Origin of the sequence: Pseudenterobacter timonensis (genome assembly GCF_900021175.1) — a bacterium.
GTDB classification, from domain to species: Bacteria; Pseudomonadota; Gammaproteobacteria; order Enterobacterales; family Enterobacteriaceae; genus Enterobacter; species Enterobacter timonensis.
In genome coordinates, this window is record NZ_FCOP01000003.1 from 1 (window position 1) to 109,557 (window position 109,557).

Genomic DNA, 109,557 nt, shown 5'->3' on the forward strand with positions numbered 1-109,557 from the left:
ATTAAACTTCGTAATGAATTACGTGTTCACTCAATGAGACTTGGTATTCATTTATTGTCCGAAGACATTAAGAATCCATGTCACCTGAGTGCCCACACAGATTGTCTGATAAATTGTTAAAGAGCAGTGCCGCTTCGTTTTTCGCTGCGGCGCGGGGTGTGCATATTACGCTTTCCCGCTTCAGAGTCAAGCTTTTATTTTCGCTTTTCTCCGGGATCCTTCAGCGGCTTTCGCCGGGAGAACCCTGCTGACCCGGCGGCTTGCGTGCCGTTGTTCCGTGTCAGTGGTGGCGCATTATAGGGAGTTCTCAGACGTTGACAACCCCTCTTTTAAAAAAAACTTTCAACCGTCTCTTTTTTGCTCAAAACCGTGCTACAGCGCTAGTTTTTCGAGCGTTTCGAAACCGTAACGCCGCAAAACGGGTGAAAGTTGCTCAGTTTCTGCGGTTAAGGCCATGCAGAACGCCTTATTCATATCAGCAGATTTTGCATCTGGCGCTTCATGTTCAAGAAGCCAGGCGGTTCGACGTGCAATCGCCGCACCCGAATCGACCAGTCGTGTTCCTTCCGGCAGTACCTGAAGTAGCTCTTCCTTCAGTAAAGGGAAATGGGTACATCCCAGCACCACCGTGTCTGGCGGCTCCGGCATACGCAGCCACGGACGTAAAATCCGCCGCAGTTCGTCCAGCGAAACGGCGTCACCGTGCAGTTTTGCTTCGGCCATCTCCACCAGCTCCGCCGAGCCGAGCATTTCGATCTGGCATTCATGCGCGAAGCGTTCAATAAGCTCGTGGGTATAAGGACGCTTGACGGTGCCCCGCGTGGCCAGTAATCCCACGATGCCATTCGCCGTTAATCGCGCCGCAGGCTTAATCGCTGGCACCACGCCGACCACAGGAAACTGGAACTTTTCTCTTAGCGCGGGCAGGGAGACGGTACTTGCCGTGTTGCAGGCAATCACCGCCAACGCGAGGGGGTAGCGCTTCTGGACCGCAGTGACGATTTCCACCACGCGTTCGACGATAAACGCTTCGCTCTTCTCCCCATACGGGAAAGCGACATTATCAAAAGCGTAAATATAATGCAGATCCGGCAGGAGTTGCCGAATCTCGTCGTAGACTGAAAGCCCACCGACGCCGGAGTCAAACACCAGCACGGTGGGACGTGCATCAGAAGGTGTAGCTGCCAGACAAGGTGTATTCCCGTCCTGCAGTTTCGTAGCCATAAACTGTCTCGTAATCTTTATCGAACAGGTTGGCTATTTTACCATGAACTGTCAGATGTGAGGTGACCGGATACGAAACTGCGACATCCCACAGGCTTACGCCGCCCATTTTCACTTTCTCAGACGGAGAGGTGGTGAAGTTGGTGTCGTAACGCGTGCCGAGATAGTGATAAGTCAGGCTCCAGTCAAAATCATAGATCTGCGTATCAAGCTGATATTTCACCTGCTGTTTCGCCCGGCGGTCCAGCGGCTTGTCCGTTTTCGCATTGCGGGCATCCACATAGTCATAGCTGACGCTGTGTGTAACCGGCCCGGTATCGAACGACGCGGTGGCCTCCACGCCTTTAATACGCGCTTTGCCGACGTTGTAATACTTCATCAGGCCATTGTCATAGTCGATCAGGTTATCGACATCATTTCGATAGCCCGAAACCCGCCAGTTGACGCCCGCCGTCAGCCCTTCGAACGCCCCTTCCCACTGCTTGCTCTCTTCAGGATCAAGCTTGTCATTGCCATAGAAGCCATAGAGTTGACCCAGGTTTGGTGCCTTATAGGCTGTACCGTAAGAGGCCACGAAGCGGTAGCCGTCGATAAACTCCCAGGCGGCGCTGCTCTGCCAGGTGCCGTGTTGACCAAATTGCGAGTTGTCGTCGCTGCGCACAGCGCCTTCCAGCGTAAACTCACCTACCTGTTGCAGCGCCGTCAGGTAGATACCCGTGTTTCGCAGTTCATAAGCGTCCGTAACGTAGTTGGTGCCCGGCTCGGTGCTCTGCTTTTGCCAGTCGATACCCGCACCAATGTTGCCGTGCCCCACGACCACGGAGTTAGACCACTGCACGTTATACTGCTGGATTTCATCCAGCGTGGCGGAGGAGTCGTAACGTCCCAGATGGGGATCGTAGTTATAGTCCTTGCTGTGGCTGTAGCTGGAGAGCAGCTGCGAATGGAAGAAATCGTTGTTAAAACGCAGCCCGGCATCCCAGGTCTGGCTGTAAAGCTGGCGGGTATCCACCAGCACGTCGGGTGTATAGCTGCTGTAATAACCATCGTAGGCGGTACGGTTGCTGTAGCCATACCCGCGGATCACGCCGCTCCACTGGTCAGAAAAAGCGTGTTCGAGCGCGCCATAGACCGTTTTATTCATAAAGCCGTCGCGATCGGTCTGGGCCAGGCCGCCGGTATTACCGTCCGCCACGACGTCATAGCCTTTGGTATAGGTATAGTCGCCAGCCAGCGTGACGCGCGTGCTGTCGCCAAGCGTCTGCTGCGTACTGCCGCCATAATTCTGATAGCCGTGGGAGCCCACGCCAGCATTCAGCGTGGTGCCATCTTTCTCGCGCGTGGTGATGATATTCACAACCCCGCCGATGGCGTCGGAACCGTAGACGGCGGATCGCGGCCCGCGAATATATTCGATACGCTGTACCAGCGAAATCGGGAACTGGCTCAGATCTGACGATCCGCTGACGCCCGCCTGGTTAAGGCGGATACCGTCGACCAGTATCAGTACGTGGCTGGAGTTAGTGCCGCGAATAAAAAGAGAGGAGAGTTGCCCCATACCGCCATTCTGCGCGATATCCACACCGGGCAGGCGACGCAGAACGTCAATCACCGTGTTTGACTGCCAGCGGTCAATATCCTGGCGCGTCACCACGCTCACCGGAGCGAGCACCGTATTACGAGGTTGCTGAAAACGGCTGGCCGTTACTACCATCGTGCTGTCGCTATCCTGCGCCCAGCCCGAAAATGCCGTGACGGAAAGCACCGTCAACAGCGAGACTTTTTTAATCATTGTTAAAGCATCCACACTCTATAAAGGATGCCGCAGGTCTCATCCATAGCACGCGATGACGGGACCAAATGCGACGTGATTCCGGCAGGTCTTCGGGCTGGGTGGCGTGTTGTGGATAAAGACTTCCCGCTTTCGCAGTGTCTGCTGCTCTTATCCCGCCAGTCGTTACCGCTGCGCGTCAGCTCCAGATTTGCACTGGATTCCCTTTTCACTCTCAGGAGACCGGAAGCAGGATGCTACAATCAGATATGTATAGATGTCCAGACTTCCATGACCGATAAAGGCTGGACATCCCCTGTACAATCCCTACAATCCCCGCGTTATTTACTCTCATTCAGGATGCATCATGACCCCCGAACATCTCCCGACAGAACAGTACGACGCGCAGCTGGCAGAGAAAGTGGTCCGCCTGCAAAGTATGATGGCGCCTTTTGCCGCGCCGGTTCCTGAGGTGTTCCGCTCGCCGGTCAGCCACTATCGCATGCGTGCCGAGTTCCGCATCTGGCACGACGGGGACGATCTCTACCACATTATTTTTGATCAGCAGACTAAATCGCGTATCCGCGTCGACAGTTTCCCGGCGGCGAGCGAGCTGATTAACCAGCTGATGGGCCTGATGATTGAGGGGGTGCGTCATAACCCGGTGCTGCGCCACAAGCTGTTTCAGATCGATTACCTGACCACGCAGAGCAACCAGGCGATTGTCTCGCTGCTCTACCATAAAGCGCTGAACGATGAATGGCGCGAGCAGGCTCAGGCGCTGCGCGATGCGCTGCGGGCGCAGGGTCTTAACGTCCATCTCATTGGACGGGCTACCAAAACCAAAATCATGCTGGATCAGGATTATATCGATGAGCGACTGCCGGTCGCCGGAAAAGAGATGATCTACCGCCAGGTGGAAAACAGCTTTACCCAGCCAAATGCGGCGATGAACGTGCAGATGCTGGAATGGGCGCTCAACGTTACCGAAGGCTCGAAGGGCGACCTGCTGGAGCTGTACTGCGGCAACGGTAACTTTTCGCTGGCGCTGGCGCGCAACTTTGACCGCGTGCTGGCCACCGAGATCGCTAAGCCATCGGTCGCGGCGGCGCAATATAATATTGCGGCGAATCAGATCGAAAACGTGCAAATTATCCGCATGGCGGCCGAAGAGTTCACCCAGGCGATGAACGGCGTGCGTGAGTTTAACCGTCTGCAGGGGATTGATTTAAAAAGCTACCAGTGTGAGACCATTTTTGTCGATCCGCCGCGCAGCGGGCTGGATAGCGAAACCGAAAAAATGGTGCAGGCCTATCCGCGTATTCTCTATATCTCCTGCAACCCGGAGACCCTGTGTAAGAATCTGGAAACGCTGAGCCAGACGCACAGGGTTGAGCGTCTGGCGCTCTTCGACCAGTTCCCCTACACGCATCATATGGAGTGCGGCGTCTTACTGACCGCGAAGTAACAGGGTTATCGTAGGGCAGGTCAGCGTAGCGCCACCTGCCAAATGCCGGATAGCGTTTCGCTTATCCGGCCTACAACATCCAGAACCCTACTCCGGCAGCCGGCTTTTACGGCTACGCATACGCGAGCCGATCCAGAATACCAGCGCCACGGAGAGCACCGCCGGCAGGAAGTTCGAGCCGATATCGGGATATTCCGCGCGCACGACGGTACTATAAAGCAGGACGCCAAGCACGAAAAAGGCCGCCGCCAGGCCGGGTAAGCCCACCGGCATGGTGCGATTCTGATAGCGCTGATGGAGACAGTAGACCGTTAACGCCAGCGCGATAATCGGGAAAATCGAAAACGGCACGACAGAGCTAAACAATGCTGCAAACGTGCCGTTGATGGACAAGCCAGCGATCAATGCCAGCAACAACGTACCTTTATCCTGACCTGACTGTTTCATTACTCACCTTCACTCATCAACCTGATGCGCCAGTTTTTCCTGTTCACGGCGATACCAGTAATAAGCGCCTTTGGAGATCATTCGCAACTGTAGCACCAGTCTCTCCTCAAGCTGCTTGCGTTGTTCCGCGCCCACATCCAGTGCTTCGGCGCCCGCACTAAAGACAATGGTCACCATCGCCTCGGCCTGCGCTTCGGTAAAGGCGCGCGGCATATGGTTTTCGAGTTCAAGATAGTCGGCAAGTTCCGCGATGAAATGCTGGATTTCGCGCGCTACCGCGGCACGAAACGCCGCCGACGTGCCAGAACGCTCCCGCAACAGCAGGCGGAAAGCGTTGGGATTATTGCCAATAAACTCCATAAATGTGGAGACGGAGGTGCGGATCACGCTGCCCCCTTTAGCGATACGCTGTCGGGCCTGGCGCATAAGCTGGCGCAACATCAGGCCGCTTTCGTCCACCATGGTCAGACCCAGTTCATCCACATCGCGAAAATGGCGATAGAAGGATGTCGGCGCGATCCCGGCTTCGCGTGCCACTTCGCGCAGGCTCAGGCTGGCAAAGCTCCGCTCGGCGCTCAGTTGACTGAATGCCGCTTCCACCAGCGAACGGCGGGTTTTTTCTTTTTGTTGTGCTCTTACGCCCATCACGATAATTGAATCCTTCCAAAGGCCTGCTGGCACTATACCAGAGAATAAATTAGATCGGTTTGCGTCACTTTGTGAATGATTGTTTACGCGCGGTTTGTGCTTCAGGACCGGAAAAAAGCACAACGATAATTGGGTTATCCCGGCAATGATGTTACCATTCTGTTGCTTTTATGTATAAGAACAGGTAAGCCTTACCATGCCACATACCTACGATTACGACGCAATAGTTATTGGTTCCGGCCCGGGCGGCGAAGGCGCAGCCATGGGACTGGTGAAACAGGGAGCCAGAGTCGCGGTGATTGAGCGCTACCATAACGTTGGCGGCGGATGCACTCACTGGGGCACCATCCCCTCCAAAGCCCTTCGCCACGCCGTTAGCCGCATTATCGAATTTAACCAGAATCCCCTCTACAGCGACCATTCCCGACTTCTTCGATCTTCATTCGCCGATATTCTGAACCACGCTGACAACGTGATTAACCAGCAAACGCGAATGCGACAGGGGTTCTACGAACGTAACCACTGCGAGATTTTACAGGGCAACGCCCGCTTCGTGGATCAACACACGCTGGCGCTGGAGTGTCACGACGGCTCTGTTGAAACCCTGACGGCAGAAAAATTTATTATCGCCTGCGGCTCGCGCCCTTATCATCCGGCGGACGTCGACTTCAGCCATCCGCGTATCTACGATAGCGACTCCATCCTGAGCCTGCACCACGAGCCGCGCCACGTCATTATTTACGGCGCCGGGGTGATTGGCTGCGAATATGCTTCTATCTTCCGCGGGATGGATGTCAAAGTAGATCTCATCAACACCCGCGACCGCCTGCTGGCCTTTCTCGATCAGGAGATGTCTGACTCCCTCTCCTACCACTTCTGGAACAGCGGCGTGGTGATTCGCCACAACGAAGAGTATGAGAAGATCGAAGGCTGCGACGACGGGGTCATCATGCACCTCAAGTCCGGCAAAAAGCTGAAGGCCGACTGCCTGCTTTACGCGAATGGCCGCACCGGCAACACCGACTCGCTGGCGCTGGAGAATCTCGGGCTGGAAACCGACAGCCGCGGCCAGCTGAAGGTCAACAGCATGTACCAGACCGCTCTGCCGCACGTTTACGCGGTGGGGGACGTGATTGGCTATCCGAGCCTGGCTTCTGCCGCCTACGACCAGGGGCGTATCGCCGCGCAGGCCCTGGTGAAAGGAGAAGCGACCGCACATCTGATCGAAGATATTCCTACCGGGATTTACACTATTCCGGAAATCAGTTCGGTCGGAAAAACCGAACAGCAGCTGACCTCCATGAAGGTGCCCTATGAGGTAGGACGCGCGCAGTTTAAACACCTGGCGCGGGCGCAGATTGTGGGCATGAGCGTGGGTACGCTGAAGATCCTCTTCCATCGTGAGACGAAAGAGATCTTAGGGATCCACTGCTTTGGCGAGCGTGCGGCGGAGATTATCCATATCGGCCAGGCGATCATGGAGCAAAAAGGTGGCGGTAACACCATCGAATACTTCGTTAACACCACCTTTAACTACCCGACCATGGCGGAAGCCTATCGGGTAGCGGCGCTGAACGGCTTAAACCGCCTGTTTTAAGGTCCGGTCAAAGTGGCCATCCATCGTTCCACGGATGGCCTCTGCCAGCTGCTCATAGCGGCTGCGCAGCGGCGATCCCGGACGGTATACCAGGCCAATGGTGCGGCGTGGTTCCGGCTTGATACAAGGCAGATAGATTACGCCGTCGCGTTTACGCTCGCCCGGTACGGCCAGCGCCGGCAGCAGCGTAATGCCGCTTCCCGCCGCGACCATATTTCGCAAGGTCTCCAGACTGGTGGCGCGGAAATGGGTATCTTCATCCGCCCCCGCTTCAAAACAGAAGCCCATCGCCTGGTCGCGCAGACAGTGACCATCCTCCAGCATCAGCAGTTTTTCACCCGCCAGCTCACCCATGGAGACGCGATCGCGGTTCGCCCAGGGGTGATCTTCATAGATCGCCAGCATCATCGGCTCGTCAAACAGCGGCACCTCGATAAAGGCTTCGCTCTCTTTTACCAGCGCCAGGATCGCGCAGTCGAGCTTACCGCTGTCGAGTTGCGCCAGCAGCTGATGGGTTTGCGCTTCGTGCAGGTACATTTCCAGTTTAGGGAATGTCTGGTGCAGCATCGGGATAATTTGCGGCAACAGGTAAGGGCTAATCGTTGGGATCAGGCCAATATGCAGCGGGCCGGACATGGTTTCACCCTGCTGGCTAGCCATCTCCTTAAGCACCTTCACTTCACGCAGTACGGTACGCGCCTGATCGACCAGCAGCAGGCCCGCCTGAGTAAACAGGACCTTACGGCTGGTACGCTCCAGAAGCATGACGCCCAGCTCATCTTCCAGCTTACGGATCTGGCCGCTCAGCGTGGGCTGGCTAACGTGGCAGGAATCCGCCGCACGGCGGAAATGACGATGCTCGGCTAATGCCACCAAGTATTCAAGATCGCGAATATTCATTATTCATCCTCCATCGCCACGATAGTTCATGGCGATAGATAGCATAGCAACGAACGATTATCCCTATCAAGTGTTCTGTTGAATAATAGACCACAGAGACGAGGCGGGAGCTGTTTGACCCTTGCAATTCCGCCCCTCTGACGAGTTTCTCTCAAACTCGAACAACTAAAGCCAACGTGAACTTTTGCGGACCCCGTGGTCCGCTTTTTTTTGCATAAAAAGCCCAGGGTAAAAGCAAAATGGCAACCGAAGTTGCCATTTTTAGTGTTTGCTCCCTCTCCCCAAAGGAGAGGGCCGGGGTGAGGGCACCAGCCCGCACTATTCAAACTAAATCAAACCAACCGGTTTTTCGCATCCGCAATTGCCTGCGCCACCTGCTTCGGCGATACGCCGCCTTTCGCTGCACGTTTATCCAGGCAGGATTGCAGGGCCAGAATCGGGTAGACATCTTCCCCGATAACCGCGCTAAATTTTTGCAGGTCGGCAAGCGTCAACGCTTCCAGGGCTTTACCCTGACGAATCGCTTCCACTACCGCTTCGCCCACAATATGGTGCGCCTCACGGAACGGTACCCCTTTCGCCACCAGGTAGTCTGCCAGCTCGGTAGAGTTAGCATAGCCCTGCTGCGCCGCTTCCTGACAGCGCGGGCGTTTCACCTGAATGCCATCCAGCACCAGCGCGCCCATATGCAGGCAATCCAGCCAGGTGTCGAGCGCATCGAACAGCCCTTCTTTATCTTCCTGCATATCTTTGTTATACGCCAGCGGCAGCCCTTTCAGGGTCATCATCATGCCGGTCAGCGCGCCCTGCACGCGGCCACACTTACCGCGAATCAGCTCCAGCGCGTCCGGATTTTTCTTCTGCGGCATCAGGGAGGAGCCGGAGGTAACGCGGTCGGACAGCTCCACAAACCCGGCTTCGCCAGAGTTAAAGAAGATCAGATCTTCGGCAAAGCGCGACAAATGCACCATCCCAATAGACGCATTCGACAGCAGCTCCAGCACGTGGTCACGGTCAGAGACGCTATCCAGGCTGTTGCGAGTCGCACTGGCAAAGCCGAGCCAGCCCGCCAGCTGTTCACGGTCAATCTCATAGGCAGTCCCCGCCAGCGCGCCGCTGCCCAGCGGACTCACGTCCAGGCGCTTCAGGGTATCCTGCAGACGGCTTTCATCACGCGCCAGCATCTCCACGTAGGCCAGACACCAGTGCGCAAAGGTCACCGGCTGCGCGCGCTGCAGGTGAGTGTAACCCGGCATCACCGCATCCTGGTTGTTCTGCGCAGTCTCCACCAGCGCGCTCTGCAGCTGACGGGTGGCAGCCAGCAGTTCGGCCACGGTCTCTTTACACCAGAGCTTAAGATCGGTCGCTACCTGATCGTTACGGCTGCGACCCGTATGCAACTTTTTACCGAGCTGGCCAACTTTGTCGATCAGCTTGCCTTCCACCCAGCTGTGAATATCTTCCGCGTCGCTTTCCAGAATTTGCTGCGGATTGAGGCGTACCTCTTCCAGCAGGGTGTTCAGCGCCTCTTCCAGCTGAATCTGCTCGTCCGCCGTCAGCACGCCAACGGTGACCAGCGCTTTGGACCAGGCCACAGAGCCGACAATATCCTGCTCGGCCAGACGGTAGTCGAAGCGCAAAGAGTCATTGAACTGTTTGAACCGCTGATCCGCTGCCTGTGTGAACCGCCCACCCCAAAGTGCCATAACATGCTTCCTTAATATCTTTAAATTTCATTGCCGGGTGGCGCTGCGCTTACCCGGCCTACGGTCATGTAATAAAACTTACGCCAGAATACGCGTGCCAATCGGCGTGCCGTTAAACAGCGCCGGCAGTTGTTCCGCGTGACGCCAGGAGGCGATATCCACCGGGCGGCCAAGCGTACGCGCGGCGTCCAGCGCGGCGTTGACCTTAACGATCATGCCGTCGGTGATAATGCCCTGATCGATAAGCTGCTCCGCTTTCGCCGCGGTCATTTCCGCAATGCGCTGCCCTTTGCCGTCAAGGATGCCGCTTACGTCGGAGAGCAAAATCAGGTCTGCGCCGAGCGTTGCCGCCAGCGCGGTCGCCGCCTGGTCCGCATTGACGTTCATCAGCTTGCCCTCGTCGGTCACGCCAATAGAGCTCACCACGGGCAAATAACCGCCTTTCAACAGGGTGGCGATCAGCTCAGGCGAACCGGGCTGCGCCAGCCCAACGTGGCCGAGCTCTTCATCGAGCTGGGTCACTTTTACGCTGTCGCCATCGCCCAGAAAGAGGCCAACGGCGGCGAGATGGTGCTTCTTCGACCAGGCCAGCAGCGTCTTGTTGGCGGTGCCCGCCAGCGCGCCGGTAATAATGTCGATCTGATCGGCAGGCGTTACGCGCAGGCCATTTTTCTTTTTCACCGGCAGGTTGAGCCCTTTCATTAGCTCGTCCACCACGCAGCCGCCGCCGTGCACAATCACCAGCGGACGCTGGTGCGATTCGCGGTAGTTCACCAGTGCGGTAAACAGGCGCTCCAGCGCCTCTTCGCTATCAAGCAGTACACCACCGAGTTTGATAATTAATGGGTTCATCATCACACCTTAAATAAGAGACTGCGTTTCAGGATAGCCAAAACGGATGTTGGCGCACTGCATAGCCTGCGCTGCGGCGCCTTTCAGCAGGTTATCTTCCGCCGCCACGACGATCAAATGCTCGTCCTGAACCGCAAAGCCAATATCGCAGAACGGCAGGCCCACCACGTTTTTCAGCGCCGGAACGCCTTTGTCATACAGACGCACCAGCGGTTTATCCGCGTACGCCTGCGTATAGATATCGCTCACCTGTGCTTTCGTCACGCCAGGCTTCAGGCGGCAGGTGATGGTTTCAAGGATCCCGCGCGGGAAGCTGCCGAGATGTGGCGTAAAGATGACATTCGCGCCCAGATGGGTGGCGATTTCCGGCTGATGGCGATGGGTAAAAACGCCATACGGCTGCAGGCTCACCTCACAGAAGCTGTTCGAGAGCGCCGCCTTGCGCCCCGCCCCGCTCACGCCGCTGGTGGCGTTGATCACCGGCCACTGGTTGAGATCCAGCAGGCCCGCATCGATCAGCGGTTTCAGGGCGAGCTGCGCCGCCGTCGGGTAGCAGCCCGGCACAGCGATCAGATTCGCCTCTTTTAACTTATCCCCGCTCCACTCCGCCAGGCCATAGGCCGCCTGCTCAAGCAGTTCAGGGTAGTGATGGGTAAAACCATAATATTTTTCATAGAATCCGGCATCGTTTACACGGAACGCGCCGGAGAGATCGAACACCACGCAACCCGCATTCAGAAACTGCGGCGCCAGGTCGTGGCTCACTTCGTGTGCGGTGGCGAGGAAGACCACATCCACGCCGCCGGTGAACTCGCGAATATCGGACATCGGCTGCAGGGGCAGATCGACAATCCCTTTCAGCTGCGGGTGCAGATCGGAAATCAATTTCCCGGCATCATTGCTTTGCGCTGACACGGTCAAAGCGGTTATGGTCATATCTGGGTGGCGATTCACGTAGCTTACAAGCTCTGCGCCCGCATAACCGCTAGCGCCCACAATCAGCGTATTCAACATCGGGTTCCTTTATGCTCAACGTTAGTGTATTTTTATTCACATTTATTGCATGAATATTGATACTATCACGACCTAAGGTGTGTCAACAATGAAAATGAATTTACCGCCATTTATCGAGATCTACCGCGCTTTGATTGCCACACCCTCCATCAGTGCAACGGAAGAAGCGCTGGACCAGAGCAATGAGTCTTTAATCACTCTGCTGGCGGGCTGGTTTAGCGATCTTGGGTTTAACGTGGAGGTACAGCCTGTACCCGGCACGCGCCATAAATTCAACCTGCTGGCCAGCGCCGGGCATGGCGCGGGGGGACTGCTGCTGGCGGGACATACCGATACCGTTCCGTTTGACGACGGCCGCTGGACGCGCGATCCCTTCACCCTGACCGAGCACGATAACAAGCTCTACGGCCTGGGTACTGCCGACATGAAAGGCTTCTTCGCCTTTATCCTCGACGCGCTGCGCGATGTGGATGTCAAAGCGCTTAAAAAGCCGCTCTATATTCTGGCGACCGCCGATGAAGAGACCAGCATGGCGGGCGCACGCTATTTCTCTGAAAACACGTCGATTCGCCCGGACTGCGCGATCATCGGTGAGCCGACCTCCCTGCAGCCAATTCGCGCGCACAAAGGCCATATCTCGACGGCGGTGCGGGTGCTCGGCCAGTCGGGTCACTCCAGCGATCCGGCGCGCGGCGTCAACGCCATTGAGCTGATGCACGACGCCATTGGTCGTCTTATCCAGCTGCGCGACTCGTTAAAAGAGCGCTATCACTACGAGGCGTTTACCGTCCCGTATCCGACGCTGAATCTTGGCAGCCTGCACGGCGGGGATGCCGCCAACCGCATCTGCGCCTGCTGCGAGCTGCATATGGATATCCGCCCGCTGCCGGGCATGACGCTTAACGATCTTAACGGACTGGTGAACGATGCGCTGGCACCGGTAAGCGAACGCTGGCCGGGCCGTCTGAACGTGTTTGAACTCCATCCGCCGATTCCGGGTTATGAATGTCCGCCGGATCATCAGCTGGTAGAGGTGATTGAAAACCTGCTCGGCGAAAAAACGGATGTGGTGAACTACTGCACCGAAGCGCCGTTTATCCAGACGCTCTGCCCAACGCTGGTGCTGGGGCCGGGATCTATTAACCAGGCGCATCAGCCGGACGAGTATCTGGAAACCCGCTTTATCAAGCCGACCCGCGAGCTGATTACCCAGGTTGTGCATCACTTCTGCTGGCACTGACGCTCACCCCTCACCCCGGCCCTCTCCCCAAAGGGGAGAGGGGGAAAAGAAGCCCTCTCCCAAAAATTGCCGCCGAATGGTCCCCTCTCCCGGAAGTTGGCGCCGAACGGTTCCCTCTCCCGGAAGTTGGCACCGAACGGTTCCCTCTCCCGGAAATTGGCGCCGAACGGTCCCCTCTCCCGGAAATTGGCACCGAACGGTTCCCTCTCCCCTCTGGGGAGAGGGTTAGGGTGAGGGGAACAACCCATGATCGCCATCACATTTTCATAAGCTTCACTTATTAAACACAAAGCGAATTAAATTTCGTAAATTCTACACAAATATTCAATTGCTGAACCGTTTTCGCAGCAATTGACGACCGGGGTTTTACGTGGCTTTATAAAGAGAGATGACAAAATAATGTCCAGAAGTTTTCTGAATGGACATAAACATAATGATGGGGTGTCTGGGTTTATATGAACGAACAATATTCCGCGTTGCGTAGTAATGTCAGTATGCTCGGCAAAGTGCTGGGGGATACCATCAAGGATGCGTTAGGCGAGAACATTCTCGACCGCGTAGAGACCATCCGCAAGCTGTCCAAATCTTCCCGCGCAGGCAACGAAGCCAGCCGTCAGGAGCTGCTCACCACGTTGCAGAATCTCTCCAATGATGAACTGCTCCCGGTAGCCCGCGCCTTCAGCCAGTTCCTGAACCTGGCGAATACCGCTGAGCAATACCACAGCATTTCGCCAAAGGGCGAGGCCGCCAGCAACCCGGAAGTAATTGCCCGCACCCTCAGAAAACTCAACGATCAACCCAACCTGAACGAAGAGATCATTAAAAAAGCGGTAGAGTCCCTCTCGCTGGAACTGGTGCTGACCGCCCACCCGACCGAGATCACCCGCCGCACGCTGATCCACAAGATGGTGGAAGTTAACGCCTGCCTTAAGCAGCTGGATAACAAAGATATCGCTGACTACGAACGTAATCAGCTGATGCGTCGCCTGCGCCAGCTTATCGCCCAGTCCTGGCACACGGATGAGATCCGTAAGCACCGTCCAAGCCCGGTCGATGAGGCCAAATGGGGTTTTGCGGTTGTGGAAAACAGCCTCTGGGAAGGGGTGCCAAACTACCTGCGCGAGCTGAACGAGCAGCTGGAAGCGAACCTGGGCTACCGCCTGCCGGTCGATTTTGTACCGGTTCGCTTTACCTCCTGGATGGGCGGCGACCGCGACGGCAACCCGAACGTTACCGCCGAAATCACCCGCCACGTGCTGCTGCTGAGCCGCTGGAAAGCGACCGATCTCTTCCTGAAAGATATTCAGATGCTGATTTCCGAGCTGTCGATGGTGGAAGCGACCCCGGAACTGCGCGAACTGGCCGGAGAAGAAGGCGCCAGCGAGCCGTATCGCTACCTGATGAAAAAGCTGCGCAGCCAGCTGATGGCAACCCAGGCGTGGCTGGAAGCGCGCCTGAAAGGTGAGAAACTGCCAAAACCGGCCGGCCTGCTGACGCAAAACGAGCAGCTGTGGGAGCCGCTCTACGCCTGCTATAAATCGCTCCAGGCCTGCGGCATGGGCATCATCGCCAACGGTGAACTGCTCGACACCCTCCGGCGCGTGAAGTGCTTTGGCGTGCCGCTGGTGCGCATCGACGTGCGTCAGGAGAGTACCCGCCATACCGAAGCGCTGGGCGAACTGACCCGCTATCTCGGTATCGGCGACTATGAAAGCTGGTCGGAAGCCGATAAACAGGCGTTCCTGATCCGCGAACTGAACTCCAAACGTCCGCTGCTGCCGCGCAGCTGGGAGCCAAGCGAAGAGACCCGCGAGGTGATCGATACCTGTAAAGCGATCGTCGAAGCGCCGAAAGGATCGGTCGCCGCCTATGTGATCTCCATGGCGAAAACCCCGTCCGACGTGCTGGCGGTCCATCTGCTGCTGAAAGAAGCGGGCATTACCTTTGCCCTGCCGGTAGCGCCGCTGTTTGAAACTCTCGACGACCTGAACAACGCCAACGACGTGATGACCCAGCTGCTGAATATCGACTGGTATCGCGGCTTTATTCAGGGCAAGCAGATGGTGATGATCGGCTATTCCGACTCGGCAAAAGATGCGGGCGTGATGGCCGCCTCCTGGGCGCAGTACCAGGCGCAGGACGCGCTGATCAAAACCTGTGAGAAAGCGGGCATTGAGCTGACCCTGTTCCACGGACGCGGCGGCTCTATTGGTCGTGGCGGCGCCCCGGCCCATGCGGCGCTCCTCTCTCAACCGCCGGGCAGCCTGAAGGGTGGTCTGCGCGTCACCGAGCAGGGGGAGATGATCCGCTTCAAATATGGCCTGCCGGAAGTGACTATCAGCAGTCTTTCCCTTTATACCAGCGCGATTCTGGAAGCGAACCTGCTGCCGCCGCCGGAGCCGAAAGCCTCCTGGCGTCACATCATGGATGAACTGTCTGCGATCTCCTGCGAGATGTATCGCGGCTATGTACGTGAAAACAAAGATTTCGTCCCCTATTTCCGCTCGGCAACGCCGGAGCAGGAGCTGGGTAAACTGCCGCTCGGCTCGCGCCCGGCTAAACGTCGCCCGACCGGCGGCGTAGAATCGCTGCGCGCCATTCCGTGGATCTTCGCCTGGACGCAAAACCGTTTGATGCTCCCCGCCTGGCTGGGCGCAGGCGCGGCCCTGCAAAAAGTAGTAGAAGATGGCAAGCAGAGCGAACTGGAGGCGATGTGCCGCGACTGGCCGTTCTTCTCCACCCGTCTCGGCATGCTGGAGATGGTCTTCTCCAAAGCGGACCTGTGGCTGGCGGAATATTATGACCAGCGTCTGGTCAAACCGGAGCTGTGGGCACTGGGCAACGAGCTGCGCACGCTGCTGGAGGGCGACATCAAGGTAGTACTGGATATCGCCAACGACTCCCATCTGATGGAAGATCTGCCGTGGATTGCCGAGTCGATCCAGCTGCGTAATATCTACACCGACCCGCTGAACGTGCTTCAGGCCGAGCTGCTGCACCGCTCCCGCCAAGCGGAAAAGGAAGGCAAAGCGGCAGATCCTTGCGTGGAACAGGCGCTGATGGTGACAATCGCAGGCGTTGCGGCAGGTATGCGCAACACCGGCTAATCGACCGTGCCGGGCGGCGTTGCTGCTTACCCGGCCTGCATGCAGGCCCGGCTGCCAGCGCCGCCGGGCATTGCTCCGGTATCTCACCATGCAACACGATCTTACCCAGACCCTGACGGACCTGATCGACGGTACGCTCCCACTATGTCAGGTACATTTTATTCCTTCTGCCATGCAGGACACCCACCTGTCGCCTTCTCTTACCATCACGCTGGAGACGGTATGTGAGGCGTTTTTCTCCTTATCGGGTCGGGCTGCGCTTCAGCCTGCTCTCTCGCTCAGCATCAGCTTCGGTAAGCAGCAGATGACTCTGCAGTTACAGCGTGGCCATACCCTTCTGAAACAGGAGCAGATTGCCAGACGAGGTCCCCGAACGGGAGCTTTTCTTCTGCAAACGCTGAACGAATTACAGATGCAACCCGACGAGCAGGAAACGGCGAGGCTGGTGGTATTAAGCCTGCTCAGCCACTGCCGGGATCTGCTTGGCAGCGACATACACACAGCCAGCCGCAGTCGCGCCTTGTTTGAAGCCATACGTCACTATATTGAAGAGCATCATGCTACGGCGCTGACCCGCGAGTCGGTAGCCCATGCGTTTTACATTTCACCCAACTACCTTTCCCACCTCTTTCAGAAAGCCGGCAACGTGGGGTTTAATGAATATCTGACGCAAACACGCCTCGAACATGCGCGTCAGCTGCTCAAAGGGTACGATCTAAAAATTAAAGAGATTGCTACCACCTGCGGGTTTACCGACAGCAACTATTTTTGTCGCCTGTTTCGCAAGCACACCGAGCGCTCCCCGTCTGAATATCGTCGTCAGTACCACAGCCAGCTTATCGTCAAAAACTAGCACTGTGATCGCCTTCGCACTTCGCTGAGGAGAACACATTTGTCCAGTATTTGGCAAAATTAACCTGTATCTCCCGCCTGGCGCCCCGCCTTATCCTGAATGTAGCCCATCTGACTTAAGGAAAAATAATGGAACTCTATCTGGATACCGCCAACGTGGCGGAAGTTGAACGTCTGGCACGCATTTTTCCTTTGGCTGGCGTGACCACTAATCCGAGCATCATCGCCGCCAGCGCCGAATCTGTCTGGGATGTGCTGCCGCGCCTGCAAAAAGCGGTGGGCCCGGAGGCGATTATTTTCGCCCAGACCATGAGCCGCGATGCGAAAGGCATGGTCGAAGAAGCCCGTCGCTTAAGCAAAGTCGTGCCTGGACTCGTGGTGAAAATTCCGGTAACCCCGGAAGGACTGGTCGCCATCAAAGCACTTAAAAAAGAAGGGATTATTAGCCTTGGTACCGCCGTCTATAGCGCCGCGCAGGGGCTGCTGGCAGCGCTGGCAGGGGCCAGCTATGTCGCACCCTATGTGAATCGCGTCGATGCCCAGGGCGGGAACGGTATCCAGATGGTGCAGGAGCTGCAAACCCTGCTGGAGCGGCACGTTCCCGGCAGCATGGTGCTGGCTGCCAGCTTTAAAACACCGCGTCAGGCGCTGGATTGCCTGCTGGCTGGCTGCGAAGCCATTACTCTCCCGGTCGATGTCGCGCAACAAATGCTTACGAGCCCCGCGGTCGCGTCTGCCATAGATAAATTCGAACAGGACTGGCAAAACGCATTTGGGACTCTCCATCTCTAAAAAGGAACAAAACATGGATAGTATTATTCAGTCTCCCGGCAAATATATTCAGGGTGCAAAAGTCCTTACCCGTCTTGGCGACTACCTGAAGCCGCTCGGGCAACGCTGGCTGGTTGTCGGTGACAAATTTGTCCTCGGTTTTGCCCAGGAGACATTGCAAAACAGCTTTAAACAGGCGGAACTTCACGCAGAAATCGCGCCTTTTGGCGGTGAATGTTCGCAAAGTGAAATCGATCGTCTGCGCGAACTGGCAGAGGGCATAGGTTGTCAGGCGGTACTGGGTATCGGCGGCGGAAAAACGCTGGATACGGCCAAAGCGCTGGCGCACTTTATGGCGGTGCCGGTGGCGATCGCGCCTACCATCGCCTCCACCGACGCCCCGTGCAGCGCCCTCTCCGTTATCTATACCGACAGCGGCGAGTTCGCCCGTTACCTGATGCTGCCGCACAATCCGAATATGGTTATTGTCGACACCCAGGTGGTGGCGGGCGCACCGGCGCGTCTGCTGGCGGCGGGCATCGGCGACGCGCTGGCCACCTGGTTTGAGGCTCGCGCCTGTTCCCGCAGCGGAGCGATAACGATGGCGGGCGGCAAATGCACCCGCGCGGCGCTGGCGCTGGCTGAACTGTGCTACAACACGCTGCTGGAAGAGGGTGAAAAAGCGATGCTTGCCGCCGGACAGCATGTCGTTACGCCCGCACTGGAGCATGTCATTGAGGCCAATACCTACCTGAGCGGCGTCGGCTTTGAGAGCGGCGGCCTGGCGGCGGCGCACGCCATCCATAACGGCCTGACCGCCATAGCGGATACGCATCACTACTATCATGGTGAGAAGGTCGCGTTTGGTACGCTGACCCAGCTGGTGCTGGAGAATGCGCCGCTGGAGGAGATCGAAACCGTCGCTGCGCTCTGTCACCGCGTCGGTCTGCCGATTACTCTGGCGCAGCTTGATATCAAACAGGATATTCCGGCGAAAATGCGTCAGGTGGCTGAGGCTGCCTGCGCGGAAGGGGAAACCATCCACAATATGCCGGGCGGAGTATCGCCGGATCAGGTATATGCCGCGCTGCTGGTTGCCGACAGCTATGGGCAGCAGTTTCTGCAGGAGTGGGAGTAAACGATAAAATCCCCGCGGCTGCGGGGATTTTTATTACGTTAGTTTCCATGCCGGGCAAGGCGTCGCCACCACCCGGCATGAGGGTTACAGCACGTCAAACCTGTCCAGATTCATCACTTTCACCCATGCGGCAACAAAGTCTTTCACAAACTTCTCATGACCGTCGCTGCTGGCGTAAACCTCGGCCAGGGCGCGAAGCACAGAGTTGGAACCAAATACTAGGTCGGCGCGGGTGGCGCTATATTTCACTTCGCCGCTCAGACGATCGCTGCCCTCAAAAAGCTCTTTCGACTCGTCGGTGGCTTTCCACTGCGTGCGCATATCCAGCAGATTGACAAAGAAGTCGTTGCTCAACACGCCCACGCGATCGGTAAAGACCCCGTTTTTACTGCCGTCGAAGTTAGCGCCCAGCACGCGCATCCCGCCCACCAGCACCGTCATCTCCGGGGCCGTCAGCGTCAGCTGCTGCGCTTTATCAATCAGCAGCGACTCGGTGGTGGAGACATCCATACGCTCGCGATAGTTACGGAAACCGTCAGCAATCGGCTTAAGCAGTTCAAACATTTCGACATCGGTCTGATCCTGGCGCGCATCAACGCGACCCGGCGTAAACGGCACGCTTACTTCAACGCCAGCCGCTTTCGCCGCCTGCTCGACGCCCGCCACCCCGGCCAGCACAATAATGTCGGCCAGCGACGCTTTATTGGTGGTCCGCTGAATCGCCTCCAGCGTTGGCAGGACGCGTACCGCCGCGGCGTTGACATCCCAGTCGCGCTGCGGTGCCAGCGCCAGACGCGCGCCGTTGGCTCCGCCACGCTTGTCGCCGCCGCGGAAGGTGGAGGCAGACGCCCAGGCCACCGACACCAGTTCGCTCACGGAAAGTCCGCTGGCGACAATCTCCGCCTTCAGGCTCGCAATATCTTCGCTGGTCGGGTTAAAGACCGCCTGCGGCAGCGGATCCTGCCAGATGAGATCTTCTTTCGGCACTTCCGGCCCGATGTAGCGCGCTTTCGGCCCCATATCCCTGTGGGTCAGCTTGAACCACGCGCGGGCAAAGGCTTCATTAAACGCCTGCGGATCGTTGAGGAAGCGGCGGGAGATTTTCTCAAATTCCGGGTCGAAACGCAGCGTCAGGTCGGTCACCAGCATGGTCGGCTTGCGCTTTTTCGACGGGTCGAAAGGATCGGGCATAATCTCCGGCGCATCAACGGCCTCAAACTGAATGGCCCCGGCCGGGCTGCGGGTCTGTACCCACTCATATTTGAAGAGGTTTTCGAAGAAATAGTTGCTCCACTGGGTCGGCGTTTGCGACCAGATCACTTCCAGGCCGGAGGTGATAGCGTCCGCGCCCACGCCGCTGCCGTAGCTGCTGCTCCAGCCGAAGCCCTGCGCTTCAATCGGCGCCGCTTCCGGGTCAACCCCGACGTGCGTCGCTGCCGCCGCGCCGTGGGTTTTACCCAGCGTATGGCCGCCCGCGATCAACGCTACGGTCTCTTCGTCATTCATCCCCATGTTGCCGAAGGTGGCGCGAATCGCCGCCGCTGCCGACAGCGGCTCGCCGCTATGGTCTGGCCCTTCAGGGTTAACGTAGATAAGCCCCATCTCGGTGGCGCCCAGCGGCGCTTTGGCCAGCGCTTCAGGATGACGATGAGTCAGCCAGGCCTTCTCATCGCCCCAGTTAACATCCAGATCCGGTTCCCAGACATCTTCGCGTCCGGCACCAAAGCCGAAGGTGCGGAAACCGGAGTTTTCCAGCGCCACGTTGCCCGCGAGGATAAAGAGATCGGCCCAGGAGATTTTCTGGCCATATTTTTGCTTAACCGGCCACAGCAGACGGCGCGCCTTATCCAGGCTGACGTTGTCTGGCCAGGAGTTCAGCGGTGCGAAACGCTGTTGTCCACGCCCCGCGCCGCCGCGACCGTCGATGGAGCGATAGGTGCCTGCGCCGTGCCACGCCATACGGATAAAGAGTCCCACGTAGCTGCCCCAGTCGGCTGGCCACCAGGGCTGCGATTCGGTCAGGACCGCCTTGAGATCGCCTTTCAGCGCGGCGTAGTCCAGCTTGCTAAATTCTTTGCGGTAGTCAAAATCTTCCCCGAACGGGTTCGATCGGCTGGAATGTTGGTTTAGAAGATCTACTCGAAGCTGTTTTGGCCACCAGTCATGGGTGCTTGTACCTGCACCTGCGCTCTGGTCACGGCCGCCCTGATGAAAAGGGCATTTTCCGGTAGACAAGGTGTTGTGATTAACGTCTGAGGTGCTCATTTTTCTGATCTCCTGGGGTGTTACCGTTACGATATACACCCCCGGCAATCAGAGATAGTTGAATTAATCCACAGATTCGATAGTTAATACCTTTTAATTTAACCGATCGATTAAAAACCACTCAGATAGTATGGTTAAGGGTTAATTCCCTGGTCTGACGCCCAGCGTATGGCAGATGGCGTAGCTCATTTCAGCGCGGTTCAGCGTGTAGAAATGAAAATCTTTCACCCCTTCGCGGCTTAAAATTTTCACCATATCCATGGCGATATTGGCTCCCACCAGCTTGCGGGTCTCCGCGTCGTCATCCAGACCTTCATACATTTTTGACATCCACAGCGGGATGCGCACGTTGGTCATATCGGCAAACTTTTTCGCCTGCTTAAAGTTAGAGACCGGCAGGATGCCCGGGATAATCTCCACGTCGATACCGGCGGAGACACAGCGGTCGCGAAAGCGCAGGTAGCTCTCCACATCGAAGAAGAACTGGGTAATGGCGCGGTTCGCCCCGGCTTCAACTTTACGCTTCAGGTTGAGCAGATCGGCCTGTGCGCTTTTGGCCTCCGGATGGACTTCCGGGTAGGCGGCGACGGAGATATCAAAGTCGGCTACCTCTTTCAGCAGCGCCACCAGGTCGGCCGCATACATGTCCGGCTTGCCGCTGCCCGGCGGCAGGTCGCCGCGCAGGGCGACGATATGGCGAATACCGTTGTTCCAGTAGTCCCCGGCAATGGTGCGCAGCTCGTCGCGGGTGGCATCGATACAGGTCAGGTGCGGCGCGGCTTCCAGCCCGGTGCGATCCTTAATACCTTTGATAATGCTGTGCGTACGGTCGCGCTCGCCGGAGTTCGCCCCGTAGGTGACAGAGATAAATTTCGGTTTCAGGCTGCTCAGGCGATCGATAGAGGCCCAAAGGGTTTGCTCCATTTCACTGGTGCGCGGCGGGAAAAATTCAAAAGAGACGTTAATATGGCCCTGCACTTCGGCCAGGCTCTGATTCAGGGCTTCCCGCTGGTTGGCGTGAAAAAAGCTCATACCTTACCTCATCAATCGCATGTCGTTGTTTGTTGTTTTGTGAACTTCTATACGTTTAGACGTCCAGAAGTAAAAATGACGGAAAAGGGGCCGGGCGTCAACAGAAAAAATGAGCAACAGCGGTGAGGAATGTTCAGGGAAGATGAGAAAAATTCATGACGGGTGGGGAAGCCCCTCACCCCGGCCCTCTCCCCAAAGGGGAGAGGGGGAAAAGTGGATCGAGCGCATGATTTAAACTGTGCTCTCGTCACATCCCCTTCTCAGGCGGGGCAAGGGGGAAAACCCTAAACCTTCGCTCGGTCTGTCCCCTCTCCCCTGTGGGGAGAGGGTTAGGATGAGGGGAAATCCCGCACCTTACTACAGCATCTGCGCCAGACGATTAATATCCGACTGAATCGCCCCGGCGGTCACGTCACGCCCTGCGCCAGGCCCGCGGATCACCAGCGGGTTATCGCGATACCAGCGGCTCTCAATGGCAAAGACGTTATCGCATGGCAGCAGGGCCGCCAGCGGATGTTCAGGACGAACCGCCTCCACGCCAACGCGTGCTTTCCCGTTGGCGTCAAAGCGCGCCACGTAGCGCAGCACCAGGCCCATTTCGCGCGCCGCTTCCAGCCGTTGCAGCATCTGCTCGTTTAATTCGTCGCCATTCTCAAAAAAGTGATCGACGGAACCTTGCTCACAGCCTGCCGGTACCAGCGACTCTACGCGCACCTGCCCGGGCTCAATGTCATAACCTGCTTCACGCGCGAGGATCACCAGCTTGCGCATCACATCCTTCCCGGAGAGATCCACGCGCGGGTCCGGCTCGGTTAACCCCTGCTGCCACGCCTGATCCACCAGATCGGTGAAAGGCACTGTGCCGTCAAACTGCAAAAAGAGCCAGGAGAGCGTACCCGAGAAAATTCCGCTGATGGACAGGATGGTATCGCCGCTGTCGATCAGATCACGTACGGTGTGGTTCACCGGCAGTCCTGCGCCAACGGTGGCGTTATAGAGCCAGTGACGGCCCGTTTTCTCAAACGCATCGTGGATCTGCCGGTACTTGTCGCTACTGCTCGCCCCCGCCAGTTTGTTGGCGCTGATAACGTGAAAGCCGTGACTGGCAAAATCAAGATACTGGTCGGCCAGCTGCTCGCTGGCGGTCACATCCAGCACCACCAGATCATCATACGGATGCGCGCGCATCCACAGGAACAGCGACTCCTCATCCTGCTCGACCGCCTCATCGTTAAAGAACGCGAGCGCGCGGCTGGCGTCCAGCCCTTCATAGTTGAGCAGGCTACGGCGGCTGTCCACCACTCCTGCCAGTACAAATTCAAACCCGGTGCGACCGGAAAGGGTCGACTGCTCGCGGGCGAACAGCTCCAGCCAGCGGGAACCGATATTGCCTTTACCAAACAGCACCAGGCCGATACGCTTCTCGGCGCGGAACAGCGTGGCGTGCAGCCCCTGAATCAGACTTTCGGTCGGCCCTTTACGCAGCACGGCGACCAGGCTAATCCCCTCTTCCGATTGCCAGGTAAACTCCACCGGCTGCCCTTTCAGCTGCTGCCAGAAGCGGTGGCAGTGAAGCGGGTTACGGGTGACGCCCGCCCCGACCATCGCCACCAGCGCCAGCTCCTGTCGCAGACGAAGCTCGCCCGGCAGCCCCGCCTCTTCGAGAATTTTCAGCGCGCTGTCTGCCACTTCTGCGGTGTAGCAGAACTGCAAAAGATGGCGATCGGTATGAACGCCAACCGCCAGCGGGCGGGTCTGGGCGCGCTTCAGAATCAGGTCGATCTCTTTATGCGCCAGCTTCACGTCCTGGCCCGCCGGAACCAGAAACTCAACCAGGCAGATATCATCATGGCTGGTGACAATACGCGCCCCGGTGCCGGAAGCCAGTACGCGCTCGATACGGGTAGAACCTTGATCCGGCGTATAGCTACAGCGTAACTGCAAGTCAATATCGCTGCCGGAGACCGGCTGAAGAGTACGCGCGTGCAGTACCGGCGCCGCCAGACGGGCCAGCTCGCTGGCCTCATCCAGACGCAGCAGCGGCAGCAGGCAGGCATCTTTTACCTTGCGCGGGTCGGCGCTGTAGACACCCGCCACGTCGCTCCAGATGGTGACGCGGGAGACGCCCGCCAGGGCGCCAATCTGCGTGGCGGAATAGTCAGAGCCGTTACGCCCCAGCAGTACCGTTTCGCCGGCGCTGCTGCGGCTGATAAAGCCGGTCACCACGATGCGTTTGCCCGGGTGCTGCACCAGCAACTGTTGCAGCAGCGGATATGAGAGCCCTTCGTCCACCTGCGGCTGGGCGGCGCGCTCGGCGCGCAGGAAATCGCGGGCATCCAGCCAGGCGGCGTCCATCCCCTGTTGCTGCAGCACCGCCGCCATCAGGCGGGCGGACCAGACTTCACCGTGGCCCACCACTTCAGCGTAAACCGCATCGGTAATGCCGCTGTCGAGCAGCACCGCCAGACGCTCCAGATCGTGAATAAAAGCGCTAATCAGCCCGTCGGCCACCTCAGGCGGCAGCAGGCCGGAAATCAGCTCGCTCTGGTAGCGGCGCAGGGACTGCTGAACCTGATGCGCAGAAAGGCGATCGGTCTGGCTTAGCTTCAGCCAGCTAATCAGCTGGTTGGTGGTACTGCCGGCAGCGGAGACGACCATCATGTCGCCCGGCATGGAATACTCCGCCATAATACCCGCGACACGCAGATAACATTTCACATCCGCAAGACTGCTTCCACCAAACTTATGCAGCTGACGACCCTTCGCCCCTGCCTGCGCTATCACACTCATGATTACCCCTTGGCTGCGACCCGGAAGCCATTTTCCAGATCGGCAATTAAATCTTCACAATCTTCAATACCGGTTGAGATACGCAGCAGCGTCTCAGAAATTCCGGCGGCGGCACGCGCCTCTGGCGCCATGCCTGCGTGCGTCATTGTCGCGGCGTGGGAGATTAAACTTTCAACACCCCCTAACGACTCCGCCAGCGTAAACAGCGACAGCCCGCTCAGGAAGCGACGCAGCGTCTGCTCGTCGCCCTCCAGTTCAAAACTTAACATCGCGCCAAAACCTTTCTGCTGGCGCGCAGCAATCTCATGCCCCTGGTTTTCCGGCAGCGACGGATGATAAAGCTTCTTAACCAGCGGCTGGGTTTTCAGAAATTCGACAATCGCCTGAGCGTTGCGTTGCGCCATCTCCATCCGCGGCGCCAGCGTCCGCAGGCCGCGCAGCAGCAGATAGCTGTCGAAGGCGCTGCCGGTCACGCCAATATTATTGGCCCACCATGCCAGTTCGGTGACAAGCTCAGGATCTTTCGCAATCACCACGCCCGCCACCACGTCGGAATGGCCGTTCAGGTATTTAGTACATGAATGCAATACCAGATCCGCACCCAGTGCCAGCGGGTTCTGAAGCGCCGGACTGAGGAACGTATTATCCACGACACTTATGGCTCCCGCATCCCTTGTCAGCTGACAAATTTTGGCGATATCCACCACGCGCAACAGCGGGTTGCTCGGACTTTCTACTAATACCAGCTTCGGTTTCTCTGCAAGCGCCTGTTTTAACGCCTCTTCATCCCCCTGATCGACAAACAACACGCGGTAACAGCCGCGCTTCGCCAGGCTGTCAAACAGACGATAGCTGCCGCCATAGCAGTCGTGCGGCGCCACCAGCAGATCGCCAGGTTTCAGGAATACCGTCGTAACCAGATGAATGGCCGACATGCCGGTATTGGTCAACACCGCGCCAGCTCCCCCCTCCAGTTCCGCCAGCGCGCGCTGGGTGACATCACGGGTCGGGTTACCGCGACGCGAGTAATCATGCGCACGGGGTTCGTTAAATCCGGTGAAGTTATAGGTGCTGGAGAGATGAATCGGCGGAACAACACAACCGTACTGCTCGTCATCATTCAATCCGCTACGCACTGCGATGGTGGCCTGTTTACGCGTCATGGTGAAGGCTTCCTGGCTTATTTAGATGAAAAGTCAGGCAACAGAGTAAACATTGAACTTATGGACGTCAATACATCTGGACATCTAAACTTCTTTGCGTATAGATTGAGCAATTGCGCAAATGCCGTTAAAATTACTGCTTTAGCGCACGCCGCAGGCGCAATATCCGTGTCACGGTATCGTCTCTACGGTAAACTACGCGAGATTATGGTACAAAACCCCGACTTCGACAGGGTTTTGCATCTTTAGACTAATGACTGAGAGGATTAAAGGTATCTCATGGCTGAATGGAGCGGCGAATATATCAGCCCATACGCTGAGCACGGTAAGAAGAGTGAACAGGTAAAGAAAATTACGGTTTCCATTCCTCTGAAGGTGTTGAAGATCCTCACCGATGAACGTACGCGTCGTCAGGTGAACAACCTGCGCCACGCCACCAACAGCGAGCTGCTGTGTGAAGCGTTTCTGCATGCGTTTACCGGTCAACCGTTACCTAACGATGAAGACCTGCGCAAAGAGCGTAGCGATGAAATCCCGGAAGCGGCAAAAGCTATTATGCGTGAACTGGGTATCGACCCGAAGACGTGGGAATACTGAGAAGTGGATACAAAAAAGGCACCGTAAGGTGCCTTTTTTCGGGAATCTTATTTAGAACCCGGGATGCTGAAGCGCTTGTTGAAGCGGTCAACACGGCCACCGGTCGCAACGTCACGCTGCTTGCCAGTGTAGAACGGGTGGCATTTGCCGCACACGTCCAGGTTCAGATCGTGACCCACGGTGGAACGGATCTGGATAGAGTTACCGCAAGAGCAGTTCGCAGTAATCATTTCGTATTTCGGGTGAATATCTTTTTTCATGGGAGAACCTCAGTTAAGGCCGCGTCGCTCTTCCAGCCCTAACGCCAGACACCACGCGATGTTGAATGTTTAGTTCTTTGACGCAAATTGCACCAAAGGCGGCGAATCATACAGAATTTGACCTGCATATGCAAACTGATCCGCACGCCGCCTTCTCTAATGTGTATACTAACGCGCCAGTTTTCAAGTCAGGAAGTTTCGATGCCCGTCGCTCACGTTGCCCTGCCCGTTCCGCTTCCCCGTACCTTTGACTATCTCCTGCCTGAGGGCATGAGCGCCAAAGCGGGCTGCCGCGTCATCGTGCCGTTTGGCACGCAAAAGCGCGTGGGAATTGTGGTTTCGGTCAGCGAGAACAGCGAGTTGCCGCGCCATGAGCTGAAGCAGGTAATGGAGTTGCTCGATAGCGAGTCGCTCTTTTCCACCAGCATCTGGCGCCTGTTGCTGTGGGCGGCGGACTATTACCATCATCCGGTGGGCGATGTACTTTTTCACGCCCTGCCGATCCTGCTGCGCCAGGGCAAAAGCGCCAGCCATGCGCCGATGTGGTACTGGTTTGCCACAGAGCAGGGCCAGGCGGTGGATATTAATAGCCTGAAGCGTTCGCACAAACAGCAGCAGGCGCTGGCGGCGCTGCGTCAGGGAAAAATCTGGCGACATGAGGTGACCGCTCTCGAGGTCAGTGAACCTGCGCTACAGGCGCTACGTAAAAAAGGGTTAAGCGATCTCGCCAGCGAAGCGCCCGCGCTGCACGACTGGCGAGACGGCTTTTCCGTTTCGGGCGACAGGCTGCGGCTCAATACCGAGCAGGCGACCGCTGTCGGCGCGATCCATAGCGCCTCGGACCGTTTCTCCGCCTGGCTACTGGCGGGTGTTACCGGCTCCGGCAAAACGGAAGTCTACCTGAGCGTGCTGGAGAATGTACTCGCCCAGGGCAAACAGGCGCTGGTAATGGTGCCGGAAATCGGCCTGACGCCACAAACCATCGCCCGCTTTCGCGAACGCTTTAACGCGCCGGTAGAGGTGCTGCACTCCGGGCTGAACGACAGCGAGCGGCTCAGCGCCTGGCTGAAGGCGAAAAACGGCGAAGCGGCGATTGTGATCGGCACCCGTTCATCGCTGTTTACCCCTTTCAAAAATCTCGGGGTCATCGTTATCGATGAAGAGCATGACAGCTCCTATAAACAGCAGGAAGGCTGGCGCTATCACGCCCGCGATCTGGCGGTCTGGCGCGCCCATAGCGAGCAGATCCCGATTATCCTCGGCTCCGCGACCCCGGCGCTGGAGACGCTGCACAACGTCCGCCAGCGCAAATACCATATGCTGCGCCTGTCGCGCCGCGCGGGTAACGCCCGTCCGGCTATCCAGCATGTTCTGGATCTCAAAGGCCAGCACCTGCAGGCTGGCCTGTCGCCCGCGTTAATCAGCCGGATGCGCCAGCATTTGCAGGCGGACAACCAGGTGATCCTCTTTCTGAACCGCCGCGGCTTTGCCCCGGCGCTGCTGTGTCATGACTGCGGCTGGATAGCGGAATGCCCGCGCTGCGACCATTACTACACGCTGCATCAGGCCCAGCACCAGCTGCGCTGTCACCACTGCGACAGCCAGCGTCCGGTGCCGCGCCAGTGCCCGTCGTGCGGCTCTACCCATCTGGTGCCGGTGGGACTGGGCACCGAGCAGCTTGAGCAGGCACTCGCTCCGCTCTTTCCCGGCGTTCCCCTCTCCCGCATCGACCGCGACACGACCAGCCGCAAAGGGGCGCTGGAGCAACAGCTGGCAGAGGTGCATCGCGGCGGGGCGCGTATCTTGATTGGCACCCAGATGCTGGCGAAAGGACACCATTTTCCGGACGTTACGCTGGTCGCCCTGCTGGATGTTGACGGCGCGCTCTTCTCTGCCGACTTCCGCTCGGCGGAGCGCTTTGCCCAGCTCTATACCCAGGTGGCTGGCCGCGCCGGCCGCGCCGGCAAACAGGGAGAGGTGGTATTACAGACTCACCACCCGGAACACCCGTTGCTGCAGATCCTACTCCACAAGGGCTACGATGCGTTTGCCGAACAAGCGCTCGCCGAACGTCAGACCATGCAGCTCCCCCCCTGGACCAGCCACGTCATCATCCGGGCGGAAGATCATAATAATCAACAGGCACCCCTGTTCCTCCAGCAGCTACGCAACCTGCTGCAGGCCAGCCCTCTGATGGATAATCAGCTGTGGATTTTAGGCCCGGTCCCTGCGCTGGCGCCCAAACGCGGAGGACGTTATCGCTGGCAACTGCTGCTGCAACACCCCTCCCGCGTCCGTCTGCAGCAGGTAATTCATGGCACGATGGCGCTGGTCAACACCCTGCCGGAAGCGCGTAAAGTGAAGTGGGTACTTGATGTTGATCCCATTGAAAGCTAAACCGCTTTGCGAGCGTGATCGAAAAATTTAATACTCCTCACACTTTTGATGAAAATTCTGTAACCGCTTCCATCTACTATCTGCAAAAATGAGTCGGTCAGAAGTTCGGTGGTCCCGCGAGGAGAAGACGTGAAGTCCAGGAAAGAGGTCGCTGCCGCGACCATGAAAGACGTTGCCCTGAAGGCGAAAGTATCCACGGCAACGGTGTCCCGCGCGTTAATGAACCCGGATAAAGTTTCCCAGTCCACCCGTAACCGGGTTGAGCAGGCCGCACTGGAAGTGGGTTATCTGCCGCAGGCGATAGGGCGTAATGTCAAACGCAACGAGTCGCGCACTATCCTCGTGATTGTGCCGGACATTTGCGATCCCTTCTTCAGTGAAATTATTCGCGGCATCGAAGTGACCGCCGCAGAACAAGGTTATCTGGTGTTGATTGGCGACTGTGCTCATCAGAACCAGCAGGAAAAAACCTTTATCGATCTCATTATCACCAAGCAGATCGACGGCATGCTGCTGCTGGGCTCGCGTCTGCCCTTTGACGCCAGCATAGAGGAACAGCGCAACCTGCCGCCGATGGTCATGGCGAACGAATTTGCGCCCGAACTTAAGCTTCCTACCGTCCATATCGATAACCTGACCGCCGCGTTCAACGCTGTTAACTACCTTCTGGAGCTGGGGCATACGCGTATCGGCTGTATCGCCGGACCGGAAGAGATGCCGCTGTGCCACTACCGCCTGCAGGGTTATGTCCAGGCGCTACGCCGCGCGGGCATGATGGTTGACCCGCACTATATTGCTCGTGGTGACTTTACCTTCGAGGCGGGCGGCCTGGCGCTGGAAAAACTACTGGCGCTGCCGGAACCCCCAACCGCCGTCTTTTGCCATAGCGATGTGATGGCGCTGGGGGCGATCTCCTGTGCGAAACGCCACGGGTTGCGCATACCGGATGATTTATCTGTCATTGGTTTCGACAATATTTCATTGTCAGAATTTTGCGATCCGCCGCTCTCTACCGTCTCCCAGCCGAGATATGATATCGGACGTGAAGCGATGCTTTTGCTGTTAGATCAGCTGCATGGGCAGACGGTAAACAGCGGCTCCCGATTACTGGATTGCGAATTGATCGTCCGCGGCTCTACCCGGGCAAGGCAGTAAAGTCGGGCGCTTTCGGACTCCCTCATCTGGTCAAAGGCCCGCCGCTTAAGTAACATGGCGGGCTGACGAACGAATAAATACAGCGAAACGATAGTGGCACAACGAGATTATGTACGTCGCGGCCAGCCGGCACCTTCGCGACGCAAAAAGAGCAGCTCTAAGAGTAAGCAGCGTAACCTTTCTGCCGTCTCACCAGCGATGGTGGCTATCGCCGCAGCCGTACTGGTGGCCTTTATCGGTGGTCTGTACTTCATTACGCACCACAAAAAAGAGGAATCGGAGACACTTCAGGGCAACAAGGTTGTCGGAAACGGCCTGCCGCCGAAACCTGAGGAGCGCTGGCGTTACATCAAAGAGCTGGAGAGCCGTCAGCCGGGCGTGCGCGCGCCGACGGAGCCATCTGCGGGCGGCGAGGTGATGAACCCCAATCAGCTGACCGACGAACAGCGTCAGCTTCTGGCTCAGATGCAGGCCGACATGCGCCAGCAGCCTACCCAGCTCAACGAAGTACCATGGAACGAACAGACGCCGGAACAGCGCCAGCAAACGCTGCAACGCCAGCGTCAGGCGCAACAGGCACAGCAGGAGTGGGCGAGAAGCCAGCCGGCGCAGCAGCCACGCGCCGCAGAACAACCGTACCAGCAGCCGGCGCGCACCGTACAGGCGCAGCAGCCGAAAGCGCAAACGCAAAAACCCACCTCGACCTCGCAGCCCTATCAGGATCTGCTGCAAACGCCTGCGCACACCACCACGCAGCAGCCAAAGGCTCAGCCGTCGGCACCCGTTACTCAGTCGCCGCAGCAAACGGCGGAGAAGAAAGACGAGCGCCGCTGGATGGTACAGTGCGGTTCGTTTAAAGGGGCTGAACAGGCGGAAACCGTCCGCGCCCAGCTGGCGTTTGAGGGCTTTGATTCCCGTATTACCACCAATAACGGCTGGAATCGCGTGGTGATCGGCCCGGTAAAAGGCAAAGAAAACGCGAACGGTACTCTCAACCGTCTGAAGATGGCAGGTCACACAAACTGCATCAGGCTCGCCGCGGGGGGTTGAAACCCCCAAAATCTCCCCCATCTAACATTCTATTCAGCCCCGGGCATCCGCCCGGGGCATCTGTTCCGAATTTGTAACCAGGGGGTCTGATCGTGACAACAATAGTAAGCGTACGCCGTAACGGCCAGGTGGTAATTGCCGGTGATGGTCAGGCCACGCTGGGTAATACCGTCATGAAAGGCAACGTGAAAAAAGTGCGTCGTCTTTACAACGACAAAGTGATCGCCGGTTTCGCAGGCGGCACCGCGGATGCCTTCACGCTGTTTGAACTGTTTGAACGTAAGCTGGAAATGCACCAGGGTCATCTGGTGAAAGCTGCCGTTGAGCTGGCAAAAGACTGGCGTACCGACCGTATGCTGCGCAAGCTTGAAGCGCTGCTGGCGGTGGCCGATGAAAACGCCTCGCTGATCATTACCGGTAATGGCGATGTCGTGCAGCCTGAAAACGATTTGATTGCGATTGGCTCCGGTGGCCCGTATGCCCAGGCCGCGGCCCGTGCCCTGTTGGAAAATACCGACATGAACGCGCGTGATATCGCCGTGAAGGCGTTGGATATTGCAGGTGATATCTGCATTTATACCAACCACAACCACACCATTGAAGAATTAAACTCCAAAGCGTAAGGATCTCCCATGTCTGAAATGACCCCACGCGAAATTGTCAGCGAACTGAACAAACACATTATCGGCCAGGACAACGCCAAGCGTTCCGTGGCGATTGCCCTGCGTAACCGCTGGCGTCGTATGCAGCTTGAGGAAGAACTGCGCCACGAAGTCACGCCGAAAAACATTCTGATGATTGGCCCGACCGGCGTCGGTAAAACCGAAATCGCCCGCCGACTGGCGAAGCTCGCCAACGCGCCGTTTATCAAAGTGGAAGCCACCAAGTTCACCGAAGTAGGCTATGTAGGTAAAGAGGTGGACTCCATTATCCGCGATCTGACCGATGCCGCCGTGAAAATGGTGCGCGTCCACGCGATCGAGAAAAACCGCTATCGCGCCGAAGAGATGGCGGAAGAGCGTATTCTGGATGTCCTGATCCCACCGGCCAAAAACAACTGGGGACAGCCGGAACAGCAGCAGGAGCCTTCTGCCGCACGCCAGGCGTTCCGTAAAAAGCTGCGTGAAGGCCAGCTGGACGATAAAGAGATTGAGATCGATCTCGCCGCAGCGCCAATGGGCGTGGAAATCATGGCGCCTCCGGGCATGGAAGAGATGACCAGCCAGCTGCAGTCCATGTTCCAGAACCTGGGCGGCCAGAAGCAGAAAGCGCGTAAGCTGAAAATCAAAGACGCCATGAAGCTGCTGATTGAAGAAGAGGCGGCGAAACTGGTGAACCCGGAAGAGCTGAAGCAGGATGCCATCGACGCGGTAGAGCAGCACGGTATCGTCTTTATCGATGAGATCGACAAAATCTGTAAGCGCGGCGAATCCTCCGGCCCGGACGTCTCACGTGAAGGGGTTCAGCGCGACCTGCTGCCGCTGGTGGAAGGCTGCACCGTCTCCACCAAACACGGCATGGTTAAAACGGACCACATTCTGTTTATCGCGTCCGGCGCTTTCCAGATTGCGAAACCGTCCGACCTGATCCCGGAACTGCAGGGCCGTCTGCCGATCCGCGTGGAGCTGCAGGCGCTGACCACGGAAGATTTCGAACGTATCCTGACCGAGCCGAACGCCTCTGTGACCGTACAGTACAAAGCGCTGATGGCGACTGAAGGGGTAAACATTGAGTTTACCGACGACGGGATCAAGCGCATCGCGCAGGCCGCATGGCAGGTGAATGAGACCACCGAAAACATCGGTGCCCGCCGTCTGCACACCGTTCTGGAACGTCTGATGGAAGATATTTCCTACGACGCGAGCGACCTCAACGGACAGACAATCGTGATTAATGCCGATTATGTCAGCAAGCATCTTGATGCGCTGGTGGCAGATGAAGATCTGAGCCGTTTTATTCTATAATCGCGCTCAACGCATTTTCATCACTTTTGATGGGGCTGAAAGGCCCCTTTTTTATTGGCAAAAAATACCTATGTCTGAGATCAGCCGTACGCAAGCCTGGCTGGAAAGCCTGCGCCCCAAAACGCTCCCCCTCGCCTTCGCTGCGATTATTGTTGGCACCGCGCTTGCGTGGTGGCAGGGACATTTCGATCCGCTGGTAGCGCTGCTTGCGCTGATTACCGCCGGGCTGTTGCAAATCCTCTCTAACCTCGCGAACGACTATGGCGATGCGGTGAAAGGCAGCGATAAGCCAGACCGTATCGGGCCGCTGCGCGGTATGCAAAAGGGAGTGATAACCCAGGCGCAGATGAAGCGGGCATTAATTATCACCGTGGTGCTGATCTGTCTCTCCGGTCTGGCGCTGGTCTCGGTAGCCTGCAAAACCACCGCTGATTTTATCGGCTTCCTGGTGCTGGGCGGCCTGTCGATTGTCGCGGCGATTACCTATACCGTCGGCACGCGTCCCTATGGCTATATTGGCCTTGGCGATATCTCCGTCCTGGTCTTTTTCGGCTGGCTGAGCGTGATGGGGAGCTGGTATCTGCAGGCCCACTCGCTGATCCCGGCGCTTTTCCTGCCGGCCACCGCGTGCGGGCTGCTGGCAACCGCGGTACTCAATATTAATAACCTGCGCGATATCGACAGCGACCGGATTAACGGCAAAAACACGCTGGCGGTACGGCTTGGCGCGGGCAATGCCCGCCCCCACCACGCCTACCCGCTGATGGGCGCCCTGCTATGCCTGGCGCTGTTTACCCGCCGCTACCACGCCTACCTGCTGATGGGCGCCCTGCTCTGCCTGGCGCTGTTTAATCTTTTCTCCCTGCACAGCCTCTGGGGCTGGCTGTTTATTCTGGCGGCTCCGCTGCTGATTAAACAGGCCCGTTACGTGATGCGTGAGCAAAACGCCTCAGCTATGCCGCCAATGCTGGAACGTACGGTAAAAGGGGCGTTGCTTACTAATCTGTTGTTTGTCATCGGGATTGTTTTAAGCCAGATGCTGGGTTAACTGACAAATATCAATTAACAATTGATGATTTTGCCAACAATACGTTTCGCGCGATATACTGAAAGCACTCGCAGCAACTGAATGTTAAGCCTATGAAATACGATACTTCCGAGCTTTGTGACATCTACCAGGAAGATGTCAACGTCGTAGAACCGCTGTTTTCCAACTTTGGGGGACGGTCGTCGTTTGGCGGACAAATCATCACGGTGAAATGTTTCGAGGATAACGGGTTGCTTTACGATCTGCTCGAACAGAACGGCCGTGGCCGTATCCTGCTGGTAGACGGCGGCGGTTCCGTACGCCGGGCGCTTATTGACGCCGAACTTGCCCGTCTTGCAGTGCAGAACGAGTGGGAAGGGATTGTGGTGTATGGCGCGGTCCGTCAGGTGGACGATCTTGAAGAGCTGGACCTGGGCATTCAGGCCCTGGCGGCTATCCCGGTCGGTGCGGCCGGTGACGGCATCGGTGAAAGCGACGTGCGCGTCAATTTCGGCGGCGTGACCTTCTTCTCCGGCGACCATCTCTACGCCGATAACACCGGCATTATCCTTTCCGAAGATCCGCTGGATATTGAGTAGCTAAAAAAGGCCATCTGATTTGCAGATGGCCTTTTTTCACTTGGTTTCATCCATATCATAGTGAATGACGCGTATTTCCACCTGCCCGTTTGATTTCTCAACCGAAACATTCATTGTTTCGTGGCGTTGCGGATACGTATTTATCCAGTCATCAAGCTGTTCAATGAGCGCATGAACATCGCTTTTCTTTATGTTGGTAAAAACTATTTCATTCGTTTTTAACCCACTCCCCTCGTCTGTTTGACTAAGGAAATACCATTGTTTTGATACCCTTGGAACCTTTTTAAGAACATCTGGCGTCATCAACTGGTAACGAAAAAAATCATCTTGCGTATAACATTCTGGTACAAAAACTCTTGCCGCCAGGAATATGTATACCGCTCCTGTAATAGTAATAAAAATTCCAGAGATGATGAGTTTAGGGCTTTTCATAAGCGAAGCTCACGAACATACTCTGGGCTTGCCACAGGCGTTATCGAACTCATAAATGTGGGCAACGTCCCCGAATACGGTTTAAGATTACCTGTCTTTTCAATCGGATCGGGGAAAATAAGCGGAAGCACACTTTTATTTTTGTATTCACCAACCGGACCATAATGGTCCCAGATTCGGTATGCTTTCTCTTTTGGGCATATATGCAGATAAGCAGTATAATCCGCATAGTTAACTGCCTGACAAAAGCCCAATAAATTTGAAACAAGGTCCTCAGCGCTATACCCACTGTCGGTTAAAACAATATAGGGCCATAAGTTCTGCAGTGATTCAAATTGGTGAGATGTCCCCATAAATATTGATAGCGCCACTCCCTGTAAAACATGCTCACTAAGCCCTCGACGGACTAAAAATCGCCTGTATATTCCGGTAGTAATACCTGTTGCAAAAACATTAGTAGACATACTCTGGTGATAATTAACTTCGAACCATGTGTCGTCACCGCCATATGGCATAACCATTTGTTGCCATAGCCTTTCTGCGCCTCCAGGATTGGCATGGCCAAGATCGATCCATCCCAGATTATCGGTATAGACAAGGCCTTTTGGGGTATCACGCGTAATATATCTGTCAGAATTATCAATAATATCGCTTCGTTTTGTCATCTCGTATTCCCTGAGAACAACGTATTGCGCGATGATATTCCTCCATAACAAAAAAGGCATCCATTAAGGATGCCTTATGCAAGAAATCAGAATCAGACCTCTTCCATACGTCCCAGCAGCGCCTGCAGCCGCTCCTGCCAGCCGTGCTGCTGCTCACGGAGCTGATGGTTTTCGCGCTCAAGTTCTTCGCGGCTGTGCTGAGCCGTCTGCATTTCCTGCGACAGCGAGTTGTTTTTCTCTTTCAACTCTTCAATTTCCATCTGCAACAGGGTGATGGTATCAATCGCCTGCTGTACTTTCGCTTCCAGTTTCTCAAACACTTCTAAAGACATGATGCTACCTCTCCTGAATTGCAAGGCGACGCCTAAACGTAAACGCGCACAACATATAGTGCCGATTGTATGAAGCCGCGCACGCCCTGTCCAGCGACATACCGCGCAGATCGCGGTTTGCAACACTTTTCAGTCAAGACCTGGTGCATTCATCTCATATACCCTTAATTGTTAACATATTCGTTAAAGATATGATTCACTCGTCAATCATCATCCGGCGCATAAACGCGCTTTACAGCGCGGAAACGCTCATTTTATTGACACAGCACACACATTTTGATTTCGATATTTCTCGTTTTTGAGCGTTAACGATAAATTAACACGGTGTCTACATGGCATCGTGACCGGTTTTGGCCGTCACGCTAACGACAAACATTCATTTTTCTTCAGGATCCGATTATGAGTCAAACCTCAACCTTAAAAGGCCAGTGCATCGCCGAGTTTCTTGGTACCGGGTTGTTGATTTTCTTCGGAGTGGGTTGTGTCGCTGCACTGAAGGTGGCCGGCGCCAGTTTCGGGCAGTGGGAAATCAGCATCATCTGGGGGTTAGGGGTGGCTATGGCTATCTACCTGACCGCAGGGGTTTCCGGGGCACATCTTAATCCAGCGGTTACCATCGCGCTGTGGCTGTTCGCCTGCTTCGAAGGTCGTAAGGTCGTTCCCTTTATCATTGCACAATTTGCCGGCGCCTTTTGCGCAGCGGCATTAGTTTACGGGCTTTATTACAATCTTTTCATCGACTTCGAGCAAACGCATCATATGGTGCGCGGCAGCGTCGAAAGTCTCGATCTGGCAGGAATTTTCTCCACCTATCCAAACCCGCATATTAACATCGTGCAGGCTTTCGCGGTTGAGATGGTCATTACCGCTATTCTGATGGGCGTCATCATGGCGCTGGGCGATGATGGTAACGGCATACCGCGCGGCCCGCTGGCGCCGCTGCTGATTGGCCTGCTGATTGCGGTTATCGGCGCCTCCATGGGCCCCCTGACCGGCTTTGCCATGAATCCGGCGCGCGATCTTGGGCCTAAAACGTTTGCCTTCTTTGCAGGCTGGGGTGAGGTGGCTTTCACCGGCGGTAAAGATATTCCTTACTTCCTGGTGCCGCTGTTCGGGCCTATCGCCGGGGCGGCGCTGGGCGCTTTTGGCTATCGCAAGTTGATTGGCCGCCATCTGCCGTGCGATACCTGCGTGGAAGAGGTAAAAGAAACGGCTGCCACTACGCACCAAAACGCTTCGCTCTAATCTGACTACGGGACACATACTATGACCGACAAAAAATATATCGTTGCGCTCGACCAGGGCACTACCAGCTCCCGCGCTGTCGTTATGGATCATGACGCGAACATCATTAGCGTTTCACAGCGTGAATTTGAGCAAATCTATCCGAAGCCGGGCTGGGTAGAGCATGACCCGATGGAGATCTGGGCATCGCAAAGCTCAACGCTGGTCGAAGTGCTGGCGAAGGCCGATATCAGTTCCGATCAGATTGCCGCCATTGGCATTACTAACCAGCGTGAAACCGCGATTATCTGGGAGCGCGAAACCGGTAAGCCTATCTATAACGCCATTGTCTGGCAGTGCCGCCGCACCGCGGAAATCTGCGAGCAGCTCAAGCGCGATGGCATGGACGATTATGTCCGTGATACCACAGGTCTTGTCATTGACCCTTACTTCTCCGGTACCAAGGTGAAATGGATTCTGGACCATGTGGAAGGCTCCCGCGAGCGGGCGAAGCGCGGCGAACTGCTGTTCGGCACCGTCGACACCTGGCTTATCTGGAAAATGACCCAGGGGCGCGTACACGTGACCGATTATACCAACGCCTCGCGCACCATGCTGTTCAACATTCACGATCTCGACTGGGATGACAGAATGCTGGATGCGCTTGATATCCCGCGCGCGATGCTCCCGCAGGTGCGTAAATCCTCTGAGGTGTATGGTCAGACCAACATCGGCGGCAAGGGCGGCACCCGTATCCCTATCGCCGGGATCGCCGGCGACCAGCAGGCGGCGCTGTTCGGCCAGCTCTGCGTAAAAGAAGGGATGGCGAAAAATACCTACGGCACCGGCTGCTTTATGCTGATGAACACCGGCGAGAAAGCGGTCAAATCTGAGCATGGCCTGCTGACCACGATCGCCTGCGGCCCGCGCGGGGAGGTGAACTACGCGCTGGAAGGGGCGGTATTTATGGCCGGCGCCTCTATCCAGTGGCTGCGCGACGAAATGAAGCTAATCAGCGATGCGTTCGACTCGGAGTATTTCGCCACCAAAGTGAAGGACACCAACGGCGTGTACGTGGTGCCAGCCTTTACCGGCCTCGGTGCCCCCTACTGGGACCCGTACGCGCGCGGCTCGATCTTCGGCCTGACCCGCGGCGTGAATGCTAACCACATTATTCGCGCCACGCTGGAGTCCATCGCCTACCAGACGCGCGACGTGCTGGAAGCGATGCAGGCTGACTCCGGCATCCGTCTGCACGCCCTGCGCGTGGATGGCGGCGCGGTCGCCAATAACTTCCTGATGCAGTTCCAGTCAGACATTCTGGGCACCCGCGTGGAGCGCCCTGAAGTGCGCGAAGTCACGGCGCTCGGCGCGGCTTATCTCGCCGGTCTGGCGGTTGGCTTCTGGCAGAATCTGGACGAGCTGCAGGAGAAGGCGGTAATTGAGCGCGAGTTCCGCCCGGGCATTGAGACGACCGAACGTAACTACCGCTACAGCGGCTGGAAGAAGGCGGTGCAGCGCGCGATGGCGTGGGAGGAGCACGAGGGGTAATGTCCCTTCCCCCTCACCCTAACCCTCTCCCCAATGGGGAGAGGGGACGATCGAGCTCAACGACCAGAGTTTTCTTCCTCTCCCAAACGGACCCAGGGTTTAGGGGTTCCCCCTCTCCCCGCCGGGGAGAGGGGGGACGATCGAGCTCAACGATCAGAGTTTTCTTCCTTTACCAAACGGACCCACGGTTTAGGGGTTCCCCCTCTCCCCTATGGGGAGAGGGCCGGGGTGAGGGGCCCACCCTGCCGGGTTGTGATAAACTTCGTGCAACTCCTTTTGACTGCACGAGTATCTGATGAGACGTGAACTTGCTATCGAATTTTCCCGCGTAACCGAGGCCGCCGCGCTGGCTGGCTATAAATGGCTGGGCCGGGGCGACAAAAATACCGCTGACGGCGCAGCCGTCCACGCCATGCGGATTATGCTCAACCAGGTAAACATCGACGGCACAATCGTCATTGGCGAAGGCGAGATCGACGAAGCGCCCATGCTCTATATCGGTGAAAAAGTGGGTACCGGCGACGGCGACGCGGTCGATATCGCCGTAGACCCGATTGAAGGCACCCGCATGACCGCCATGGGGCAGGCCAACGCGCTGGCCGTGCTGGCCGTCGGCGATAAGGGCAGCTTCCTGAACGCACCCGATATGTACATGGAAAAGCTGATCGTCGGCCCCGGCGCGAAAGGGGCTATCGACCTTAACCTGCCGCTGGCAGACAACCTGCGTAATGTCGCCGCCGCGCTCGGCAAGCCGCTCAGCGAACTTACCGTCACCATCCTCGCCAAACCGCGTCACGACGCGACCATCGCTCATATGCAGCAGCTTGGCGTGCGCGTGTTCGCCATTCCCGATGGCGACGTGGCGGCCTCCATCCTGACCTGCATGCCCGACAGCGAAGTCGACGTGCTCTACGGGATCGGCGGCGCGCCGGAGGGTGTAGTGTCCGCGGCGGTGATCCGCGCGCTCGACGGCGACATGAATGGCCGTCTGCTGGCGCGTCATGAAGTGAAGGGCGACAGTGAAGAGAACCGCCGCATCGGCGAGGAGGAGCTGGCACGCTGTAAAGCGATGGGTATTGAGGCCAACACTGTGCTACGTCTCGACGACATGGCGCGCAGCGACAACGTCATCTTCTCCGCGACAGGTATTACCAAGGGAGACCTGCTGGACGGCATCAGCCGCAAAGGGAATATCGCCACCACCGAAACGCTGCTGATCCGCGGTAAATCACGCACCATTCGTCGTATTCAGTCGATTCATTATCTGGATCGCAAAGACCCGAACGTACAGACCCACATTTTATAAGGGCATTTGTTTGATTGAGCTTTCCGGCCCGCGCAGGCTGGAAATCTCAGCGGCGAGGCAGGAAGATAGAGTCAGAATAACAGAGGAGACGATTATGGCGGACTGGGTAACAGGTAAAGTCACCAGGGTACAATTCTGGACCGATGCGCTTTTTAGTCTGACCGTGCATGCGCCCGTCCATCCCTTTACGGCGGGGCAGTTTGCCAAGCTGGGTCTGGAGATTGACGGCGAACGCGTGCAGCGCGCCTACTCCTACGTGAATGCCCCCGACAACCCGGATCTGGAGTTTTATCTGGTTACCGTGCCCGACGGCAAACTGAGCCCGCGCCTGGCCGCGCTGAAGCCGGGGGATGAGATCCAGATCGTGAGCGAAGCGGCGGGCTTCTTTGTGCTGGATGAAGTGCCCGACTGCGACACGCTGTGGATGCTGGCGACCGGCACCGCTATCGGCCCTTATCTCTCTATTCTGCAGTACGGCAAAGATCTGGAGCGCTTTAACAATATTGTGCTGGTCCACGCCGCGCGTTACGCCGCCGATCTCAGCTATCTGCCGCTTATGCAGGCGCTGGAAGCCCGCTACGCAGGCAAGCTAAAAATTAAGACGGTGGTCAGCCGGGAAACGGCGGCGGGATCGCTGACCGGGCGCATTCCGGCGCTGATTGAAAGCGGCGAGCTGGAAGCGGCGGTCGGCCTGCCGATGAATACGGAGACCAGCCATGTCATGCTCTGCGGCAACCCGCAGATGGTGCGCGATACTCAGCAGCTGCTGAAGGAGACCCGGCAGATGACCAAACACCTGCGCCGTCGACCGGGCCATATGACGGCCGAACACTACTGGTGAGCGCCGTACTTCACATCCTGCGTCTCTTTTCCGTACCGGTTTTCGCCCTGGGTGCCGACAAACGCGCCCAGATCGACCACAAACATCACAAATATCAGCGTGGGAATAAAACGGCCCACCAGCCAGGGGAGCATGGAAGGCAGGATTGACCAGTTCCCGGCCAGCAGCATCCACGCCACAATCACCAGCAGCGCCCACAGCCCGGAACGCCCGCGATCGTGCAGGCGCTTGACGATAACCGAGGCGGTCGGCCAGAGCAGGCAGACCAGCGCAAAGGCCGCCATCTGCGAGCTAAGCCACGTGCTGCCCGCCAGGGAGAAAAGCGCCACCATGGTGACAAGCCAGAGGACAATCCAGATCCAGAAGTCGCGGCGTCCGATACGCCCTTTAAATGAAAACAGCCACTGCTGTATGGTCATGTAAGGTTCCTTATAATCGTGTGCTGCGCATTCTACCCTGGTGTCGCGACTTTTTGACAAGCCGCGCGGATATCGTTTTAATCATGAGCAGTTATGACCAGGGATTCAAAATTGATGAAAAGATGGGCTCACTCTTTTTTGCTATGTTTGACAGCGTTGAGCGCCAGCTTTTCTCTGCACGCCACTGAAACCGCCGCGCAGGTGACTGCGCCTTACCTGCTGCCCGGCGCGCCCTCATTCGATCTGTCGATCAGCCAGTTCCGGGAACATTTTAACAAGGACAATCCCAAACTGCCGCTGGGCGAGTTTCGGTCTATCGAAGGGCCACGCGATACCCCTACCCTGACGCGCGCCGCCAGTAAGATCAATGAGAACCTCTACGCCTCGACGGCGCTGGAGCGCGGCACTCTGAAAATCAAAAGCATGCAGATCACCTGGCTACCGATTCAGGGGCCGGAGCAAAAGGCGGCCAAAGCGAAAGCGCTGGAGTATATGAGCGCCATTTTAAAGGCCTTTAGCCCCACGCATACCCGGGCCCAGAGCCAGCAAAAGCTGCAAAAACTGCTGGCTGCAGGCAAAAACAAACGCTATTACGCCGAAACCGAAGGCGCCGTGCGCTATGTTGTCGCAGATAACGGCGAAAAGGGGCTGACCTTCGCGGTTGAACCGATTAAGCTGGCGTTATCGGATACGCCCTGAGCGGTGAATTAATGACGAAAAGCAAAGCCTTTCAGGGGAAAATCTCTATACTGATTCACAGACCATGCTGCCCGGACGGGCGGCCATATTCCTTAATTCGCTGACAAAGCGTGGAGAATTGAAATGCGACATCCTTTAGTGATGGGTAACTGGAAACTGAACGGCAGCCGCCACATGGTAAACGAGCTGGTTGCTAACCTGCGTAAAGAGCTGGCTGGCGTGGCTGGCTGTGCTGTTGCTATCGCTCCGCCGGAGATGTATCTGGACCTGGCTAAACGCGCCGCTGACGGCAGCCACATCATTCTGGGCGCGCAGAACGTGGACGTTAACCTCTCCGGCGCGTTCACCGGTGAAACTTCCGCTGAGATGCTGAAAGATATCGGCGCGAAATACATCATTATTGGTCACTCCGAGCGTCGTACTTATCACAAAGAGTCTGACGAACTGATCGCGAAAAAATTCGCGCTGCTGAAAGAGCAGGGTCTGACTCCGGTACTGTGCATCGGTGAAACCGAAGCGGAAAACGAAGCGGGCAAAACTGAAGAAGTGTGCGCGCGTCAGATCGACGCCGTGCTGAAAACTCAGGGCGCAGCAGCATTCGAAGGCGCGGTCATCGCCTATGAGCCAGTCTGGGCGATCGGCACCGGCAAATCCGCAACCCCGGCACAGGCGCAGGCGGTTCACAAGTTCATCCGTGACCACATCGCAAAAGCTGACGCGAAAGTGGCTGAGCAGGTTATCATCCAGTACGGCGGCTCTGTTAACGCCTCTAACGCGGCAGAGCTGTTTGCCCAGCCGGATATCGACGGCGCGCTGGTTGGCGGCGCATCCCTGAAAGCAGACGCTTTCGCGGTGATCGTTAAAGCAGCAGAAGCGGCTAAACAGGCGTAATGTTGCTGTGGCGGGTGGCGCTTCGCTAACCCGCCCTACGGTTCTGTAGGCCCGGTAAGCGCCAGCGCCACCGGGCTTTTTTACAGCCGTCCCAACAGGCTAAACCACAGATAATCCAGCGGCAGCAGCACCAGATACGTCGCAATCGCCAGCGCCAGACAGAGCAGCATCCCCGCCTTTGCAGGCACTTTCCCTAAGCCCATCGCCACCACAATCGGCGACGCCTGATAGGGCAACAGCGGCGTGGAATAACCCAGCACCTGAATCATGATCACCGACAGCAGCGGAAAACCGGTGGCGTCCGCGAAGCTTTGCGCCAGCGTCGTGTAGAGCGCCGGTACGCCATTGGCGGTCATAATAAAGTTCAGCGCCGTGGTGATCCCCGTCAGCGCCAGGAAGCTGATAAAGGGTTTATCCGGGTCCAGCGGCATCACATGTAGCAACGCCTCCCCCACCGCGCTGCCGATGCCGGTCTGCGTCACGGTGACCGCCAGCCCGAGAATACCTGCCACATAGATGCAGGTGCGCATATTCACGCCGCCAGAGAACTCCTCGCCGGTGATAAAGCCCACGCGCGGGAGCATAACCACGACCGACGCCGCCAGTCCCGTCCATGCCGGACCAATGCCGTGCCAGCTCTCCGTTACCCACATCACCAGCACCACCGCCAGCAGCCAGGCGAGCCGCTTCTCCTGCGCGCTCATCGGCGCGGGCGGCGTCATGTCGCGAGGCGGCTGCGGCGCGCCGGGAAAGAGCCAGCAGATCAGGCCAATCAGAATGGTGCCTTTCAGGATACCGAGCACCGGTGTATGCAGCAGCAGGTAGGGAACGTAGTTGAGGTGGATGTTATAAGAGCCTTCTGCCGCGCCGCTCATCACCAGATTGGGCACGTTGGCCGGCAGGATGGTGGCAGAGAGCTGGAACGTACCAAATCCCACGGCCAGCGCCAGGCCATACCATGCGCGGCTGCCGTCAGCGATCCCGGCACGCTTCGCCATGGCCGCCACAATCGGCATCAGCAGCGCGATACGCCCCATATTGGAAGGCATCACAAACGCCAGCGCGTAGCTCAGCAGCACAACGCTTGCGACCATGAGCGGCCAGGAGTCGGTGAGCCGGGCGGAGAGCGCCCGGGCAGCCCGGTCCGCCAGCCCGGTCTTGCGGATCGCCACGCCCAGCACAAATCCGCTGAACACCAGCCAAAACGCGGAGGAGGCAAAGCCGCCAAAGACCACCTCCGCCGGAGCGATTTTGGTCGCCATCGCCACGGTAAAAAAGAGCAGCGCGGTGATAAATTCCGGCAGCAGCGAGGTCGCCCACAGCACGATAGTGACACCCACGATCAGCGAGGGGAGAAACAGCGGATGGGATAGCCAGAGCGACATGCCTGTCTCCTGTTGTATTTTTCAGCAAGTCTACGGAGAGAGGCGTCGCGCGTAAACGCTATTTATGGTGGGGTCACTTCAGAATAGCGCATTGATGATCCTGCAGCTCCTCGGCGGAGGCGCGGTTAAGGAGCAGCAAATTACGTTCGGTCGCCAGCAGCACAAAGGAGCCATCCGCCTGCTGCGCCATCGCCAGCGCGTAGCGTCCCATATGGTCACGCGCCTCCGGTACCTCTTCCGCCAGCATGATAAACGGGCTGCGCTGCATTAGCTCCTCATCGGTAACCCGCCGCGCCAGATAAGTGTGTCCGGCCAGCCCGCCCGGAAACGCCAGCCAGCGGGTGCCTACCTCTCCCTGATGGGCGTCGAGTTTTTCGCGTATATCCGGGCGCAGGCAGGAAATATGGATATGAAAATGATTTTGCGTGCGGCCCGTGGGGGAGTTAATGGCCAGCGAGACGGCGCTGTCCGGCACCGGCGCGCCCCGCTTCTGGCTCATAAAGGTGCGGGCCTGCCATGCCAGCCAGAAGAAGTCAGGGGTGTGCGGCTCGGTGAGCAGCGGGCTTTCCGTGCCGTTGATGCGCCAGGTGGGCATCAGCAGATACTGTAACGGTCCGTTTCGATCCTTGAAGATGACGTAGCCCGCCTCCTGATTCACCTCGGCACAGGGCGAAGGATCGTTTCGCTGCTGCTGGTTTACCAGACACTGGTCAAAGACGATATGGCGCAGGGCGTTCGGGTTGCCGGAGCTGAACCAGAACCAGCCGCCCGAAGCGAGCACAATCATTCCCAGCGCCATTGCGATAATTTTTTTCATCACGCGTTCCCTGTTGTTCTTTGAGGGAAGAGCGTAACGCAAAATGATGACCAAATAAAAAACCCGGCGCATTCTTTACGCCGGGTAATTTTTGTGTGCTGTCAGCGCTTGCTGATCTGGTCGAAAGTACCGCCGTTAGAGAAGTGCTCTTTCTGCGCTTTCGTCCAGCCGCCGAACGCTTCGTCAATCGTGAAGAGCTTCAGCTTCGGAAAGGCGTCCTCATATTTCTTCGCCACATCCGGGTTGCGCGGGCGGTAGTAGTTTTTCGCCGCGATCTCCTGGCCTTCCGGCGAGTAGAGATACTTCAGGTAGGCCTCCGCCACCGCTTTGGTCTCTTTCTTCTCGACCACTTTATCCACGATGGAGACGGTCGGTTCCGCCAGGATAGATTCGCTCGGGGTCACGATCTCAAATTTATCTTTCCCCAGCTCGTGCGTGGCGAGCAGCGCTTCGTTTTCCCAGGCGATCAGCACATCGCCAATTCCACGTTCAACAAAGGTGTTAGTGGCGCCACGCGCGCCGGAATCGAGCACTTCTACATTTTTGTACAGCGCTTTCACGAAATCCTGCGCTTTTGCCCGATCGTTGTTGTTGTGGTGCAGGGCGTAGCCCCAGGCGGCAAGATAGTTCCAGCGCGCGCCGCCGGAGCTTTTCGGGTTCGGGGTGATAACCGATACGCCCGGCTTAATCAGATCGTTCCAGTCATGGATCTGCTTCGGGTTGCCTTTACGCACCAGGAAAACAATGGTGGAGGTATAGGGCGCAGAGTTATCCGGCAGGCGTTTGATCCAGTTTTTGTCGATCCGACCGCGTTGCGCGATTGCATCCACGTCATAGGCCAGCGCCAGCGTTACTACGTCAGCCTCGATGCCGTTAATTACGGAGGTAGCCTGTTTCCCGGACCCGCCGTGAGACTGCCGGATAACCACGTTATCCCCCGTCTCCTGCTTCCAGTGTGCCGCAAAGGCTTTGTTGTACTGATCGTACAGTTCACGTGTCGGATCGTAAGACACGTTGAGAAGCTGAATATCCTTCGCCAGAACGCTGGTCGATGCCAGCAATAACGTTAACCCCACGCCCCATTTATTCATCGCACGACTCGCTTTATATGTGTTTGATGAATGCAGCGTGCCAGAAAGCTAACCAATGATTAAAGAATAAAAAAAGATTGGCTATAACGTGGGGGAATAAAAAGCAGACATTGTGCGCAAAAAAGCCGGGAGGCGGCTACGCCTTACCCGGCCTATGGGAGCTGTACTGACTGACGTCTGTTGACCGGTGGCGCTACGCTTACCGGGCCTACAAATGCACGATTCGCAGGCAAGCCACCCGGCGTAATACAGACTATCAGTAGAGTTTTTTCGCGCAGTCCAGCCAGTCGCTTTTGAACGGACGCTTCATGTTGTCAATCGCGTCGATGATATCGTGGTGTACCAGTTTTTCGTTCTGGATGCCGACGCAGCGGCCACTGTAGCCTTCCAGCAGCTTCTCAATGGCATACGCCCCCATACGGGAGGCCAGAATACGATCGTAAGGGCATGGAGAACCCCCGCGCTGGATGTGGCCCAGAACGGTCGCACGCGTTTCACGTTTGGTTTCCGTTTCAATATACTTCGCCAGCTCGTCCACGTCGCAGATATGCTCTGTGATCGCCACGATAGCGTGTTTCTTCCCTTTCGCGATACCGGCTTTGATCTCCGCAACCAGATCTTCGCGGTTAAATTCCACTTCCGGCACCACGACAAATTCACAGCCGCCCGCGATAGAAGCTGCCAGGGTCAGATCGCCGCAGTAGCGTCCCATCACTTCAACGATAGAGATACGCTGGTGGGAAGAGGAGGTGTCACGCAGGCGGTCAATCGCTTCAACAACGGTGCCCAGCGCGGTGAAGAAACCGATGGTGTAGTCGGTGCCTTTGATGTCATTGTCGATGGTGCCCGGCAGGCCGATGCACGGGAAGCCCGCTTCAGAGAGGCGTTTCGCACCCATGTAGGAGCCGTCGCCGCCGATAACAACCAGCGCATCAATGCCGCGCTTTTTCATGTTATCCATTGCCACCTGGCGGATATGCTCTTCGCGGAACTCAGGGAAGCGCGCAGAGCCGAGGAAGGTGCCGCCGCGGTTGATCATGTCGGAAACGCTGTAACGGTCGAGCTGCACCATACGATCTTCATACAGACCGAGGTAGCCATCATAAATACCAAACACTTCCAGACCTTCCGTCAGCGCTGCACGCACGACACCACGGATTGCTGCGTTCATGCCTGGCGCATCACCGCCGCTTGTCAACACACCGATTTTCTTAATCATGACTACCTCTGAACTTAGGAATGCAAAAATGAAATCTGTTGCCGGAAGAGATCAGTTCGACCAACGTAATGGTGCAAATAATATATCAATCGCCTCCAGCTGAATTGATTCAGGTCAGACCCTATGGCGGTAATTTATACACTAAATGCTGGCCTGGCTCACTTTTTTACAACGAATGGCGCAGCTCATCTGGCCGTTTATCGTCCGTGGGCACGACCGAGCAGGGGTCCTGGTGAATAATCACATCCGACCCCGGGAAACGCCGTAAAATCGCCTGCTCCACCTGTTCGGCAACGAGATGCGCCTGAACGAGCGGGAGGTTGTCTTCCATTTCTAAATGAATCTGTATGAAGCGGGTCGGCCCTGACTGCCGCGTGCGTAGATCGTGTGCGCCGTTGACCCCAGGCCAGGAGGACACGATAGTAAAGATTTCCTGCCGTTCCGTATCGGGAAGCGCGCGGTCCAGAAGCGACTGCACAGCGTCATAACCCATACGTAACGCGCTATACAAAATATAGATCCCGATGCCTAACGCAAAGAGCGCATCGGCGCGATGCCATCCATACCAGGCCAGACCGAGCGCAATCAGAATCGCACTATTCATCATAACATCAGACTGATAATGAAGCATATCCGCCCGCACCGCCTGGCTTTGCGTTTTACGGACAACCCAGCGCTGGAACGTTACAAGAATTAATGTACTTATAAGCGCCACAATGGTCACGATAACGCCGACCTCGGGATCGCGCATCGGCGTCGGGGTTATCAGATGCTGAATGCCGGTTAAGAAGAGAAACAGCGCCGACCCGGAGATAAACATACTTTGCGCCAGCGCTGCCAGCGACTCCGCTTTGCCATGGCCGAAGGTGTGCTCCTCATCGGCGGGCTGGAGGGAGTAGCGCACCACCAGCAGGTTAGTTAGCGACGCGGCGATATCCACCAGCGAATCGACAAGCGCCGCCAGAATACTGACCGAGCCGGTATACCACCATGCAAAAATCTTTATCAACAGTAGCGATGTTGCCATGACTGTCGCTGCAATCGCCGCCCGGCTCACCAGCCGCCCATAGGTTTGATTCATAAACACTCCTGTCCTGCAATGCGGCTAGTATAACGGATGCGCAGACGGAGAAAGGATGAATAAAGGGTTAACAGGGGTGAATGCCGGGCAAAAAAAACCCCCACGTCATGTGGGGGAAGACAGGGATGGTGTCTATGGCAAGGAAAACAGGGTTACTGGTTACTACGGGTACTGCTACTAAAAAGCTTCGTATCTGAGCTTTGCTGCATCCGTGCAACCTCACGCAACTGTTCCATTCGCTGCTGATGTTTCTGGTTCAAAACCGCCTGCTGCTCCGGTGTGAGGAGGTGGTACATCTGGTTACGCACCCGGGCCATTTCGACCTGGCGGGTCACCTGCTCCTGCGCCATCTTCTCTGCCTGAGCGCGCACGGCGTTTTCGTCAAAATTTTCTGCGGTGACAAGGCGATGCATTGTCTCCATTTCGCTAACATTAACAGGGGACTGATCGTGCCGTGCCCTCTGCATCAGATCTCGCATCTGTTGACGCTGATGTTCGGTTAAACTTATGCCTTCAAACATGTGGCTCTGGCTGCCGCGCTGCGCGATCCCCTCCATCGGAGGTTCGTTATCGCCGGTGATGCCTCCAGCAGCCTGGCTAAACGCACTGAACGCCAGTGTTGAGGCCATGACGGCAGCGGTAACTTTGCGCATCACTTGCTCCCAAAATCTTTCGTGTCGCGATTCAACGAGAGCCAGTCTACGATTCGGGCTGCAAACATGCGTCAGGGGGTGTAAAACAACGTAAAGTCATGGATTAGCGCGCTTCGATGACGTAATTTTTGCCTCGGAGGTATTTAAACAATGAATAAAATACTGTTAGTTGATGATGACCGCGAGCTCACATCGCTTTTAAAAGAGCTGCTTGATATGGAAGGTTTTAACGTGCTGGTTGCCCATGATGGCGAGCAGGCGCTGGCCCTTCTTGACGACAGCATCGATTTGCTTTTGCTTGACGTGATGATGCCGAAGAAAAACGGTATTGATACGCTGAAAGAGTTGCGCCAGACACACCAGACTCCCGTTATCATGCTCACCGCCCGCGGCAGCGAGCTGGACCGCGTCCTCGGCCTTGAACTGGGCGCCGATGACTATCTTCCTAAACCCTTTAACGACCGCGAACTGGTCGCCCGTATCCGTGCCATTCTGCGTCGTTCCCACTGGAGCGAGCAGCAGCAGACTACCGACAACAGCTCCCCTACGCTGGAAGTGGACGCCCTGAGCCTCAATCCGGGCCGCCAGGAGGCGAGTTTCGACGGCCAGGCGCTGGAGCTGACCGGCACAGAGTTCACCCTGCTCTATCTGCTGGCGCAGCATCTTGGTCAGGTAGTGTCACGTGAACATCTGAGCCAGGAGGTGCTGGGCAAGCGCCTTACGCCGTTCGATCGCGCCATCGATATGCACATCTCTAACCTGCGCCGCAAGCTGCCGGAGCGCAAGGATGGCCACCCCTGGTTTAAAACGTTACGTGGCCGCGGCTATCTGATGGTTTCGGCTTCATGATAGGAAGTTTAACCGCCCGTATTTTTGCCATCTTCTGGCTTACGCTGGCACTGGTATTAATGCTGGTTCTGATGCTGCCCAAGCTCGATTCGCGCCAGATGACGGAGCTGCTTGATAGCGAGCAGCGTCAGGGGGTGATGATCGAGCAGCACGTTGAAGCGGAGCTGGCAAACGATCCGCCTAACGATTTGATGTGGTGGCGGCGGCTGTTTCGCGCCATCGACAAATGGGCGCCGCCGGGGCAACGTCTGCTGCTGGTAACCAGCGAAGGGCGCGTGATCGGGGCGGAACGCAGTGAAATGCAGATCATCCGCAACTTTATCGGCCAGGCCGATAATGCCGATCATCCGCAGAAGAAAAAATATGGTCGGGTAGAGATGGTAGGGCCATTTTCCGTCAGGGATGGGGAAGATAATTACCAGCTCTATCTGATTCGGCCGGCCAGCAGTTCCCAGTCTGACTTTATCAACCTGCTGTTCGACCGGCCTCTGCTGCTGTTGATTGTGACCATGCTGGTCAGCGCGCCGCTGCTGCTGTGGCTCGCCTGGAGCCTGGCGAAGCCGGCGCGTAAGTTAAAAAACGCGGCGGACGAGGTGGCGCAAGGCAACCTGCGTCAGCACCCGGAACTGGAAGCGGGGCCGCAGGAGTTCCTGGCGGCGGGCGCCAGCTTTAACCAGATGGTGTCGGCGCTGGAAAGAATGATGACCGCTCAGCAACGGCTGCTTTCCGACATCTCCCACGAGCTGCGTACGCCGCTCACCCGCTTACAGCTCGGCACTGCCCTGCTGCGCCGCCGTAGCGGGGAGAGTAAGGAGCTGGAGCGTATCGAAACCGAGGCACAGCGTCTGGACAGCATGATTAACGACCTGCTGGTGATGTCGCGCAACCAGCAGAAAAACGCGCTGGTCAGCGAGACGATGAAAGCCAACCAGCTCTGGGGCGAGGTACTTGACAACGCCGCGTTCGAAGCCGAACAGATGGGCAAGTCGTTTACCGTTAACTTCCCGCCAGGGCCGTGGCCGCTGTACGGTAACCCTAACGCGCTGGAGAGCGCGCTGGAGAATATCGTACGTAACGCCCTGCGCTATTCACATACGAAGATTGAAGTGGCGTTTTCGGTGGATAAAGAGGGGGTAACCATCAACGTGGATGACGATGGTCCTGGCGTCAGCCCGGAAGATCGGGAACAGATTTTCCGCCCCTTCTACCGTACCGATGAGGCCCGCGACCGCGAGTCCGGCGGCACGGGGCTGGGGCTGGCGATTGTTGAAACCGCTATCCAGCAGCATCGTGGCTGGGTGAAAGCGGATGACAGCCCGCTCGGCGGACTGCGGTTAACCATCTGGCTGCCGTTGTATAAGCGTTCTTAGTTTTCCTCTGGCAACGTATTGTAGGCCCGGTAAGCGCAGCGCCACCGGGCAATAACAGGCGCAGAGGCAAAAAAGCCGGGTGGCGGCTTCGCCTTACCCGGCCTACTTTCTACGGAGGTCTACTTTCCCCACAATCTCCGCGAACTGCTCTCGATCTTCCCGCTTATCCGCCGCTTCTGCATCGTTCTGGTCCAGCTGGTAGATAATCCTGCCGCCGAGAGCAGGCGGTGATACTGTTCATCGTCGAACGGCATATGCCAGGCAATTGCACAGGCCTCGTATACCGACACCTCACTCAAGCGCGAAGCCAGCTCAAGCGGCGCATCCGCCGAAACCTGTCCCGCCTGCACAACGCGATACAGCCAGCCGGTTTTACCCGCGTTTTGCAACTGGGCCGACATATCCTGAATACCAAAATGGTAGTTAAGCTTGAAGCACGGCGAGCGCGGCTGGGTGACCTGAATCAGAGCATCGCCCCAGCGGTATATATCGCCAATAAAGACGTTCTTCTCCGTCAGCCCTTCCGTTGAGAGATTTTCGCCAAACGCGGGGGCGACGAAGAGGTCCGCCTGTTCAGGAAATTCGGTTTTCCAGTGCTGATAGTGTTCCCGCGGATAGTGGCAGAGCGCGCGATCCGGCCCACCGTGGATCTTCTTCTCGGCCTGCTCATCTCCCACCAGCCTCCGCCCGGTCAGCGTCAGTTCTCCATCTACCTGAACTTTAGCGATAGCGCTTGGACGGCTGCCGTCGTAATCCCTTACTTTGCCTGTGAAAACGTTAACCGGATAGTGCATTCCGACTCCCTCAGATACAAAAAAAGCGAGTCATCAGACTCGCTTCTCACAGGCGTCAATGCAACCTTATTTTTTCGCTGCGAAACGCGCCGCGGCTTCGTCCCAGTTCACCACGTTCCAGAACTCTTTGATGTAGTCCGGGCGGCGGTTCTGGAATTTCAGGTAGTAAGCGTGTTCCCAGACGTCCAGGCCCAGGATTGGGAAGCCGGATGCGCCAGAGATCGCTTCACCCATCAGCGGGGAGTCCTGGTTCGCAGTGGAGACGACAGCCAGTTTGTCATCTTTCAGTACCAGCCACGCCCAGCCGGAACCGAAGCGGGTCGCTGCCGCTTTCTCAAACTCTTCCTTAAATTTCTCAACAGAGCCGAAGTCGCGCTCGATGGCGGCTTTCAGATCGCCCTGCAGCGTGGTGCCTTTTTTCAGGCCTTTCCAGAACAGGCTGTGGTTAGCGTGGCCGCCCGCGTTGTTGCGCAGTACGGTTTTCTTATCCGCCGGAACCTGGTCCAGTTTGGTGATCAACTCTTCAACCGGCAGGTTAGCCAGTTCCGGCAGGCTTTCCAGCGCCGCGTTCGCGTTGTTCACATAAGTCTGGTGGTGTTTGGTGTGATGGATTTCCATCGTCTGCTTGTCGAAATGCGGTTCCAGTGCGTCATAGGCATACGGCAGGGATGGCAGTGTGTAACTCATAATCCTCTCCATTAGTGTCGGGCGGCACAGCTGTTAATGCCGCGTAAGCATTCGGTTCATTATAGTTAATTAAATGATATTGAAAATGATTATCAATGCCGCACTTTTTATACGGTTATTTGAGTGTAGACCATTGCCAAAAATGTGATGCCAGACACAGGATTAAGGCGCTTATTGCCACGCGCTGACGAAGGACGGCAACCCTCCGAAGGTTCAGATAGCGCTTAATTTTTACACTCATTAAGCCGGGGGAACACCGGCTTATAAAAACGATGAGGATGTAAAAATGAATCATGCGATTACGATGGGTATTTTCTGGCATTTGATAGGCGCGGCCAGTGCAGCCTGTTTCTATGCTCCCTTTAAAAAGGTCAGACACTGGTCATGGGAAACGATGTGGTCGGTTGGCGGCACCGTCTCCTGGCTGATTTTGCCCTGGACCATCAGCGCCATACTGCTGCCCGATTTCTGGGGCTACTTCTCCTCCTTCAATATCTCCACTCTGCTGCCGGTCTTTCTGTTTGGCGCCATGTGGGGCATCGGTAATATCAACTACGGCCTGACCATGCGTTATCTCGGCATGTCGATGGGGATCGGTATCGCTATCGGCATTACGCTGATCGTCGGTACGCTGATGACGCCGATTCTTAACGGCAATTTTGATGTGCTGATTAACACCACCGGCGGGCGGATGACCCTGCTCGGCGTGGCGGTTGCGGTGGTGGGCGTCGGTATCGTCACCCGCGCAGGCCAGCTTAAAGAGCGAAAAATGGGCATTCAGGCCGAGGAGTTTAACCTCCGGAAAGGGCTGCTGCTGGCGGTGATGTGCGGCATCTTCTCCGCGGGTATGTCGTTTGCCATGAACGCCGCGAAACCGATGCATGAAGCCGCCGCCGCGCTGGGCGTCGACCCGCTTTACGTGGCGCTGCCAAGCTATGTGGTGATCATGGGCGGCGGCGCGCTGGTGAACCTCGGCTTCTGCTTTATTCGTCTGGCAAAAGTGAAGAACCTGTCGGTAAAAGCGGACTTCTCGCTGGCAAAACCGCTTATCATTACCAACGTGCTCCTCTCGGCGCTGGGCGGCCTGATGTGGTACCTGCAGTTCTTCTTCTACGCCTGGGGCCACGCCCGCATTCCGGCGCAGTATGACTACATGAGCTGGATGCTGCATATGAGCTTCTATGTTCTCTGCGGCGGACTGGTCGGGCTGGTGCTGAAGGAGTGGAAAAACGCCGGACGTCGGCCGGTGAGCGTATTGAGCCTCGGCTGCGTGGTGATTATTATCGCCGCCAACATCGTCGGCCTTGGCATGGCGAGCTGATTAGGCCGCCTTTCGACTGCGATGACGCCACTGAACCGGCGTCATCCCCACCTCCCGGTTAAATACCACCGAAAAGTAGTTACTGTCCTCAAAGCCGCAGTGCATTGCCACCTCACTCACCATCAGCTCCGTGTGCTGGAGCAGATACTGGGCGTGGCAGATGCGCAGCTGGCGCAGATAGTGGTTAACGGTCATCCCTGTCTGGGTCCGGAACTGCTGGCGCAACGCCCGCTCGCTGCACTGCTCCTGCTCGCAAAATTTCTCCAGCACAAAGCTGCGGTTCAGGCTGCCGGCCAGGGTAGTGATCAGCTTATCCAGCAGCGCTTCCTGCTCGCTGGCGGAGGGGTTATCGATAGCGTAGCGGTAGCGTTTCAGGGTTAGCGCCAGCTGGGCGAAGAGCAGTTCCGCCATATCAAACGCCTGCGGGTCCGCTTTCTGGCTCTCCTGCTCAAGCTGGGCAATCACCTGCCGGACCTGCGCCATGCCGCTGCTGCCAAGCCGCCAGTGCGGCGCGGTGCGCGCGCCGTTAAAACCGGGGATAGCGGCCGCCCAGTCGACATTGAGCTTCAGCCGCTCCGGGCAGTAGATCACATTCTGTAAGACCAGGTCGTTTACCGAGGCGTAGGAGTGTTTATCTTCGGCGCGGATGTAGAACAGATCCCCGCGGGTAATGCGGTAGGGGCGGTCGTTGAGGACGTGTAAGCCGTTACCGCGCCAGACAATTACCAGCTCGCAAAATTCATGGGTATGTTCGGCAAAGACATTTTGCGGATAGCGGTCCGCCACCGCCACGGCCTGCCCGTCGCCGGTGAAAAAGTCGGCTTTACGAAGAACTAACTGAGCGCTCACGGCTTACCTCAACGACCAATAACCTGACATTATTAGCTGTTTTGCCGTCTGAAAACGGTGACTGGCCTCGCGTTACTGAAGCGACGCGTCCCTGCCCTGCCGGATGTCGCGCGGTGACCAGCTAAACTCCCGGCGAAAAAGGGTCGAAAAGTGGTTACTGTCGCCGAAACCGCAGCGATAGGCGATATCCGTTACGCTGTCGTCCGTATGGCGCAACAAATGGCGCGCTTTGATGAGCCGCAGGCGATTGAGATAGCGCTGAGGCGTGAGGCCGGTGTGCTGCTTGAGCTGCCGGTGCAGGGTGCGCAGCGACAGGGAGAATTTCTCCGCCAGCGTCTCCCAGCTGACATCCTCCGCATAGTGATCTTCCAGCCAGGCCATCAGCTGGTTCAGCCGCGCGTCGTTATTTTCCGCCCCTTCCACCAGGCTGCCACGGCGCAGCAGCACCAGCAGTTGCATAAAGAGCATTTCGCGCGTCGCCAGCGCGTGGGTCTCCGTACTCTCTTCAGCCTGCTCCATCTGGGTCACCAGCTGGCGAACCTGCTGGAGGGTGGACTGATTTACCCGCCAGTGGGAGGGATAGTGGCCGTCCTTCTCCTGCGGCAGCAGCTGATTCAGCCCTGACAGGAACTGAAACGCGGCCGGGGAACGGTAGAGCACATTGGTCAGGCAGAGGTTGTCGGTATGTTCATAGAGGTGCCGGTCATGATCGCGCACAAAACAGACCGTTCCCCCGCTGATGGTATAGGGCTGACCGTTAAAGACATGAATGCCGGTGCCATGTTCAACGATCACAATCTCATGAAAATCATGGTGATGCTCAGGAAATGCCGCCTGAGGCAGACGGGGTTCGATCGCCACAGGCGAACCGCCAGAAGGAAAAAAATCCACGCTATGTAGTACGGTCATAACGGCCCCCACCGATGAGAAAGTTTCTCAAATAGTAATGAAGGGTCGGCGATCTGACCTTCAATTTTTGACAGCAAAGCGCGCAAAGCCTGTCGGTTTTTCAAGAAACGAGCGGAAAGATCCGGAAATGCGGAGAGGGTCACATTGTCCCGGATAGCGGGGTTTACTGGAAACTGTGAACTTTCTCACGTTCACCTTTGCTTTCTTGCCAGCCGCACTAACGGGCTGTCAGTTACGAGAAGGTCATTTTTTCTTCCCTTTTTTAGACTTCCCCCTGATGACTTAAGAAAGGACGTAATCATGACTTTTCGCCATTGTGTGGCTGTCGATTTGGGCGCCTCCAGCGGTCGCGTAATGCTGGCCCGCTATAACTCTGACACGCGTGCCTTATCGCTTCGGGAAATCCACCGCTTTGTGAACTGCCTGCAAAAGCAGGAGGGTAAAGAGACGTGGGATATCGATCGTCTGGAGGCGGAGATCCGCACCGGCCTGAACAAGGTGTGTGAAGAGGGTATCCGCATCGACAGCATCGGGATTGATACCTGGGGAGTGGATTACGTTCTGCTGGACGACCGGGGCGAGCGCGTCGGACTGCCGGTCGCTTACCGCGATGGCCGCACCGACGGCGTAATGGCCCGCGCCGTTGAGCAACTCGGCAAAGCTGAGATCTACGGACGTTCAGGCATTCAGTTTCTGCCCTTTAACACGCTCTATCAGCTGCGGGCGCTGGCGGAGCAGCAGCCGGAGCTGGTCGAAAAGGTGGCGCACGCGCTGCTGATCCCGGACTACTTAAGCTACCGTCTGACCGGCAACCTGAACTGGGAGTACACCAACGCCACCACCACGCAGCTGGTCAATATCAACACCGATAGCTGGGATGAGCGCCTGCTGGCCTGGACCGGCGTGCCGCGTAGCTGGTTTGGCACCCCGACGCACCCGGGCAACGTGGTGGGTCACTGGATCTGCCCGGAGGGCAATGCGATCCCGGTGGTCGCCGTCGCCAGCCATGATACCGCCAGCGCGGTTATCGCCGCGCCGCTCGCCGATAAAGATGCCGCTTATCTCTCCTCCGGCACCTGGTCGCTGATGGGCTTTGAGAGCAAAACGCCTTATACCAGCGAACAGGCGCTGGCTGCCAATATCACCAACGAAGGCGGCGCGGAAGGCCGTTATCGGGTGCTGAAAAATATTATGGGACTGTGGCTGCTGCAGCGCGTGCTGAAGGAGCAGAACGTGAGCGACTTGCCGCAGCTTATCGCCGATACCGCCAGGCTGAGCGCCTGCCGCAGCCTGATCAACCCCAACGACGACCGTTTTATCAACCCGGCGCACATGAGCGCCGAGATCCAGGCGGCCTGCCTTGAAACCGGACAGCCCGTGCCGTCCAGCGCCGCCGAGCTGGCGCGCTGCATTTTCGACAGCCTCGCCCTGCTCTATGCCGACGTGCTGGAGGAGTTGTCGGCGCTGCGCGGCCACCCCTTTACCCGCCTGCACATCGTGGGCGGCGGCTGCCAGAACCAGCTGCTTAACCAGCTTTGCGCCGACGCCTGCGGGATCACCGTCGTCGCCGGGCCGGTTGAAGCCTCCACGCTCGGCAACATCGGTATCCAGCTGATGACGCTGGACGAACTCACCAGCGTGGACGATTTCCGTACGGTGGTCACTGACAACTACCGGATGACCACCTTTACGCCTAACCCCTGCCATGAAATTGCCCGCTACCGGACGCAGTTTCAGCAAACACGACTGACAAAGGAGCTTTGCGCATGACCACTCAACTTGAACAAGCCTGGGAACTGGCTAAACAGCGTTTCGCCGCCGTCGGCGTGGATGTCGAAGAGGCCCTGCGCCAGCTCGACCGCCTGCCGGTTTCCATGCACTGCTGGCAGGGCGATGACGTGGCGGGCTTTGAGAATCCCGGCGGCGCGCTGACGGGTGGTATCCAGGCAACCGGCAACTATCCGGGCAAAGCGCGTAACGCCGCTGAACTGCGCGCCGACCTGGAGCAGGCGCTGAGCCTGATCCCGGGGCCGAAACGTCTGAACCTGCACGCCATCTATCTGGAGTCCGACGAGCCGGTCGCGCGTAACGAAATCAAACCGGAACACTTTAAGAACTGGGTGGAGTGGGCAAAAGCCAACAGACTGGGACTCGATTTTAACCCCTCCTGCTTCTCGCATCCGCTGAGCGCGGACGGTTTTACCCTCTCCCACGCTAACGATGAGATCCGCCAGTTCTGGATCGACCACTGCAAGGCGAGCCGCCGCGTCTCCGCATACTTTGGCGAACAGCTCGGCACGCCGTCGGTGATGAACATCTGGATCCCGGACGGCATGAAAGATATCACCGTTGACCGCCTCGCCCCGCGCCAGCGTCTGCTAGAGGCGCTGGATGAGGTGATTAGCGAAAAACTGAACCCGGCGCACCACATCGACGCCGTAGAGAGCAAGCTGTTCGGCATTGGCGCCGAAAGTTATACCGTCGGCTCTAACGAGTTTTACATGGGTTACGCCACCAGCCGTCAGACCGCGCTCTGCCTGGATGCGGGCCATTTCCACCCGACCGAGGTGATCTCCGACAAAATCTCCGCCGCCATGCTCTACGTGCCGCGCCTGCTGCTGCACGTTAGCCGTCCGGTACGCTGGGACAGCGACCACGTGGTGCTGCTGGATGACGAAACCCAGGCGATTGCCAGCGAAATCATCCGCCACGACCTCTTTGACCGCGTACATATCGGCCTCGACTTCTTCGACGCCTCCATCAACCGCATCGCGGCGTGGGTTATCGGCACCCGTAACATGAAGAAAGCCCTGCTGCGCGCCCTGCTGGAGCCGACCGAAGCGCTAATGCAGCTGGAAAATAACGGCGACTACACCGCGCGTCTGGCGCTGCTGGAAGAGCAAAAATCCCTGCCGTGGCAGGCGGTGTGGGAGATGTACTGCCAGCGACACGATACTCCTACGGGCAGCCAGTGGCTGGATAACGTGCGGGCGTATGAGAAAGACGTTCTTGCCGCTCGTCAGTAAAAAACATCGCCCGGCGGCGCGTTGCTTGCCGGGCCTACAGGTAAAAGTAGGCCGGGTAAGCAACGCGCCACCCGGCATTTTCAAAGGAAACACAGTATGCAGACCATCACCACTTCCTGGTTCGTCCAGGGCATGATCAAAGCCACCTCTGACGCCTGGCTCAAAGGCTGGGACGAGCGCAACGGCGGCAACCTGACGCTGCGTCTGGATGATGCCGATATTGAGCCCTACGCCGCCGATTTCCATCAGAAACCGCGCTATATTGCGCTGAGCCAGCCGATGCCGCTGCTGGCTAACACGCCGTTTATCGTCACCGGCTCCGGCAAATTCTTCCGGAACGTGCAGCTCGATCCCGCCGCCAACTTAGGCGTGGTGAAAGTGGACAGCGACGGCGCGGGTTACCACATTCTCTGGGGACTGACGGACGACGCGGTACCGACATCCGAACTGCCGGCGCACTTCCTCTCCCACTGCGAGCGCATCAAGGCGACGAACGGTAAAGATCGCGTGATCATGCACTGCCACGCCACCAACCTGATCGCCCTGACCTACGTGCTGGAGAACAATTCCGATCTCTTCACCCGCAAGCTGTGGGAAGGGAGCACCGAGTGTCTGGTGGTCTTCCCGGACGGGGTGGGCATTCTGCCGTGGATGGTGCCGGGCACCGACGAGATTGGCCAGGCCACCGCGCAGGATATGCAGAAACACTCCCTGGTGCTGTGGCCGTTCCACGGCGTCTTCGGCAGCGGCCCGACGCTGGATGAGACCTTCGGGCTTATCGACACCGCCGAGAAGTCCGCCGAAGTGCTGGTGAAGGTCTATTCCATGGGGGGAATGAAGCAGACCATCACCAAAGAAGAGCTGATTGCGCTGGGTAAACGTTTTGGCGTTAACCCGATGCAGTCAGCGCTTGACCTCTACGCATAACAACATCGCGCCCCGCTCATGAAGACGGGGCGAAGTTTCACCTGCACCCTACAAAACTAACTCGTGGAGTATAAGCAATGAAAATAAAAGCAAGCTTGATCCTCACCGTTGCCGCCCTGGCGTTGTCCGGTTCCGCATTAGCAGAAGTCAAAATCGCCCTGGTGGCGAAATCGTTAGGCAATGGATTCTTCGAAGCCGCCAACGTCGGCGCGCAGGAAGCGGCGAAAGAGTTAGGCGATGTCAAAGTGATCTATACCGGCCCCACCACCACCACGGCGGAAGCGCAGATCGAGGTGCTGAACGGGTTGATCGCCCAGGGGGTGGATGCGATCGCCATCTCGGCAAACGATCCCGACGCGCTGGTGCCGGTACTGAAAAAAGCGATGCAGCGCGGAATTAAAGTTGTCTCCTGGGATTCCGGCGTGGCGAAAGCGGGCCGCCAGATCCATCTAAACCCGTCCAATAACGCGCTGATTGGCGAAACCAACGTGAAGCTGGCCGCCGACGCGCTGAAGGCGCTGAACGTGGAGAAAGGCGACGTGGCTATTCTGAGCGCTACGCCTACCTCCACCAACCAGAACACCTGGATTGCGGAGATGAAAAAGGTGTTGCCGAAATATCCGTCGGTCAATCTGGTGACGGTGGCCTACGGCGACGATCTCTCTGACAAGAGCTACCGCGAGGCGGTCGGGCTGCTGAAAACTTACCCGGATCTGAAGGTCATTGTCTCCCCCTCCTCCGTCGGAATTGTGGCGGCGGCCCAGGCGGTAAAAGACCAGAACAAGATTGGCAAAGTGTATGTGACGGGCCTCGGCCTGCCCTCTGAGATGGCGGGGGCGGTGAAATCCGGGGCGAGCAAAAGTTTTGCCATCTGGAACCCGATTGATCTCGGCTATGCCGCGACTTACTTAGCAGACGATCTGGTGAAAGGGACCGCCACCAAAACCGAAGCGAGCATGGGCAAGCTGGGCAAAGTGAAGCTGGATGCAGACGGTAACGGCGCGATGGCGGAGCCGTTCGTCTACGATGCGAGCAATATTGATAAGTTCTCGAAAATCTTCTGACAACGTTACCCCTCACCCTGGCCCTCTCCCCAAAGGGGAGAGGGAAATGATTGAGCCTCTTTCCCCATGCTCGATCGAGCCCCTCTTCCCTCCGGGGAGAGGGGTTGGGGTGAGGGGAAATTCACCGGAGAACTATCATGACCCCTTTGCTTCAGCTAAAAAATATCACCAAAGTTTTCCCCGGCGTGCGCGCGCTGGAAAACGTGCAGCTTGAACTCTGGCCCGGCAAAGTCACCGCCCTTATCGGCGAAAACGGCGCGGGTAAATCCACGCTGGTCAAAGTGATGACCGGTATCTATCAGCCCGACGAGGGCGAGATCCTCTATAAAGCGATCCCCATTCAGCTCCCGACGCCGGATGCGGCGCACCGGGTCGGCATTACCGCCATTCACCAGGAGACCGTCCTGTTCGACGAACTGTCGGTCACCGAAAATATTTTTGCCGGTCAGTACCTCTATAAAGGCTTGCTGAAAAAGCTCGACTGGCCGGAGATGCACCGTCGGGCGCAGGCGCTCCTCACGCGCCTGGAGGTCTCCATCGATCCGCGCGCCACGCTGAAAACCCTGAACATCGCCCAGCGGCATATGGTCGCCATCGCCCGGGCGCTGTCGTTCGAGGCGCAGGTGGTTATTCTCGATGAACCCACCGCGGCGCTCTCCCAGCATGAGATCCTCGAGTTTTACCAGATCGTTGAACGCTTAAAGCAGGAGGGCAAAGCGATCCTCTTTATCTCGCACAAGTTCGACGAAATTTTTGAGCTGGCGGATCACTACACCATTCTGCGCGACGGCGCCTTCGTCGGCGCGGGGGCGATGAGCGAGATCACCGAAGAGCGGATGGTGTCGATGATGGTGGGACGCGCCATTAACCAGACCTACCCGAAAGTCGAGTGCGAGAAGGGCGAAACGGTGCTGGAGGTGCGCGATCTCTGCCATCCCACCGAGTTCTCCAGTATCTCCTTCTCTCTGCGCAAAGGGGAAATTCTCGGCTTTTACGGGCTGGTGGGCGCCGGGCGCACCGAGCTGATGCAGGCGCTCTCCGGCGTCACGCGGCCCTCTTCCGGCGAGATTATCCTGAAAGGAAAAACGCAGCGCTTTCGCCAGCCTGCGGACGCGATTAAAGCAGGGATCGTCTGTGTCCCCGAGGAGCGGCAAAAGCAGGGGGCCATTATCGAGCTGCCCATCGCCCAGAACATCAGCCTGCCGCAGCTCAGCCGCCTTAACCCCAACGGCGTGCTGCATGACGACCGCGAATGGCGTCTGGCGGAGGAGTACGCCCGGCGGCTCCAGGTAAAAGCCTTTAGCTGGAAACAGCCGGTGGAAACTCTCTCGGGCGGCAATCAGCAGAAGGTGGTGATTGGAAAATGGCTGGCGACCCATCCGGACGTCATCATCCTCGATGAGCCGACAAAAGGGATCGATATCGGCTCCAAAGCGGGCGTGCATCAGTTTATGTCCGAGCTGGTGGCGCAGGGGCTGGCGGTGATTATGGTCTCGTCCGAGCTGCCGGAAGTGATGGGCATGGCGGATCGCATTATCGTGATGCACGAGGGGCTAATGGTGGCGGAATACGCGGCGGACGGCGCCACGGCGGAGACCATCGTCAGCGCCGCCAGCGGTGCCAGACAGGAGGCGGCGTAATGTGGCAAAAACTCCTTAAACACCGCGAGGCGCTGCTGGCGGCGGTCATTGTACTGATGATTATCGCTGTCGGCAGCCGCGCACCGTCGTTTATCGCGCCGGGCAACCTGGTGGAGATGTTTAACGACACCGCGATACTCATCATTCTCGCCCTCGGGCAGATGATGGTGCTGCTGACCAAAGGTATCGATCTCTCGATGGCGGCCAACCTGGCGCTCACCGGCATGATTGTGGCGCTAATTAACTTCCACTATCCGACGGTCCCCGTCTGGGCGCTACTGCTGGTGGCGACCGCGCTGGGGCTGCTGATGGGGGTCATTAATGGCCTGCTGGTCTGGAAGCTCGGTATTCCGGCCATCGTGGTAACGCTTGGCACCATGAGCATCTACCGCGGCATTATCTTTTTGCTCTCCGGCGGCGGCTGGGTGAACTCTAACCAGATGGGAGCCGATTTTCTTGCCCTGCCGCGCACCGCGCTGCTGGGCTTGCCGGTACTGAGCTGGTGCGCCATCGCCGCGCTGCTGCTGGTGGGCTACTTCCTGCGCTACAGCCGCACCGGACGGGCGCTCTATACCGCGGGCGGCAACGCCACGGCGGCCTGGTACACCGGCATCAACGCCGGAAAAATGCAGTTCGTCAGCTTCTGCCTCTCCGGAATGCTGGCCGGTTTCTGCGGCTATCTGTGGATTTCCCGCTTTGCCGTGGCGTATGTCGACGTGGCTAACGGTTTTGAATTGCAGGTGGTGGCAGCCTGTGTGATTGGCGGCATCAGCACCATGGGCGGCACCGGGCGCGTACTCGGCTGTCTGTTGGGCGCGCTGTTCCTCGGCGTAATCAATAACGCCCTGCCGGTGATTGGCGTTTCGCCCTTCTGGCAGATGGCCATCTCCGGCACGGTGATTGTCATTGCGGTGCTGCTGAACGAGCGTGGTAACAGGCGTAAAGGCAGGCTGATCCTGCGCGACGCGGCGCTGGCCCGTCAGAAACAGGCGGTTAAATCATGAGCAAAATGCTGACTACTGAAGAGATAAAACAGCCCCCGGCGGCGGGCCTGCTCCGGCGTCTGCTCTGCTGGGAGGGCTTTCTGCTGGCGGTGACCCTCGCCGTGTTTGTGGTCAACGCCCTGGCGTCGCCCTGGTTTCTCGATATCTGGAATCTTTCAGACGCGACGTTCAACTTTACCGAGAAGGCGATCATCGTGCTGCCGATGGCGATGCTGATTATCGCCCGGGAAATTGACCTGTCGGTGGCCTCCACCATCGCGCTCAGCTCTACGGTGATGGGCTTTTGCGCGGCGGCGGGGGTGGATACGCCGCTGCTGGTCTGCGTGGGGTTAGGGGTCGGGCTGCTGTGCGGGCTGTTCAACGGCATTCTGGTGACGCGCTTTAACCTCTCCTCCATCGTCATCACCATCGGCACCATGAGCCTGTACCGCGGGATCACCTATATCCTGCTCGGTGATAAGGCGTTGAACAGCTACCCGGAGAGCTTCGCCTGGTTTGGTCAGGGCTACGTCTGGGGCGCGCTGTCGTTTGAGTTTGCGCTCTTTATCGTGCTGGCGGCAGCGTTTGTCTTTCTGCTGCATAAAACCAACTTTGGTCGCCGCACTTACGCTATCGGCAATAACCCGACCGCCGCGTGGTATTCGGGCATTAACGTTAAGCGCCACAACCTGATGCTGTTTGCGCTGGTGGGGCTGATGTCCGGGCTGGCCTCGGTGCTGCTCACCTCGCGCCTCGGCAGCACGCGTCCGACGATTGCGATGGGCTGGGAGCTGGCGGTAGTGACGATGGCGGTGCTCGGCGGCATCAATATTCTCGGCGGGTCCGGCAGTATGGTGGGGGTGATTATCGCCGCCTTCCTGATGGGGCTGGTGACCTTTGGCCTGAGCCTGCTCAACGTGCCGGGCATTGTGATGTCGGTAATTATCGGCGCGATGCTGATCGTGGTGATTTCCCTGCCGATTATTACCCGACGGGTTATGCAACGAAAACGGATTTAAATTACCCCTCACCCCTGCCCTCTCCCCAGAGGGGAGAGGGTGAAAAGAGCAGTTCCCTTCTCCCGTTGGGAGAGGGTGAAAACCGCACCGGACAGTCTCCTCCCCCTAAGGGGAGAGGGTGAAAAAACGCACCGGGCGGTCCCCTCTCCCCTTTGGGGAGAGGGTTAGGGTGAGGGGATCGGATTACCCAAAAATCATATTAAGGAGAATTATCATGAGCTTTATGTTGGCACTCCCCAAAATCAGCCTGCACGGCGCGGGCGCTATCGGCGATATGGTTAACCTGGTGGCGAACAAACAGTGGGGGAAAGCGCTGGTAGTCACCGATGGCCAGCTGGTGAAACTCGGCCTGCTCGACAGCCTCTTTACCGCGCTCGATGCGCATCAGATGACCTGGCATCTCTTTGACGAGGTCTTCCCTAACCCGACGGAAGCGCTGGTGCAGAAAGGTTATGCGGCGTACCAGAGCGCAGAGTGTGATTACATTATCGCTTTCGGTGGCGGCAGCCCGATCGATACCGCCAAAGCGATCAAAATCCTCACCGCCAACCCGGGCCCGTCCACCGATTACTCCGGCGTCGGCAAAGTGAAAAACCCCGGCGTGCCGCTGGTCGCCATCAACACCACCGCAGGCACCGCGGCGGAGATGACCAGCAACGCGGTCATTATTGATTCCGAACGCCAGGTGAAAGAGGTGATTATCGACCCGAATATCATCCCGGATATCGCCGTGGATGACGCCAGCGTGATGCTCGATATTCCCGCCTCCGTGACCGCCGCGACCGGCATGGATGCCCTGACCCACGCCATAGAGGCTTACGTCTCCGTGGGCGCCCATCCGCTTACCGATGCCAACGCGCTGGAGGCGATTCGCCTGATCAATCTCTGGCTGCCGAAGGCGGTCGACGACGGTCATAACCTGGAAGCGCGCGAGCAAATGGCCTATGGCCAGTATCTGGCGGGCATGGCGTTTAACAGCGCTGGCCTCGGTCTCGTGCATGCTCTGGCCCACCAGCCGGGCGCGACTCACAACCTGCCGCACGGTGTCTGCAACGCCATCCTGCTGCCGATCATCGAAAACTTTAACCGCCCCAACGCCGTGGCCCGCTTCGCCCGCGTGGCGCAGGCGATGGGTGTGGATACCCGCGGGATGAGCGATGAAGCGGCAAGCATGGCGGCCATCCAGGCGATTCGCGATCTGAGCGCCCGCGTCGGTATCCCGTCCGGCTTTAGCAAGCTGGGCGTGACGAAAGAGGATATCGAAGGCTGGCTGGACAAGGCGCTGGCCGATCCCTGCGCCCCCTGCAACCCGCGCACCGCCAGCCGTGACGAGGTTCGCGAGCTTTACCTGGAGGCGTTATGATCCGCAAAGCCTTTGTCATGCAGGTCAATCCTGACGCCCATGAAGAGTATGAGCGCCGCCATAACCCCATCTGGCCCGAGCTGGAGGCGGTGTTAAAAGGCCATGGCGCGCACCACTACGGTATCTGGCTCGACAAAGAGCGCAACCTGCTCTTTGCCACGGTGGAGATTGAGTCGGAGGAGCGCTGGAACGCCGTGGCGGAGACCGAAGTCTGCCAGCGCTGGTGGAAATATATGCGCGACGTGATGCCCGCTAACCCGGACAACAGTCCGGTGAGCGCGGAGCTGAAAGCGGTGTTTTACCTGGCGTAATAGTATCGCGAGGGGCGCGCCCCTCGCGTTTCTCGTAAAAAAGAACTAGCTGAACGCTTTTTTATCTTCTTCGGTTATCTCGCGTAACACCCGGCAAGGAACGCCAACCGCGACGACGTTCGGCGGAATTGACCGGGTAACCACGCTCCCGGCGCCAATCACCGAATTACGGCCAATCGTCACACCGGGATTAATCATCACGCCGCTACCGAGCCAAACGCCATCTTCAATAACTACCGGCAACGAAAATTGTCCGCGAAGGCGCAGCTCAGGATCGATTGGGTGACCCGCCGTGGAAATCGTAACGCCGGGCCCCATCATCACATTGTTGCCGATAGTCACAGTCGCATCGTCCACCAGCGTCAGATTGAAGTTGGCATAAAAATTATCGCCTATTACCGTATGTGAGCCATAAGCTACATTGACGGGGGGCTCGATCCAGCAATTCTCTCCAATCTGATTAAACATCCTGCGTAAAATATCATTCCGTAAATCCATATCAAAAGGATGGGACTGATTGTATTGCCAGGCTAACGCCTTTCCTTTCATTCTTTCTTCCGGTAAGCCATCCCCGCCATCGGTGTACAGCTCTCCGCTATTTAAAATATCGCGTATATTCATCTTTCACGTCCTGTCAGAATCATTTATACCGTCACCGCAGATTCAGGTGATTTTTCGGGTGCCTTCGTGTTGGTTAATGTAAACACTGACACCACCGTAATCGCCAGCACAAAGCAGCCCAGCATCAGATAGGTCTCCTGAAACCCGATCCGATCATACATATTCCCGGCGAAGGCGGAGAGGAAAATAGCCGCCGACTGCTTGGCAAACTGGAAGCCAATCAGATAGATAGTGGCCGACAAACGGGTATCGAACACGCCGGTGATATATTTAAACGCGCCCACCAGCAGGAAAGGCACTTCCAGCGCGTGCAGCATTTTGAGCGCGACCACCTCCGCCACCGTCGTGGCAAAGGAGGAGCCGATAATGCGCGCCGCCATGATCGTCCCGGCGATCAGCAGGGTATTTTTTGCGCCGATGCGGTTAATGATCCACGGAGAGCAGAACATAATGACGGCGTTGCAGAGTTCCCCCGCCGTGGTGGCGAATCCGAACGCCCGGGTGCCCGCTTCCGGTGTGGCGAAGAATGATTTGAAGAAGGTGGCGAACTGCTGGTCAAAGACGTCATAGACGCAGGCGACACCGATCACGTAGAGGATAAACATCCACATTTTGCGCTGGCGGAACAGGTTGAACACCGTTCGCCCGTTGATCTGCGGCTGGTTGGCGCCCAGCGCGTCCATCACCTGCGCGGTCTGGTTGGGTTTTGGCTTCGCCACCAGCAGCAGCACCATCAGAACCACTGCCGCGGCCGATCCCATCCAGAAAACAAACGCCGGATCGATGCTGAACAACATCCCTGCCGTCGAGGCGCACAATCCCCAGCCGAGACAGCCGAACATCCGCGCTTTGCCGTACTCAAAGAAGCTGTTGCGGCTTACGCGCTCGATATAGGCCTCAATCGCGCCTGAGCCCGCCGAAAAGACAAAGCCGATATAGAGCCCGCCGCTGAGCGCCCCCAGCCAGATGCTGGTTTTTAACAGCGGCGCAAAGACGTAGAGAAAAAAGGGGGCGAAGAGAAAAAGCAGGATAGCTATCACCCACAGCAGATGTTTTTTCAGCCCCAGCTTGTCCGATATCACCCCCAGCACCGGCTGGAAGGCAATGGCAGAGAGCGAGATACAGGAAAAAACGATCCCGGTATGGGTTTTATTGAGGCCAATGATATCCGACAGCCAGATAGGCAGAAACGGAAAGCAGGTGGCCATGATGAAGAAGTAGAGAAAGAAAAACAGCCCAAAGATCCAGAAGTTCGGGTTGTTCTTGTGGGTACAGGCGGTGGTGTTCATTTTTTTATCCTCAGCCTGGGCCGGTTGCCCGGCCCGTTACCTTATACGCGCTCAACGCCAATCAGCATGGCGGATTCCGGGTCCAGCACCGGCAGGGCAAGGCCAGCTTCCATTAGCCATTCGCCGCTGACGACCTGCGGCGCCTCCATCCACGCAGGCAGTTTGCGCATGGTGTGGCCCCCCTCGCCCGTCAGGCGAATATTGGGATGATCGAGCAGCGTGATGCGGTAGCGCGCCCCCGCCTCCAGACCCGCCAGGCGCAGCGGCATCATCAGGGTGTAGTCCGGCATCTGCAGCTGGCTGACGATAAACAACCCCTGCCCGCCATCGTCGCTCACTATCCCCTGCGCCAGCGTGGTGGCGTCCGGCATGTCGATACGCCACTGCGTGCCGTGGTGAATCACCCCGCGCCACCGTTTGTAGAGCGCGGCGTAGTGACGGTAGCCCTCGCGTTCGGCTTCATCCACGCTGAGCGGATCCAGCTCCAGCCCCATATGGCCGAACAGCGCGGTCAGGCCGCGAAAAGCAATATCATGCTGGCGGAAAGTGGCATGGCATTTATGATGACCGATATGCGCGCCCATCACCTCCGGCGGGAAGAAGTAGCTCATGCCGCGCTGGATGGTATTGCGCTCCAGCGCGTCGTTATTGTCAGAGGCCCAGAAGCGGTGGCAGCGGGTCAAAACTTCATAATCGATACGCCCGCCGCCCGAGGAGCAGGACTCAAATTCGATATGCGGGAAGCGCTGACCGAGCGTATCAAGCAGGCGATAAAACTGACGGGTCTGCGCATCGGCAGCGGCTCTCCCCTGATGTCCCGGCTGCACCAGCTCACGGTTCATGTCCCATTTCACATAGTCGACCGGGTGCTCGCCCAGCAGCCAGCTCATGCGCTCCAGCACATAATCAAAGGCCTGGGGAATATTGAGGTTCAGCACCAGCTGATGGCGTCCGGTAGCCTGCGGGTAGCCGGGCAGCGCCAGAACCCAGTCGGGGTGGGCGCGATAGAGATCTGAGTCGGGATTGATCATCTCCGGCTCGATCCAGATACCAAACTCCATGCCCAGATTTTTGACATGATCAATGACCGGCATCAGCCCGTCGGGGTATTTTTGCCTGTCGAGATACCAGTCCCCCAGCGCGGCGCGATCATCGTTACGCCCCTTAAACCAGCCGTCGTCGATGATAAAGCGCTCCACTCCCAGCGCCGCCGCTTCATCGGCCATGCGCATAATGTAGGCGGGGTCGTGGTTAAAGTAGATCCCCTCCCAGGTGTTGAGGTGAACCGGACGCGGTTTGTTTTCCGGGAAGCGAATGACGTTGTCGCGCAGATAGCGGTGGAACTGCTGGCTCATGCCGTTCAGCCCCTGCGGGGAGTAGCTGGCGTAGAGGCGCGGTGTCCAGAGGGTTTCCCCCTGGTCGATTGCCATTTCACCCGGCAGATAGAGCGCTTCGGCCTGCAGGTAGCGGCGGCCATCGGTTTTTACTTCCGCACGCAGCCGGTGGTTGCCGCTCCAGCCCAGATGGACGCCCCAGACGTCGCCGCGCATCTCGCTAAACGCCGGTGTGCCGGTAATCAGTGCCGGGAAGTGTTCATGGGAGGTTCTGCCGCGACGGTTTTCCAGCACAAAACTGTCGTGCTCAAGGGTCAGGCGATGCGGCTGGAACTCGCGGACCCAGCGACCATGAAACGCCATCACCTCCCGGGCGCGCTCCGCCACGGGCAGCGTGACCGCCAGCCGATCGACCTGCCAGGGCTGCCCCTTCAGGTTGGTTACCCCGTGGCGCACCACCAGCACGCCGGTCGCGTCGAGGGTGATTTCGCTGGTCAGACGCAGCCCGGCCTCCCTGTCAGCGGCCACAATGGTCAGGGTTTGTTCCTGCAGCGAAACGTCAACGGTGCGAAACACCGGCGAGCCATCCAGCCCCTGGCGATGGCCTTCAATTCCGGGCGAGCCAAAGAGACCGTGCCCCGGCTCCGCCATCAGCGTGATCGGGGAGTCCACATCCAGCCGCCCATTGGCGACAGGTCGGGTCAGGCTGAGCGCATCCTGCGGTGAAAAGTGGGCAAGATGGGGCCCCCAGTAGAGAATTTCGGTAAAAGGATGAGTTTTTATCGCTACATCCACGGCGCGGCTTTCCAGCCGTAAAATCGAATCATGCATCAGACATCTCCTGTCATCGGGATAGTCTGAGTGTTGATCCGAAACGTTTCGGATAGAAACCAAAACGTTTCGGATCTGTGATCGAGCTTAGAATTTAACCATTATCAGGCGGTCTGGCCGGGGGAAAATTGCGGCTGCCATAGCACCTGGAGACGGGAGAGATCTTCGCCATTGATCAGCTGGCGCACCATGTCGGCTATCTGTTTGCCCACACCCTGACGGGTGGACTGGATCACCGCCGCCACGTCGACATCGACAATGCTGTCCTGCGGTAATCCGTCGTAGACCACCAGCGCGACACCGTTTTCGCCAGTCAAACGCCCCAGCTGCGCCAGCGCCATCGCCGCGCCATCGCCGTGGGTGTTGCAGTCAGTCAGGATGGCAGTCGGAGGGGTTTCCAGCGCCAGCAGTTCATGGGTCGCAGCGTAGCCCGTGCGGCGCGACGGCGGCAGCGTGCGCAGCCACTCGCTGGAAAGCCCCGCTTCGCGAAGGGCGTCGAGATAGCCCTGCCGACGCTGAATGATAAAGGCCTGACTGTTATTTTCCCCTAACAGCGCGATGCGCCGGTGGCCTTTCTCAATCAGCCAGCGGGTGGCCTGGTACGTTCCGGCATAGTTATCGAAATCGAACCACGCGTAGGGCTGCGGGAGCTGGCTGCGGCCCAGCGCCAGGAAGGGGAATCCGGCGGCCTGAAGCTGCTCAAGACGCGGATCGCGATCGAGCGTATGGGCCACAATCAGGGCATCCACCCGGCGGCTTTGTACCATTCGCATATAGCTGTGCTTGTCGGCGTGGTCATCGTCGGCAATCAGCAGAAGATCGATCTCATGTCGCGCCAGCTCGTGGCTAATTTCGCCGACCATCTCCATAAAAACGCTGTTATTGAGCGGAGCGGGATGGACCGGGAAGACCAGCCCCACGGCGTCGATTTTGCCCATCTTCAGACGACGGGCAAAGGTGTTAGGACGATAGCCACGACGCTGCGCCTCCGCCTCTACGCGGGCGCGCGTCTCGTCTGAGACGTCATCATATCCGTTGAGGGCCCGGCTGACGGTGGTAACCGACAGCCCCAGTTCTTTGGCAATGGCTTTAAGCGACATGGTGTTTCGTGTCCGGTTTAGTTTTGTTCCGCGACCAGCAACGCATGGGTGTCCGGTTCGAGGGCTTTAAAAATATGTTCCTGGTCAGCCGGATAACAGATGTAATCCCCTTCTCCTAACTCTTCCGGCGCGTCGGTCAGGCCTACCAGCGCCCGCCCTTTCGTCACAATAATATGCTCCACTGAGCCAGGCGGGTGCGGCTGAGAAATACGATCCGCGCCGGGCTGCGTCAGGAGCAGATAGACATCGCGACGCGCCCCCGGCGGGCAGGCAGCCAGCAGGATAGCCTCGTAATTGGCCTCTCCGGCTACTACTTTTGTGCCCTCGCCACGGCGGATCACCTGAGTGGCGGGCTGCTGCGGCTCCAGCAGGCGGGCAAAGGGAATATCCAGCGCCACGCAAAGCGACCAGAGCGTCTCCAGGCTGGGGTTGCCGTTGCCCGATTCGAGCTGCGAGAGCGTGGATTTAGCAATGCCTGCGCGACGGGCAATCTCCGCCAGCGACAGCCCGGTCCGCAGGCGTTCCCGCAACAGGCTTTTGGCGATTACGCTGATTGGCTGCGTCATAACGGCCTCTTGTTCTATAAAACGAACGAATCGTTCATCTTGAAATACGATCCTGTTGCGTTCATTATAATGAAAACTCGTTCGATATGGCTAAGATTGTATGAAGCACTTCTCCTCCCTCAGCGGGGACACGGTTAAAGCGATAGTTCTGGTCTGCCTCGCGGTGGGGGTGGTGGGGATGTCCTACGGCTCGCTGGCGATGGCGTACGGTTTTCCGCTCTGGGTCCCCTTCCTGCTCTCCATCACCGTCCTGGCGGGGGCGTCAGAGTTTATGTTTATCGGCATTGTCGCCAGCGGCGGCAATCCGCTGGCAGCGGCGGCCGCTGGCCTGCTGGTCAACGCCCGCCATGTGCCGTTTGGCGTGACGGTGCGCGAACTGGTGGGCAAGCGCGGCCTGAGCTTTTTGGGTTGCCACATCATGAACGACGAAAGCGTGGTGTTTGGCCTGTCGCAGAAAACGCCCGAACAGCGGAAAGCGGCCTATTGGCTGTGCGGCCTGGGTGTGGCAATCATCTGGCCGCTCGGCGCACTGCTGGGGGCGATGGTGGGTAAATTGCTGCCGGACCCGGAAACCATCGGGCTGGACGCGGTCTTTCCGGCCATTCTGCTGGCGCTGGTGATCCCTGCCTTTAAAAATCGTACCACGCTGATACGTGCGCTGAGCGGGGCGGCGCTGTCGCTCGCGGCGGTGCCTTTTGCGCCGGTGGGGCTGCCGGTGCTGCTCTCATTACTGGGTCTGGCCGCGAGGAAAAAATAATGGGCAATATGACGGTTTTTATTCTCGGCATCGCCATTCTCTCTGCCGGAACCTATCTGATGCGTCTCGGCGGAGCTAAACTCGGCAGCCGGCTGGCGCTGTCGGAACGCTCTCAGGCGCTGCTCTCCGATGCGGCCACGGTGCTGCTCTTTTCGGTCGCTCTGGCGACGATGTTTTATGAAGGCGACCACTTCGCCGGCATGGCACGGGTGCTCGGCGTGGCGTTCGCCCTCTTTCTTGCCTGGCGCAAGATGCCGTTAATCGTGGTGATTATCGCCGCCGCCGTGGTGACGGCGCTGCTGCGTTACGCCGGACTACATTGATAAAACGCTGCCCCTGGCGATGAATCTTTCGCCAGAGGCAAAAAGGGTGGACAAGCATCCGGTGAAGGCGCGTTGCGTCATCACCGGCCCCTACCCCCTCAATGTATGGAGACCTTCATCTTTTTACCATAAGGGCACGTTTTAAGCGCGCACTGAACAGGAGAAGGACACCAGGGCGATTCAGTATCCCTGTTTTCGGGACAGTGTACTTTTTGTTTCAGCTCCTTCCAGAACTGTTTTCTAAACGGCGTAACGTAATAGAGCGTTACCGGTTTAAACAGGCCGTTAATTTTCATACCAGATGAATAGGGCTCTATTGTCGCACCCGGCGGGAGGATAATATTACTGTCATACCAGATTATCAGCTTGAGCATTTTAAAGCTGCTGATGGCTGAGAATACAATCCCTGTGTTGGGGCATGCTACGGTGTCTATGACTTTCCATTTCATAAAGCTATACGTATATGTGTGAGGTTAACTGTGTATACCGTTGAAGTATATGGCTATACTCCGGCGTATTAAGGACGCAAAAATGTAAAGGCAGGGGTTTTGTCTTGCAAGAAAATTAAAGTAATTAACCGCTTAATTTTATTTATCTTTTAAAGAAAAGCATTCTTTTCCTGGCGCAATGTAATTTACTTTCTGTGCGTAATTACATTTCTTGACAAGGGAACCATTAAAGAGGATGGGCAACGGATCTGCATACGCGGTCTGGTTTCTGAGCTGTCCCGATCGGCAGTATGCTGTTACGTGCTCAGACCTGATCTCATGCAGCGCTTTCCGTCTCGTCAGCAGAGAATCTCAGGTCTGATAAATTATAGAGTCTGGTTTTTCTTAATAAGGCGGTAGACAACATCCGCGTAAGCATGACCGTATGTTTGATAGTGCTTAGCTTTAATACCGCTGTTGATAATCAGGTACTTTCCGGCAACATAATATGACGGCGTACCGTTCACACCAAACTTCTCAGCCATCTCGTCCTGTTTCCTGGTTAGCGCCTTAACCTGGAAACTGTCTTTGGCATTTTTGTAATCTATTTCTGAAACGCCCGCGTCCATAAACACCTTCTGGATTTCTTTTTCAGAGGGGGTGATTTTTTTGCACTGAACCGCGTCGTATAAAAGTCCTTCGACCTTAGCTTCAACGCCCAGCGCTCTGGCTACAGACCAGGCTTCAGTCAGCGCCTTTCCCATGCTTCCCGTCGAGCTGACATGGTACCTCTCGGCTCTGTACCTTGGCGGCAGAACGGCTGTTACATGCTCGTTGACCTTATGCTGGTACGTAAAGCCGTAACAGGGCTGGCAGTAGAACGAGAAGAACTCAATAACAACAGGTGCATCGGATACCGATTCTTTTAACTCAATATAGTGTTCTCCAGCATTTATCTCTTCTGGTCTGAACAAGTCAGCAGCAATGCATGAAGAAGACAGACAAGCCAAAAAAACAGTGGCCAAATTTCTCTTGAGCATAACTTCCTCTTATTCTAAATAACAGCATTAAGAATGTTTTAAAAGTTTGTGAACAACAGAGACCTGGTTATTTATCAGGCAAGGCGCAGAAAAATTATATTTTTATCATGGATTATCCTTTGCAGCTTATTCTGAACAAAGGATACATTTATCCAGGAGCTCGTTGCCCACTCTCTTTGGCTTTTAACATAGATAAAAGCCACCACCTCCTCTGGAATAAATAATTCCTCAGGAAGAAATCAGTAATAAATTATTTTTCGACTGCAAAAGGAGTGCTAATATCAAAAACGTACAACTGCATTGTTTCATCATCCTTACTTTTTGATAACAAAACAGCAGCTATTGACGGAGAGTTAAGGCTACGCTGATTTCCGCCGTCACACTCTTTTGCGGCGCATTATATTTTAAAAATCACAAGCAGATCATTTTTTATACAAATAAGTTATACCACCTTACGTGGTAACGTTTCAGAGAAAACTTTTAAGCGATATTGTTTTTACAGATTCATATAATCATGACTGAGATAAGATCATTTCTGAATGGACTGATAGTTATCGGTGGTATTTACAGGTATCGGGCAGGCAGGTTATGAGGATTTTAACGCGCGGTGGAAAGGCCATCGTGTCCATACAAAAAAAGCGCCCGCAGGCGCTCTTTCGACAGTACTTCCAGGCTTATTTATTCAGTTCCGCCGTCATGTGCACGTGGTTACCGGTGAACGCCTGGGTAATTTTGTAGGAGGAGGCGCCCGCTTCCTGCGCCTGGGCGGCGATTTTCGCTTCTGCGCCATCCAGCGTGCTGGAAGAGGCGGTCACGGGCTGCGCGGCGAAAGAACCTACAGAGGTAGCAAGTGCGATAACTGCAACAAAAGTTTTGACGATTTTCATGATGTAAACCCTTTCAGTTAGTTGTCTGTATAAGGCGTTGTGCCTTGATGTGATAAATCATAGGCCCAGACGCCGCTAACTAAAAGCGGAAGGATTTGCTCATATCATTCAAAATTACTGACCAACAATTAACCGTTGCGGATGGGTATAAATGGTCGCCCTGCCCGGCTTGCAAAAGCCGACCAGCGTCAGGTTGCACCGCTCCGCCACCTCCACCGCCAGCGTCGTGGCAGCAGATACCGCAAAGAGGATCTCCACGCCGCACATCGCCGCCTTTTGTACCATCTCGTAGCTTGCCCGGCTGGAGACGAGCGCCGCGCCCTGCTGCCACGCCTCGCCTTCCCCGGCGCGGCGGCCCAGCAGTTTATCCAGCGCCACGTGGCGGCCTACATCCTCATGGCCGCCGGCAATCCGGCCACCGGGAAGTACCCAGGCAGCGGCGTGGGTACAGCCGCTGAGCTGGCCGATGGGCTGCACGTCGTTAAGGTGCGCCAGAGCAACATCGAGGTTTGCCAGGTTAAAGGTCTGGGTAAAGGGCAGCGGGGCGACAGGTTTACCGATATCGTTGAGTTGCTCCACGCCGCAGACGCCGCAGCCGGTACGCCCGGCCAGCGCGCGTCGGCGCTCCTTCAGCCCCATAAAGCGACGGCTGGAGAGCTCAATCTGCACCTCCAGTCCATTGCAGGCCTCCACGACGTCGATACCGTATATCTCACGCGGATGGGCGATGATGCCTTCAGAGAGGGAAAAGCCGATCGCAAAAAGCGCCAGGTCTTTGGGCGTTGCCATCATCACCACGTGGGAGATGCCGTTATACACCAGCGCGACGGGCACCTCCTCGGCAAGGTAGTCCGGGGTCGGGCGGGTGAGATGAGGCGGACGAAAAACGGAACGGGTGGCGACGCCTGCGGGAAGCAAGCTCTCTTCCGTTTTAACATTTGAGTTCGGCACAACGTGTTTCCTGAGCAATCGGTAAGGCGAAGCCCCTATTGCAACACATTTTGCGGGGCTTCGCGCCGGGTATGGATCAAAATACCACCTGCTGGCTCATCTTTACGCCGTAAACTTACGGCGCCGTGTGCTCCTCGCTGAGCGTCAGTGTCTCTTCAATCTCTGCCGTGTCCCGCGTCTGGAACGCTTTCGGCGACAGGTAGGTGGTGAGTTCCACTGTGACCATAAACTGCCGTCCGGCGATCTCCTGGCCGTCATACGGCGCCACGCCAAAGCCCGGCCTGACCGCTACAGTATTTGCGCCTTCAGTGAGTACCGCCCCCCGGGAGCCAGTAGCAATCTGCACGGTTCGGTCGTCGATACGGGCATTTTTCACACGCAGGTCGAGCACCCCTCGCTGCCCGAAGCGGAACAGCGTGCTTTTGCGGGCAGGCCCGTCAAAGTAGAGGCGAATTTTCTGCGGCTTATCGCAGAGCACCGTGACGTCAAATGTGCGGGTTTGCGTCGCCAGCCAGTCGTATGAGACTCCCTGCACGTTGGTTTTCCCGGCGCGCATCTCTTCCTGGATAAAACGGCCGTGGTTGATCTGCTGTGTACCGGAGATTATCTGGCATTCATCCGCCGCCACCGCCGCCTGACAAAAGAGCAGCAGCGCAGCGGAAGCGGTCATTTTGCTTAACGCGGAAAGAATTTTCATTGCCGGGCACTCCCTGTTGTGGCGACGCATTTTCCTGTCACTTCCTCGTAGAATTTATTGGGATCTGCCTCAGGCAGCGTAAACAGCAGCCGGCAGCGCCCGTCATCCACCCGCGCATAAAGAGTCTGGCTGGCGGAGATATCGTTTATAAACACCATGCCGTTTTCCGGCGCGCTGGTCAGATATTCCCCCCGCTCGCTGAGAATGGAGGTGCCCTGCGGCAGCGGCTGACCGTTTTCCAGGGTGATATGCAACAGCACCCGACGATAGCTCAGGGTATCGAATTGCCATTTCGCCACCGCCCCATGCGAGGCTTTAAGCACCGCTTTACCGTTTTTCACATCCATATTGCCCGGCAGGCTTTGAGTGTTAAGGTTGAGGGAGCTGGGCTGCCAGGCTGCCAGCGACGGGATCACCGCCTGGCCCCATTTGTCGGTCCACACTGCCCCGCGCGCGGTTTCAATCTCAATACCGGCGACCGGTTTATCGAGAGAAACAATGCCGAAGGTGTCGTCTACCGAATAAGGCGAGAAGGTGACCCCGTGGCTGTGCGCCACTACGCCGCCGCTAATTTGCGCGGAATAGTTGTGGCTATTGTTATTGTCGCCGCCTGCGGCGAGGCTCAGGTTGGTATAGTGGAGGTTGCTGTTCAGCGAGCCGTCCCAGGAGGTGGTGTTATCATCCTGATCCTCCGTCACGCCGAGCGTGTACTGGTTCTCACGATTGAACGAGCCGGACATGCGCGAGCCATAAGAAGCTTCGCCTCCACGTTCACGATACCAGGAGTTTGTCGATACGCCGTGGCCAAGCGGAATGGAGATGCTGGCATAGAACATATCCTCATCCGTATTTTCGTTTTTACTGACGTCCGATTGCCAGTTAACGCTAACCGTACCCCAGCGGAAGGTTTTCGCCCAGGAGCTGATGATACGGCGGCTGTCGTAGTCCGAATCCCTGGTTTTGTTGTTGTAATAGTTAACGGAAAAGTAGCCCAGCGTCTCGTGCGTCCAGTTAATGCCGATGCTGTTGTCATATTTGGTCGTCGAGAAATCATCGTCCTCGTTGTAAAGCTCAGAGAGCTCACGGTAGTGCGGCGAGCCATAGCTGCCCCCGAGCGTAAAGCCCATGTTGTACGGCAGGGCGTAGCTGATATCAAGGGTGGTTTTCGCGCCATCGGTGGCCGACATATTATCGACGGAGCCAAGAAACCCGAGTGAGGTATAGAGATTCTGCACCGGTACGGTATTCAGGTTGCCGGAAAAGCCGTAGTAGTGGTTATCGGCCATCACCATTCCGGCGGCGGTACTGACACGGCGGTTCAACGCCCAGCCGTCGGAGAGGGACATAATCCACGGTTCCTCAAAGCGGGTATTAAGATCTTTCGCCCGGCCAACGGCGAAAGAGAAGCCCACTGGCCGCATGGCGCTGTTGCCGCGAAAGCTGCTGGCGGCAACGGTAAAACGGGACTCGCTACCGTCCGTTTCGGTGACCGTGACGTTCAGATCGGTTGAACCGCTAATCACCGGCACGTCTGACAGGGTGAAAGGCCCGGCGGGGACCAGCGTGGAGTAGATAAGCTGACCGGCCTGGCGGATATCCACCCGCGCCTGCGGGCTACGGGCGATGCCCGAAACATCAATCCCGCTGCCGCTATTTTGCGCCAGCGCGTTGTCAGGCATCATCTGCACGCCGTAGATCGTCGGCAGGCTGAAGCGGCTATTATTAATGTTAATTTCCCCACCCTGCACCATAACGCCATAATCGGCAAAGGTGCGTTGCGCGTAGGTGTAGAGCGAGTCGGACGAGAACGCCTGATGGTTACCGTCGGAGAGCAGTTGAGTGGTACGGAAAATCCAGTCGCCTGCGTTAAACCCCATATCCAGCGTTGCCTGGACATTATCGCTCGCGGTGTCGCTGTAATCATAATGGGTGCCGAATATGGAGTAATTCAGCATCGCGGCGCTGCCGCCGTTAATATCCGAGTAGGTACGGCCACTGTTGGGATCCACGGCCCCGGGTGGCACCACCAGTTCAATGGTTTCGGAATCCGGGTGCAGCGCAACCGTTGCGTTGCGCCAGTATTGAGTTAACTGCGGGCAGGCGTTTCGTTGGGTGGTGTAAAATAACCCCGCGTTGTTGATAAACTCTTTGTCTGCGCAGAGTTCGCCATTCGCATTAAATTTTGCGGCGACAAGGCCTTTCTCTTCCCCGTTTATTTTCAGCGTCACATTATGATAACCCGGCGTAAATCGTGCGCCTGTCGCCAGATAATCGGCAAGTTGTGGGTCCAGGCCATTATTTTTAAGCATTGAGGTGTCAAAAGAGAGACGCGCCAGTTCCATCGTCCCCTCTGACGAATTATTTATCTCGGCACGTACGCTTAATGCAATAAAAATTAAAGGAAACGCCATCAGGCGTGCCTGTTGTGTTGGTGTCAGCATTATATCCCCGGTAAAACCGTTTACCCTGCCCGCGTAATTCATTCTTTTATTTCAACTGGTCGATAAATTTATCTACCTGGTAGCCATAGCGCGTGGCCGGATAAAACTCGACCTGTCTGTCTGCGGCGCTGGCGGGCTGTTTATTTGGCGTGGCAGTAAGCGTTTCTCCGGGCAACAAATAAGTTTTACTTAAATGCTGCGTATTACCCGATGGCAACGTTTTTATTGTCTGCTCTAAACGGACCACATACGGCGTGTCATTTTTCACTACGACATTTCCCCCCTTAACCGACCAGGTTAATAGCCGCCAGGGATCGGCCATCGGTTCTAATCCTGCCGGGTGGATAATGACGGGAATATTTTGAGTGAAGATCATCTTCACTTTATTTTGTTCGATTTGCGGGATCGCCGAAAAAATAATGCGCTTGAAATGCTCCACCTTCATCTTTTGCGGCGTGTCCTGGAGAATAACGCGTACCCGCTGAATCTTTCCGGCTTCAACGCGGACCACCGGCTGGGTAACGATCAGATCGGGTCCGCTGATATCGTCCGGTAGGTTAAAAATTTTGCTGTAAAGCAGCTGCGTCTGATCGTCGGTATTAGTGATATCGATACTGGCACCGTGATCTTCTTCATTGACCAGAAGTAGCGAGGTCTCCGGCACCATACCCGCCGCCGTCGCGCCTGTTGAGCAGAGCAGGCCAATGATTAACGCCAGGCCTTTTAAATTATTTCGCATCCTGATTTCCTTTGTCTGTGCTGAATACCATTCCGCGCAGGAACAACACTCCACCCCTGGATTAATAAAAATCCTGCGCAGAATGGTTTTATTAATTTAATTAGCTAAATAAATTACAGATAAACCAGGTTAATGGAGGTTAAACCATCCAGCGTAATCTGGTCAGTAACGTGCAGCGTTTGCAGATCCTGAATAATCGCTGCAACAGCCACATTAAAAGCCAGGGAGCTTTCAGGTGAAACCTGAGATTCGCCATCTTTTGCGAAAGCGGTAATCTGGGTACCATTATTTTTTAGAGGGTTATACCATTGACCGTCCGGGCTACTAAGCGCTTCAGTCCAGGTTCTGCCATTATCATCACTATAAATCGGATAACGGGTTTCACCCGTGGCGTTTTTTGCCCCATTTGTATTAATACCTAATGCATAAACGCCAATCTGTTTTTGTTCAGCGGTTAAACCCAGGCCGAAAAAGTACCCCACATCATTAGGAAAATCAGTGGTAATAAAACCCCTACTCATCGGTGTGGTAGAGCGAGAGTTAGCGCGCTGATCGGTAAAGGTTATACCGACACGGGTAGGCGCGTCACAGGTAATGGTGACGGGAACCTGTTTTACGTCCTGAAGGGCTGTATCATTAGTCGTGCTCAGCGTAGAAACCAGAATATTGCCGAAATCCACCGTACCGCCGCCCGCGCCAAATGTTGGCGTACAGGATGGCGGAATGATTTTCCCGGTCACCCTCAGATCAATAGAACTTGTCGCCATTGCCGACGAAGCAGCAAAGGCCAGCGCAGTGGTCAGTAGCCCCACCTTAAATAAAGTGCTCATTTTTATTTCCTTTAGTGACTAAATTATCTTTTAAGAAAAAGAGTGTGCTTTGTTTATTTCAATAAATGGAGTGGCCAGTGGAGGCTGGCGCAAAGAAATTATCACCAGCAATAAAGCCAAACAATAAATCAACATAATTTTAAGAATAACGCCCGAAAATTTCCTTATGGGAAATTTCTGGATGATTTAACTCATAAATATTTCAGAGCTGATTTTCGATATTTTATTCTGAACTAATAGCTACACATTATGCTTCTCTATAGAAAAGTCAGAATAACCCCGTTAAATTCATAAACTACGGAAATAGATCGTGCTTTTATCACGCACCAATCGTGCCGGTGAGTGATAATTTCACAACAAAACAACATTCCCCGTCAGGCGGCGCAAAGTATTCGCTCTCCCGTGCGGATAAATGTGATAAAAGTCACGTTTCAGTATTAAGGATGTGAACATTAGTTCACTTTGTTTTAACGCCGTTGGAACACGATTAACGACAATGTGGTATTCTCTGCAAATCCCTCGAGGAAATGAGGGTTTAAACAGATTCTAGCCTTGCGCCCCTCCTCTCGGCGCAAAGAAAAGTTAAAGCAATGTCGACATGAACTAAGGAGCGACCCATGCAGGTCAGCAGAAGGCAGTTCTTTAAGATCTGCGCTGGCGGTATGGCAGGCACCACGGCAGCCGCGCTGGGCTTTGCCCCCGGCGTAGCGCTGGCGGAAACGCGGCAGTATAAACTGCTGCGCACCCGCGAAACCCGTAATACCTGTACGTACTGCTCCGTCGGCTGCGGGCTATTGATGTATAGCCTCGGCGACGGCGCGAAAAACGCCAAAGCATCCATCTTCCATATCGAAGGGGACCCGGATCACCCGGTTAACCGTGGCGCGCTCTGCCCGAAAGGGGCCGGTCTGGTGGACTTTATCCACTCGGAAAGCCGCCTGAAATTCCCGGAATACCGTGCGCCAGGCTCGGATAAATGGCAGCAGATCGGCTGGGAAGAGGCGTTTGAGCGCATCGCTAAGCTGATGAAAGAAGATCGCGATGCCAACTTTATTGCGAAGAATGCCGAAGGCACCACTGTTAACCGCTGGCTCTCCACCGGTATGCTTTGCGCCTCGGCATCCAGTAACGAAACCGGCTATTTAACCCAGAAATTCACCCGCGCGCTCGGTATGCTCGCGGTCGACAACCAGGCGCGTGTCTGACACGGACCAACGGTAGCAAGTCTTGCTCCAACATTTGGTCGCGGTGCGATGACCAACCACTGGGTCGACATCAAGAACGCCAACCTTATTGTGGTGATGGGCGGTAACGCCGCTGAAGCTCACCCGGTCGGGTTCCGCTGGGCGATGGAAGCCAAAATTCACAACGGCGCGAAGCTGATTGTGATCGATCCCCGCTTTACGCGTACAGCGTCAGTGGCGGATTTCTACACCCCTATTCGTTCAGGTACTGACATCACTTTCCTGTCAGGCGTATTGCTGTACCTGATGACCAACGAAAAATACAACCGCGAGTACACCGAAGCCTATACCAACGCCAGCCTGATCGTGCGTGAGGATTACCACTTCGAAGATGGCCTCTTTAGCGGTTATGACGCCGAAAAACGCAGGTACGACAAAACCAGCTGGAACTATGAGCTGGACGAAAACGGCTTTGCGAAACGCGATACCACGCTGCAACATCCGCGCTGTGTCTGGAACCTGCTGAAAGAGCACGTTTCCCGCTATACGCCGGAGGTTGTCGAAAATATCTGTGGGACGCCGAAGGCGGACTTCCTGAAGGTGTGCGAGCTGATCGCGGAAACCAGCGCGAAAGATAAAACCGCGTCGTTCCTCTACGCGCTCGGCTGGACACAGCACTCTATCGGCGCGCAGAACATCCGCACCATGGCGATGGTGCAGCTGCTCCTCGGCAACATGGGGATGGCTGGCGGCGGCGTTAACGCCCTGCGCGGTCACTCCAATATTCAGGGTCTGACCGATCTCGGCCTGCTCTCCCAGAGCCTGCCGGGTTACCTGACGCTGCCAAACGACAAGCAGACCGATCTGCAGAGCTATCTGACGGTCAATACGCCGCACCCGCTGCTGGAAGGCCAGGTCAACTACTGGGGCAACTATCCGAAGTTCTTCGTCTCCCTGATGAAAGCTTTCTTCGGCGACAAAGCGACAGCGGAGAACAGCTGGGGCTTTGACTGGCTGCCGAAGTGGGACAAAGGCTACGACGTACTTCAGTACTTCGAGATGATGAACCAGGGCCAGGTAAACGGCTATCTCTGCCAGGGCTTTAACCCGGTGGCGTCGTTCCCCAACAAGCACAAGGTGGTTGAATCGCTGTCGAAACTGAAGTTCCTGGTGACGATTGATCCGCTCAATACCGAAACCTCGACCTTCTGGCAGAACCACGGCGAATCGAACGATGTCGATCCGTCGAAGATTCAGACCGAAGTGTTCCGTCTGCCCTCCACCTGCTTCGCCGAAGAGAACGGTTCTATCGTTAACTCCGGCCGCTGGCTGCAGTGGCACTGGAAAGGGGCGGACGCCCCCGGTATCGCCATGAACGACGGCGAGATCCTGGCCGGTATCTTCTTACGCCTGCGTAAGATGTACGCCTCCGAAGGCGGCGCGAACCCGGAACCGGTGCTCAATATGACCTGGAACTATTCGACGCCGCATAATCCGCTGCCGGAAGAGGTGGCGATGGAGAGCAACGGCAAGGCGCTGGCGGATATTGTCGATCCGAAAACCGGGGAAGTGCTGGCGAAGAAAGGCGATCAGTTAAGCAGCTTCGGCCTGCTGCGCGATGACGGCACCACCTCCAGCGGCTGCTGGATCTTCTCCGGTAGCTGGACGACAAAAGGCAACCAGATGGCCAACCGCGATAACGCCGACCCGTCGGGCCTCGGCAATACGCTCGGCTGGGCATGGGCGTGGCCGTTGAACCGTCGCATCCTCTATAACCGCGCCTCCGCCGACCCGCAGGGTAAACCGTGGGATCCGAATCGTCAGCTGCTGCAGTGGGACGGGGCCAAATGGGGCGGCGTGGATATTCCGGACTACAGCACCGCCGCGCCGGGCAGCAACGTCGGGCCGTTTATCATGCAGCCTGAAGGGATGGGTCGTCTCTTTGCGCTGGATAAGATGGCGGAAGGGCCGTTCCCGGAACACTACGAGCCGTTTGAGACGCCGCTGGGGACGAACCCGCTGCACCCGAACGTTATCTCCAACCCCGCCGCCCGTATCTTTAAAAGCGATTTCGAGGCGCTGGGTAAAAAAGATAAGTTCCCGTATGTCGGCACTACTTACCGTCTGACCGAGCACTTCCACTACTGGACCAAGCACGCGCTGCTGAACGCCATCGCGCAGCCGGAACAGTTTGTGGAGATTGGCGAGAAGCTGGCGAACAAGCTCGGCATCGTCCAGGGCGATACCGTCAAAGTCTCCTCCAACCGTGGCTATATTAAGGCCAAGGCGGTGGTGACTAAGCGCATTCGCACGCTGAACGTCCACGGTCAGCAGGTGGATACCATCGGCATCCCGATTCACTGGGGCTATGAGGGCGTGGCGAAGAAAGGGTTTATCGCGAATACCCTGACGCCATTCGTCGGCGATGCGAATACGCAGACGCCGGAGTTCAAGGCCTTCCTCGTGAACGTAGAAAAGGTGTAACGGAGACGACCTATGGCTTATCAATCGCAAGACATCATTCGTCGTTCCGCGACTAACGGCTTCACCCCCGCGCCTCAGGCGCGGGACCACCAGCAGGAGGTGGCGAAGCTTATCGACGTCACCACCTGTATCGGCTGTAAAGCCTGCCAGGTGGCCTGTTCCGAGTGGAACGACATCCGTGATGAAGTGGGGCATAACGTCGGGGTCTATGATAACCCGGCGGATCTCACCGCCAAATCCTGGACGGTGATGCGCTTCTCGGAAGTGGAGCAGAACGACAAACTGGAGTGGCTAATCCGCAAGGATGGCTGTATGCACTGTGCCGATCCGGGCTGCTTGAAGGCCTGCCCGGCGGAAGGGGCAATCATTCAGTACGCCAACGGCATCGTCGACTTCCAGTCCGAGCAGTGCATCGGCTGCGGCTATTGCATAGCGGGCTGTCCATTCGACGTGCCACGCCTCAACCCGGAAGACAACCGCGTCTATAAATGCACGCTCTGCGTCGACCGCGTGGTCGTGGGCCAGGAGCCCGCCTGCGTCAAAACCTGTCCGACCGGCGCCATTCACTTTGGCACCAAGGATGAGATGAAAACGCTGGCCGCCGATCGCGTGGGTGAGCTGAAAACCCGCGGTTATGAGAACGCAGGCCTGTACGATCCGGCGGGCGTAGGGGGTACGCACGTGATGTATGTGCTGCACCATGCCGACAAACCGAATCTCTATCACGGCCTGCCGGAGAACCCGGAGATCAGCGAAACCGTCAAATTCTGGAAAGGGATCTGGAAACCGCTGGCCGCCGTTGGCTTTGCGGCCACCTTCGCAGCGAGCATCTTCCACTACGTGGGTGTCGGTCCGAACCGCGCGGAAGAGGAAGAGGACAACCTGCATGAAGAGAAAGACGAGGTGCGCAAATGAGAAGACGTGACACCATCGTGCGCTACACGGCGCCGGAACGCATTAACCACTGGATCACCGCCTTCTGCTTCTTGCTGGCGGCGATAAGCGGGCTGGGCTTTTTCTTCCCGTCCTTTAACTGGCTGATGCATATTCTCGGTACGCCGCAGCTGGCGCGCATCCTCCACCCGTTTGTAGGGGTGGTGATGTTCGCCTCGTTCATCATCATGTTTTTCCGTTACTGGCACCATAACCTAATCAATCGGGATGATATCTTTTGGGCGAAGAATATTCGTAAGATCGTCGTCAACGAGGAAGTGGGTGATACCGGGCGCTATAACTTCGGTCAGAAATGCGTTTTCTGGGCGGCGATTATCCTGCTGGTGCTGTTGCTGGCGAGCGGCGTGGTCATCTGGCGTCCGTACTTTGCGCCTGCTTTCTCAATCCCGGTGATCCGATTTGCGTTAATGCTGCATTCATTTGCCGCAGTGGCGCTAATTGTGGTTATCATGGTGCATATTTACGCCGCCCTTTGGGTAAAAGGCACCATTACCGCGATGGTGGAAGGATGGGTTACCAAAACGTGGGCAAGAAAACATCACCCGCGCTGGTACCGTGAAGTTCGCCAGAAACAGGAAAAATCATCTGAATGAGTATTCGCATAATCCCGCAAGATGAGCTGGGTTCGAGCGAGAAACGCACGGCGGAATATATTCCGCCGTTATTGTTCCCCCGGCTCAAACACCTCTATAACCGCCGCGCCGAACGTCTGCGCGAACTGGCTGAGAGCAACCCGCTGGGCGATTTCCTGCGCTTTGCCGCGCTAATCGCCCACGCGCAGGAAGTGGTGCTGTATGACCATCCGCTGGAGATGGACCTGACCGCCCGCCTGAAAGAGGCGAACGCGCAGGGCAAGCCGCCGCTGGATATCCACACGCTGCCGCGCGATAAGCACTGGCACAAGCTGCTGCATTCGCTGATTGCTGAGCTAAAGCCAGAGATGAGCGGTCCGGCGCTGGCGGTGATCGAGAATCTGGAAAAAGCCTCTGACCAGGAGCTGGAGGAGATGGCGAGCGCGCTGTTTGCCTCTGACTTTGCCTCCGTCAGCAGCGACAAAGCCCCGTTCATCTGGGCCGCCCTGTCACTCTACTGGGCGCAGATGGCGAGCCTGATCCCGGGTAAAGCGCGCGCCGAATATGGTGAAGCGCGCCAGTTCTGCCCGGTCTGCGGCTCGATGCCGGTCTCCAGTATGGTGCAGATTGGCACCACCCAGGGGCTGCGCTACCTGCACTGCAACCTGTGCGAAACCGAGTGGCACGTGGTGCGTGTGAAGTGCAGCAACTGCGAGCAAACCCGCGATCTCAACTACTGGTCGCTGGAAAACGAAGCCGCGGCGGTGAAAGCCGAAAGCTGCGGCGACTGCGGCACCTACCTGAAGATCCTCTATCAGGAAAAGGACCCGAAAGTCGAAGCGGTCGCAGACGATCTCGCCACGCTGGTGCTGGACGCACGCATGGAGCAGGAGGGCTTTGCCCGCAGCTCTATCAACCCGTTCCTGTTCCCGGGTGAAGGGGAGTAAATTCCTGTGACAGTGCCGGGCGGCGCAAGCTTGCCCGGCCTACAGCTGATAGGGTGAAATGACCCCATCAATTCCCGCAAAGTCTTTTGTATTGCGTGAGAACAGCGAACAATTTCTGCTCCGGGCAGTTGCCAGAATAATGGCATCCGGCAATTTCATTCCGTGTGCCTCGCGGAGCAATACGCTTCGTTCAGCAATATCGCGCGACACATCAATAATCTCAAAAGCGCCCAACACTGCCGCCGTTTTCGCTTCATGACCATATTTACGCGCGCCCACCATCACTTCCATCCAGGTAATTAAGCTAATGGCGCGATGCGATGCTGCGTTTTCAATCGCACTGGCAGCCTCAAGGCGGTTATTGAAAAGATCGATAAGGATATTGGTGTCGAACACTGCCATGTGTTCCATGATTACCACTCCTCACGCAGCTTACGCTCATACTCCAGCCCATCTTCCTGCTGGTTTCCCCACAGACCAAGCGCATCACGGATAACCGAAGAACTCTGCTGATCGAGATATTGTTCTATTGCTTCCCGAAGCAATTCGGCACGCGGCTGGTTCCGCAACTGTTTAAGGTTATCCAGCCGTTGAATGACGTCATCAGATAAATCGATCAGTATTCTGCCCATATCAAGATTCGCCAAAAGAGACATATATCACCTTAGTATATCATCGACGGTTGATTTTTAGGCAACATACTCTTTAACAGTTTCGCGGGAAAGCAAATTCTCAAGGTAAAAGTACCTTTTGCGAGCCGCTTCCAGAATATTATTCCTCCTCGTTCCCGCCCTCTTCATACGCGCCGTAGGGCTTCGCGGGCAGAACGATATAGATCCCTTCAAAGACCGCGCCGGGCGCGTCGTCGCCAAAGAGCTCCACCTGCATTTGCACGCGCGCCTTACGGCCGCGGGCAAGACGGTCAAGGTCGCCGCTGAGCGAGCCGAGATCGGCCACCGCGCTCGGTTTGCCGCTGATGGGGTTGCTATAACGGATATGGGCATCGGCCAGAATAATGGTGCCGCCGAGGTGGCGCTCGCGCAGCATCAGCCAGATCAGCCCCCAGCCGGTGAGCGTCGCCAGGGAAAAGAGGCTGCCGGCAAAGAGGGTGTGGTGCGGGTTCTGATTGCCCGCCTCCGGCATGGTGGTGATAAATTTCTGCCCGGTATATTGCTGGATACGCACGCCCATCTTTTCACTGAGGGGAATATGCTGATACCAGGCCTGCTGGAGCTGACCACACCAGTCGGCGCGGTGGAGAATGTCATCCAGGGTGGCGATAGGCTTGATCATCAGAAAGTGGCGAATCGGCGTGGTTTGCGGAGCGGTAATCTCCCCCTGATTCACAAAACCGAGTTTGGCGAAAAACTCCACCGCATCTTCGCGGGCGCTACAGGTGACGCGCTTGACCCCTTCCTGACGGGCGACCGACTCCAGGGTCATCGCCATCAGCGTGCCCAGCCCTTTATCCTGCACCTCCGGATGCACGGCCATAAAGCGGATGGAGGCCTCGTTGTCAGCGTTAATATATAACCGCCCCACCGCCACCAGGTTGCCCTCTTCGTCCATCACCATCTGGTGATGCGCCATGGCATCCCAGGCGTCGCGTTCAGAGCCCTTCGGCTGATGCAGCGGCTTACGTAACATCTCCCAGCGGAACTGGTAATACAGAGCTAACTCTTCTTCAGTTTGCGGTACTCGAAGGTGATACATGGCAGTGTTCTCTCTTGTTGTCCGCGGCCATACCGGAAGGCCACTCATACCTGAAGCCAGAAGGTGACAGGCCCGTCGTTCACCAGCGAAACCTGCATATCCGCCGCGAATCGTCCGGTTTGCGTGTTGATTGCCTGCTGACGGCAACGCTCGACAAAGTATTCATACAGCGCTTCGGCGCGATCCGGCGTGGCCCCTTTAGAAAAAGAGGGACGCATGCCGCGTTCTGTATCTGCCGCCAGCGTAAATTGCGACACCACCAGCACGCTGCCGCCCGCCTGCTGAACGTTAAGATTCATCTTGCCATCGGCGTCGCTGAAAATACGGTAACCCAGCACGCGCTCGCACAGGCGGTTGGCCTTCTGTTCATCGTCCTCTTTTTCGACACCTAACAACACCAAAAGTCCTGGGCCGATTTCACCCGTCACCTCTCCCTCCACGGTGACGCTGGCACGGGTTACGCGCTGAATTAATGCAATCATAGTTTGTCTGCTTCTTGTCTTTTTTCAGCTTCTGCTGCTTGTTTGAGTTCGCGGTAGACCCCGAGAGTGACAGTTATTTCCGCGCCAAGCAAGACGATGCACCAGGTCCAGTAGACCCAGACAAACAAAATCGGCACGACCGCCAGTACGCCGTAGATCAGCTGATAGGAAGGGAACATGGTGATGTAAAGCGCAAACCCTTTTTTGCCCAACTCAAAGAGCATGGCCGCTACCAACGCCCCCACCACGGCATCCCGGTTGGGTACCCGCGTGGTGGGCACGACGCTATAGAGTAGCCAGAAGGTAAGCCAGGAGAGGATCAGCGGGAAGAGGCGCAGCACGTTGTCGATAACGGTATTAAGCTCGCTGGCCCAGCGCAGAGAGAGCAGATAGGAGCTGATCGCCAGGCTTGCCCCCGCGAGCAGCGGCCCGAGCGTCAGAATCATCCAGTAGACCGCGAAGGAGTAGACTTTTGGCCGCGTTTTTTTGCTGCGCCAGATGGTGTTGAGGGCACTGTCGATGGCATACATCAGCAGCAGTGCGGTGACAATCAGGCCACACGCCCCCACCGCCGTCATTTTGCTGGAGTTCGCAACAAACTGCTCAATGTAGCGCTGAATGATATCGCCCGTGGCGGGCATAAAGTTAGCAAAAACAAAGTGGCGAAGCTGGAGGCTGACTTCAGAAAACATCGGGAACGCGGCGAACAGGGCAAAGATCACCGCTACCAGCGGCACCAGCGAGAGCAACGACACGTAAGCGAGATTTCCCGCCAGCGTGGTCATGTTGTCTTCGTCAATGCGATGCCAGAGTAGCTTCAGCCACGCCCGTAGCGGACGAGTATGGTGCGTGGCTTTTTGATGAACGGTTTTTAGCATAGCTGCTTCGCAAAGTAGTTCGGTATCGTCTCTTTTCCGGTCACCAGAATTGAGGTGATACCCACCTGGTTAGCCCCTTCTATATTATCGGCGTTGTCGTCAAAAAAGACCGCATCGGCGGCGCTGAAACCCTCTTCCTGTAATACGGCCTGGTAGATACGCGCTTCCGGCTTACGCATCCCCATCTCCTGAGAGAGATAAATTTTATCCGCGGCGGCTTTGATTTCCGGATATTCGTCCGGCCAGAAGGTGGTGTGCAGACGGTTGGTATTGGAGAGCACCACCACGCGATGCCCCTGCTCGCGCAGTTTATGCATAATCGCGATGACCTCCGGGCGAAGCGCCACAAATACCGCCTGCCAGCCGTGGGAAAACTGCTCGTAGCTCAGAGGGAGATCCATTTCATGGCAGAGCTTCTCGGCAAAGCATTCATCGTCGATCTCACCCCGCTCATGCTGATGAAACGCCTCGCCCATGGTGAATTTCTGCCTGAGCGTCGCCAGCGGAACACGGCTGAAATTGCTCCATGCGCCTAACACCCGATTAAAATCGATATCGACGATTACGTTTCCTAAGTCAAAGATATAAAGCATGTTTATCTCCTTCTGCGCCGTGGAGAAATAACTGTAGCGGGAAAGCCAGGCTTTGGCTATGCGCCGGTTCGCACTTAAAAAAGGCGGGTCAAGACGACGGGTGAACGGCCAAAACAGGCGCGAGAGGAATAATTTGGCGAAAAAAAGCCGCTGAAATCAGCGGCTTTTTATTTGCACCGGTAGCGCGGACGCTTTCCAGGCTTACGGATGGAACGAATTACTCTTCTTTCGCACCGCGGTTTGCGCGTTTACGATCGTTCTCGGTCAGGTGACGCTTACGGATACGGATAGAGAGCGGAGTCACTTCTACCAGTTCGTCGTCATCGATAAACTCCAGAGCCTGCTCCAGGGTCATCTTGATCGGCGGAACCAGAACCGTCGCTTCGTCCGTACCGGACGCACGCATGTTGGTCAGTTTCTTACCGGTCAGGCAGTTAACGGTCAGGTCGTTAGAACGGCTGTGAATACCGATGATCTGGCCTTCATAGACTTCCGCGCCGTGACCGAGGAACAGCTTACCGCGATCCTGCAGGCCGAACAGGGCGAACGCAACCGCTTTACCCTGACCGTTGGAGATCAGCACGCCGTTGTTACGCTGGCCCACTTCGCCCGGACGAATGTCGTCGTAGTGGCTGAAGGTGGAGTAGAGCAGACCGGTACCGGAGGTCATGGTCATGAACTCGGAACGGAAGCCGATCAGGCCACGGCTTGGGATCACGTAGTCGAGACGTACGCGGCCTTTGCCGTCCGGATTCATGTTTTTCAGGTCGCCTTTACGCTCACCCAGTGCCTGCATGACAGAACCCTGGTGCTGCTCTTCAACGTCCAGCGTCACGTTCTCGAACGGCTCTTGTTTACGGCCATCGATTTCACGGAAGATAACTTTCGGACGGGATACCGCCAGCTCGAAACCTTCACGACGCATGTTTTCGATAAGAACAGACAGGTGCAGTTCGCCACGGCCAGATACGCGGAACGCATCGGCGTCTTCAGTCTCTTCCACGCGCAGCGCCACGTTGTGCACCAGCTCTTTGTTCAGACGGTCAAGGATCTGACGTGAAGTCACGAACTTACCTTCTTTACCACAGAACGGCGAGGTGTTGACGTTGAAGAACATGGAGACGGTCGGCTCATCAACAGACAGAGCAGGCAGCGCTTCAACCGCCTGCGGATCGCAGATGGTGTCGGAGATGTTCAGCTCGCCCAGACCGGTGATAGCGATGATGTCGCCCGCTTCAGCGAGATCGGCATCAATACGCTCCAGACCCAGGTGGCCCAGCACTTTACCCACTTTACCGTTGCGGGTTTTGCCTTCGCTATCGATGATAGTGACCTGCTGGTTCGGCTTCACTTTGCCGCGTTTGATACGGCCGATGCCGATAACGCCAACATAGTTGTTGTAGTCCAGCTGAGAAATCTGCATCTGGAACGGACCGTCCAGATCTACGTCCGGCGCCGGCACGTGGTCGACAATCGCCTGATACAGCGGGGTCATATCTTCCGCCATATCTTCATGATCCAGACCCGCGATACCGTTCAGCGCAGAGGCGTAAACGATCGGGAAGTCCAGCTGTTCGTCGGTGGCGTCGAGGTTAACGAACAGGTCGAATACCTGATCGACAACCCAGTCAGGACGCGCGCCAGGACGGTCAACCTTGTTGATAACCACGATAGGCTTCAGGCCATGGGCAAATGCTTTTTTGGTCACGAAGCGCGTCTGCGGCATCGGGCCGTCAAACGCATCAACCACCAGCAGCACGGAATCCACCATGGACATCACGCGCTCAACTTCACCACCGAAGTCGGCGTGCCCCGGGGTATCAACGATGTTGATACGATAATCATTCCATTTGATCGCGGTGTTTTTTGCGAGGATGGTAATCCCACGCTCTTTCTCCAAATCGTTGGAGTCCATCACACGCTCTTGTGTTTCAGCACGCTCGTCGAACGTACCGGATTGCTGCAGCAGCTTGTCAACCAGGGTCGTTTTACCATGGTCAACGTGCGCAATGATGGCGATGTTACGCAATTTTTCGATCACAACTTTGCCTCAGGCATTAGAAATAGCGCGTTATTGTACACGTATTAATCGAAGGACTAAACAGGATCACAAACATCCTCCGCAAACAAGTATTGCAGAGTTGCACTGTGATCGCTTTCACGCAGCGTAAAAAGGGCACTTTAACGAAAATTGCACCAATATGGTGCTCAACGCTCATGTTGAGGCACTATATTGGTGCAACATAACCATCGTGGTGCAGCACTTTTGCACTATGGCGTGCATGATAACGCCTTTTTGGGGTGTTTTAAAAGTTGGCACAGATTTCGCTTTATAAAAATTATGGCACGACCGCCAGCAATACGCTGATTAGATGACCTCGTTACCACGACGACAATGACCATTCTGGAGAGTAAGTATGTCCGCTGAACACGTTTTGACGATGCTGAATGAACACGAAGTGAAGTTTGTCGATCTTCGCTTCACCGACACCAAAGGTAAAGAACAGCACGTCACGATTCCTGCTCATCAGGTAAACGCCGAGTTCTTTGAAGAAGGCAAAATGTTTGACGGCTCCTCCATCGGCGGCTGGAAAGGCATTAACGAATCTGACATGGTTCTGATGCCGGACGCCTCCACCGCGGTCATCGATCCGTTCTACGCTGACTCTACCCTGATCATCCGCTGCGATATCCTGGAGCCGGGCACCCTGCAGGGCTACGACCGCGATCCGCGTTCCATCGCCAAGCGCGCTGAAGAGTACCTGCGCTCTACCGGCATCGCCGATACCGTTCTGTTCGGGCCAGAGCCAGAGTTCTTCCTGTTTGATGACATCCGTTTCGGCGCGTCTATTTCCGGTTCTCACGTGGCGATCGACGACATCGAAGGCGCATGGAACTCCTCCACCAAATACGAAGGCGGCAACAAAGGCCACCGCCCGGCGGTGAAAGGCGGTTACTTCCCGGTTCCGCCGGTAGACTCTTCCCAGGACATCCGTTCTGAAATGTGTTCCGTCATGGAGCAGATGGGTCTGGTTGTTGAAGCGCACCACCACGAAGTGGCAACCGCTGGTCAAAACGAAGTGGCAACCCGCTTCAACACCATGACCAAAAAAGCGGACGAAATTCAGATCTACAAATATGTGGTTCACAACGTCGCGCACCGCTTCGGCAAAACCGCAACCTTTATGCCAAAACCGATGTTCGGTGATAACGGCTCCGGTATGCACTGCCACATGTCCCTGTCGAAGAATGGCACCAACCTCTTCTCTGGCGACAAATATGCGGGTCTGTCCGAGCAGGCGCTCTACTATATCGGCGGCGTGATTAAGCACGCGAAAGCGATCAACGCCCTGGCGAACCCGACCACCAACTCCTACAAGCGTCTGGTCCCGGGTTACGAAGCGCCGGTTATGCTGGCTTACTCCGCCCGTAACCGTTCCGCCTCTATCCGTATTCCGGTTGTCGCGTCCCCGAAAGCGCGTCGTATCGAAGTGCGCTTCCCGGACCCGGCGGCTAACCCGTACCTCTGCTTCGCCGCGCTGCTGATGGCTGGCCTTGACGGTATTAAGAACAAGATCCACCCGGGCGAAGCGATGGATAAGAACCTGTACGACCTGCCGCCGGAAGAGGCGAAAGAGATCCCACAGGTTGCCGGTTCTCTGGAAGAAGCGCTGAACGAGCTGGATCTGGACCGCGAGTTCCTGACCGCTGGCGGCGTGTTCACCGACGAAGCGATTGATGCCTACATCGCGCTGCGCCGCGAAGAGAACGACCGCGTTCGCATGACGCCGCACCCGGTTGAGTTTGAGCTGTACTACAGCGTTTAATTGATTTGTTTTACCCGGCGCGTCAGCGTCGGGAGTAGTTGCCGTGGAAACTTTAGCCCATCCCAGGATGGGCTTTTTTCTCCGCCAACACCCTAATCCTGCGCGCTTTGGCACATCAAAAAGCTATAATGCACTAAAATAGTGCAACCACTCCAGGAGACTGCTAAATGGCAACTGGCGAGCTGCCCGATGCTGGGCAGATCCTTAATTCTTTAATTAACAGTATTCTGTTGGTCGACGACGAGCTGGCGGTGCATTACGCCAACCCGGCGGCGCAACAGCTGCTGGCGCAAAGCTCGCGTAAACTTTTCGGCACCCCATTGCCGGAACTGCTGAGCTATTTTTCTCTCAATATCAGCCTGATGCAGGAGAGTCTGCTGGCGGGCCAGGGCTTTACCGATAACGAAGTGACGCTGGTAATCGACGGCCGCTCGCATATTCTGTCACTCACGGCGCAGAGGCTGCCGGACGGGCTGATTCTGCTGGAGATGGCGCCGATGGATAACCAGCGCCGCCTCAGCCAGGAGCAGCTCCAGCACGCACAGCAGATTGCGGCGCGCGATCTGGTGCGCGGCCTGGCCCATGAGATCAAAAATCCGCTGGGCGGCCTGCGCGGCGCGGCGCAGCTGTTAACGAAAGCGCTGCCGGACCCGATGCTCGCGGAGTACACCAACGTCATCATTGAGCAGGCCGATCGCCTGCGCAACCTGGTGGACAGGCTGCTTGGCCCTCAGCATCCCGGTATGCACGTGACGGAAAGCATTCATAAAGTGGCGGAGCGCGTGGTGAAGCTGGTTTCGCTGGAGCTGCCGCCCAACGTTCGCCTGGTGCGCGATTACGATCCGAGCCTGCCGGAGCTGCCGCACGACCCGGATCAAATTGAACAGGTACTGCTGAATATCGTCCGTAACGCCTTCCAGGCGCTGGGGCCGGAGGGGGGCGAAATCATCCTGCGCACCCGCACCGCTTTCCAGCTGACGCTGCACGGTGTTCGCTACCGCCTGGCGGCACGGATTGACGTCGAGGATAACGGTCCCGGCATACCGCCTCATCTTCAGGACACGCTTTTCTATCCAATGGTGAGCGGCCGTGAAGGAGGGACCGGGCTTGGGCTTTCTATCGCCCGCAGCCTTATCGATCAGCACTCCGGCAAAATTGAATTTAACAGCTGGCCAGGTCATACCGAATTTTCGGTCTATCTGCCCATCAAAAAATAAAGGTGACGACGATGCAACGAGGGATAGTCTGGGTAGTCGATGATGATAGCTCTATCCGCTGGGTGCTTGAACGCGCGCTCACCGGGGCAGGGCTTAGCTGCGTGTCGTTTGAAAGCGGCAGCGAGGTGCTTGATGCGCTCACCACCAAAACACCGGACGTACTGCTCTCAGATATTCGTATGCCGGGGATGGACGGTCTGGCGCTGTTAAAACAGATTAAGCAGCGACACCCTATGCTGCCGGTCATCATCATGACCGCCCATTCCGATCTGGATGCGGCGGTAAGCGCCTATCAGCAGGGAGCGTTTGATTACCTGCCCAAGCCGTTTGATATCGACGAAGCGGTGGCGCTGGTCGAGCGCGCCATCAGCCATTACCAGGAGCAGCAGCAGCCGCGTCATGCCCCCGAATTTGGCCCGACAACCGATATTATTGGCGAAGCACCCGCCATGCAGGATGTGTTTCGCATTATTGGCCGGCTGTCACGCTCGTCCATCAGCGTGCTGATTAACGGCGAATCCGGTACCGGGAAAGAGCTGGTCGCCCATGCCCTGCACCGCCACAGCCCGCGGGCGAAAGCCCCTTTTATCGCCCTGAATATGGCGGCCATCCCGAAAGATCTTATCGAGTCGGAGCTGTTCGGCCATGAGAAAGGGGCGTTTACCGGCGCAAACACTATCCGTCAGGGCCGCTTCGAGCAGGCTGACGGCGGGACGCTGTTTCTGGATGAAATCGGTGATATGCCGCTGGATGTGCAGACCCGTCTGCTGCGCGTGCTGGCCGATGGCCAGTTCTACCGCGTCGGCGGCTATGCCCCGGTAAAGGTGGATGTGCGGATTATCGCCGCCACGCACCAGAATCTGGAGCGCCGTGTGCAGGAGGGGCAATTTCGCGAGGATCTCTTCCATCGCCTGAACGTCATCCGCGTACATCTGCCGCCGCTGCGTGAGCGTCGGGAGGATATCCCCCGCCTGGCCCGCCATTTCCTGCAGATTGCCGCCCGCGAGCTGGGCGTGGAGGCTAAGCAGCTTCACCCGGAAACGGACGCCGCGCTGACGCGTCTGGCCTGGCCGGGCAACGTGCGCCAGCTGGAAAATACCTGCCGCTGGCTGACGGTCATGGCCGCGGGCCAGGAGGTGCTTATTCAGGATCTTCCGGCCGAACTGTTTGAGGCGACCGTTCCGGAAAGCACCACCGGCCAGACCCTGCCGGACAGCTGGGCGACCCTGCTGGCGCAGTGGGCCGATCGGGCGCTGCGTTCCGGTCATCAAAATCTCCTTTCCGAGGCGCAGCCCGAAATGGAGCGCACGCTGCTGACCACCGCCCTTCGCCATACCCAGGGACATAAACAGGAGGCGGCCCGCCTGCTGGGTTGGGGGCGAAACACCCTGACACGCAAGCTGAAAGAGCTGGGAATGGAGTAACGCGCAGTCGTAATGTAAAGATGAATAATTGAGCGCAAAGTGACGTTATTTTGCGCTTTACTGTTCCGATGAGTTTTGTATGATCGTGCCCGGAAATTTGGGGGGGACCATCATGCTGGAATCATTAATGACTTTGCTTTCGAGCGGAGCTGCGGAAAGCCACACGCCGCAAACCGCCGTCGCTGCGGTACTGTGTGCGGCGCTGGTTGGGCTGTTTAGCTAGCACGTTGTCGATGAAAAGCCGGGCGGCAACTTCGCCTTACCCGGCCTACAAAATCTCAAATGTAGGCCGGGTAAGCGAAGCGCCACCCGGCGATGCGTCTTAAATCACGCGCGAAAATTGCTGCAGACGCGCCTTCTGGCGCAGATATGCGTCGAAACACATGCAGATATTACGAATCAACAACCGTCCCTTCGGCGTCACCTCGATACTGCTTTCCGCGATCTCCACCAGCCCGTCTTTTGCCAGCGGCGCGAGCAGCGCCAGGTCCTCTGCAAAATAGGCTTTAAAGTTCAGATCCCACTGCGTTTCCGTTGCGGCAAAATCGAGACGGAAATTACAGATCAGCGCCTTAATCACATCACGACGAATGCAGTCGTCGCGGGTTAATGCGATGCCGCGCCACAGCGCGTTGCCGGTTTCGTCTACCTGCTGATAGTAGAGCTTCAGCTCTTTCTGGTTCTGCGCGTAGCAGTCGCCAAGCATGCTAATGGCCGATACGCCCATGCCCAGCAGATCGGTATCCCCTTGGGTGGTGTAGCCCTGGAAGTTACGATGCAGCACCCCTTCCCGCTGGGCGACAGCCAGCTCGTTATCCGGGCGGGCAAAGTGATCCATGCCGATAAACTGATAGCCCGCCCCGGTCAGCGAGGCGATGGTCTGCTGCAAAATATCAAGCTTCTGCTGAGCGGAAGGCAGATCGGCATCCTTAATTTTACGCTGCGCCGCAAAGAGCGTCGGCAGATGCGCGTAATTAAAGACGCTCAGGCGATCCGGGTTAAGCTCAGCCACGCGCTGGAGCGTAAAGGCAAAGCTCTCCGGCGTCTGTTTCGGCAGGCCATAAATCAGGTCGATGTTGGTGGAGGTAAAACCAATTTCGCGGGCATGGTTGAGTAAGGCAAAGATAAACTCTTCATCCTGCTCGCGATTGACCAGCCGCTGCACCTCTTTATTGAAATCCTGCACGCCCATGCTCAGGCGGTTAAAGCCTTCGGCGCGTAAGTGATCCAGTACATCCAGCTCGATTTCACGCGGATCGACCTCGATCGAGATCTCCGCGTCGTCGTTAAAACGGAAATGCTGGCGCAACAGCCCCATCAGGCGGCTGATCTGCGCTTTGTTCAGATAGGTGGGCGTGCCGCCGCCCCAGTGGAGCTGGCTGACCTGCCGTCCGGCGAACAGCGGCGCGCGATGGCGAATCTCCTGCTCCAGCGCATCAAGATACTGATCGGCCTTGTGCTGCTGCCGGGTGACAATTTTATTGCAGCCGCAAAAGTAGCAGAGCTTATGGCAGAACGGGATGTGGACGTAGAGAGAGAGCGGGCGCTCAGGGTAGCGCCCCACCGCCTGCTGAAACTCAGCCTCGCCGAAGGATTCGTTAAACTCCAGCGCGGTGGGATAGGACGTATAACGCGGCCCGGAATAGTTATATTTCTGGATAAGGGCCAGATCCCAGTCGATGGTTGGTACAGACATGCTCACTCCTTCCGTTGGTGTCGCGTTCGTATACGGCGGCCCGTTCTGGCCCCATTGCGGGCCATCATCCGGGTGCGCAGCCACTTCTGTCGCCGCGACAACCGCCGTAGTTTAACGAATAACCACACCAGATAACATATAACCGGAAGGGTTATAAGCAGGACCAAAGTACCTGCCGGGTGCAAATGTTAGTTTCCACCCTTCAGAAGACGCATCATATCTTCCTGCTTGTCGTCTTCCTCTTCTTCCTCTTCATCGTCATAAGAGAGGCCGAGCTTCTGCATCAGCTCGTCGATGCGGTCCAGTTTGGCATCGACCCAGGTCTGCTCTTCGGCGGTCAGGGTTTCGCCCTCTTCCAGACGCTCCAGCAGCGCATCCAGGCGCTCATCGTTCTCCAGCATTTCCAGCTCATCCTGCGGTGAAAGCATAGGTTTCTCGCTCTTTGGTTTGTGCTGCTTTGTTACCGGGGTGTCAGTCACGCCCAGCGGAACCGGTTTTTTACTGCCGATACGCGGATCTTTATTTTTGTTGTTTTGCGCAGAGGAGCCAGATGCACCGCCTCCGGTTGCACGACTGCCCGCAGCGTGACCGCGGTGCTTCTTCGCACGTTTGCGGTCGCGTGCTTCCTGGTTTATTTCTTCACGCGATTTGCGGCGCGCTTTTGCAGGGCGTTTTGCAGCCGGTGCGGAGGTCGGTTTTTTCATAATCTTTATCTTTAAGCCGTTTTCTTCAGTATAGAATTGCGGCGAAATCTAGCAGAAAGCAAGCAAAGAAAAAAGGCGACAGAGCAATCTGTCGCCTTTTTTCCTGACTCATAACCCTGAACGGGTCTTATCGTCCTTGTTTGCCTACAACCGACCCTGGCTATCCTTTGGCTGCTACCGTCCCTGATACGGTTCCTTTTCCCTTTTAAACGCCTCCTGGCGCTATCATCCTGACAATCCTGAGTCTTCGCCTCCTGGCGTTCCTGACCCTTGTCCTTAAGTCGTAATCCTGTCAGCGTCCTCGCTATAAACATTACTTTACCTTACTTCGCATAACTAACAAGGCTCTGTGCGATGCAGAAATGGATTTTAAGAATATTACTTAATATTAAGTTATTGTTTATTAATGATTTGCTATTTTGTTCACCTGAAGCGTCTCTTCAATCTCCCAGGGTATAAATAGCCAATGTCTTACAATCTGAAGGGTTATAACTTACATTGCTGGCGCGATGGGAAAAGCCTTTTGTCCGCATTCAGGTATAATCCTCTCAGATAACGATTTTCGGAGACGACCACGTGACCCAATGGAATTACCAACAGACGCGTTTTGTAACCAGCGCGCCTGACATTCGCCATCTGCCTGCCGACACAGGGCTTGAAGTGGCATTCGCTGGCCGCTCCAATGCGGGAAAATCCAGCGCCCTGAACACGCTTACTAATCAGAAAAACCTGGCGCGTACCTCAAAAACGCCGGGCCGTACCCAGCTGATTAACCTCTTTGAGGTGGCCGACGGCAAACGCCTGGTGGATCTGCCCGGTTATGGCTATGCAGAAGTACCGGAAGAGATGAAGATCAAATGGCAACGCGCGCTGGGTGAATACCTGGAAAAACGCCTCTGCCTGAAGGGCCTGGTGGTGCTGATGGATATTCGTCATCCGCTTAAAGATCTCGATCAGCAGATGATTCGCTGGGCGGTTGAGAGTGATATTGCCGTGCTGGTGCTGCTTACCAAAGCCGACAAGCTGGCGAGCGGTGCGCGTAAGGCGCAACTGAATATGGTTCGCGAAGCTGTGATTGCCTTTAACGGCGATGTGCAGGTGGAAGCATTCTCTTCCCTGAAGAAACAGGGCGTGGACAAGCTGCGTCAGAAGCTGGACAGCTGGTTTAACGAACTGGAGCCCGCAACAGAAGCGGAAGAGTAACAGGAAGCGCGGCGATGTCCGCGCTTTTTTTATCGCCCATTTTCTTTGGCGCATAAAAAACGCCCCAGTCATTACTGACTGGGGCGGCTAAAATATTCAGCCAAATCCGATTACGTGAAGTAAAAGGTCTGAAAGATAGAACATCTTACCTCTGTACCCTACGTCGTTAACTCTACCCTTTTTTTGTCGCTGGAAAAAGCACTTTTTGTAGTTTTTTTTCATTCTTTACAGAAGAAATTTTAATTACCGTCACAAAAAGTTCTTATTTATGTTGCTTACTTACGGAACATCGCTCTTGTTCCGTCAACCTTTAGTGAGCCTGATCCCAGTTTTCGCCCACACCCACTTCCACCAGCAACGGAACGTCCAGCTTCATGCTGTTTTCCATTAGTTCGTGGATCTTTTTCGAGACGGCGTCAACATCGTCACGATGCACTTCAAACACCAGTTCATCGTGTACCTGCATGATCATCCGCACACGCGGTTTCTCTTTTTCCAGCCAGGCGTCAACCGCGATCATGGCGCGTTTGATGATATCCGCTGCGGTCCCCTGCATCGGCGCGTTAATTGCCGCACGCTCGGCGCCAGCCCGGCGCGCCGCGTTGCTGGATTTGATGTCCGGCAGGTAAAGACGACGACCATCCAGGGTCTCTACATAGCCTTTCTCTTTCGCCTGCGCGCGGGTACGCTCCATATATTGCAGTACGCCCGGATAGCGTTCGAAGTAGAGATCCATATACTTCTGCGACTCTTTCCGCGGAATATTCAGCTGACGCGACAGGCCGAAAGCGCTCATACCGTAAATCAGACCAAAGTTAATCGCTTTCGCGCTGCGGCGCTGCTCGCCGGTGACGCTCTCCAGCGGCAGGCCAAATACTTCTGCCGCCGTTGCCCGGTGAATATCCTTTCCTTCGGCAAACGCGCTCAGTAAGCCTTTATCACGCGACAGGTGCGCCATGATGCGCAGCTCAATCTGCGAGTAGTCGGCGGAGACGATCACATACTCTTCCGGCGCGATGAAGGCCTGACGAATACGGCGTCCCTCTTCGTTGCGCACAGGAATGTTCTGCAGGTTCGGATCGGTAGAGGAGAGTCGGCCGGTTGCCGCCACCGCCTGGTGGTACGAGGTATGGACGCGACCGGTTTTAGGATTGATCATCAGCGGCAGTTTGTCAGTATAGGTCGACTTCAGCTTAGCCAGGCCGCGATATTCCAGAATGACCTTCGGCAGAGGGTAATCCAGCGCCAGCTCTTCCAGCACCTCTTCCGAAGTAGAGGGCGCCCCACCAGGGGTTTTCTTCAGCGGCTTGATGCCCTGCTTTTCAAACAGAATGGTTTGCAGCTGCTTGGTGGAGGAGAGGTTAAACGCCTCGCCTGCAATATCATGCGCTTTTTGCTCCAGCTCGTTGAGGCGCAGGGCGATCTCTTCGGAATGTTTGTGCAGCACGGCAGGATCGATTTTGACGCCGTTGCGCTCAATACGAGAGAGAACAGGCACCAGCGGCATTTCGATATGTTCGAACACGTTCAACGGACCGGCAAACTTTTGCAGTTTAGGCCACATCTTCAGATGCAGCTGAAGCGTGACGTCGGCATCTTCCGCCGCATAACGTCCGGCCTCCTCCAGGGCAATCTGGTTAAAGGTAAGCTGATTTTTACCCTTCCCTGCGATCGCTTCAAAGGTAATGGTGTTGTGCTTCAGCCAGCGCGCAGAAAGGGAATCCATATCGTGGCGGCCAGCGACGCTATCAAGGATATAAGATTCCAGCATGGTGTCGAAGGCGATACCGCGCAACTCAATACCGTAGTTTTGCATAATCCCGCGATCGAACTTCAGGTTCTGCCCCACCTTCAGCGCCTTTTCATCTTCCAGAATGGGCTTTAACAGTTCCAGTACGCGCTCACGCGGGATCTGATCCGGCGCATCAAGATAGTCATGGGCAACCGGAACGTAAGCGGCGATGCCGGGTTCCGTGGCGAACGAGAGTCCCACCAGGTTGGCAGAGACGTTGTCCAGACTGTCGGTTTCAGTATCGAACGCAAAGACCGGCGCTTTTTTCAGCTTCTCAATCCAGGCGATGAGCTGTGCCTCTTCCAGCACCGTCTCATAGTGCTCAGAGGAGAGCGCCGCGGCTTCTTCTTCTGGCTCTTCAGCGCTATCCGCTACGCTTTCCTGCGGCTTAGCCACAGGTTTAGCGCCTTTTGCCTGCAGCCATTTTCCGGCCTCAACGTCGGCAGTCCAGCGCTTGAACTCATACTTTCTGAACAGGGAGAGAAGCTCATCCGCCAGCGGCGGCTGCACCTCAAGCCGATCGCAGGTGAGTTCAAGCTCCACGTCGGTTTTGATGGTTGCCAGCTGGTAAGAGAGGTAGGCCACCTCTTTGTTTTGTTCAAGCTTCACCGCCATGGTTTTGGCGCCGCGGAAGGTAAGCCCGGCGATTTTTTCCGGCTCCGCATAGAGCGTATCCAGCCCGCCCAGCCCCTGCAGCAGCGCCTGGGCGGTCTTTTCCCCGACGCCAGGAACACCCGGAATGTTATCCGACGAGTCGCCCATCAGGGCGAGGAAGTCGATGATCAGCTCCGGCGGTACGCCATATTTCGTGACCACCTCGTCCGGGCCAAGAATGGTATTGGTCATGGTGTTGATCAGGGTGATGTTCGGCGTGACCAGCTGCGCCATATCTTTATCACCGGTGCTGATCAGTACCGGACGGCCCATTTTTTCAGCTTCGCGCGCCAGCGTACCGATGACGTCGTCCGCTTCTACGCCGGATACCGCCAGCAGCGGCAGGCCCATCGCTTTCACCATGGCGTGCAGCGGCTCGATCTGCGCACGCAGATCGTCCGGCATCGGCGGGCGGTGGGATTTGTAATGTTCAAATAGCTCATCACGGAAGGTTTTCCCTTTCGCGTCAAAGACCACGGCGGCATGCGAAGGGTGATACTGCAAAATCAAGCTACGCAGCATGTTCAGCACGCCGTACATTGCGCCGGTAGGCTCTCCTGCGCTGTTGGTCAGAGGAGGAAACGCATGATACGCCCGATACAGGTAAGAGGAGCCGTCGACGAGAATAAGCGGGTTTTCTGGGATCTGAACCATAATGTCGTGCCTTTTATCAATTTATGGATAAAGGATGCCACAGAAGGATGAAAACATCAGTTTTTAGGGCGCAATACAGGAAAAGATTTTGCGGTCGTCTGGATCGGTCGCAAAATTTCTCTGTGGATAACTTTGTGAATATTTTATTTTCCGCATTAATAATTGTTAATCTTTCGATCCTGCAGATCGCTTTTGATTAAATTATTCAATGGGTTAATAAGGTATTGTCGCTGAATTTTTACCCGTGGTGACTATTTACGCGATGTGGATATTCAGCGCGACAGGATCAGCGAGCCAGTATTTTCCTCTGGTACAGCGCAAAACGCCAAGGATTCCAGTGTGAAACCACCAATCTTCTGATGCTTTTCTGGTAAAATCAGCGCCCTGCGCCTACAACCTGGCCGCCTTTTTACATATAACTTTTTGAAAATAAAAGCCATGTCGAGATTACTCGCTGCGATAACCCTGCTTCTGAGCATCGCTTTAACTATTCTAATCACCATCGCCTGTTCCGTACCGATCATCGTGGCCGGGATCGTTAAGTTGCTTCTGCCTGTGCCTCCTGTCTGGCGAGCCGTATCGACATTTTGTAATTTCATGATGTACTGCTGGTGCGAAGGGCTGGCGGCGCTGCTGCATTTAAATCCATATCTGAAATGGGATGTGGAAGGGCTGGAAGGTCTGAATAAGAAAAACTGGTATTTGCTGATCTGTAACCACCACAGCTGGGCAGATATTGTGGTGTTGTGCGTCCTGTTTCGCAAACATATCCCGATGAATAAGTATTTTCTCAAGCAGGAGCTGGCCTGGGTACCGTTTATTGGTCTCGCATGCTGGGCGCTGGATATGCCTTTTATGAAACGCTATTCCCGCAGTTATTTAATCCGTCATCCGGAACGGCGCGGCAAAGATGTCGAAACCACACGCCGCTCCTGCGAGAAATTTCGCCTCCATCCCACTACCATTGTGAATTTCGTTGAAGGCTCCCGCTTTACCGAAGAGAAACGCCGCCAGAGCCGGTCACCCTATAAAAATCTGCTGCCACCCAAAGCGGCAGGTATTGCCATGGCGCTCAACGTGCTCGGCAACCAGTTCGATAAAATGCTGAACGTCACGCTCTGTTATCCGGAAAATGATAAAACTCCTTTCAGTGATATGCTCAGCGGTAAGCTGACACGCATTGTGGTTCGGGTAAATATGCTGCCCGTCGCGGAGGAGTTACACGGGGATTATGTTAACGATAAAAACTTCAAGCGGCATTTCCAGCTCTGGCTGAATACCCTGTGGAACGAAAAAGATATGCTGATTGAAAATCTCAAAGCCTCAAACAAAAACGCCGGTCATTGACCGGCGTTTTTGCTTCTTTCACTTACTTCTTTTCAACCAGATATTTTACGGTATCCGCATATTGCTGAACGAAAATATCCATGCTGCTGGTATCCATTCCCTGCATGTTCAGCTGGTATTTGCCGTTAACAAACATTGCCGGCACACCCTGCAGCTGCAGATCCGCCGCGGCTTTTTCCTGCTGGGCCACCAGAGATTTCACGACAAAACTGTTCCAGGCCGCGTCATACTCTTCCCCTTTTACGCCCGCATCCACAAAGACCTTGCGGATGTCCGCAACGGTTTGTACGGTCTGGGTTTTCTGCACGGCTTCAAACATCGGAGCGGTGACTTTGTCTTCCACGCCCAGCGCCATCGCAACGGCCCACGCCTGAGTCAGCTCTTTGCCCAGCGGACCAAGGAACTCAACGTGATACTTAGTCATTTTGGTGCCTTCCGGCAGCTTTTTCTTCACGTTGTCAGAAACATGAAGCACTTCCTCGAACTGGTAGCAGTGCGGGCAGTAGAACGAGAAAAATTCCAGTACCTGCGGTTCGCCTGCAACCGGCTTTTCAAGCGTGGTGTACTGTTTACCGTCGGTAAACTGTGCCGCAGATGCGCTAAATGCCAGAATCATTCCTGCCAGCGCCAGCCAAATTTTTTTCATGATCAACTTTCTCCTGGGTGTGTCGATTAATACATTGGCGTTAATTGTAGAGGCGGTTCCTGCAGAACCTTCACCTGTTCAGTAAAAATGGTTATCTGATTGCGCCAGTAATCTTCTCCGCTTAACCACGGGAAGTTTCTGGGAAATGCGGGATCATCCCAACGCCTGATTAACCACGCGAGATAATAGACAAAACGCATGGCACGTAAAGGCTCAATCAGGACGATTTCGTCTGAATTGAAAGGGCTAAACTCCTCATAGGCTTCGATAATCGTTTCAAGCTGCATACGTTGCTCAGCTTTATCACCGTTGAGCAGCATCCACAGATCCTGAATAGCAGGCCCCATACGGGCATCGTCAAGATCGACAAATAGAGGGCCGTCGCGCCAGAGAATATTTCCGGCGTGGCAGTCGCCGTGCAGACGAAGCACCGGAACGTTATTATCCCAGCGCGCTTTGGTCGCATCAATAAGCGCATCTGTCGCATTCAGGAATGCCACTTTTAAGGATGCGGGAATAAGCGATGTGGCTTCAAATACCTGCCGCGGCGCAGTCAGGTATTCCTCAATTCCCATTGTCGGACGCACCTGGAAAATACGCTTACGGGCTGTCTGATGGATCCGACCAAGATAACGCGCCACAGACTCCATCTGATCGATATTATCAGCTTCAAACTGACGACCACCGAGACAGGGAAAAACGGCATAGAAGAAGCCCTGATGCGTGAGCAGAGTCTGCTGATTAAAGAGCAAAGGCGCGGCGACAGGAACTTCATCATCAAGCAGATCGAGAGCGAACTGGTGTTCTTCCTGAATTTGCTCAGCCGTCCAGCGGTGAGGGCGATAGAATTTAACAACGAAGCGCTGCCGATCCTCGTCCTGAAACTGATAAACGCGGTTTTCGTAACTGTTTAAAGGGGTAAGCCCGGAGTCCACGCGGATACCCTGCTCGAACAGCGCATCCATAATGGTATCCGGGTGTAGTGTCTGGAAAGTAAAAGCGTTGTCGTTCATCCGATCATCCGGAAACTATACGAATGATTCAGGATATCATTTAACGGCGGACTCGGTGGCGCCAATTACACGCTTTTACTCTTTGATTACGCCACGCGCGCGCAGCAGCGCCGTTTTAAAATCTTCTTCATAATCTTTCTGAATACCCGGGATAGCCGCATCTTTTGCGGAATCACGCATCTTAAGATGATAGATAAGGATGTCATCAGAAAGGTCGGCCAGCTCGCCCTCATAACCTGACTCTTTCGCCAGTTTCTGTAAAAATTGCATCAGATTGAGTTCTGGCTCTTTCTGCCAGGCAGGCTGGAGGAGTTCGATAACTTCATTCAGACGTTTGCATTTCATAGTGTGCTCCTTTCGTGTAGAAAGACACGTTAACAGGGTCAATCCCACAATAAAAGAGGCGATATTTTTGGATCAGCACCGGAACATAACGGGCGTCATTCTGGCCGGGGGCCGGGCCAGGCGTATGGGCGGAAAAGATAAAGGATTGCAGTTACTTAACGGCAAACCGCTCTGGCAGCATGTGGCTGACGCCCTGAAAAATCAGGTATCAGCGATAACCATCAGCGCCAACCGGCATATCGATACTTATCAGCAAAGCGGATTCCCTGTGATTAGGGATACGCTTGCGGATTTCCCGGGGCCGCTGGCCGGCATGTTAAGCGTTATGCAGCAGGCGTCAGGCGAGTGGTTTGTCTTTTGCGCCTGTGATACCCCTTTTATTCCCGCCTGTCTGGTGGAAAGGTTCGTTCAGCAGCGCGAGGACGCCCCCGTAGTATGGGCCCATGACGGCGAACGGGATCATCCCACTATTGCTTTGATTAACAGAGGGTTAGTTCCAGACCTGCAAAATTACCTTACTACCGGAGAACGACGGGTAATGATGTTTATGCGTCGTTCCGGCGGCCATCCGGTTGATTTTAGCGATCTGAAATCAGCGTTTGTGAATGTGAATACTACGGAAGATTTACTGATGATGCAGGAGCATAAATGATTCCCGTATTAGCGATTGCGGCATGGAGCGGTACAGGAAAAACCACGCTGCTGAAGAAACTGATACCTGCGCTTTGCAGCAAAGGTATTCGTCCCGGATTGATTAAACACACTCACCATAATATGGATGTCGATAAGCCGGGAAAAGACAGCTATGAGCTACGTAAGGCTGGCGCGGCCCAGACAATAGTGGCTAGTTCCCGGCGCTGGGCATTGATGACAGAAATCCCGGATGAAGCGCCGCTGGATCTCGCTTATCTGGTCAGTCGTATGGATCATTCCACTCTGGACCTGGTGCTGGTTGAAGGGTTTAAACATGAAGCGGTTGCGAAAATCTTACTGTTCCGAAGCGATGCCGGGCATGATGTCAGCGAATTAACGCTGGATGAGCATGTGATTGCAGTGGCCAGTGATGTTTCGTTACCGCTGGAAATTCCGGTGCTGGATTTGAATGATGTAGATGGGATTGCAGCGTTTATTGTGACGTGGAGTACGCTCTGATTTGCCGAGTGGCGGCTTCGCCTTACCCGGTCTACAAAATTCAGTGGTGCAAAAACGCAAAAAGGCCATCCTTGCGGATGGCCTCTTCACTTGTTTGATGCCTGGCAGTTCCCTACTCTCGCATGGGGAGGCCCCACACTACCATCGGCGCTGCGGCGTTTCACTTCTGAGTTCGGCATGGGGTCAGGTGGGACCACCGTGCTAAAGCCGCCAGGCAAATTCTTGTCGCTCTGTCCTGTGTCTTTTGTGCTGATACTGCGTTGGCTGCGCTCGTAAAGTCAGTCACATACTTCAGTATGCTCCTTCCTTTTCTTCGCTTGCCGCCTTGTCTCAGCGCAAAATCCTTCGGACGTCTGAATCTAAGCTGAAAATCGGTCTCTCACGCCAAAACATCTTCGGCGTTGTAAGGTTAAGCCTCACGGTTCATTAGTACCGGTTAGCTCAACGCATCGCTGCGCTTACACACCCGGCCTATCAACGTCATCGTCTT

General features: G+C 56.4%; 102 protein-coding genes, 2 rRNA genes, 1 pseudogene and 1 riboswitch. Of the genes and pseudogenes, 47 read left to right on the forward strand and 58 right to left on the reverse strand.

All coding sequences use genetic code 11. From position 1 onward, the window contains the following. Window positions 1–372: 372 nt before the first annotated feature. Together murI and btuB are read right to left on the reverse strand one after the other, a co-directional pair. Window positions 373–1,224 (reverse strand): glutamate racemase, encoded by an 852-nt coding sequence (gene murI, locus BN3796_RS00020; protein WP_061706423.1) that lies wholly within the window; start codon window positions 1,222–1,224, stop codon window positions 373–375. Beyond that, the gene (gene btuB, locus BN3796_RS00025) at window positions 1,169–3,016 is read right to left on the reverse strand and encodes a TonB-dependent vitamin B12 receptor BtuB (RefSeq protein ID WP_061706424.1); all 1,848 of its coding nucleotides are present in this window, start codon (window positions 3,014–3,016) and stop codon (window positions 1,169–1,171) included. Before btuB ends, murI begins: the two co-directional genes overlap by 56 nt. 66 nt (window positions 3,017–3,082) lie before the next feature. Next, window positions 3,083–3,258, reverse strand: a riboswitch (cobalamin riboswitch). A 104-nt stretch (window positions 3,259–3,362) separates the two neighbouring features. Here btuB and trmA point away from each other — a divergent pair. After that, on the forward strand, window positions 3,363–4,463 hold the full coding sequence (trmA, locus tag BN3796_RS00030) for a tRNA (uridine(54)-C5)-methyltransferase TrmA (protein WP_061706425.1): 1,101 nt from the start codon (window positions 3,363–3,365) through the stop codon (window positions 4,461–4,463). 87 nt (window positions 4,464–4,550) lie between these two features. Here the strand turns inward: trmA and BN3796_RS00035 are convergent, their stop codons facing one another. After that, window positions 4,551–4,910: a YijD family membrane protein gene (locus tag BN3796_RS00035; RefSeq protein WP_061706426.1), complete on the reverse strand. Its 360-nt coding sequence runs from the start codon at window positions 4,908–4,910 to the stop codon at window positions 4,551–4,553. 9 nt (window positions 4,911–4,919) lie between these two features. Then, complete coding sequence (fabR, locus tag BN3796_RS00040; RefSeq protein WP_061706427.1) at window positions 4,920–5,558, reverse strand: HTH-type transcriptional repressor FabR; 639 nt, start codon at window positions 5,556–5,558, stop codon at window positions 4,920–4,922. A gap of 196 nt (window positions 5,559–5,754) precedes the next feature. Here fabR and sthA point away from each other — a divergent pair, with 196 nt between their 5' ends. Then, window positions 5,755–7,155, forward strand: coding sequence for a Si-specific NAD(P)(+) transhydrogenase (gene sthA, locus BN3796_RS00045; protein ID WP_061706428.1), 1,401 nt, complete (start codon window positions 5,755–5,757; stop codon window positions 7,153–7,155). On the opposite strand, the gene oxyR is transcribed toward sthA, so the two are convergent. The 4 genes from oxyR to argC all read right to left on the reverse strand — a co-directional run bounded on the left by oxyR (window position 7,138) and on the right by argC (window position 11,627). Beyond that, window positions 7,138–8,055: a DNA-binding transcriptional regulator OxyR gene (oxyR, locus tag BN3796_RS00050; protein ID WP_061706429.1), complete on the reverse strand. Its 918-nt coding sequence runs from the start codon at window positions 8,053–8,055 to the stop codon at window positions 7,138–7,140. The two genes, sthA and oxyR, sit on opposite strands and share 18 nt — an antisense overlap. 332 nt (window positions 8,056–8,387) lie before the next feature. Beyond that, complete coding sequence (gene argH, locus BN3796_RS00055; protein ID WP_061706430.1) at window positions 8,388–9,761, reverse strand: argininosuccinate lyase; 1,374 nt, start codon at window positions 9,759–9,761, stop codon at window positions 8,388–8,390. 78 nt (window positions 9,762–9,839) lie between these two features. Beyond that, entirely contained in the window at window positions 9,840–10,616 is a 777-nt protein-coding gene (argB, locus tag BN3796_RS00060) for an acetylglutamate kinase (RefSeq protein ID WP_148381706.1), read from the reverse strand. A 6-nt stretch (window positions 10,617–10,622) separates the two neighbouring features. Continuing rightward, window positions 10,623–11,627 carry an N-acetyl-gamma-glutamyl-phosphate reductase gene (gene argC / locus BN3796_RS00065; RefSeq protein ID WP_061706432.1) on the reverse strand — a complete coding sequence of 335 codons (1,005 nt, stop codon included), beginning with the start codon at window positions 11,625–11,627 and terminating at the stop codon, window positions 10,623–10,625. An 88-nt stretch (window positions 11,628–11,715) separates the two neighbouring features. Here argC and argE point away from each other — a divergent pair, with 88 nt between their 5' ends. The 5 genes from argE (at window position 11,716) to gldA (ending at window position 18,735) form a co-directional block, all read left to right on the forward strand. After that, window positions 11,716–12,867, forward strand: a complete 1,152-nt coding sequence (gene argE, locus BN3796_RS00070) for an acetylornithine deacetylase (protein ID WP_061706433.1) — start codon at window positions 11,716–11,718, stop codon at window positions 12,865–12,867. A 455-nt stretch (window positions 12,868–13,322) separates the two neighbouring features. Then, window positions 13,323–15,974 carry a phosphoenolpyruvate carboxylase gene (ppc, locus tag BN3796_RS00080; RefSeq protein WP_061706435.1) on the forward strand — a complete coding sequence of 884 codons (2,652 nt, stop codon included), beginning with the start codon at window positions 13,323–13,325 and terminating at the stop codon, window positions 15,972–15,974. A gap of 88 nt (window positions 15,975–16,062) precedes the next feature. Next, a complete protein-coding gene (locus tag BN3796_RS00085) occupies window positions 16,063–16,827 on the forward strand; it encodes a helix-turn-helix transcriptional regulator (RefSeq protein WP_061706436.1) in 765 nt (254 codons plus the stop codon). Window positions 16,828–16,955: 128 nt separating this feature from the next. Further along, window positions 16,956–17,618, forward strand: coding sequence for a fructose-6-phosphate aldolase (gene fsa, locus BN3796_RS00090; RefSeq protein ID WP_061706437.1), 663 nt, complete (start codon window positions 16,956–16,958; stop codon window positions 17,616–17,618). A 13-nt stretch (window positions 17,619–17,631) separates the two neighbouring features. Then, a complete protein-coding gene (gene gldA, locus BN3796_RS00095; RefSeq protein ID WP_061706438.1) occupies window positions 17,632–18,735 on the forward strand; it encodes a bifunctional L-1,2-propanediol dehydrogenase/glycerol dehydrogenase in 1,104 nt (367 codons plus the stop codon). Between the two features lie 84 nt (window positions 18,736–18,819). On the opposite strand, the gene katG is transcribed toward gldA, so the two are convergent. The 4 genes from katG to metB all read right to left on the reverse strand — a co-directional run bounded on the left by katG (window position 18,820) and on the right by metB (window position 25,985). Continuing rightward, the gene (gene katG / locus BN3796_RS00100; protein ID WP_061706439.1) at window positions 18,820–21,000 is read right to left on the reverse strand and encodes a catalase/peroxidase HPI; all 2,181 of its coding nucleotides are present in this window, start codon (window positions 20,998–21,000) and stop codon (window positions 18,820–18,822) included. 141 nt (window positions 21,001–21,141) lie between these two features. Beyond that, complete coding sequence (gene metF, locus BN3796_RS00105; protein WP_061706440.1) at window positions 21,142–22,032, reverse strand: methylenetetrahydrofolate reductase; 891 nt, start codon at window positions 22,030–22,032, stop codon at window positions 21,142–21,144. A gap of 357 nt (window positions 22,033–22,389) precedes the next feature. Further along, window positions 22,390–24,822: a bifunctional aspartate kinase/homoserine dehydrogenase II gene (locus BN3796_RS00110; protein ID WP_061706441.1), complete on the reverse strand. Its 2,433-nt coding sequence runs from the start codon at window positions 24,820–24,822 to the stop codon at window positions 22,390–22,392. A 2-nt stretch (window positions 24,823–24,824) separates the two neighbouring features. Next, window positions 24,825–25,985 (reverse strand): cystathionine gamma-synthase, encoded by a 1,161-nt coding sequence (gene metB / locus BN3796_RS00115; RefSeq protein ID WP_061706442.1) that lies wholly within the window; start codon window positions 25,983–25,985, stop codon window positions 24,825–24,827. Between the two features lie 279 nt (window positions 25,986–26,264). Here metB and metJ point away from each other — a divergent pair, with 279 nt between their 5' ends. Then, the gene (gene metJ, locus BN3796_RS00120) at window positions 26,265–26,582 is read left to right on the forward strand and encodes a met regulon transcriptional regulator MetJ (RefSeq protein ID WP_061706443.1); all 318 of its coding nucleotides are present in this window, start codon (window positions 26,265–26,267) and stop codon (window positions 26,580–26,582) included. 47 nt (window positions 26,583–26,629) lie between these two features. On the opposite strand, the gene rpmE is transcribed toward metJ, so the two are convergent. Beyond that, window positions 26,630–26,842, reverse strand: a complete 213-nt coding sequence (gene rpmE / locus BN3796_RS00125; protein WP_061706444.1) for a 50S ribosomal protein L31 — start codon at window positions 26,840–26,842, stop codon at window positions 26,630–26,632. Between the two features lie 201 nt (window positions 26,843–27,043). Here rpmE and priA point away from each other — a divergent pair, with 201 nt between their 5' ends. From priA to rraA, 7 genes are all read left to right on the forward strand, one after another. Beyond that, complete coding sequence (priA, locus tag BN3796_RS00130; protein WP_061706445.1) at window positions 27,044–29,239, forward strand: primosomal protein N'; 2,196 nt, start codon at window positions 27,044–27,046, stop codon at window positions 29,237–29,239. Between the two features lie 129 nt (window positions 29,240–29,368). After that, complete coding sequence (gene cytR, locus BN3796_RS00135) at window positions 29,369–30,394, forward strand: DNA-binding transcriptional regulator CytR (RefSeq protein WP_061706446.1); 1,026 nt, start codon at window positions 29,369–29,371, stop codon at window positions 30,392–30,394. A 93-nt stretch (window positions 30,395–30,487) separates the two neighbouring features. Continuing rightward, window positions 30,488–31,444, forward strand: coding sequence for a cell division protein FtsN (ftsN, locus tag BN3796_RS00140; protein ID WP_061706447.1), 957 nt, complete (start codon window positions 30,488–30,490; stop codon window positions 31,442–31,444). Between the two features lie 92 nt (window positions 31,445–31,536). Further along, window positions 31,537–32,067 (forward strand): ATP-dependent protease subunit HslV, encoded by a 531-nt coding sequence (gene hslV / locus BN3796_RS00145; RefSeq protein WP_061706448.1) that lies wholly within the window; start codon window positions 31,537–31,539, stop codon window positions 32,065–32,067. 9 nt (window positions 32,068–32,076) lie between these two features. After that, complete coding sequence (gene hslU, locus BN3796_RS00150; RefSeq protein WP_061706449.1) at window positions 32,077–33,408, forward strand: HslU--HslV peptidase ATPase subunit; 1,332 nt, start codon at window positions 32,077–32,079, stop codon at window positions 33,406–33,408. A 70-nt stretch (window positions 33,409–33,478) separates the two neighbouring features. Then, complete coding sequence (gene menA, locus BN3796_RS00155) at window positions 33,479–34,456, forward strand: 1,4-dihydroxy-2-naphthoate octaprenyltransferase (RefSeq protein WP_061706450.1); 978 nt, start codon at window positions 33,479–33,481, stop codon at window positions 34,454–34,456. 92 nt (window positions 34,457–34,548) lie between these two features. Then, window positions 34,549–35,034, forward strand: a complete 486-nt coding sequence (gene rraA, locus BN3796_RS00160) for a ribonuclease E activity regulator RraA (RefSeq protein WP_061706451.1) — start codon at window positions 34,549–34,551, stop codon at window positions 35,032–35,034. Window positions 35,035–35,070: 36 nt separating this feature from the next. Here rraA and BN3796_RS00165 read toward each other — a convergent pair whose 3' ends face one another. The 3 genes from BN3796_RS00165 to zapB all read right to left on the reverse strand — a co-directional run bounded on the left by BN3796_RS00165 (window position 35,071) and on the right by zapB (window position 36,463). Continuing rightward, on the reverse strand, window positions 35,071–35,466 hold the full coding sequence (locus BN3796_RS00165; RefSeq protein WP_061706452.1) for a hypothetical protein: 396 nt from the start codon (window positions 35,464–35,466) through the stop codon (window positions 35,071–35,073). Further along, window positions 35,463–36,131 (reverse strand): hypothetical protein, encoded by a 669-nt coding sequence (locus BN3796_RS00170; protein ID WP_061706521.1) that lies wholly within the window; start codon window positions 36,129–36,131, stop codon window positions 35,463–35,465. Before BN3796_RS00170 ends, BN3796_RS00165 begins: the two co-directional genes overlap by 4 nt. A gap of 92 nt (window positions 36,132–36,223) precedes the next feature. Next, complete coding sequence (zapB, locus tag BN3796_RS00175) at window positions 36,224–36,463, reverse strand: septal ring assembly protein ZapB (RefSeq protein ID WP_061706453.1); 240 nt, start codon at window positions 36,461–36,463, stop codon at window positions 36,224–36,226. 399 nt (window positions 36,464–36,862) lie between these two features. On the opposite strand from zapB, the gene BN3796_RS00180 reads away from it, so the two are divergent. The 4 genes from BN3796_RS00180 (at window position 36,863) to fpr (ending at window position 41,385) form a co-directional block, all read left to right on the forward strand. Beyond that, complete coding sequence (locus BN3796_RS00180; RefSeq protein ID WP_061706454.1) at window positions 36,863–37,708, forward strand: MIP/aquaporin family protein; 846 nt, start codon at window positions 36,863–36,865, stop codon at window positions 37,706–37,708. Between the two features lie 21 nt (window positions 37,709–37,729). Beyond that, a complete protein-coding gene (gene glpK / locus BN3796_RS00185) occupies window positions 37,730–39,238 on the forward strand; it encodes a glycerol kinase GlpK (protein ID WP_061706455.1) in 1,509 nt (502 codons plus the stop codon). Between the two features lie 295 nt (window positions 39,239–39,533). Further along, window positions 39,534–40,544: a class II fructose-bisphosphatase gene (glpX, locus tag BN3796_RS00190; protein ID WP_061706456.1), complete on the forward strand. Its 1,011-nt coding sequence runs from the start codon at window positions 39,534–39,536 to the stop codon at window positions 40,542–40,544. Between the two features lie 94 nt (window positions 40,545–40,638). Continuing rightward, on the forward strand, window positions 40,639–41,385 hold the full coding sequence (fpr, locus tag BN3796_RS00195; protein WP_061706457.1) for a ferredoxin--NADP(+) reductase: 747 nt from the start codon (window positions 40,639–40,641) through the stop codon (window positions 41,383–41,385). Here the strand turns inward: fpr and BN3796_RS00200 are convergent. Then, a complete protein-coding gene (locus BN3796_RS00200; RefSeq protein ID WP_061706458.1) occupies window positions 41,376–41,804 on the reverse strand; it encodes a DUF805 domain-containing protein in 429 nt (142 codons plus the stop codon). The two genes, fpr and BN3796_RS00200, sit on opposite strands and share 10 nt — an antisense overlap. A 114-nt stretch (window positions 41,805–41,918) precedes the next feature. Here BN3796_RS00200 and BN3796_RS00205 point away from each other — a divergent pair, with 114 nt between their 5' ends. Next, window positions 41,919–42,503 (forward strand): DUF1454 family protein, encoded by a 585-nt coding sequence (locus BN3796_RS00205; protein ID WP_061706459.1) that lies wholly within the window; start codon window positions 41,919–41,921, stop codon window positions 42,501–42,503. A 123-nt stretch (window positions 42,504–42,626) separates the two neighbouring features. Beyond that, window positions 42,627–43,394 (forward strand): triose-phosphate isomerase, encoded by a 768-nt coding sequence (gene tpiA / locus BN3796_RS00210; protein ID WP_061706460.1) that lies wholly within the window; start codon window positions 42,627–42,629, stop codon window positions 43,392–43,394. A gap of 80 nt (window positions 43,395–43,474) precedes the next feature. Here tpiA and BN3796_RS00215 read toward each other — a convergent pair whose 3' ends face one another. The 6 genes from BN3796_RS00215 to cpxP all read right to left on the reverse strand — a co-directional run bounded on the left by BN3796_RS00215 (window position 43,475) and on the right by cpxP (window position 49,640). Then, window positions 43,475–44,779, reverse strand: a complete 1,305-nt coding sequence (locus BN3796_RS00215; protein WP_061706461.1) for an SLC13 family permease — start codon at window positions 44,777–44,779, stop codon at window positions 43,475–43,477. A 73-nt stretch (window positions 44,780–44,852) separates the two neighbouring features. Continuing rightward, window positions 44,853–45,596: a CDP-diacylglycerol diphosphatase gene (locus tag BN3796_RS00220; protein WP_061706462.1), complete on the reverse strand. Its 744-nt coding sequence runs from the start codon at window positions 45,594–45,596 to the stop codon at window positions 44,853–44,855. Between the two features lie 101 nt (window positions 45,597–45,697). Then, window positions 45,698–46,687 carry a sulfate ABC transporter substrate-binding protein gene (locus tag BN3796_RS00225; protein WP_061706463.1) on the reverse strand — a complete coding sequence of 330 codons (990 nt, stop codon included), beginning with the start codon at window positions 46,685–46,687 and terminating at the stop codon, window positions 45,698–45,700. A gap of 256 nt (window positions 46,688–46,943) precedes the next feature. Then, window positions 46,944–47,906: a 6-phosphofructokinase gene (pfkA, locus tag BN3796_RS00230; protein ID WP_061706464.1), complete on the reverse strand. Its 963-nt coding sequence runs from the start codon at window positions 47,904–47,906 to the stop codon at window positions 46,944–46,946. 166 nt (window positions 47,907–48,072) lie between these two features. Next, window positions 48,073–48,987 (reverse strand): CDF family cation-efflux transporter FieF, encoded by a 915-nt coding sequence (fieF, locus tag BN3796_RS00235; RefSeq protein WP_061706465.1) that lies wholly within the window; start codon window positions 48,985–48,987, stop codon window positions 48,073–48,075. Window positions 48,988–49,139: 152 nt separating this feature from the next. Beyond that, the gene (gene cpxP, locus BN3796_RS00240) at window positions 49,140–49,640 is read right to left on the reverse strand and encodes a cell-envelope stress modulator CpxP (protein WP_061706466.1); all 501 of its coding nucleotides are present in this window, start codon (window positions 49,638–49,640) and stop codon (window positions 49,140–49,142) included. Window positions 49,641–49,790: 150 nt separating this feature from the next. On the opposite strand from cpxP, the gene cpxR reads away from it, so the two are divergent. Both cpxR and cpxA read left to right on the forward strand, forming a co-directional pair. Next, entirely contained in the window at window positions 49,791–50,489 is a 699-nt protein-coding gene (cpxR, locus tag BN3796_RS00245) for an envelope stress response regulator transcription factor CpxR (RefSeq protein ID WP_061706467.1), read from the forward strand. Then, window positions 50,486–51,859: an envelope stress sensor histidine kinase CpxA gene (cpxA, locus tag BN3796_RS00250; RefSeq protein WP_061706468.1), complete on the forward strand. Its 1,374-nt coding sequence runs from the start codon at window positions 50,486–50,488 to the stop codon at window positions 51,857–51,859. Before cpxR ends, cpxA begins: the two co-directional genes overlap by 4 nt. A gap of 119 nt (window positions 51,860–51,978) precedes the next feature. On the opposite strand, the gene yiiM is transcribed toward cpxA, so the two are convergent. Both yiiM and sodA read right to left on the reverse strand, forming a co-directional pair. Next, complete coding sequence (yiiM, locus tag BN3796_RS00255) at window positions 51,979–52,653, reverse strand: 6-hydroxyaminopurine reductase (protein ID WP_061706469.1); 675 nt, start codon at window positions 52,651–52,653, stop codon at window positions 51,979–51,981. Between the two features lie 66 nt (window positions 52,654–52,719). Further along, window positions 52,720–53,340 carry a superoxide dismutase [Mn] gene (gene sodA / locus BN3796_RS00260; protein WP_061706470.1) on the reverse strand — a complete coding sequence of 207 codons (621 nt, stop codon included), beginning with the start codon at window positions 53,338–53,340 and terminating at the stop codon, window positions 52,720–52,722. A gap of 286 nt (window positions 53,341–53,626) precedes the next feature. Here sodA and rhaT point away from each other — a divergent pair, with 286 nt between their 5' ends. Beyond that, complete coding sequence (gene rhaT, locus BN3796_RS00265; protein ID WP_061706471.1) at window positions 53,627–54,661, forward strand: L-rhamnose/proton symporter RhaT; 1,035 nt, start codon at window positions 53,627–53,629, stop codon at window positions 54,659–54,661. Here rhaT and rhaR read toward each other — a convergent pair whose 3' ends face one another. Further along, window positions 54,662–55,510 carry an HTH-type transcriptional activator RhaR gene (gene rhaR / locus BN3796_RS00270; RefSeq protein ID WP_061706472.1) on the reverse strand — a complete coding sequence of 283 codons (849 nt, stop codon included), beginning with the start codon at window positions 55,508–55,510 and terminating at the stop codon, window positions 54,662–54,664. Between the two features lie 72 nt (window positions 55,511–55,582). After that, a complete protein-coding gene (rhaS, locus tag BN3796_RS00275) occupies window positions 55,583–56,419 on the reverse strand; it encodes an HTH-type transcriptional activator RhaS (RefSeq protein WP_061706473.1) in 837 nt (278 codons plus the stop codon). A gap of 300 nt (window positions 56,420–56,719) precedes the next feature. Between rhaS (BN3796_RS00275) and rhaB the strand changes: the two genes are divergently transcribed. The 9 genes from rhaB (at window position 56,720) to rhaM (ending at window position 66,752) form a co-directional block, all read left to right on the forward strand. Then, window positions 56,720–58,189 carry a rhamnulokinase gene (gene rhaB, locus BN3796_RS00285; RefSeq protein ID WP_061706475.1) on the forward strand — a complete coding sequence of 490 codons (1,470 nt, stop codon included), beginning with the start codon at window positions 56,720–56,722 and terminating at the stop codon, window positions 58,187–58,189. Beyond that, window positions 58,186–59,445, forward strand: a complete 1,260-nt coding sequence (rhaA, locus tag BN3796_RS00290; RefSeq protein ID WP_061706476.1) for an L-rhamnose isomerase — start codon at window positions 58,186–58,188, stop codon at window positions 59,443–59,445. The genes rhaB and rhaA overlap by 4 nt, the downstream gene beginning before the upstream one ends. Window positions 59,446–59,541: 96 nt before the next feature. After that, a complete protein-coding gene (rhaD, locus tag BN3796_RS00295) occupies window positions 59,542–60,372 on the forward strand; it encodes a rhamnulose-1-phosphate aldolase (RefSeq protein WP_061706477.1) in 831 nt (276 codons plus the stop codon). Window positions 60,373–60,449: 77 nt separating this feature from the next. Continuing rightward, the gene (rhaS, locus tag BN3796_RS00300) at window positions 60,450–61,436 is read left to right on the forward strand and encodes a rhamnose ABC transporter substrate-binding protein (RefSeq protein ID WP_061706478.1); all 987 of its coding nucleotides are present in this window, start codon (window positions 60,450–60,452) and stop codon (window positions 61,434–61,436) included. 137 nt (window positions 61,437–61,573) lie between these two features. Next, complete coding sequence (locus BN3796_RS00305; protein WP_061706479.1) at window positions 61,574–63,076, forward strand: sugar ABC transporter ATP-binding protein; 1,503 nt, start codon at window positions 61,574–61,576, stop codon at window positions 63,074–63,076. Continuing rightward, window positions 63,076–64,080: an ABC transporter permease gene (locus BN3796_RS00310; protein ID WP_061706480.1), complete on the forward strand. Its 1,005-nt coding sequence runs from the start codon at window positions 63,076–63,078 to the stop codon at window positions 64,078–64,080. The genes BN3796_RS00305 and BN3796_RS00310 overlap by 1 nt, the downstream gene beginning before the upstream one ends. Continuing rightward, window positions 64,077–65,078 (forward strand): ABC transporter permease, encoded by a 1,002-nt coding sequence (locus tag BN3796_RS00315; protein WP_061706481.1) that lies wholly within the window; start codon window positions 64,077–64,079, stop codon window positions 65,076–65,078. The genes BN3796_RS00310 and BN3796_RS00315 overlap by 4 nt, the downstream gene beginning before the upstream one ends. 214 nt (window positions 65,079–65,292) lie before the next feature. Further along, window positions 65,293–66,441, forward strand: coding sequence for a lactaldehyde reductase (fucO, locus tag BN3796_RS00320; protein ID WP_061706482.1), 1,149 nt, complete (start codon window positions 65,293–65,295; stop codon window positions 66,439–66,441). Continuing rightward, window positions 66,438–66,752, forward strand: coding sequence for an L-rhamnose mutarotase (gene rhaM / locus BN3796_RS00325; protein ID WP_061706483.1), 315 nt, complete (start codon window positions 66,438–66,440; stop codon window positions 66,750–66,752). The genes fucO and rhaM overlap by 4 nt, the downstream gene beginning before the upstream one ends. Before the next feature lie 45 nt (window positions 66,753–66,797). On the opposite strand, the gene BN3796_RS00330 is transcribed toward rhaM, so the two are convergent. From BN3796_RS00330 to BN3796_RS00350, 5 genes are all read right to left on the reverse strand, one after another. After that, the gene (locus tag BN3796_RS00330; protein WP_061706484.1) at window positions 66,798–67,373 is read right to left on the reverse strand and encodes a maltose acetyltransferase domain-containing protein; all 576 of its coding nucleotides are present in this window, start codon (window positions 67,371–67,373) and stop codon (window positions 66,798–66,800) included. Window positions 67,374–67,396: 23 nt separating this feature from the next. Then, on the reverse strand, window positions 67,397–68,662 hold the full coding sequence (locus BN3796_RS00335; protein ID WP_061706485.1) for an MFS transporter: 1,266 nt from the start codon (window positions 68,660–68,662) through the stop codon (window positions 67,397–67,399). A gap of 41 nt (window positions 68,663–68,703) precedes the next feature. Then, window positions 68,704–70,827 (reverse strand): alpha-galactosidase, encoded by a 2,124-nt coding sequence (locus BN3796_RS00340; RefSeq protein ID WP_061706486.1) that lies wholly within the window; start codon window positions 70,825–70,827, stop codon window positions 68,704–68,706. Window positions 70,828–70,931: 104 nt separating this feature from the next. After that, window positions 70,932–71,927, reverse strand: coding sequence for a LacI family DNA-binding transcriptional regulator (locus tag BN3796_RS00345; RefSeq protein WP_061706487.1), 996 nt, complete (start codon window positions 71,925–71,927; stop codon window positions 70,932–70,934). 17 nt (window positions 71,928–71,944) lie between these two features. After that, the gene (locus BN3796_RS00350) at window positions 71,945–72,493 is read right to left on the reverse strand and encodes a helix-turn-helix domain-containing protein (protein WP_061706488.1); all 549 of its coding nucleotides are present in this window, start codon (window positions 72,491–72,493) and stop codon (window positions 71,945–71,947) included. A gap of 100 nt (window positions 72,494–72,593) precedes the next feature. Between BN3796_RS00350 and BN3796_RS00355 the strand changes: the two genes are divergently transcribed. After that, window positions 72,594–73,250 carry an AzlC family ABC transporter permease gene (locus tag BN3796_RS00355; RefSeq protein ID WP_061706489.1) on the forward strand — a complete coding sequence of 219 codons (657 nt, stop codon included), beginning with the start codon at window positions 72,594–72,596 and terminating at the stop codon, window positions 73,248–73,250. Then, window positions 73,250–73,573 carry an AzlD domain-containing protein gene (locus tag BN3796_RS00360; RefSeq protein ID WP_061706490.1) on the forward strand — a complete coding sequence of 108 codons (324 nt, stop codon included), beginning with the start codon at window positions 73,250–73,252 and terminating at the stop codon, window positions 73,571–73,573. Before BN3796_RS00355 ends, BN3796_RS00360 begins: the two co-directional genes overlap by 1 nt. Before the next feature lie 98 nt (window positions 73,574–73,671). Here the strand turns inward: BN3796_RS00360 and iraM are convergent, their stop codons facing one another. From iraM to BN3796_RS00395, 8 genes are all read right to left on the reverse strand, one after another. Continuing rightward, a complete protein-coding gene (gene iraM / locus BN3796_RS21125) occupies window positions 73,672–74,022 on the reverse strand; it encodes an anti-adapter protein IraM (RefSeq protein ID WP_073885021.1) in 351 nt (116 codons plus the stop codon). A gap of 365 nt (window positions 74,023–74,387) precedes the next feature. Further along, a complete protein-coding gene (locus BN3796_RS00365; RefSeq protein ID WP_061706491.1) occupies window positions 74,388–75,041 on the reverse strand; it encodes a DsbA family protein in 654 nt (217 codons plus the stop codon). A gap of 674 nt (window positions 75,042–75,715) precedes the next feature. Further along, window positions 75,716–75,928 (reverse strand): YdgH/BhsA/McbA family protein, encoded by a 213-nt coding sequence (locus BN3796_RS00370; RefSeq protein WP_061706492.1) that lies wholly within the window; start codon window positions 75,926–75,928, stop codon window positions 75,716–75,718. A 114-nt stretch (window positions 75,929–76,042) separates the two neighbouring features. Further along, window positions 76,043–76,879 carry a formate dehydrogenase accessory sulfurtransferase FdhD gene (gene fdhD / locus BN3796_RS00375; protein ID WP_061706493.1) on the reverse strand — a complete coding sequence of 279 codons (837 nt, stop codon included), beginning with the start codon at window positions 76,877–76,879 and terminating at the stop codon, window positions 76,043–76,045. A gap of 115 nt (window positions 76,880–76,994) precedes the next feature. Then, on the reverse strand, window positions 76,995–77,576 hold the full coding sequence (locus BN3796_RS00380; protein ID WP_061706494.1) for a DUF1120 domain-containing protein: 582 nt from the start codon (window positions 77,574–77,576) through the stop codon (window positions 76,995–76,997). Then, window positions 77,573–80,017 (reverse strand): fimbrial biogenesis usher protein, encoded by a 2,445-nt coding sequence (locus BN3796_RS00385; RefSeq protein WP_061706522.1) that lies wholly within the window; start codon window positions 80,015–80,017, stop codon window positions 77,573–77,575. The genes BN3796_RS00380 and BN3796_RS00385 overlap by 4 nt, the downstream gene beginning before the upstream one ends. A 46-nt stretch (window positions 80,018–80,063) precedes the next feature. Then, window positions 80,064–80,756, reverse strand: coding sequence for a fimbria/pilus chaperone family protein (locus tag BN3796_RS00390; protein WP_061706495.1), 693 nt, complete (start codon window positions 80,754–80,756; stop codon window positions 80,064–80,066). Window positions 80,757–80,869: 113 nt separating this feature from the next. Next, complete coding sequence (locus tag BN3796_RS00395) at window positions 80,870–81,586, reverse strand: DUF1120 domain-containing protein (RefSeq protein ID WP_061706496.1); 717 nt, start codon at window positions 81,584–81,586, stop codon at window positions 80,870–80,872. A 617-nt stretch (window positions 81,587–82,203) separates the two neighbouring features. On the opposite strand from BN3796_RS00395, the gene fdnG reads away from it, so the two are divergent. Genes fdnG through fdhE form a run of 4 tightly spaced genes read left to right on the forward strand, consistent with a single transcriptional unit; the run spans window position 82,204 to window position 87,727 of the window. Further along, window positions 82,204–85,254 carry a formate dehydrogenase-N subunit alpha gene (gene fdnG / locus BN3796_RS00405; RefSeq protein ID WP_148381710.1) on the forward strand — a complete coding sequence of 1,017 codons (3,051 nt, stop codon included), beginning with the start codon at window positions 82,204–82,206 and terminating at the stop codon, window positions 85,252–85,254. Between the two features lie 12 nt (window positions 85,255–85,266). After that, on the forward strand, window positions 85,267–86,169 hold the full coding sequence (gene fdxH, locus BN3796_RS00410; RefSeq protein ID WP_061706499.1) for a formate dehydrogenase subunit beta: 903 nt from the start codon (window positions 85,267–85,269) through the stop codon (window positions 86,167–86,169). Further along, on the forward strand, window positions 86,166–86,801 hold the full coding sequence (gene fdoI, locus BN3796_RS00415; protein ID WP_061706500.1) for a formate dehydrogenase cytochrome b556 subunit: 636 nt from the start codon (window positions 86,166–86,168) through the stop codon (window positions 86,799–86,801). Before fdxH ends, fdoI begins: the two co-directional genes overlap by 4 nt. Then, window positions 86,798–87,727, forward strand: a complete 930-nt coding sequence (fdhE, locus tag BN3796_RS00420) for a formate dehydrogenase accessory protein FdhE (RefSeq protein WP_061706501.1) — start codon at window positions 86,798–86,800, stop codon at window positions 87,725–87,727. The genes fdoI and fdhE overlap by 4 nt, the downstream gene beginning before the upstream one ends. 39 nt (window positions 87,728–87,766) lie before the next feature. Here fdhE and BN3796_RS00425 read toward each other — a convergent pair whose 3' ends face one another. From BN3796_RS00425 to typA, 7 genes are all read right to left on the reverse strand, one after another. Continuing rightward, entirely contained in the window at window positions 87,767–88,138 is a 372-nt protein-coding gene (locus BN3796_RS00425) for a type II toxin-antitoxin system VapC family toxin (protein WP_081430619.1), read from the reverse strand. Between the two features lie 2 nt (window positions 88,139–88,140). Beyond that, window positions 88,141–88,383: a ribbon-helix-helix protein, CopG family gene (locus BN3796_RS00430; protein ID WP_061706502.1), complete on the reverse strand. Its 243-nt coding sequence runs from the start codon at window positions 88,381–88,383 to the stop codon at window positions 88,141–88,143. Window positions 88,384–88,498: 115 nt separating this feature from the next. Further along, window positions 88,499–89,440: a fatty acid biosynthesis protein FabY gene (fabY, locus tag BN3796_RS00435; protein WP_061706503.1), complete on the reverse strand. Its 942-nt coding sequence runs from the start codon at window positions 89,438–89,440 to the stop codon at window positions 88,499–88,501. 44 nt (window positions 89,441–89,484) lie between these two features. Further along, the gene (dtd, locus tag BN3796_RS00440; protein ID WP_061706504.1) at window positions 89,485–89,922 is read right to left on the reverse strand and encodes a D-aminoacyl-tRNA deacylase; all 438 of its coding nucleotides are present in this window, start codon (window positions 89,920–89,922) and stop codon (window positions 89,485–89,487) included. Continuing rightward, window positions 89,919–90,800: a virulence factor BrkB family protein gene (locus BN3796_RS00445; RefSeq protein WP_061706505.1), complete on the reverse strand. Its 882-nt coding sequence runs from the start codon at window positions 90,798–90,800 to the stop codon at window positions 89,919–89,921. Before BN3796_RS00445 ends, dtd begins: the two co-directional genes overlap by 4 nt. Beyond that, window positions 90,794–91,393, reverse strand: a complete 600-nt coding sequence (gene yihX, locus BN3796_RS00450; protein WP_061706506.1) for a glucose-1-phosphatase — start codon at window positions 91,391–91,393, stop codon at window positions 90,794–90,796. Before yihX ends, BN3796_RS00445 begins: the two co-directional genes overlap by 7 nt. Before the next feature lie 217 nt (window positions 91,394–91,610). Then, complete coding sequence (gene typA / locus BN3796_RS00455; protein ID WP_061706507.1) at window positions 91,611–93,434, reverse strand: ribosome-dependent GTPase TypA; 1,824 nt, start codon at window positions 93,432–93,434, stop codon at window positions 91,611–91,613. A gap of 376 nt (window positions 93,435–93,810) precedes the next feature. Between typA and glnA the strand changes: the two genes are divergently transcribed. The 4 genes from glnA (at window position 93,811) to BN3796_RS20620 (ending at window position 98,084) form a co-directional block, all read left to right on the forward strand. Continuing rightward, a complete protein-coding gene (gene glnA / locus BN3796_RS00460) occupies window positions 93,811–95,220 on the forward strand; it encodes a glutamate--ammonia ligase (RefSeq protein ID WP_061706508.1) in 1,410 nt (469 codons plus the stop codon). Window positions 95,221–95,387: 167 nt separating this feature from the next. Next, window positions 95,388–96,437: a nitrogen regulation protein NR(II) gene (gene glnL / locus BN3796_RS00465; RefSeq protein WP_061706509.1), complete on the forward strand. Its 1,050-nt coding sequence runs from the start codon at window positions 95,388–95,390 to the stop codon at window positions 96,435–96,437. A gap of 11 nt (window positions 96,438–96,448) precedes the next feature. Beyond that, complete coding sequence (glnG, locus tag BN3796_RS00470) at window positions 96,449–97,861, forward strand: nitrogen regulation protein NR(I) (protein WP_061706510.1); 1,413 nt, start codon at window positions 96,449–96,451, stop codon at window positions 97,859–97,861. Between the two features lie 112 nt (window positions 97,862–97,973). After that, complete coding sequence (locus tag BN3796_RS20620) at window positions 97,974–98,084, forward strand: YshB family small membrane protein (RefSeq protein WP_061706524.1); 111 nt, start codon at window positions 97,974–97,976, stop codon at window positions 98,082–98,084. 99 nt (window positions 98,085–98,183) lie between these two features. On the opposite strand, the gene hemN is transcribed toward BN3796_RS20620, so the two are convergent. From hemN to BN3796_RS21130, 3 genes and pseudogenes are all read right to left on the reverse strand, one after another. Continuing rightward, window positions 98,184–99,557, reverse strand: a complete 1,374-nt coding sequence (hemN, locus tag BN3796_RS00480) for an oxygen-independent coproporphyrinogen III oxidase (protein WP_061706511.1) — start codon at window positions 99,555–99,557, stop codon at window positions 98,184–98,186. A gap of 188 nt (window positions 99,558–99,745) precedes the next feature. Further along, window positions 99,746–100,261, reverse strand: coding sequence for a Der GTPase-activating protein YihI (gene yihI, locus BN3796_RS00485; protein ID WP_061706512.1), 516 nt, complete (start codon window positions 100,259–100,261; stop codon window positions 99,746–99,748). 185 nt (window positions 100,262–100,446) lie between these two features. Beyond that, window positions 100,447–100,575 (reverse strand): annotated as a pseudogene (locus BN3796_RS21130) (hypothetical protein); the annotation flags it as partial. 262 nt (window positions 100,576–100,837) lie between these two features. On the opposite strand from BN3796_RS21130, the gene yihA reads away from it, so the two are divergent. Beyond that, window positions 100,838–101,464, forward strand: a complete 627-nt coding sequence (yihA, locus tag BN3796_RS00490; RefSeq protein WP_061706513.1) for a ribosome biogenesis GTP-binding protein YihA/YsxC — start codon at window positions 100,838–100,840, stop codon at window positions 101,462–101,464. A gap of 96 nt (window positions 101,465–101,560) precedes the next feature. On the opposite strand, the gene BN3796_RS21225 is transcribed toward yihA, so the two are convergent. The 3 genes from BN3796_RS21225 to BN3796_RS20910 all read right to left on the reverse strand — a co-directional run bounded on the left by BN3796_RS21225 (window position 101,561) and on the right by BN3796_RS20910 (window position 105,163). After that, window positions 101,561–101,608 (reverse strand): spot 42 RNA, inhibition of DNA synthesis, encoded by a 48-nt coding sequence (locus BN3796_RS21225; RefSeq protein ID WP_071892919.1) that lies wholly within the window; start codon window positions 101,606–101,608, stop codon window positions 101,561–101,563. Between the two features lie 166 nt (window positions 101,609–101,774). After that, window positions 101,775–104,564 (reverse strand): DNA polymerase I, encoded by a 2,790-nt coding sequence (gene polA, locus BN3796_RS00495; protein ID WP_061706514.1) that lies wholly within the window; start codon window positions 104,562–104,564, stop codon window positions 101,775–101,777. A gap of 272 nt (window positions 104,565–104,836) precedes the next feature. Next, window positions 104,837–105,163 (reverse strand): hypothetical protein, encoded by a 327-nt coding sequence (locus tag BN3796_RS20910; RefSeq protein ID WP_238379210.1) that lies wholly within the window; start codon window positions 105,161–105,163, stop codon window positions 104,837–104,839. Here BN3796_RS20910 and BN3796_RS00500 point away from each other — a divergent pair. Further along, complete coding sequence (locus BN3796_RS00500) at window positions 105,060–105,911, forward strand: acyltransferase (protein ID WP_238379209.1); 852 nt, start codon at window positions 105,060–105,062, stop codon at window positions 105,909–105,911. The two genes, BN3796_RS20910 and BN3796_RS00500, sit on opposite strands and share 104 nt — an antisense overlap. A 22-nt stretch (window positions 105,912–105,933) precedes the next feature. On the opposite strand, the gene dsbA is transcribed toward BN3796_RS00500, so the two are convergent. From dsbA to BN3796_RS00515, 3 genes are all read right to left on the reverse strand, one after another. After that, window positions 105,934–106,557: a thiol:disulfide interchange protein DsbA gene (gene dsbA, locus BN3796_RS00505; protein ID WP_061706516.1), complete on the reverse strand. Its 624-nt coding sequence runs from the start codon at window positions 106,555–106,557 to the stop codon at window positions 105,934–105,936. Between the two features lie 26 nt (window positions 106,558–106,583). Then, window positions 106,584–107,570 (reverse strand): serine/threonine protein kinase, encoded by a 987-nt coding sequence (locus tag BN3796_RS00510; RefSeq protein WP_061706517.1) that lies wholly within the window; start codon window positions 107,568–107,570, stop codon window positions 106,584–106,586. A gap of 75 nt (window positions 107,571–107,645) precedes the next feature. Then, window positions 107,646–107,915, reverse strand: coding sequence for a YihD family protein (locus tag BN3796_RS00515; RefSeq protein WP_061706518.1), 270 nt, complete (start codon window positions 107,913–107,915; stop codon window positions 107,646–107,648). A gap of 67 nt (window positions 107,916–107,982) precedes the next feature. On the opposite strand from BN3796_RS00515, the gene mobA reads away from it, so the two are divergent. Together mobA and mobB are read left to right on the forward strand one after the other, a co-directional pair. Then, on the forward strand, window positions 107,983–108,567 hold the full coding sequence (gene mobA, locus BN3796_RS00520) for a molybdenum cofactor guanylyltransferase MobA (protein ID WP_061706519.1): 585 nt from the start codon (window positions 107,983–107,985) through the stop codon (window positions 108,565–108,567). Next, window positions 108,564–109,067, forward strand: a complete 504-nt coding sequence (gene mobB / locus BN3796_RS00525; RefSeq protein WP_061706520.1) for a molybdopterin-guanine dinucleotide biosynthesis protein MobB — start codon at window positions 108,564–108,566, stop codon at window positions 109,065–109,067. Before mobA ends, mobB begins: the two co-directional genes overlap by 4 nt. A 99-nt stretch (window positions 109,068–109,166) precedes the next feature. Here mobB and rrf read toward each other — a convergent pair. Together rrf and BN3796_RS00535 are read right to left on the reverse strand one after the other, a co-directional pair. Next, a 5S ribosomal RNA gene (gene rrf, locus BN3796_RS00530) occupies window positions 109,167–109,282 on the reverse strand. A 190-nt stretch (window positions 109,283–109,472) separates the two neighbouring features. Further along, window positions 109,473–109,557 (reverse strand): 23S ribosomal RNA (locus BN3796_RS00535); the annotation flags it as partial.

Excerpts from the sequence above, each read along its gene's own strand:
- cpxA (WP_061706468.1), top strand. The coding sequence starts at position 50,486 with ATGATAGGAAGTTTAACCGCCCGTATTTTTGCCATCTTCTGGCTTACG.
- BN3796_RS00315 (WP_061706481.1), top strand. The coding sequence starts at position 64,077 with ATGAGCAAAATGCTGACTACTGAAGAGATAAAACAGCCCCCGGCGGCG.
- gldA (WP_061706438.1), top strand. The coding sequence starts at position 17,632 with ATGGATAGTATTATTCAGTCTCCCGGCAAATATATTCAGGGTGCAAAA.
- glnL (WP_061706509.1), top strand. The coding sequence starts at position 95,388 with ATGGCAACTGGCGAGCTGCCCGATGCTGGGCAGATCCTTAATTCTTTA.
- yihX (WP_061706506.1), bottom strand. The coding sequence starts at position 91,393 with ATGCTTTATATCTTTGACTTAGGAAACGTAATCGTCGATATCGATTTT.
- BN3796_RS00445 (WP_061706505.1), bottom strand. The coding sequence starts at position 90,800 with ATGCTAAAAACCGTTCATCAAAAAGCCACGCACCATACTCGTCCGCTA.
- oxyR (WP_061706429.1), bottom strand. The coding sequence starts at position 8,055 with ATGAATATTCGCGATCTTGAATACTTGGTGGCATTAGCCGAGCATCGT.
- argC (WP_061706432.1), bottom strand. The coding sequence starts at position 11,627 with ATGTTGAATACGCTGATTGTGGGCGCTAGCGGTTATGCGGGCGCAGAG.
- rraA (WP_061706451.1), top strand. The coding sequence starts at position 34,549 with ATGAAATACGATACTTCCGAGCTTTGTGACATCTACCAGGAAGATGTC.
- metF (WP_061706440.1), bottom strand. The coding sequence starts at position 22,032 with ATGAGCTTTTTTCACGCCAACCAGCGGGAAGCCCTGAATCAGAGCCTG.
- BN3796_RS00205 (WP_061706459.1), top strand. The coding sequence starts at position 41,919 with ATGAAAAGATGGGCTCACTCTTTTTTGCTATGTTTGACAGCGTTGAGC.
- BN3796_RS00355 (WP_061706489.1), top strand. The coding sequence starts at position 72,594 with ATGAAGCACTTCTCCTCCCTCAGCGGGGACACGGTTAAAGCGATAGTT.
- BN3796_RS00360 (WP_061706490.1), top strand. The coding sequence starts at position 73,250 with ATGGGCAATATGACGGTTTTTATTCTCGGCATCGCCATTCTCTCTGCC.
- rhaT (WP_061706471.1), top strand. The coding sequence starts at position 53,627 with ATGAATCATGCGATTACGATGGGTATTTTCTGGCATTTGATAGGCGCG.
- BN3796_RS00515 (WP_061706518.1), bottom strand. The coding sequence starts at position 107,915 with ATGAAATGCAAACGTCTGAATGAAGTTATCGAACTCCTCCAGCCTGCC.
- argE (WP_061706433.1), top strand. The coding sequence starts at position 11,716 with ATGAAAATGAATTTACCGCCATTTATCGAGATCTACCGCGCTTTGATT.
- BN3796_RS00165 (WP_061706452.1), bottom strand. The coding sequence starts at position 35,466 with ATGAAAAGCCCTAAACTCATCATCTCTGGAATTTTTATTACTATTACA.
- BN3796_RS00035 (WP_061706426.1), bottom strand. The coding sequence starts at position 4,910 with ATGAAACAGTCAGGTCAGGATAAAGGTACGTTGTTGCTGGCATTGATC.
- BN3796_RS00225 (WP_061706463.1), bottom strand. The coding sequence starts at position 46,687 with ATGAATAAATGGGGCGTGGGGTTAACGTTATTGCTGGCATCGACCAGC.
- rhaA (WP_061706476.1), top strand. The coding sequence starts at position 58,186 with ATGACCACTCAACTTGAACAAGCCTGGGAACTGGCTAAACAGCGTTTC.
- BN3796_RS00200 (WP_061706458.1), bottom strand. The coding sequence starts at position 41,804 with ATGACCATACAGCAGTGGCTGTTTTCATTTAAAGGGCGTATCGGACGC.
- rhaS (WP_061706478.1), top strand. The coding sequence starts at position 60,450 with ATGAAAATAAAAGCAAGCTTGATCCTCACCGTTGCCGCCCTGGCGTTG.
- btuB (WP_061706424.1), bottom strand. The coding sequence starts at position 3,016 with ATGATTAAAAAAGTCTCGCTGTTGACGGTGCTTTCCGTCACGGCATTT.
- glpK (WP_061706455.1), top strand. The coding sequence starts at position 37,730 with ATGACCGACAAAAAATATATCGTTGCGCTCGACCAGGGCACTACCAGC.
- BN3796_RS00395 (WP_061706496.1), bottom strand. The coding sequence starts at position 81,586 with ATGAGCACTTTATTTAAGGTGGGGCTACTGACCACTGCGCTGGCCTTT.
- fdxH (WP_061706499.1), top strand. The coding sequence starts at position 85,267 with ATGGCTTATCAATCGCAAGACATCATTCGTCGTTCCGCGACTAACGGC.
- fabY (WP_061706503.1), bottom strand. The coding sequence starts at position 89,440 with ATGTATCACCTTCGAGTACCGCAAACTGAAGAAGAGTTAGCTCTGTAT.
- BN3796_RS00170 (WP_061706521.1), bottom strand. The coding sequence starts at position 36,131 with ATGACAAAACGAAGCGATATTATTGATAATTCTGACAGATATATTACG.
- cpxR (WP_061706467.1), top strand. The coding sequence starts at position 49,791 with ATGAATAAAATACTGTTAGTTGATGATGACCGCGAGCTCACATCGCTT.
- sodA (WP_061706470.1), bottom strand. The coding sequence starts at position 53,340 with ATGAGTTACACACTGCCATCCCTGCCGTATGCCTATGACGCACTGGAA.
- BN3796_RS00220 (WP_061706462.1), bottom strand. The coding sequence starts at position 45,596 with ATGAAAAAAATTATCGCAATGGCGCTGGGAATGATTGTGCTCGCTTCG.
- fpr (WP_061706457.1), top strand. The coding sequence starts at position 40,639 with ATGGCGGACTGGGTAACAGGTAAAGTCACCAGGGTACAATTCTGGACC.
- BN3796_RS20910 (WP_238379210.1), bottom strand. The coding sequence starts at position 105,163 with ATGAAATTACAAAATGTCGATACGGCTCGCCAGACAGGAGGCACAGGC.
- fdhE (WP_061706501.1), top strand. The coding sequence starts at position 86,798 with ATGAGTATTCGCATAATCCCGCAAGATGAGCTGGGTTCGAGCGAGAAA.
- BN3796_RS00310 (WP_061706480.1), top strand. The coding sequence starts at position 63,076 with ATGTGGCAAAAACTCCTTAAACACCGCGAGGCGCTGCTGGCGGCGGTC.
- BN3796_RS00330 (WP_061706484.1), bottom strand. The coding sequence starts at position 67,373 with ATGAATATACGCGATATTTTAAATAGCGGAGAGCTGTACACCGATGGC.
- metB (WP_061706442.1), bottom strand. The coding sequence starts at position 25,985 with ATGACGCGTAAACAGGCCACCATCGCAGTGCGTAGCGGATTGAATGAT.
- BN3796_RS00425 (WP_081430619.1), bottom strand. The coding sequence starts at position 88,138 with ATGGAACACATGGCAGTGTTCGACACCAATATCCTTATCGATCTTTTC.
- BN3796_RS00430 (WP_061706502.1), bottom strand. The coding sequence starts at position 88,383 with ATGTCTCTTTTGGCGAATCTTGATATGGGCAGAATACTGATCGATTTA.
- BN3796_RS00365 (WP_061706491.1), bottom strand. The coding sequence starts at position 75,041 with ATGCTCAAGAGAAATTTGGCCACTGTTTTTTTGGCTTGTCTGTCTTCT.
- BN3796_RS00380 (WP_061706494.1), bottom strand. The coding sequence starts at position 77,576 with ATGAAAATTCTTTCCGCGTTAAGCAAAATGACCGCTTCCGCTGCGCTG.
- BN3796_RS00305 (WP_061706479.1), top strand. The coding sequence starts at position 61,574 with ATGACCCCTTTGCTTCAGCTAAAAAATATCACCAAAGTTTTCCCCGGC.
- priA (WP_061706445.1), top strand. The coding sequence starts at position 27,044 with ATGCCCGTCGCTCACGTTGCCCTGCCCGTTCCGCTTCCCCGTACCTTT.
- hslU (WP_061706449.1), top strand. The coding sequence starts at position 32,077 with ATGTCTGAAATGACCCCACGCGAAATTGTCAGCGAACTGAACAAACAC.
- ppc (WP_061706435.1), top strand. The coding sequence starts at position 13,323 with ATGAACGAACAATATTCCGCGTTGCGTAGTAATGTCAGTATGCTCGGC.
- rhaD (WP_061706477.1), top strand. The coding sequence starts at position 59,542 with ATGCAGACCATCACCACTTCCTGGTTCGTCCAGGGCATGATCAAAGCC.
- trmA (WP_061706425.1), top strand. The coding sequence starts at position 3,363 with ATGACCCCCGAACATCTCCCGACAGAACAGTACGACGCGCAGCTGGCA.
- BN3796_RS00335 (WP_061706485.1), bottom strand. The coding sequence starts at position 68,662 with ATGAACACCACCGCCTGTACCCACAAGAACAACCCGAACTTCTGGATC.
- pfkA (WP_061706464.1), bottom strand. The coding sequence starts at position 47,906 with ATGATTAAGAAAATCGGTGTGTTGACAAGCGGCGGTGATGCGCCAGGC.
- fdoI (WP_061706500.1), top strand. The coding sequence starts at position 86,166 with ATGAGAAGACGTGACACCATCGTGCGCTACACGGCGCCGGAACGCATT.
- dsbA (WP_061706516.1), bottom strand. The coding sequence starts at position 106,557 with ATGAAAAAAATTTGGCTGGCGCTGGCAGGAATGATTCTGGCATTTAGC.
- fsa (WP_061706437.1), top strand. The coding sequence starts at position 16,956 with ATGGAACTCTATCTGGATACCGCCAACGTGGCGGAAGTTGAACGTCTG.
- BN3796_RS00345 (WP_061706487.1), bottom strand. The coding sequence starts at position 71,927 with ATGTCGCTTAAAGCCATTGCCAAAGAACTGGGGCTGTCGGTTACCACC.
- BN3796_RS00215 (WP_061706461.1), bottom strand. The coding sequence starts at position 44,779 with ATGTCGCTCTGGCTATCCCATCCGCTGTTTCTCCCCTCGCTGATCGTG.
- cpxP (WP_061706466.1), bottom strand. The coding sequence starts at position 49,640 with ATGCGCAAAGTTACCGCTGCCGTCATGGCCTCAACACTGGCGTTCAGT.
- sthA (WP_061706428.1), top strand. The coding sequence starts at position 5,755 with ATGCCACATACCTACGATTACGACGCAATAGTTATTGGTTCCGGCCCG.
- katG (WP_061706439.1), bottom strand. The coding sequence starts at position 21,000 with ATGAGCACCTCAGACGTTAATCACAACACCTTGTCTACCGGAAAATGC.
- BN3796_RS00390 (WP_061706495.1), bottom strand. The coding sequence starts at position 80,756 with ATGCGAAATAATTTAAAAGGCCTGGCGTTAATCATTGGCCTGCTCTGC.
- BN3796_RS20620 (WP_061706524.1), top strand. The coding sequence starts at position 97,974 with ATGCTGGAATCATTAATGACTTTGCTTTCGAGCGGAGCTGCGGAAAGC.
- BN3796_RS00180 (WP_061706454.1), top strand. The coding sequence starts at position 36,863 with ATGAGTCAAACCTCAACCTTAAAAGGCCAGTGCATCGCCGAGTTTCTT.
- rhaS (WP_061706473.1), bottom strand. The coding sequence starts at position 56,419 with ATGACCGTACTACATAGCGTGGATTTTTTTCCTTCTGGCGGTTCGCCT.
- glnA (WP_061706508.1), top strand. The coding sequence starts at position 93,811 with ATGTCCGCTGAACACGTTTTGACGATGCTGAATGAACACGAAGTGAAG.
- rhaB (WP_061706475.1), top strand. The coding sequence starts at position 56,720 with ATGACTTTTCGCCATTGTGTGGCTGTCGATTTGGGCGCCTCCAGCGGT.
- BN3796_RS00510 (WP_061706517.1), bottom strand. The coding sequence starts at position 107,570 with ATGAACGACAACGCTTTTACTTTCCAGACACTACACCCGGATACCATT.
- murI (WP_061706423.1), bottom strand. The coding sequence starts at position 1,224 with ATGGCTACGAAACTGCAGGACGGGAATACACCTTGTCTGGCAGCTACA.
- BN3796_RS00350 (WP_061706488.1), bottom strand. The coding sequence starts at position 72,493 with ATGACGCAGCCAATCAGCGTAATCGCCAAAAGCCTGTTGCGGGAACGC.
- BN3796_RS00340 (WP_061706486.1), bottom strand. The coding sequence starts at position 70,827 with ATGCATGATTCGATTTTACGGCTGGAAAGCCGCGCCGTGGATGTAGCG.
- BN3796_RS00110 (WP_061706441.1), bottom strand. The coding sequence starts at position 24,822 with ATGAGTGTGATAGCGCAGGCAGGGGCGAAGGGTCGTCAGCTGCATAAG.
- polA (WP_061706514.1), bottom strand. The coding sequence starts at position 104,564 with ATGGTTCAGATCCCAGAAAACCCGCTTATTCTCGTCGACGGCTCCTCT.
- argH (WP_061706430.1), bottom strand. The coding sequence starts at position 9,761 with ATGGCACTTTGGGGTGGGCGGTTCACACAGGCAGCGGATCAGCGGTTC.
- tpiA (WP_061706460.1), top strand. The coding sequence starts at position 42,627 with ATGCGACATCCTTTAGTGATGGGTAACTGGAAACTGAACGGCAGCCGC.
- BN3796_RS00385 (WP_061706522.1), bottom strand. The coding sequence starts at position 80,017 with ATGCTGACACCAACACAACAGGCACGCCTGATGGCGTTTCCTTTAATT.
- iraM (WP_073885021.1), bottom strand. The coding sequence starts at position 74,022 with ATGAAATGGAAAGTCATAGACACCGTAGCATGCCCCAACACAGGGATT.
- BN3796_RS00085 (WP_061706436.1), top strand. The coding sequence starts at position 16,063 with ATGCAACACGATCTTACCCAGACCCTGACGGACCTGATCGACGGTACG.
- argB (WP_148381706.1), bottom strand. The coding sequence starts at position 10,616 with ATGATGAACCCATTAATTATCAAACTCGGTGGTGTACTGCTTGATAGC.
- mobB (WP_061706520.1), top strand. The coding sequence starts at position 108,564 with ATGATTCCCGTATTAGCGATTGCGGCATGGAGCGGTACAGGAAAAACC.
- glnG (WP_061706510.1), top strand. The coding sequence starts at position 96,449 with ATGCAACGAGGGATAGTCTGGGTAGTCGATGATGATAGCTCTATCCGC.
- dtd (WP_061706504.1), bottom strand. The coding sequence starts at position 89,922 with ATGATTGCATTAATTCAGCGCGTAACCCGTGCCAGCGTCACCGTGGAG.
- fieF (WP_061706465.1), bottom strand. The coding sequence starts at position 48,987 with ATGAATCAAACCTATGGGCGGCTGGTGAGCCGGGCGGCGATTGCAGCG.
- yihI (WP_061706512.1), bottom strand. The coding sequence starts at position 100,261 with ATGAAAAAACCGACCTCCGCACCGGCTGCAAAACGCCCTGCAAAAGCG.
- zapB (WP_061706453.1), bottom strand. The coding sequence starts at position 36,463 with ATGTCTTTAGAAGTGTTTGAGAAACTGGAAGCGAAAGTACAGCAGGCG.
- menA (WP_061706450.1), top strand. The coding sequence starts at position 33,479 with ATGTCTGAGATCAGCCGTACGCAAGCCTGGCTGGAAAGCCTGCGCCCC.
- glpX (WP_061706456.1), top strand. The coding sequence starts at position 39,534 with ATGAGACGTGAACTTGCTATCGAATTTTCCCGCGTAACCGAGGCCGCC.
- rhaM (WP_061706483.1), top strand. The coding sequence starts at position 66,438 with ATGATCCGCAAAGCCTTTGTCATGCAGGTCAATCCTGACGCCCATGAA.
- rpmE (WP_061706444.1), bottom strand. The coding sequence starts at position 26,842 with ATGAAAAAAGATATTCACCCGAAATACGAAATGATTACTGCGAACTGC.
- fucO (WP_061706482.1), top strand. The coding sequence starts at position 65,293 with ATGAGCTTTATGTTGGCACTCCCCAAAATCAGCCTGCACGGCGCGGGC.
- metJ (WP_061706443.1), top strand. The coding sequence starts at position 26,265 with ATGGCTGAATGGAGCGGCGAATATATCAGCCCATACGCTGAGCACGGT.
- yiiM (WP_061706469.1), bottom strand. The coding sequence starts at position 52,653 with ATGCACTATCCGGTTAACGTTTTCACAGGCAAAGTAAGGGATTACGAC.
- BN3796_RS00370 (WP_061706492.1), bottom strand. The coding sequence starts at position 75,928 with ATGAAAATCGTCAAAACTTTTGTTGCAGTTATCGCACTTGCTACCTCT.
- hemN (WP_061706511.1), bottom strand. The coding sequence starts at position 99,557 with ATGTCTGTACCAACCATCGACTGGGATCTGGCCCTTATCCAGAAATAT.